Source organism: Streptomyces sp. NPDC050508 (assembly GCF_040655155.1).
In the GTDB taxonomy this organism is placed as follows: domain Bacteria; phylum Actinomycetota; class Actinomycetes; order Streptomycetales; family Streptomycetaceae; genus Streptomyces.
The window spans coordinates 344168-459510 of the sequence record NZ_JBFAJJ010000006.1; the positions used below are offsets into that span (position 1 = coordinate 344168).

A 115343-nucleotide genomic window follows, 5' to 3' on the forward strand; every position below is an offset into this window, starting at 1 on the left:
CTACAACCTGCTGGCCGGGGTGGACACCGGGTGCGCCAACATCCCCGGCACGGTCAACGCCGACACTTGGCTCAGCATCGACGTACCGAAGATGGTCACGGACAACTTCCGCGCCCAGCCCGCGCCGAAGGGCTGGGGGGTCGCCGGTTACTCGGCCGGCGCGCACTGCGCGGTCAAGCTCGCCGTCGCCCACCCCGACCGCTACCAGGCCGCGGTGAGCATGTCCGGCTACAACGACCCGATCGGCGAGCGCAACTCGCTGGCCGCGCAGAACGTGGCCCTGCGCGAGGCGAACAACCCCTACCTGCTGCTCAAGAAGGCGGCGACGCCACCGCCGATCGCGATGTACCTCTCCGGCGAGTCCGGCGACGGCTACCAGGCGGGCGTGGCCCTCGAACAGATCGCGAAGGCACCGACGAGCGTGCACGTGGTGTTCCTGCCGCGCAGCGACGGCGGGCACACCATGGCCCTCTGGCGACCGCAGGTGAAGACGGTGTTCCGCTGGCTGACCCTGGAGCTGGGCCAGAACCACCCCAAAATCACGAAGTCGGGGTCTGATCCTCTCGGACATTCGACCGCCGGTTCCACGCGCGAGGCGCTCGCCAGTGGAACCTCATCGCGAGCAGGCGCAACACGAAAGCGGTGACGACCGCGAGCCCGCTGGTGAACGGGCCCACCAGGTCGTAGCGGATGCACAGGGCGATCATGGTGGCGCCGACGATCGCGGGGACCGCGTACAGGTCGCGGTCCCAGCGCAGCAGGGACGGGGTCTCGTTGGCCAGCACGTCCCGCAGCACACCGCCGCCGACGGCGGACCCGAGGCCGAGGGCCACCGAGGAGGTCAGGCCGAGCCCGTAGTCGTACGCCTTCACCGTGCCGGTGACGCAGAACAGGCCGAGGCCGGCCGCGTCGAAGACGTTGACCCCGAACTGGATCCGCTCCACCTGCGGGTGGAGGAAGAAGACGAGCAGGGCGGCGAGGAACGGAGTGAGGAAGTACCCCAGGTCCGTGAAGGCGGCCGGGGGCACCGCCCCGATGACGAGGTCCCGGAAGACCCCTCCGCCCAGCGCGGTGACCTCGGCGAGCACGGCGATGCCGAACACGTCGAAGTTCTTGCGGACGGCCAGCAGCGCGCCGGAGATGGCGAACACGAAGATGCCGACGAGGTCGAGCGTGTGCTGGACGGAGGGACTGAACAGTTGCTGAAGCACCCCACATTGTTACCCGTGGGTCGTTACAGGGTGGGCTTGCCCGTCGTGTACAGCCAGGTCTGGAACAGGTCGTCGAGCTGCTGGCCGCTGATCTTCTCGGCGAGCTTGATGAACTCGGCGGTGCTCGCGTTGCCGTAGCGGTGCAGCTTCGTCCAGGTCGGCAGCAGCTTGAAGAACGCGGTGTCGCCGATGCGTTCACGCAGCATCTGGAGGGTCATCGCGCCGCGCTGGTAGACGGCGGAGGAGAACATGGTGTCGCGCTGCGGGTCGGCAACCGTGATCTGCCAGAAGGCGGCGTCGGCCGGACGGGAGTTGTACCCGGCCAGGAACGAGTCGTGCGCCGAGCGGGTGCCCTGGTGCTCGGCCCACAGCCACTGCGCGTAGGTCGCGAAGCCCTCGTTGAGCCAGATGTCCTTCCAGTGCGCGACCGACACGGAGTCGCCGAACCACTGGTGGGACAGCTCGTGCACGATCGTCGACTCGCTGCGCACGGCCGAGTAGGCGGGCTTGCTCTGCACCTCCAGCGAGAACCCGGCCTCCGGCATGTCGTCGACGATCGCGCCGGTCTCCTCGAAGGGATACGGCCCGAAGACCTGCGACCAGTAGTCGGTGGCGGCGGCCGTCACGGCGTACACGTCGACGCTGTTGCTGTTGGCGAGGACGGGGTCGATGGCGACGTAGATCGGGGTTCCGCCGGGGGTCGTGCCCGTCTTGACGTCGAACTTCCCGATGGTGGCGGTCGCGAGGTAGGTCGCCATGGGCTTCGACTCGCGCCAGTGGGTGTACGTCGAGTCGCCCTTGTCGTACGTCGAGACGAGCCGGCCGTTGGAGACGCCGGTCAGGCCCTTGGGGGCCTTGATGCGGATGTCGTAGGTGGCCTTGTCGGAGGGGTGGTCGCTGGACGGGAACCAGGTGGAGGCGGCGTTGGGTTCGCAGGCGACGAAGACTCCGTCGGTGGTCTTCATCCAGCCGTAGTCGGAGCCGAACACGATGGGGCCGTTGAGGGGTTCGGGCACTCCGCCGTAGGTGACGGTGACCGTGAAGTCCTTGCCCTTGCGGAGGGAGTCCTTCGGGGTGATGCGCAGTTCGTCACCGGTGCGGGTGAACTGGGCCTGTCTTCCGTTCACTTGGACCTCGGTGACCTCCAGCTTCTGGAGGTCCAGGTCGAAGGAGGAGAGGTTCTGGGTGGCGCGGGCGGTGAGGGTCGTACGGCCGTCGAGGCGGTCGGTGTCGGGGTTGTAGGCGACGTCCAGGGTGTAGTGCCGGGCGTCGAAGCCGCCGTTGCCGAGCTGGGGGAAGTAGCTGTCGCCGATTCCGTCGGCGCCGGGGGTGGGGGCGGAGGAGGCGGCTATGACAAGAAAAGAGGCCGCCGCTGTCGCGAGGGCCCCTAAACGTGCCGAACGGGAGAGTGCCATGAGTCGTCCCTTCGGGGTGCGTTTCCGATCAGTCGGACACGCTCGACTCTGCACTCCCCCGTATCGACATGGACATGACTTTACCAACTTGTCATGCCCTACTGGTCGGTTGACTCCTGATCGCCCGGTTCCGCTTCCGGTTCCGCGGAGTCGTCCGCTGCCACGGAGCCGGTGGGCTCGCCGGCCTCGGCGGCCTCTTCGGAGAGCGTGGCCGCCACCGCCGCCGACGTCTCCGCCGACTCCAGCAGCGCCGTCTCGCCGAGCAGCTTCTCGGCTTCCTTCGCGACCGACAGCAGGACCGTGTCCTGCGGAGCCTGGTCCGCGAAGTTCTCCGGGTGGTGGCAGGCGACCTGCTGGCCGGGCTGCAGCTCCAGGAGCGGCGGCTCGGTCGTCGTGCAGATCTGCGTCGCCTTCCAGCACCGGGTGTGGAACCGGCAACCGGTCGGCGGCGAGATCGGCGAGGGCACATCCCCCTGGAGCAGGATGCGGTCGCTCTTCGCGTTCTTCCGCCGCGGGTCCGGGATCGGCACCGCCGACATCAGCGCCTTGGTGTACGGGTGCATCGGCGCCTTGTACAGGGCCTCGCGGTCGGCGAGTTCGACGATCTTGCCGAGGTACATCACCGCGATACGGTCCGAGACGTGCCGGACGACCGAGAGGTCGTGCGCGATGATCACGTACGTCAGGCCGAGTTCCTTCTGGAGGTCGTCCAGCAGGTTCACCACCTGCGCCTGGATCGACACGTCGAGCGCCGACACCGGCTCGTCCGCCACGACCAGCTTCGGGTTGAGCGCGAGCGCGCGGGCGATGCCGATGCGCTGACGCTGACCGCCGGAGAACTCGTGCGGATAGCGGTTGTAGTGCTCGGGGTTGAGCCCGACCACCTCCAGCAGCCGCTGCACTTCCTTCTTGACCCCGCCCTCGGGATCGACGCCCTGGAGCTTGAAGGGAGCGCCGACGATCGTGCCGATGGTGTGGCGCGGGTTCAGCGACGAGTACGGGTCCTGGAAGATCATCTGCATGTCGCGGCGCAGCGGACGCATGCCGCTCACCCCGAGGTGCGTGATGTCCTTGCCCTGGAACTCGACCTTTCCGCCGGTCGGCTCCAGGAGCCGGGTGATCAGCCGGCCCATCGTCGACTTGCCGCAGCCCGACTCGCCCACGACACCCAGCGTCTCGCCGGACCTGACCTCGAAGTCGAGGCCGTCGACCGCGTGCACGGCGCCGACCTGCCGTTGCAGCAGGCCCTTCTTGATCGGGAAGTGCTTCTGCAGTCCGGTGACCTTCAGCAGGACCTCGCCGGGGGCGGGGTCCTTGGTGAGGGTCGCGCCCTGCTTCTGGGGCTCGTCGGACTGCGCGGGAGTCGTCACCGCTTTCTCGTCGTCACTCACAGCTTCGGCGCAATCTCTTCGGTCCAGATACGCTCCCGCTGTTCCTTGCCCAGGTGGCAGGCGGCCCAGTGCCGGTTGCCGACCTCGGCCAGCTCGGGGCGGACGGTGCGGGTGACGTTGTCCTTCGGGAGGTCCGCGTACGGGCAGCGCGGGTTGAAGGCGCAGCCGGACGGGATGTTGATCAGCGAGGGCGGGGAGCCCTTGACCGGGATCAGCCGCTCCTGCTGCTCACGGTCGAGCCGCGGCATCGAGCCGAGCAGGCCCCAGGTGTAGGGGTGCCGGGGCTCGTAGAACACGTCCTCGGCCGGGCCGCGCTCCACACAACGGCCGCCGTACATCACCAGGATGTCGTCGGCCAGTTCGGCCACGACGCCCAGGTCGTGGGTGATGACGATGACCGCGGAGCCGAACTCCTTCTGCAGGTCTCGGATGAGGTCGAGGATCTGCGCCTGGACGGTCACGTCCAGGGCGGTCGTCGGCTCGTCCGCGATCAGCAGTTCGGGGTTGTTGACCAGCGACATCGCGATCATCGCGCGCTGACGCATACCGCCGGAGAACTCGTGCGGGTAGCTGTCCACACGCTTGTCCGGCTGCGGGATGCCCACCCGGTCGAGCATCTCGACCGCGCGACGCTTGGCGGTCTTCTTGTCGACGTCGTGGTGGATCCGGTACGCCTCCACGATCTGCGCGCCGATCGTGTAGTACGGGTGCAGCGCCGACAGCGGGTCCTGGAAGATCATCGACATCTGACGGCCGCGCAGCTTGCGCACGTGGTCCGGGTCGGCGGACAGCAGCTCGGTGCCGTCCAGCCAGATCTCGCCGGAGATCTGCGCCTTGCGCTTGCCGTACTGGCCGGCGGTGTGCAGGCCCATGATGCCGAGCGAGGTCACCGACTTGCCGGAGCCGGACTCGCCCACGATGCCGAGGGTCTTGCCCTTCTCCAGCGAGAAGCTGAGCCCGTCGACGGACTTGACCAGGCCGTCGTCGGTCGGGAAGTGCACCTTGAGGTCGCGGACTTCGAGGAAGGCCGTGGGCGCGGGAGAGGCGTCCGTGGGTTCGCCCACGGCGGCCCCGCTCTTGCTGAGTTCCGTCATGAGAGCCTCACTCGGGGGTCGATCACGGCGTACAGGATGTCCACCACGAGGTTGGCGAGAAGCACCGCGAGAGAAGTGATCAGGGTGACACCCAGGATGATGGGCAGGTCCTGGTTCTTGATGGCGGTGAGTACCGCCTGACCGAGGCCCGGCAGGCTGAACGTCGTCTCGGTCAGGATGGCGCCGCCGATGAGAGCACCGAGGTCCATGCCGAGCATGGTCAGGATCGGCGTCATCGTGGAGCGCATGGCGTGCTTGCCGATGACGACCTGTTCCTTGAGGCCCTTCGCGCGTGCCGTCCGGATGTAGTCCTCACCGAGGATCTCCAGCATGGTGGCGCGGGTGATGCGGGCGTACATAGCGGCGTAGAGGAAGGCGAGGGTGATCCAGGGCAGGATCATGCCGCCGAGCCAGCCGGAGAAGCTCTGGTCCAGGGGCACGTACTGGCCGTTGATCCATTTCAGCCCGTAACTGAAGACCGCCAGCGAGAGCAGGCCCGTGAAGTAGATGGGGAGGGACACACCACCGAGTGCGACCACCATGGCGGTCCGGTCCCAGATGGTGCCCCGCTTGAGCGCGGAGAGCACACCCGCCGCGACACCGAAGACCAGCCACAGCACGGCGGCACCGAGCGCGAGACCCAGGGTCACCGGGAAGCGGTCGGTCAGCACCGGCCATACGGACTGCTCGCTACGGAAGGAGTAGCCGAAGCACGGCGCGGCGCAGTGGGTGACGTCACCGCCGGCCGAGTAGGTGCGGCCGACGAAGATGCCCTTGAAGAAGTGCCAGACCTGCACGAAGATCGGGTCGCTCAGACCCAGCTTCTCCCGCACCGCCTCGACGGCATGAGGGTCGGCCTGCTTGCCCACGAAACTCGTGGCGATGTCCACGCCCGCCCACTTGGGGACGAGGAAGAAGATGCTGAAGACCACCAGGATGATGACGACCAGCATCACTACGGCGGCGAACAGCCGCCTGATGAGGTAAGCGAGCACAGCTAACGGCCCGCCGCGGGACCGTGGGCCTCCGGAGGTCTTCCGGTGGCCCACGGTCCCGCCGCGCCGGCCTTCACCTGCCTTTCGTGCCGTACGGCGGGTGTGCCGGGATTACTTCGTGGACTTCAGACCGATGTTGACGAAGTCGTAGTAGCCGCTGTACGCGTTCGTCGTGTAGACGTTGGCGATACGCGAGGAGCGCCAGTTCAGGAGTCGCTCGAAGGTGAAGGGCAGGTAGTACGCGCCCTCGCTGACCTTGTGGTTGATCTCCGTGGCGAGCTGCGTCTTCTTCGCCTCGTCCAGCGTGGTGTTGTACTGGTCGAACAGCCCGTCGATCGTCTTGTCCTTGATCAGAGCGAAGTTGTTGTTACCGCTCTGCAGGATGTAGTTGCTGCTCCACAGCGGGATGCCGTAACCCTGGACGGTCGGGAAGTCCGGACCCCAGCCCATGATGATGATGCCGAGCTTCTTCTTCGCGACGTTCGAGGGAGAGCCGATGATGCCCGAGCTCTGCGAACCGTCGTACTGGTAGATGTCGGCCTGGATTCCGACCTTCTTCAGCGCCTCCTGCAGCGACGTGGCCGTGGCCACCTCCTGCTGCTTGTTGTTGCGGACGGCGATGGTGGTCTTGAAGCCGTTCGGCTGACCGCAGGCCGTCAGCGCCTTCTTGGCCAGGTCGTCGTTGCCGTTCTTGTTGGCACCGGCGATCCCGTACGGGTCGTACTTCTGGCCCTCGCTACCGGCGATCGACGGCGGGAGCATGTTGGTACCGATGTCACCACCGGCGATCGGGCCACCGCGCGCGGTCTGCAGCGACACGTGGTCGGCCGCGTAGATGACGGCCTTGCGGCACTCGATGTTGTCGAACGGCTTGACGTTCTGCGGGAAGACCGCGTAACGGATGAAGCCGGAGACCGGGTTGTCCAGGTTGGCCTTGTGCTGCTTCAGGGCGATGGTGCGGCCCTGCGGACCCAGACCCGTCTGGCCGGCGTCGATGTCGTAGTCGCCGTTGATCAGGCGCTGGTCCATGTCGGACTGGTTCGAGGAGATCGTCAGCGAGATCGTGTCCGGGTACGCCTTGCGCACCGGGTCCGACGACGCCTTCCAGTTGGTGTTGCGGACCAGCACCAGCTTCTTGCCGGGGCTGTACGACTGGAACTTGTACGGACCGGAGGAGAAGGGGTGCAGCGTGTACTTCGCCTTGGTGTCCTTGTCCTGGCGGACCGGGGACGCCGTGACCATGGCGAGGACCTGCTTGAAGTCGGAGTTCGCCTTCGGCAGGTGGAAGACGATCGTCTTGGCGTCGGGCGTGGAGATCGCCTTCAGGCCGAGCTTGTCCTTCGAGGTGTCCTTGTACGGACCCTTGTAGGTGCCCTTGGGGTCGAGCATCTGCTGGAGGTAGATCGGACCGCCGGACAGCACGTCCTGCGCCCAGACGCGCTCGATGCCGTACTTGATGTCCTGGGAGGTGATGGCCTTGCCGTCCTCCCAGGTGCTCCCGTCCCGCAGGTGGAAGGTGTAGGTCTTGCCGTCGGCCGAGACCTGCCCCATGTCAGTGGAGAGGTCGGGCGTGAGCTCGGTGCCCGCGGCACCCGGCTCGGTCTTGTAGGTGAGCAGCTGACGGCTGTAGTACCGCGAGAAGTCCCACATGAAGCCGTAGTAACCGCGCGTGGTGTCCCAGAAGTCGGCGTCCTGGGCGGAGACGAACTTCAGCTCGCCGCCCTTCTTGACCAGCGAGGCCTGGGCGACCTTGTTGTTCGCCGCGTCGAAGCCTGCGGCGCCGGTCTTCGAACCGCCGTCGTCGCTGTTGCCGCCGCCGCACGCTGCCAAGGCCAGCATGCCGGCGACCGCGGCAGCAGCGGCAAACGCCTGCTTACGCCGCCCTGAGGTGCGTTGGGTAGTCACGATCTCGGATCCTCCGGATTTGATGAGAGACCCCGTGTAGATGGCACGGGAGGCTTGGGGTAAGGCGGTTCAGCGGGAACCCTTCGGGTCCAGCGCGTCCCGCACGCCGTCGCCGAGGAGGTTGAAGGCCAGAACGGTGATGAAGATCGCCACGCCGGGGACGACCATGTACATGGGGTCCGAGTCGTAGTAGTCGATCGCGGTGGAGAGCATCTGCCCCCAGGAGGACGTGGGCGGCTTGACGCCCACACCCAGGAAGCTGAGTGCCGCCTCGGTGAGGATGTTGGTGGGGATCATCATCGTCGTGTACACGATGATCGGCGCGACCAGGTTGGGCAGCAGTTCCTTGAACAGGATGTAGAAGCGCCCGGCGCCCAGCGAGCGAGCGGCCTCGACGTACTCGCGCTCACGCATCGAGAGGGTCTGTCCGCGCACCACGCGCCCGATGTACGGCCAGCCGAAGAAGCCGATGACCAGGATCATCACGAACACACGCACGTTGGACCCGCTCAGGCCCAGCATCTCGTTCGGCATCACCGAGACCAGCGCGATGATGAAGAGCAGCTGCGGGAAGGCCAGGAGGCCGTCCATGACACGGCTGATCGTCGAGTCGACCCAGCCGCCGAAGAAGCCGGCCAGGATGCCGAGAACCGTGCCGAGCACGACGGCGACGATCGCGGACAGGAAGCCGACGAGGAGCGAGATCCTGGAGCCGTAGAGGATCCGCGCGAAGATGTCGCGGCCGTTGACGGGCTCGACGCCCAGCAGGTGGTCGCCGCTGATGCCGCCCAGCGACCCCTTGGGGGTGCCGAACAGCGGGTCGATCAGGCTCTCGTGGAAGGTGTCCGGATCCTGCCCGATCAGGTTGGCGATCACCGGGGCGAGAACTGCGACCAGAATGAGGACGAGCACGACAATGCCGCCCGCGAGGGCGAGTCTGTCGCGCTTGAGGCGCTCCCAGGCGATCCGGCCCAGGGAACGTCCCTGCACGGCCTTGTCGCCAGCGGTCGCAGCCGCCGCTTCTTCGGCCGCGCTCGGGGCCGCTTCCGCGGTCGGCTCGTGCAATGGTGCCGTCATCTGGCAGGGACCCCTCTCAACCGGCGGTAGCCGGCCCACACTTGCCGCTGTGGCGGCATGATCAGTCCGTCGTACATCGGGGCGAACGGCCCCTGGTGCGGGAGTCTTCAACGCTTTGGTGATCTGCTGCCAGACTTGGCGGTGAATGGATGCGTAAACGTGATGCGGGCTGGAGGGTTCCGTTATACGGACAACGGGTAACGCCTCCCGGACGCCGGGCAGTTGGGACAGAACACCGGTTCGGCGCCAATTAGGGCACCTGACCGCGATCTACGCGCGAAGAAATGTGTCGTCGACGTAAAATCTGCGGAGAAGCAGGGAAGAGGACTCGCCAGGTCAGTATCCACCACGGACGGGTAGGTAGCCGTACCCACCCGCCTGTGGCGGGCGCCGCGTGGGCCTCACGGTCGTAGAACGGGCGGGCGTTCGCCCGCAGCCAGAGCGCGACCGGGTCGTACTCGTCGGGCATCGCCACGGTCGACACCGGCAGCCCGTCCGGGACCACGCCGATGGACTGCTGCATCATCGCGCGCACCGAGTCCACGGCGGGCGGACTGGTGTCGTAGACATCCAGACCGATCGCCAGATACGGCGCCCCGAGCGCGGGCCGCGCTTCAGGCCGGTGGCGAACCGGCGCAGGTCGAGCCAGGAGATGCCGACGCTGCCACCCGAGACGTGCGAGCCCGTCGGGCAGGACACCCCCATTGCCGTCTTCGTGGCCCCCAGCACCGATGGAACCACGAGATGATCGACACCAGGGACATCGACCTCCACCTCGGACCGGATGTCGGCAAGGGCGAACACCCCGGCAGGGAAGAAGACCTTCGACCGTAGACCGCCCAGCAGCGAACCAAAGCTCCGCGAAGTCTCGGCCGAGCTGCAAGCCAGGCACGGCACCCTCCTCGCCCCTGCCCTCGTCGACCAAGTGGCATCGATCGGGGCACTGTCGCCGGCAATCGCACGTGACCTGGGCTGCCATGTCGCCCACCTGCCCGGATCAACGATGCGGCGTAGCCTCTCCAACCGGCCGCGCGGCGCCTGTTCACACAGGTCCACCCGCACCTGGAACGAGTCATCGGTCCGCGCATGCAGCACCCGGCCGTCCTCAGAATGCTGGACCAGTTCGGCTCACCGGCACCGATCCGCAAGGCCGGACGCCGACCACCGGTCACTCTGATCCACCCGAAGGCACCCCGCCTGGCCGAGCGTCTGATCGACGACGTCTTCACCGCACTGGACGAGCAGACCGTCCCACCCGCAGCTCCGGGTCCTCGACCGCGGCGAACAACCCTCCAGACGGGGAAACAAACAGGTCAAGCGGGCCTTCTACCTCTCCGCGTTCGTCGCACTGTCCGACCTGGCCTCCCGCACCTACTACGCGGAAGATCGCCCAGGGCAAGCACCACGTCCACGCTCTCCTCCGCCTCACCCGACGCCGAGCCGACATGCTCTTCGCGATGCTCCGCGACGGCACCTCCTACCACCCACCCCAACCACCCCTTGACCAAAGTCATAGGGGCACCCCACCAAGGGCCGACCGCGCGACCGACCCGGCAGTGCACGCCCCAGCAGCACGCGAGGCCAGGCGGCGTGATGCACGTCACACCACGAACCGCGATGTCCAGTTCACGACAAGAAGCCGCCTTCCTCCCGACCCACAGGACGGACATCAGAGACATTCCCCGAGCCATGCCATATCGAGGGAAAGCGGAATTTGAGCGTCGCTTGAGGGTGGCCGCCGGGAAGAGTTCGAATCCGCTTGCCACCTTTTATTTTCGCCCGATAGCTTCTTCTCCATCGGCGGAGAGCAATCTGCTCGCCGCTCAGGAATTGCCGGGCGACAGACAACATGACACGCCGTCCGACAAGCCGAGAAACGGGGAAACACGAATGTCACTTCGCGTGAAGAGAACCACCCATTCGGCAATTGCTCTGGCTGCCATCATGATGGGCGCGGTCGCCATGGCCCCTGCCGCCAGCGCGGCGGCATCCGGCTCGAACAGTCCGATGTCCTGCCCGGGCGGAGAAATCACGTACACGGTCAAGAAGGCGGGCAAGCCGTACTACTCGGCGATCGGCGACCGCGTTGGCGCGTACAACAGCAGTTCGTCCAAGGCCACGCTGAACTACACCCTGGCCTTCAGCACAGTACGCCAGACCTCCCACACCTTCTCGGTAGGCGTGAGTCTTGACTGGGAGATCAAAAAGATCATGAAGATCAAGGTCGACGGCAGCTACGCGTACAACGTGACCAAGTCGACCAAGAAAGACAACAGCGTCTCCTTCGCCCTGCCGGTAGCCGGCCATTACTACGGATACGTCCAGCCGAAGGTCCAGTACACACCCTTCACCACCACCAAGTGGGTGGAGAAGGCGAACTGCAGCGTGGTGAAGGTGAAGTCGAACACCGTGCACGCCATCACCGCATACCCGATTTTCGCCTCGTGCCAGAGCAAGAACGAATCCTGCACTCCGACTCCGAAGTAAGAGACTCGTGATGGTCTAAGCGCGCGTCAGAAACACCGATTGGGCCCGCTCTGTTTCAAAGAGCGGGCCCAATCGTTTTCACGGTCGCGACAGACGCGTCCGCCGACGAATCAGTACCGCGGAGGCGGATAGCCATATCCACCCGGCGTCGACACCTGAGCGGGCGCCGCGTGGGCCTCACGGTCGTAGAACGGGCGGGCGTTCGCCCGCAGCCAGAGCGCGACCGGGTCGTACTCGTCGGACATCGCCACGGTCGACACCGGCAGCCCGTCCGGGACCACGCCGATGGACTGCTGCATCATCGCGCGCACCGAGTCCACGGCGGGCGGACTGGTGTCGTAGACATCCAGACCGATCGCCAGATACGGCGCTCCGAGCGCGGGCTGCACCCAGGCGCGGCGGAGGGTGCGGACCGCCGGGGTGCGGTGGGCGTTCTGCGTGAGCAGGGCGTAGAACTGCGAGACGTCGATCGCCGGCTCCGACAGCCTGAGCGGTCCCGCGGGCTGGCGCTCCAGGCCGGTGGCGATCCGGCGCAGGTCGAGCCAGGGGATGCCGAGGCCGCCGCCGGGGGCGTGCGGGTTGAGCCAGAGTCCGAAGTGGTCGGGGTAGAGGGTGCGGGCCACGTCCAGGCCGTCGACCACCTCGTACGAGCGGTTCCAGCCGCTGGCCGACAGCTCCTGGGCGGAGGTGACGCAGGGGGCGTAGCCGTACCTGTCGACCTGCATGTTTCCGTACTGGGCGTCCGGGGAGCCGGACTGGCCGTGCCACAGGAGCATCCAGATCTGACCGGAGTGGGGGGTCGCGAGCGCGCGCAGGAGCGCCTCGTAGGCGTCGTAGCGCCCGGGCGTCACCTGGCGCAGCATGTGCTCGACCTGGCCGGTCGCGGTGCGGCTGCCGCTGGCGCTCAACGTGTACCGCCCCCTTCTGGTTGGTTGCCCTGCGTTGGAGACCAGCTTAAGCGCCCAATGGGTGGGGGCCGGGTCTCCGTTGGCGAGTGCAGGACGCGTGTGGCTGGGTGCGCCCACGCGGCGGAGCCGCAAATCGACACAGCCCCGCGCCCCTGGGGGGTGGCCCCTAGGCCGACTTCCTAGTGACCCTGTGTATAGAAAGGACGTACCGTCTGCCTCATCCAGTCCGCTACCGGGTCTTGCGTTACGTCCAAGAGGACCAGGTTGACCTGCCATTGCACCGTCACCTGTCCCAGCGCTCGGGCCAGGGCGTCCATCGGGGCCGCTCTCAGGTCGCCGTCCCAGTTGGTCAGTTCGACGCCCACGAACATCACCGGGTCGGCCGTCTCGATCGCGGCCAGGCAGCGGCGGGCCGTGCCGACCACGCCGATGGCGGCGAACTCCGCGGAGGCCGCGGCGAGGAAGTCGACCGGGTCGTCCTGCCAGTCGGGCTCGAAGAGGCGGACGCGGCCACCGCTCGTGGGACCGTCGAGGGCGGTACGGCCGATGCGGCAGAGCTCGGCCACGGCAGGCGGCGGGAGGGGTACGCCGACCACGCCGTCCGGGTTCACCGCGATGCCCACCTGCGGGGGCAGCCCGCGGGCGAACTCGACCGCGGGCGCGATCGTGAACGACAGATGCGTGCCGACGACCTGGCGGAACTGCTCCTCGGAGCTGAAGACCGGGACGTACGCCTGCCCGTCGATCTCCAGCGTGGGCAGGTCCAGTGGGCCACTCATCGGGCCGCCGCCGCTGGGCAGCGGGATCCAGATGAAGCTGCGGCCGAGCACCTCGATGATCCGGCCGCCGGCCGAGGGCAGGCCCAGGGAGACCGAGAGCACCTCCTCCAGCTCGTTGCCGGGCCATCCGCCGTGCGGATGGGGGTGGGGGTACGCCTGTCCGGGGAAGTCCGCCGGGAAGTCCATCTACCTACCGCCTGCTGGTCAAACCGCCTGCTGTAACCCTGCTGTGGCTGAAAAGGCTAGCGGCTCAGTCCGCGAAGTCGATCCGGCGCAGCACGTCCGCCGCGTCCCGGTCCAACAGGACCGCCGAGCCGACGCCCCGCGGCAGGTCGCCGCGCTCCACGGCGCGCAGCAGCCGGGCGGCTGCCCGGCGGTGGCGCAGGAACGCGTACCGCGAGACTCCGCGTCCGCGCTCGCGCTGGCCGTCGAGCGCGGTGTCCGGGCTGACGTCGAGGAACACCAGGTGCAGGGTGCCGCCGCGACGGCGGGCCGCGCGGGCCAGCCAGCCGCGCACCCAGGACTGGGTGCCGCAGTCGTGCACGACGGCGCCGGACGCGGAGCGCAGGGTGCGGTGCAGTCCGGCGTAGTGCGCGAGCCGGACCAGGGGGCGGTAGATCGCGTACGGGAGAATGCCGGACATCCGGGCGTCCCAGTGGTCGCGGGTGTCCTGGCTGTCGACGCGGATGCCGTTGCCCGCCACCGCTCGGCGCATCAGCGTGGACTTGCCGCTGCCGGGCAGGCCGGTGACCACGACCAGGTCGCGGGGGCCGAAGCGCAGACCGTGCGGACTGTGCCCGGCGCGCTCGCGCAGGTCGCGGACGACCGGTGCCGGCCGGACCGGACACGCCTCCCGGGCCGGGGCCGCGGGCTGCCTGGGCAGCGCGACGGCCGAGGTCGTGGCGTACACCGTGGTCCTTGTCACCGTGATCGTCCTCCCTGCGGGGTCAGGAAAGGTTCTCCCCACTGAACGTAAAGAGAAGGTAATGCACGGTGTCTCGCAGTTCAGTTCGGTTCCGGCCACAGGCCTGTTACAAAGGCTGTGCGATGATGTGCCCGCCAACTGCATACCGGCCGCTTGAATCCGCGCGGGAGAGTCCCCAGTCGTACGTCTTCTGGGGCGCCGAAGGAGCAAGTCCCTCCCTTGAATCTCTCAGGCCCAGTTACCGCGCGGGCGAGGCACATCTGAAAAGCGGACCGCCCGCCCGGCGGTCCCACCCAAGGTGCAACCCGTGACCCGTGCGGTCATGGCGAACCTCTCAGGTCCCGATGACAGATGGGGAGGAACGACCTCGCCGTCATGCCTTGGGAGACCGACCGATGAGCAGTAACGCCCCCCGTCGTACCGCGCTCGACGCGCTGCACCGCTCGCTCGGTGCGACGATGACCGACTTCGCCGGCTGGGACATGCCACTGCGCTACGGCTCCGAGCGCGACGAGCACCTCGCCGTCCGCACCAAGGCCGGCCTCTTCGACCTCTCCCACATGGGCGAGATCACGGTCACCGGGCCGCAGGCCGCCCAACTCCTCAACTACGCCCTCGTCGGCAATATCGCCTCCGTGGGCGTCGGCCGCGCCCGCTACACGATGATCTGCCGGGCCGACGGCGGCATCCTCGACGACCTGATCGTCTACCGGCTCGCGGAAACCGAGTACATGGTGGTGGCCAACGCGTCCAACGCCCAGGTTGTCCTGGACTCGTTGGTGGAGCGTGCCGCCGGCTTCGACGCCGTCGTCCGCGACGACCGTGACGCGTACGCCCTGCTCGCCGTCCAGGGTCCCGAGTCCCCCGGCATCCTCAAGTCGCTCTCCCCCAGAGTCTCGACTTCGCTCGATCCGGGAGGTGCCCCCATCGCCGACCTCGACGGCCTGAAGTACTACGCCGGTCTACCCGGCACAGTCGCGGGCGTCCCCGCGCTGATCGCCCGCACCGGCTACACCGGCGAGGACGGCTTCGAACTGTTCGTCTCCCCCGCCGACGCGGAGAAGCTGTGGCTGGCGCTGACCGAGGCCGGGGCGTCGGTCGGGCTGATCCCGTGCGGGCTGTCCTGCCGCGACACCCTGCGTCTGGAGGCGGGCATGCCGCTGTACGGCCACGAACTGTCGACCTCCCTCACCCCGTTCGACGCCGGGCTCGGCCGGGTCGTGAAGTTCGAGAAGGAGGGCGACTTCGTCGGGCGTACGGCCCTGGAGGCAGCCGCCGAGCGCGCCGCCTCGCAGCCGCCGCGCGTCCTCGTCGGGCTCGTCGCCGAGGGCCGCCGGGTCCCGCGCGCCGGGTACTCCGTGGTCGCCGACGGCAAGGTGATCGGCGAGGTCACCTCCGGCGCCCCCTCCCCCACGCTGGGCAAGCCGATCGCCATGGCCTACGTCGACGCCGCGCACTCGGCGCCGGGTACGGCCGGTGTCGGCGTGGACATCCGGGGCAGTCACGAGCCGTACGAGGTCGTGGCGCTGCCGTTCTACAAGCGCCAGAAGTGAAGGCGTCGTAGCGTCGTAGAGCCTCGTCGGTGACGTCGGGCGCATCGGCCCCGTTCGCCGACGCCTTCCGCAGTCCCCCTCTTTCACCCCATTCATCAGCACTCCCCCGCGTACAGGAGAATTCAGGCCATGAGCAACCCCCAGCAGCTGCGCTACAGCAAGGAGCACGAGTGGCTGTCGGTCGCCGAGGACGGCGTCTCGACGGTCGGCATCACCGAGTTCGCGGCCAACGCGCTCGGCGATGTCGTCTACGCCCAGCTCCCCGAGGTCGGCTCCACGGTGATCGCGGGCGAGTCCTGCGGTGAGCTGGAGTCGACGAAGTCGGTGTCCGACCTGTACTCGCCCGTCGGCGGCGAGGTCACCGAGATCAACGAGGACGTGGTGAACGACCCGTCGCTGGTGAACTCGGCCCCCTTCGAGGGGGGTTGGCTGTTCAAGGTGCGCGCCTCGGAGGAGCCGGGCGACCTGCTCTCCGCCGACGAGTACACCGCGTTTTCCGCCGGCTGAGGAGTCGTACACCTGATGTCTGTTCTGAACACGCCCCTGCACGAGCTCGACCCGGACATCGCCGCGGCCGTCGACGCCGAGCTGCGCCGGCAGCAGTCCACGCTGGAGATGATCGCCTCGGAGAACTTCGCTCCGGTCGCGGTCATGGAGGCGCAGGGCTCGGTCCTCACCAACAAGTACGCCGAGGGCTACCCGGGCCGTCGTTACTACGGCGGCTGCGAGCACGTCGACGTGGCCGAGCAGATCGCGATCGACCGGGTCAAGGAGCTGTTCGGCGCCGAGTACGCCAACGTGCAGCCGCACTCGGGCGCCTCCGCGAACCAGGCCGCCCTGTTCGCGCTGGCCCAGCCCGGCGACACCATCCTCGGCCTGGACCTGGCGCACGGCGGCCACCTGACCCACGGGATGCGGCTGAACTTCTCCGGCAAGCAGTTCGACGTGGTCGCCTACCACGTCGATCCGCAGACCGGCCTGGTCGACATGGCCGAGGTCGAGAAGCTGGCCAAGGAGCACCGCCCGAAGGTGATCATCGCGGGCTGGTCGGCGTACCCGCGCCAGCTGGACTTCGCGGAGTTCCGCCGGATCGCGGACGAGGTCGAGGCCTATCTGTGGGTCGACATGGCGCACTTCGCGGGCCTGGTGGCCGCGGGTCTGCACCCGAACCCGGTGCCGTACGCCGATGTCGTCACGTCCACCACCCACAAGACGCTGGGCGGCCCGCGCGGCGGGATCATCCTGGCGAAGCAGTCCTTCGCGAAGAAGCTCAACTCCTCCGTCTTCCCCGGCTTCCAGGGCGGTCCGCTGGAGCATGTGATCGCCGCGAAGGCGGTCTCCTTCAAGGTCGCGGCGAGCGAGGACTTCAAGGAGCGGCAGCGGCGTACCGTGGAGGGTGCGCGGCTGCTGGCCGAGCGCCTCGTCCAGGACGACGTGAAGGCCGTGGGCGTCGACGTCCTGTCGGGTGGTACGGACGTGCACCTGGTCCTGGTCGACCTGCGGAACTCCGAGTTGGACGGGCAGCAGGCCGAGGACCGGCTCCACGAGGTCGGCATCACGGTCAACCGGAACGCCGTCCCGAACGACCCGCGGCCCCCGATGGTGACGTCCGGCCTGCGCATCGGCACGCCGGCGCTGGCGACCCGCGGCTTCACGGCCGAGGACTTCGCCGAGGTCGCGGACGTCATCGCCGAGACGCTGAAGGCGCCCTCTCCCTTCGGGGAGGCCGACGTGGAGGGCCTGAAGGCCCGCGTGACCGCGCTGGCGGAGAAGTACCCGCTGTATCCCGGGCTGTAGCAGCCCACCGGGGGCGCCGCGCACACTGGAAGGTGTGCGCGGACCCCCACCCCTTGCATCACCTTGTTTGTCCTGCGCGTTCTGAGGAGTCACCGTGGCCATCTCGGTCTTCGACCTGTTCTCGATCGGCATCGGCCCGTCCAGCTCCCACACGGTCGGCCCGATGCGGGCGGCCCGCATGTTCGCGCGCCGGCTGCGCAACGAGGAGTTGCTGGACTCCGTCGCCTCGGTCCGCACCGAGCTGTACGGCTCGCTCGGCGCAACCGGCCACGGGCACGGCACCCCCAAGGCGGTGCTGCTCGGCCTGGAGGGCGAGTCGCCGCGCACGGTGGATGTGGAGGGGGCCGATGAACGGGTCGAGCGGATCAGGGAGTTGGGCCGCATCCGGCTGCTGGGGGAACACGAGATCCCGTTCTCCTTCGACAACGACCTGAAACTGCACCGCCGAAAAGCCCTCCCGTACCACGCGAACGGCATGACGCTGTGGGCGTTCGACGCGGCGGGCGAGGAGCTGCTGTCCAAGACGTACTACTCGGTGGGCGGCGGTTTCGTCGTCGACGAGGAGGCGGTGGGCGCCGACCGCATCAAGCTGGACGACACGGTCCTCAAGTACCCGTTCCGCACGGGCGACGAGCTGCTGCGCCTCACGCAGGAGACCGGTCTGTCGATCTCCGCGCTGATGCTGGAGAACGAGCGGGCCTGGCGTACGGAGGACGAGATCCGGGCCGGGCTGCTGGAGATCTGGCGCGTGATGCAGGCGTGCGTGTCGCGGGGCATGTCGAGGGAGGGCATCCTGCCCGGCGGCCTCCGGGTCCGTCGCAGGGCGGCCATGTCGGCACGCCAACTCCGGGCGGAGGGCGACCCGTTGGCGCACGCGATGGAGTGGATCACGCTCTACGCGATGGCGGTGAACGAGGAGAACGCGGCGGGCGGGCGCGTGGTCACCGCCCCCACGAACGGCGCCGCCGGCATCATCCCGGCCGTCCTGCACTACTACATCAACTTCGTGCCGGGCGCGGACGAGGAGGGCGTGGTCCGCTTCATGCTCTCGGCCGGCGCGATCGGCATGCTCTTCAAGGAGAACGCCTCCATCTCCGGCGCCGAGGTCGGCTGCCAGGGCGAGGTCGGGTCGGCGTGCTCGATGGCGGCGGGTGCCCTGGCCGAGGTCCTGGGCGGCAGCCCCGAACAGGTCGAGAACGCGGCCGAGATCGGCATGGAACACAACCTCGGCCTCACGTGTGACCCCGTCGGCGGCCTGGTCCAGATCCCCTGCATCGAACGCAACGGCATGGCGGCGGTGAAGGCGGTGACCGCGGCGCGGATGGCGATGCGGGGGGACGGGTCGCACAAGGTGTCCCTCGACAAGGTCATCAAGACGATGAAGGAGACGGGGGCGGACATGAGCGTGAAGTACAAGGAGACGGCCCGGGGTGGGCTTGCGGTGAACATCATCGAGTGCTGAGGAGTGGGGCCTGAGCAGCGCGTTCGTGTCTTTCAGCGCTGTCAGGGCCTTCTCTGCTTACGCGGCGGAAAGTCCCTGGGATGTCCTACGAGACCACGAGGATGTATCAAATCGATCCCCTAAGGCCATCACAGGGGTACCATTCGATACATGAGTGCTGCGGAGACCTCACGCCTGGAGCAACGACTGACCGGCCTCGCCCCCACGTTCACGACGGCACAGGCACGTCAGGTCCTGCTCTCCCCCCGTGATCTGGCGTCCTTGGTCGCAGCGGGAGAGATAGACGAACTCTCCCGGGGGGTCTATCGGCGGGCAGACGCACCGGAGACCGCGCACGCAGATCTGCTTGCTGTGTGCGCACGGGCTCCGCGTGCCGTCGTATGCGGTGAGTCCGCCCTGGCACTGCATGAACTCATCGACGACATCCCTACAGCGGTACACATCGCCGTGCCGCGCGGTACCCGCCGTCCCACGATTTCCTACCCGCCTACCGTAGTGGCGCAGTACGTCCCGACGACCTTCGCCCTCGGCGTCGAACGATTCGAAGCAGCCCCGGGAGAAACCGTCCCCGTGTACAACGCCGCCCGCAGCGTCGTCGACGCGATGCGCCACCGCAGCCGCATCGGCGAGACCCTCGCCCTGTCCGCGCTCGGCCGCTATCTGCGCCGGGGCGGACGCCGTAACGTCGGCGAACTCCAGGACATCGCACGCGAGTTGGGTGCTCTCTCCGTCATCCGCCCTGCCGTTGAGGCGGTGCTCGCCTGATGGCCAACCCTGCGCGTGACACCACCGCCGGCCGCGTCTACAACGACCTACGCAACCTGGCCCGACGCACCAGCCGGTCAACAGACGAGATCATGGTCGAGTACGTCCTCGAACGCTTCCTCTACCGCCTGGCTGCGTCACCCCTCGGCCGCGAACACTTCGTACTCAAGGGCGGCCTGCTCCTCGCCCAGTTCGGCGCCCGCCGGATGACCCGCGACATCGACATCCTCGGCCGCTCATTCCCGGGCACCGAAACCGAGATCGTCCACAGGATCGGGGCCATCGCCGCTACCGAGATCGACGACGGAGTCGTATTCGATCCCGCGACACTCAAGACCGTGCCCATCCGCGAGGAGGACGAGTACCACGGTCTGCGTCTGTCCATGGCCGCGTCCGTCGCCCGAGCCCGACTCAAGCTCCAACTGGATGCCAGCTTCGGCGACCCCCGTCACCCCTGGATCTCAGACCATCAACTACCCGCAGCAAGTCAGCACGGAAAGCTTCCAGCTCTTCGGCTACCCGCTCGCTACCGTCATCGCAGAGAAGCTCTCCACCGCCGTCTCACTCGGCGATCTCAACAACCGCGACCTCAGCGAACGTCGCCAGACCTCGTACATCGCCTGGCGCCGTCGGCAGGGTCCTGCGGCAACTGACTTCCCCGAACGCTTCGTTGACGTCGTCCGGCAGGTCACCGCCTTCGCCGACGTCCTCCTCAACGACGACACCGCGAACCGCACACGGAGTGCGGCAACCCTCACATGGCCGTGAAACAGGCCTGGCCGACCGGCCAAGCCTTCGAATTCGACCCCGATGCGGACGGATTACCAGGCCACGAGTGATCCTGTTACGTGATGGCCGCCTACACTCCGGGATGTTTTGCTCGATCAGGCCACATGGACCGTGCTCAACAAGCACAGCGAATCAGTCTCTGCTGACACCGTCTGCTCGTTTAGCGGCGAGCCCGCCTGATGAGGGACTCTCCCTCATCAGCGCGATTCGCCCAGGCCGCGGCTTCCCTGATTTCCCCGTCGGTCATCCGGTCCGCCAACTGGTGCGCCTCGTGCATACCGTCTCCATCCCCGATGGTCAGCATTTTCAGGTAGCAGCCGAGGGCAAGAACCAGGTCGACTTCACCGCCGACACCATCGCGGCACATAGGGGCAAGCTCCTTGATGGCGACGTAAGAGCCCTGCTCAACCGACAGTTCCAGGTAGCGCCGCGCCGCGACGTAATCCCTCTCAGCCAGTTTGAGTTCTCCGAGCTGGTTGGAGGCAGAATCCACACCGGCCGCGGACGCCTCTTCGAGAAGTGGGATCGCCTTTTCCATTGATTTCGGCAGCACATACCCCCTGAGATACATTCCGGCCAGGTTGTATTTCGCCACCGGATCACCGCCCGCAGCCGCCGCCCGGAAAAGCTCAAGGCCCTTCTGCTCATCCTTGACGACTCCCACGCCATTGAAGAAGAGGAACCCGAGACCACGCTTCGCGGCGGGATTCCCGGCCTTCGCGGCCTGCCCGAAATACCAGTGCGCGGCCTCATGGTTCTTCATGTACTCAAGCGCGATACCACCCACCAACTCCTGGAATTCCGCATCGCCCGAGTCTGCGACCTCCTGCGCGGCGGGGAAGAGGTCGCGCATACGCAGAGCCGCTTCCTTATTCCCCGTCCGCATTCCCTGGACCGCTTCGCGGGCCTGCTCCAAGAGCTTATTCCTGTCAGCGCGAGCCACTACTGCTCCAAGACAAAATAATGAAGGGTGTGTCCGCGCATCATAGCACGGGCACACCCTTCATTTAGCCCTTACTCAGTTCGGTTTCAGTATATATAGACCGCTGGGATCGACGATGTACTGCGTTTGCCCTGTACTGCGAGCAACGTCCGTCATCCCTTGGAAGCAGAAATCACACATCGGTTTCGTTACCACAATGGGACTTCCCGGGCTCAGCGCCGCCGCCTGCTTCTCTGCGTGCATGAGATAGTAGGCGCCGTCACCACCTGCATTATCCATGAAGAACGGATGACGCATCTGCACGTCGAAGATGCTGGCAACTTCCCCGATATCTGGGCGGGCGAATCCCTCGGGAACTGAAGCGCCGTAACCGCTGAGTGTGAACTTGCCGTCTGCGTAGGCTGCGGTCTTCCCCTCAGGAAAATCGGGAAAGTCCAGTTCTCCGGGCAGCTTCTTGGGGAGATTGTCCAGTCCGTCGAGGCCCTCCAGCAGAATCTTGCCGCCCTTGAACCCCTTGCCGAAGATCGGCACGGCACCGGCCAGCGCGAACCCGCAGCCGAGTTTGGTCGGGTTCTGGATGCAGGTGGCCCCACCGATCAACCCTGTCGGGTCCATCAGCGAGATGACGGCACCGGCTCGGATCTGTCCGGGGGTCAGGAAACCCGGGCAGGCCGTGCCGCCGATCGTAGATCCACACTGACCGGTGTTGACGGTCGGAGTGAAAAGCGCCGCCTGGAGTTTCATCTCACAATAGGCGTCGCAGTAGATCGCGTTGGGGTCGTAGTAGTCGTAGTGCGAGGTTTCCCAGGGGTATTTCTCTTCCCACGTCTCCCCTGAGAGGAAGTCGGGAGCTGCATGGGAATCCTTGAACCGCATCTCCCCGTCGCACGAGTCTCCTTCGCAGGAGATCTGGCTCGCCAGACCGGATGGGTCCGAGGTGGTCACCGGGTTGTTTTCCGAATAGCTGTAGCCGTTGAGTGACTGGTGCTGTTCGAGGGCGAGGAGAGGGTCGACGCTGATGAACTGGCCTGTGGACGGATCGTATTCGCGTGCCCCGACATGCGTGAGGCCGGTTCCGTTGTCCGTCGACATGCCGAGGAACGTCTTGTCGTCCGGCCAGACGCCGGTCGTCGCTCCCCTGCCGGTGCCGAAGGGGGTGCTGTAGCGCTTGGTCAGCGCCTGGGCCGAGTCGGCGGTCACGGCGATCGAGCTGGTGCCGTGCTGGTCGGCAGCGAGGAAGCTGAGTTTCTCCGTGCCGCCCTGGTTGGTACGCAGGGCAACAGTGCAGCCGCCCGCGGTGTAATACCGGTTGGCCCACTTCTGGCCCGACTTGAGATGGACCTCGGTGGCTCCGAGGTAGAGAACCGTCTCGCCGGCGCTCGCGGTGTCACGCCGTATCAGGAGTGAACCGTCGGCGTCGTAGAGGTAGTTGGTGGCCGTCGTGCCCTCGGTGAGCTTGGCGAGCTTGCCCTCACCGTTCCAGTCCAGGCTCTGGTTGGTGCTGGACCCTGCCTTCTCGACCCGCTTCTCAGTGTTGCCTGTGTCGTCGTAGGTGTACTGCGCGGCCACGCCCGTGCACGTACTGCCAGTCGTTGTGGCGGTCAGCTCGTGCTGCCGGGTCGCGTCGTAGCAGTAGGTGGTGGTGACGGGAGAGGTGGTGTTCTGCTTCTCGGTCTTGCGCTGGCCGGCCGCGGTGTACGAGTACGACGTCCAGTAAGGGGCCGGTCCGGCGAGGTTGGCCGTGGTACGGCCGGAGGTCGCGCAGTCGGCGGACTTCGGCGTCCACGCCTCCGTCAGACGCCGCTGGGCATCGTAGGCGAAGCACTGGTTGTCCGTGCCGGTGCCGATGTCGGCGCCGTCGGTTATGGACGTAACGTTGCCGACCTGGTCATAGCCGTAGGTGAGGTTCTGGACGGGCCCGCGGGTCTGGTCGTCCACCGCGGCGTTGAGCAGTCGGCCGGTGCCTTTCTCGAATGTGTTGGTGACGAAGACCCGCTTGGTACCGGTCGCCGTGCCGAGCTGGAGCTGGCCGACCTGACTCAGCGCGGTGTAGTCGGTCGCGAGCAGGTAACCGGTCTTGCCCGACAGTTCGTTGTTCAGGCCGGTGCTGTTGTAGCGGTATTCCAGGGTCTCAGCGGCGAGGCCACCGGCGGCGGGCTGCTTGCTGGTGCCGACCGTGCCGTCGAGGCGGTACGTCGTCTCGGTGGTGCTGGTCGCCGCAACGGCTCCGGAGCTCACCAGTGGGTCGTCCGACGGCAGGGTGACACTTGTGGCGGTGGGCCGGTACAGGTTGTCGTAAGTGGTGGTCTGCCGGGTGTAGGCCTTGCCGCTCACACCGCCCTCGTAGCGAATGGAAGCGGTTGCCTGCCCCTTGGCCACGCTGTCGAACGTCCAGGCTGCGAGCTTGTTGGCATCAGTACGACTGGTCTGCCACAGGCCCGTCTTGCGGCCGAGTTCGTCGTATCCGAACAGCAGGGCCCGGTCCTCGTCATCGGTCGTGGTGTCGACCTGGTCGAGCTCGGTGTAGGTGCTGACCGTGGTGCCCTTGTCGGGGTCGACTGCCTTCACCTGACGGCCGAACAGGTCGTATGCGTACGACCACTTGGTGTCGTCCGGTCCGGTGATCGTCTCCTGCTTGCCGTCGGGCGTGTAGGTGTAGTGAACCCTTGTGTAGGACGTGCCGGTGGTGGCGCCGTAGGCCGTGTCATTGGGCGCTGTACCCGCATATGTGCGGGTCTCGGCGGTTCGCCCCTGCACATCCGTGATGGTGCGGGTGGCGTTGCCCCCCTGGACGGCCGTGGTCGCCGTCGAATCACCTGTGTAGGTCGTGGTCGTCGACCACTTCTTCGCACCGTCCACCAACAGAGTGGAGGTGGTGGCACGCTCGGCGCCGTCGAACTCCGTCTCGGTCTGGCTCCCGCCTCCGTACGGAGTCTGCGTGTACGTGCTGTTGGGGGCAGTGGTGTTGTCGTAGACGTCGGCGTAGGTCTCGTAGACCAGGCCACGGCTGTCGTAGCGGGTGTCGGTCAGGATCCTGCCGCCCTGGGGCGACGGGCTCTGCGTCTGGAGGGATCTCAGCTGTGAGTCGAACAGGGAGTAGGTCGTGCTGTAGCTGGTCCCGTCGGCCTTGAGTGTGGCCACCGAGGACCAGGGAGCCTTGTTGCGTTCCAGTCCATAGGCGTACTTGACGTTCGGGGTGTCGTTGGCCGACTTGGACCGATTGGGCAGCCAGGTCGCCGTGATCCGGCCGAGCGCGTCGTACGTGTTCTCGGTGCGCTTGACATTCACGTCGAGGACGTAGCTCTCCGTGCCGCGCGCCGGGTCGTAGACCGTCGTCGTCTGGTGCGCCTGGCCATTGGAGGTCAGCTTCGGCTTGGTGATGACCTTCGTGGTCATCGGACCCGCGGCCGCAGGGAAGTAGGCGGTCGTTGTGACCCGGCCCTTGGCGTCGGTGACCGTCAGCGGCCGGCCGAGCTTCGCCGCCGCAGTGTCGAAGGTGGTCGTGGTCATGGTCTGCCAGCCGGTGGCCGGCAGGGGATGACGCTCGGCCGTGCCGGCGACGGCCGGGTAGGCCTTGGCGCGGCCCGTCCAGGTCGCCAGCCCCATGGTCGGAACCTGGTCCGGAGCCCAGCCGGTGGCCGATGGGTTGTCGAACACCGTCGCCGTGTCGGAGAGGACATCGCCGCGGGCGGCGGAATTGACCGGAAGAGAGAGCGAAGCGTCAGTGGTGGCGCAGGACTTGGCGACCGTACGGGTGCGTGAGACCAAAGCGGTCAGACCCTTGGCGTCGTTGCGCGCGTACCAGGTTCGCGTGCAGCTCTCGTCGCCCGTCGCCGACCAGTCACCATGGTTCTCGACCGAGGTGACCATGCCGTATGTCGAGTCGTACGTGCTCGATGTCGCGGCAACACGCCATTTCTGAGTGGCCGCCAGGTACGTGTAGCTGTACGTACGGGCCGTCCTGACGAAGTGCGCCTTGATGTTCGCGTACGACTTCTGCTGGCTGGCTGTCTGCCCGGACCACAGGTTGTTCACCGTGGCCGAGATCGCGGTCGCACCGTTGTAGGTGATCTCCTGACGCAACTGGCCCGTGTAGTAGTCGTGGTCGTTGGCGTCGGCGACGTCGAGGTTGTCGGTCGTGACCCCGGCGACATTGTCCAGGTCGATGCCTTTGACTACCGCTGTACGAGTGGTGCCGTCCTTGCGCTTGTCACCGTCCATGCCCTGCATGAACAGCTTCACGGTCTTGGAACGGGTCGAGCCCACATCGCCCTTGTAGGCGGTGACCTTCTGGTATCCGCGCCAGATCGACCAGGTGCGCTCCTTCTCCTTGGTGAAGGGATCGTCGTTGTAGTGCCAGCCAGGGGCTGAGTATTCGTACGACGTCTGCGTACCCGGGTTCCCGGCTCCGGGATCGTTGGTCGTGATCGCGGTGACGCGATACTTGTGGAACCAGTCCAGCTGCGGGTCACCACCGTTGATGTTCCAGTAGACCGGGTAGCAGGACAGGCCGTTGTCGTCCTCGGCCACGGGCATCCTGCTGGCGCGCACGCACTCCGGGTCGGAGAGCGTGACCGAAGTGATGGCACCGGTCTCGGACACGATCGAAGCGATGCGCGGACGGGTCAGGGCCAGGATGTCGTCGCTCGTGGAGTCGACCCGGTTCGGCCGCTGCTGGTAGGTGAACTCCACCGGCGGGAGGGCTATGTCCGTGCCGTTCTTCCCGGTCCGTGTCAGCGACTTGAGGACCAGCACCTGGTCGGAACTGTTGCCGATGTCCTGACCGTCGAAGAATTCCTGGTCCAGTGTGTAGGAGTCGACGGGAAGGAAGCCGTCCGGCTCCGCGGCCCGTGACCAGAAGTACGTGTTGATCGACGCCAATCGCTTGCGCGTGAAGAAGGACGGCCCGGTGGACAGACAGTCGTCCTCGTCCGCCGAGCAGATCGAGTCGAAGGGGACGTCCGGCCAATTGTCGGACGTGTCGTCCGTCAACGAAGAGCAGTCGGAGGCGGTGCAGCGTTCCTTGTACGTCAACGTCACCTTGTCGGACACGGGAGCCGTGAACAAGGTGTCGCTGCGCTGCCCGTAGCGGATCTCCTCCAGATAACCGCCCCGGGTGTAGGAAGCCAGGGCGGTCTTGTCGCCGTTCTTCGCGTAGTGATTGGTATCCGCCGCGTACCAGTACGTGGACGCGTTGCCGTGCAGGTCCTCGACCAGATCGAGATTCCACCGCCAGGCCTGCGTCTCCGAGCGGCTCTTGAACTCGCTGCCCTTGTCGTAACCGGGCTCACCGCTGTCGTCGCCGAAGACAGGAACGGTCCAGGTCGAGTTGGTGCGCTCGCTGCCCGCACCGGGGAGCTTGTTCAAGCCGAAGGTGTAGGTGGCGCCGTCGCTGGTGACGATCTTCCAGTACTCGCCGTCGGCGTCGTCGTTGTCCGCGTCCGTCAGGCGGGTGACCTTGGAGGCGTCATCGTCCTTGAGATGCCAGACATCTGTGGTGTCGTCCTTGACCAGCTCGGTCGCCTTGCCGTTGAACACCAAGGAGGCGTTGTCGTACTTCCAGCACAGGTCGTTCTTGTCGTCCTGGCCGTCGTCGTCGCAGACACCGTATTTGCGCTCGATGTACGACGAGGTCAGGTCGAAGCCCTCGCCGACCGTGGAGCCCTGGTTGTTGGTGTTGGCGGTCCGCCCGTCGATGCTGCCGGAGTCGTAGGACAGGGACAGGGACGGCGCAGGGCCCGCCGCAGCCGGCGGTGTGCTGATCGGGTACGACCAGGAGAACGATCCGGAGGAGGCACCGGCCTGCCAGCTCGACGAGGCCGACAGTGGAGTGGCCTTGAAATCTCCTCCGCCGGCTGTGGACGCAGCCGTAGAACTCGCAGTCAGGGCCATGACAGTCGGGGTGGCCGTGGAAGCGACCGAAGTGCGAGAGGTGACCGTCTCTCCGGTGACGTCGTTGTCCGAAGCCACGGGCGTAGCAGTGCGACAAGCCGCCTTCGTGGGGGTGGTCAGCGCACACGCCGGGAGCCGGACCAGACCCAGACGAGAGGACCAGTTGCCACCTACCGCCGAAGCGAACGAGCTGTAGTCGACGGTGACTTGAGCCGCGCCCGGCTTGTCTGCGGCAACCGTGAAGACGACACCTGTCAGGCCCACCCGACGAACGGCCGTCTGGTCCAGAATCGCGACCTTCGCCTTGCCCGCGGCCGACGCGGCACCGGCCTTCGTCGGCTCCACCACGACCAGGGATTTCGTCTTCTTCGTCTTCGGCACACCGGTCAGGTCGATGCTCGACGCAGACGCCTTCGGCCACTCGGCCTTGCGCTCCGCCCGAGCCGACTCCACCAGTTTCTGGTTGGCCTTCTTCTGCTGGGCCACCTTTGCCCGGGCCGCCTTGGCCTGAGGGGTGGTGACCTGCCGGACCTTGGTGGACTTGACCTCGGGGACGTGGGGACGTCCGGGCAGCTCGGCCGCCGATGCCAGTGGTGTCAGCGAGGCCGGCACGGACAACACCGCCGCGAGAAGAACGGTCAGCGCACTCCGCCGGCCCCTCCGGCCGGGTGGATACAGGCGAGGAAACACAGAGAGTTCTCCAAGAAGGTGAAAATGGCTGCGGTGCCCGCCCCGCCCATATAAGAGGTGGTGCGGGCACCGCAGGTGGGATTCAGTAGCCGATCAGGGTCTCGACCTGAGTCGCGTCGGTCACCGCACCCGCCCACAGACGGATGTCGGTGATCTGGCCGGGCAGGTAGTTGCCCCATGCGCCGTCGAGGTTGGCCTTGCCCGCCGCGAACTCACCGCTCCCGACCGTCGCGGTGTAGGCAAGCGGATCGCCTTGCCTCGCGCTGCCTACGAACAAAGTGATCTCACGGGTGTGAGCGTCGTAAGCACCGACCAGGCCGACTTCGCTGTCCAGAACCGCCGCCTCTTCGCTGACGACGGAGGTGCCGGTGCCGTCGGCGGTGAGCTTGCCGAAGTGCCAGCGGGCGGTCACGACCGTGCGGGTCTGCGGGACGCCGTTGTCGTCCAGGACCGGATTGCCGTCGTCGTCCAGAACCGGCTCGGTGTCCGTTCCGGTCTTCTCCACCCACAGACTCCAGGAGGAGCCGGTCGCAGTGCGCTGGCCCAGGATCTGCGCGCGGTAGCCATCCGGCTTACCTGTCAGTGCCTGGGTGTTGATACTGGCGGTGGCGGCAGCGGTGAAGGAGCCGTCGTCGGACACCAGCGGCCGCGCCGCCGTCGCAGCACCGATCGTGCCGTCGAGGACGAGAGCCTCACCGTCCAGGGACGCACCCGAGGACGACAGAGTGAGGTTGTTGCCGTATCCGGAGATGTCGCTCAACGTGGTGCCGGTAGCGCCCTCCGGCGTGTACTGGGCCACGAGCTCGGCGTACGCCTTGCCGTCCGCGTCGACCGGGTTGGCCTCACGGGCGATCACCTCGGCCGGCTTGACGTCCTGCCACACGGCGACCTCGTCGACCTCACCAGGGAAGTAGTCGGTGTAGGAACCCTTGTACTTCACGCGACCGATCTGCAGTGCGCCGGCCGCCGACCAAGCGCCGGTGGTGAGCTTCCCGGTGCCCTGCGGCACGCCGTTGACGTAAAGGGTGAGCGTTTTTTCGCTGGTGTCGACCACCGCGGCCAGGTGTGTCCACACCTTCAACTGCGGTGGGTTCAGCGAATTGACGCGCTGGTTGTCCAGTGAGGTCGTTGCCGCGTCGGCATCGGCCAGGCGCAGGCACCACCGATTCACGTTGGAGCAGTAGCCGAGGAAGAACGGGCTGTTATAGGTGCCGTCCTGCCCCAGTACTGTCGCCGTCGTACTAGTGGCGTCCAGCCGGACCCACGCTGACACGGTGTAGGACGCCTGCGTCTCCAGAACCTTGCCGGAGGTCGCCGCATACGAAGTGCCACCGACCTTCAGCGCCTTGTCCTCGCCGGTGACGCCGTTGTCGGTCACCACTCCCCGGCGACCGGTGTTCACCCGGGTGGCTCCGCTGATGGCCGCGTCGTCGCGCTGCGCGGACGCAGCTGCTGAGACGTCGACAGCGGCTCCGGAGGTCTCATTGAAGTTCCACTTGCCGACGGGGCCGTCTCCCTCGTCGACGAGGAACCGGACCTTGTTCTCTCCTGTTCTCCCCACCGAGTCCTTGGCCATGACCTGGAGGGTGATCGTGCCCGAGTCGACCGGAGTGATGGTCTCGGTCACCGTCGCCCCTGTCTTCCACGGCCGCCAGGCGCTGTCCGTGGACAGCTTGTAGGCGTAGGCAACGTTCGCATCCCCGCCGGCCGGGCCGAACTTCACCGTCCCCGGCTTGCCCGGAGCACCCTTTGGCGTGCAGTCACCACCCGTCACGCACTCGGAATACGTCGTGGTGAAGGTGACGGACGGAGGCTTCGGTGCGGTGCTGTCGACCGTGAAGTAGCAGAACGGTGTCGCAGATCCGCCGAGAATGCTGGCCCCACTGTTGTAGTAGGAACGGGTCCAGGCTCGATAGCGGTACCGCTTGCCGTCCGCAAGCGTGGCGTCCCATGTCTTGTTCAGATCATGACCATCACCCACGTACCCGCTGGTCGGGCTTTCCGAGCCGGTCGAGGGCTCCTTCGCATCCGACCAGGTGCCGTCGCTGTTCTTGACGTCCAGGTCGAAGTACACCCGCAGGGAGGCGGACGCCTCACCGCCGGCGGCTGTCTGCGGTGTGGCTGCGAGATTTGGGGTGGGATCCGACCATGTCGTCGGCGCGCCCTCGCTCTTGGAGCAGATCTGGTTGGTGCCGGTCTCCAAGCCGTATTCGGTCGGCACGGCAGGCTTACCGACATAGGTCACGTCGATGACGGCGTCGTCGTCGAAGCGCTTCCACGAGATCGCGTCCGACTCGTCCTTCGCCATCAGCATCAGCGTCAACGTCTTGAACTTGCCGTCGGCGAAGGCTTTCACCGTCGAGGTCAAGTTCTCGTCGGACTCGGCTGGGTTGTCGTTGAACTCGATCTGCGCGCGCGGCTGGGAGGGACTGCAGGCGCTGCCCCTGCCCGCCGAGACATTGCGGTCGACCATCTGGTCCCACGAGTTGTCCGACTTCGGCCCACCCGGACCAGGCCAGTGGGTCGACGAGGAGATTCCGTCCGTGCGCTCCAGATCCACCCACCGCGCGTCACACGAGAACGACCACGTCTCCGTCACCGCGAACGTCGCGTCCAACACCTGCTTGCCCTTGAGCTTGCCGGGCGTGAACTCGAAATACATCCGGTTGGTGTAGGCACTGCCGGCGGTGCAGTAGTAGCGCACCCCGCCGATCACCGCCGAGCTGCACCGGCCAACGCTCATGCCGTTGTCGCCACCGGAGAAGTTGTAGAAGACATCCCCGTCCGAGGACAACACTGTGCGCTCGGACTCGTTCATCTCCACCGACGGGTCGATGTAGAGCGGGAGTTCGGCGTTCGTGGTGTCCGCGATCAAACCGGTGTCGGGTGTGACGGTGACCTGGGTCTGCGTCACATCCACATCCATGACAGCGGCTTCGTCCCCGGCACCGGGACCGGCGAGGGGATCGCCTTCCTCCGTCGGACCGGCAGGGCGCTCGTCCTCCGAGGTCGCCGGCGTGGCCGCCCCCTGAGCCTCCTCCGGCTCTGGCGAGGTCTCGGCCAGTGGCCGTGCCGCGAGGCCCTGCACGCTCAGGCCCTCACTGCTTCCGGCCTGCCCGGCAGAGTTCCACATCCGGGCCGACGGCGACCGGAAGACGACCTGCCCGTTGCCGTCCATGGCTTCCATGGTCCCGGCCGCGCCTTCACGTATCCGCACGCCCTCGGCGTCCATCGAGTACTTGAGCGATGCCAGTGCTGGGTCTTTCGCCGCCTCCAGTGTTTTGACCTCCAGCACCTGCCGGAAGCCCTCCACCGTCGCCGTCAGGATCAGGTTGATGTCCGGCCGCACATCCTCGTAGACGGCGCGTGTGCCCTCCAGCCGCGGCACCGGAAGTACTCCCGGCCAGCCCAACGTGACCGACTGCCCGTCCTCGGCAATCGTCACCAGATCTGCGCCGTCCCCACCGCCGGAGAACGACAGATCCACTGAGGCCGCCTTCGGCCCGACGGACCCGTCCGCCCGTTTGACCAGCGTCGCGTCCGGAGCGGTCCAGCCACCTGCGGGCGTTTCCACCCGCACTGGAGCAATCGACTTCCGAAGCGTGAACGTCCTGCCGTCCGGATTGGCGAATACCGTCTCTCGTTCGGTGCGCTCGCCCACTACCTCGACCTGCTCACCCGACTCGGCCGCCTGCTCCTGCGCGCGCTCCGACTCCGTCCGGTCGCCGCTGTCCGTAACAACCGCTGCCTGTGCCGCCGCTGCTGGCGCCACCGCCGGAACCGTCGCCATCACGGCAAGCGCTGTCAACCACGCCAGGCCGCCCCGGCGCCTGCCAGTGCCTCTTCGGGCACGCTGCCGCCCGTCCCCCACTACCTCACCCCTTGCTCACACATGATCGACACAGGTGATGCACATGACACATGTGAAGGTCATAAAATGTCAAGGAAACAGCAAAGGCGACTTTGCCAAGCGCGGAACCAACCGCCAGGCCTCTACACCCAGGCGTTGCCGCGCCTCGGCCATGCCATCCGCCGGCTCGACGTGCACCGCCACCCCATCCGCACTACCCCCTCCCCCCGGAGATCGCGGCTGGGGACCGATACGTGGCACCAGAGACGCATAAGTGATGCAGGCGGCGGAACGACGAGGCAACAAAATATCCGCACAAACTCCAAGAATTTGTCTTCCTCCGGAATTTCACGCTCCGTCAGCTATCTTGCAGGTAATCCTCGACACGAAATCCCCGAAAAGTCCCTGGCGTGACACAGGCCGAGTCAGACCATGCCAAATCTGCAGGTCAAAGCCATGATCAAAAGTGGCGGACATGAGCGTGAAGTACAAGGAGACGGCCCGCGTCGGGCTTGCCCTGAACATCATCGAGTGCTGAGGGCCGCCCGTGCCGACGTCATAACCTGGAGCGCATGTCAGCGATCCGTCTCCTCGTGCTGGGCGCGGTGCGCCGGCACGGGCGGGCCCATGGCTACCAGGTGCGCAACGACCTGGAGTACTGGGGCGCCCACGAGTGGTCCAACGCCAAACCGGGCTCGATCTACCACGCCCTGAAGCAGATGGGGAAACAGCGGCTGCTGCACGCGCACGAGATCGCCCCGTCCACGGCCGGTGGCCCGCCGCGTACCGAGTACGAGGTGACGGAGAAGGGGACGGAGGAGTACTTCCGGCTGCTGCGCGAGTCGTTGACCGCGTACGACCAGAAGCCGGACGTACTCGCCGCGGCGCTCGGTTTCGTCGTCGACCTGGAGCGTGCGGAGGCGCTGCGGCTGCTGCGTGAGCGGGTGCGGGCCATCCAGGAGTGGCACACGGCGGTCACCGAGTACTACACGCCCCAGGACGGCCCGGGTCGGCTCGGGCACATCGGCGAGATCATGAACCTGTGGGTCCACTCCGCCGGCGCCGGCGCCACGTGGACCCGCGACCTCATCCGGCGCATCGAGGGCGGGGCCTACACCTTCGCCGACGAGGGCGAGCCGTTCATGAGGGTGCACGCGGTGCTCGCGGACGGGGAGCGGAACCCGTACGCGACGAGGGGGCGGCATCCGGGAGATGAGCAGTGACCCCTCTTGGCGAACCTCGGCGCCGTAGCGCATCCTAATCAAGTTTGACTAATCCGCCGGAGAGGCGTTTACTGTGCCGAGCGAGAAGTAGTCAAGTTTGACTATGTGATCCGGAGGAGACGCATGGCCGACGGGATCGTCGTCGAGGGCGTACGCAAGCGATACGGCGAGAAGGCCGCCCTGGACGGGCTGGACCTGCGGGTGGGACGCGGCACCGTGCACGGGCTGCTCGGTCCGAACGGCGCGGGCAAGACCACCGCGGTACGGGTGCTGACCACCCTGCTGCGGCCGGACTCGGGCAGCGTGGAGGTGGCCGGGTACGACGTCCTGAAGCAGGCCGACCGGGTGCGCGCCCGCATCGGCCTGCTCGGCCAGCACGCCGCGCTCGACGAGGAACTCGGCGGCCGGCAGAACCTGGAGATGTTCGGGCGGCTCTACCACCTCGGCGCCCGGCGGGCCCGCGCCCGCGCCGACGAACTGCTGGAGCGCTTCGGCCTCACGGACACCGGCAGCAAGCAGGTCAAGCGGTACAGCGGGGGCATGCGGCGGCGGCTCGACCTGGCCGCCTCGCTGATCACCGAGCCGGAGGTGCTGTTCCTGGACGAGCCGACGACCGGACTCGACCCACGCAGCCGGGCCGAGGTGTGGGCCTCGGTGCGCTCCCTGGTCGGTGGCGGCACCACCGTGCTGCTCACCACCCAGTACCTGGAGGAGGCCGACCAACTGGCCGACCGTATCTCGGTGGTGGACCGGGGGCGGGTCATCGCCGACGGCACCGCCGACGAGCTGAAGGCCCGCACCGGCGGTGACCGTATCGACGTGGTCCTGCGCGACGCGGGGCAGTTGGGCGCCGCGGTGGCCCTGCTGCCGTTCGCCGCCGAGGACGTCTCGGTGGACGTCGACCGCCGGCAGTTCAGCGCTCCGGTCGCCGACCGGATGAGCGCGCTCACCCAGGTCGTACGGGCCCTGGAGGCGGCGGACATCGAGGCGGAGGACATCGCGCTGCGCAGGCCCACCCTGGACGAGGTGTTCCTGCGGCTGACGGGGCGCTCCGAGGAAACGGCGGAGGCCGACGTGGCGCACGCCAAGGAGGCGGTATGAGCACGCTGACCGGCACGAACGCGGTGCGTGAGGGGGGCGGGTTCGCCCTCGCCCTGAGCGACTCCTGGACCATGACCCGGCGGGAACTCTCCCACTGGGGGCGGCAGCCGGTGCAGGTCGCCGTCGGGGTGATCTTCCCCGTGATGATCCTGCTGATGTTCGGCTATCTGATCGGCGGCGGCCGGGAGGTCGGCGGCGACTACATCGACTACCTGGTGCCCGGGACACTCGCGCTGACCATGGCCTTCGGCCTGGAGAGCACGGTGATCGCGGTCACCCAGGACCTCAACAAGGGCGTGATCGACCGCTTCCGGTCCATGCCGATGGCCAACGGCGCGGTCCTGGTGGGCCGTTCGGCGGCGGACATGCTCCAGTCGGCGCTGAGCCTCGCCGTGATGATCGGTGTCGGGTACGCGATCGGCTGGCGGCCCCACACGACGGCGGGCGAGTTCCTGGGCGCCGTAGGGCTGCTGTTGCTGTTCCGGTTCGCGATGCTGTGGATCGGCATCCATCTGGCGCTGGTGGCCGGGAAGCCCGAACTCGTGCAGGCCGTGCAGATCCTGGTCTGGCCGGTGGGCTTCCTGTCCAACGCCATCGCGACCCCCGAGTCCATGCCGGACTGGCTGGGCACGGTGGTCCAGTGGAACCCCATGTCCCAGACCGCGACGGCGGTACGGGACCTGACCGGCAGCGTCGGCGGCGAGTCCGGCCACGTCTTGGCCTCCGTGCTCTGGCCCCTGGCCCTGCTGGCGGTGTTCTTCCCGCTGGCCCTGCGCCGGTTCGCGAAGCTCAGCCACTGAGCGCTCCGCGGGATGTGCGGTTACGTGCCGTCGATCGTCTGCGGCGTCATCGTGGCTGGTCGCGCAGTTCCCCGCGCCCCTTCAGGGCGCGGCCGAGCCGCATCGGACTTCAACCGACCCGCTTAGGCCGTGTCCGCGACATCCCGCCTGCCCCGCGCTCGCGTCGCAACCCGCGTCAACCCATGATCCCCGCCGGGGACCGGCCCGTCGCCGGACCCCGGTGGCGGCAGCCGGTGGCCGTGTCCCTGCCCCCCGTCAGGGATGCGGCCACCCGCATGCCCGCGGCGGTGTTCCCGGGCGCTCCTGCCATCGGCGGACGGGATTCGAGTGATCCTCCAGCCCCGTGGGTGAGGCTCGATGCCCGAGTACGCAACCGAGACTCAGAACTGTGAGGAATCCGATGAAACGGGTCGTGATTACCGGTATGGGGGTGGTGGCCCCGGGCGGGGTGGGCGCCAAGGCGTTCTGGGAGCTGCTCACCGCGGGCCGGACGGCCACCCGCGGCATCACCCTGTTCGACGCGGCCCCGTTCCGCTCACGTATCGCCGCCGAGACCGACTTCGACCCGGCCGAGCACGGACTGGGCCCCGAGGAGGCCGAACGGCTCGACCGGGCCGCGCAGTTCGCCGTCGTCAGCACCCGCGAGGCGATGGCCGACAGCGGCGTCGAGGAGGCGCTCGACCCGCTGCGCACCGGGGTGAGCCTCGGCAGCGCGGTCGGCTGCACCACCGGTCTGGACACCGAGTACGCGGTCGTGAGCGACCACGGGCGGGACTGGGCCGTAGACCACACCCGGGCCGTGGCTCATCTCTTCGACTACTTCGTGCCCAGCTCGCTGGCGGCCGAGGTGGCCAGGGCCGCCGACGCACAGGGACCGGTCTCGCTGGTCTCCAACGGCTGCACCTCCGGTCTGGACGCCATCGGGTACGCCGCGGAGCTGATCCGCGAGGGCAGCGCCGACGTCATGTTCGCCGGCGCCACCGACGCGCCGATCTCCCCCATCACGGTCGCCTGCTTCGACGCCATCAAGGCGACCAGCCCGCGCAACGACGATCCGGCGACCGCTTCCCGCCCCTTCGACAGGACCCGCAACGGCTTCGTCCTCGGCGAGGGTTCGGCCGTGCTGGTGCTGGAGGAGTTCGAGCGGGCGCGCCGCCGGGGTGCGCGGATGTACGCCGAGATCTCCGGCTTCGCCAGCCGCAGCAACGCGTACCACATGACCGGACTGCGCCCCGACGGCCGTGAGATGGCCGAGGCGATCCGGGTCGCGCTCGACGAGGCGCGGCTCGACCGCACCGCCGTCGACTACATCAACGCGCACGGCTCCGGCACCCGGCAGAACGACCGGCACGAGACGGCGGCCTTCAAACGCAGCCTCGGCAGCCACGCCCACGACGTCCCGGTCAGCTCCATCAAGTCGATGATCGGCCACTCGCTGGGCGCGATCGGCTCGCTGGAGGTGGCCGCCAGCGCGCTGGCCATCACCCACAACACCGTGCCGCCGACGGCCAATCTGCACGATCCCGATCCGGAGTGCGACCTGGACTACACCCCGCACACCGCCCGCGAACAGCGCACCGACACCGTGCTCAGCGTCGGCAGCGGCTTCGGCGGCTTCCAGAGCGCCATCGTCCTCACCCGCCCGCGGCCGGCGGAGGCCGCATGACCGCCGCGGCCATCGCGTCGCCGCGGCCGGCCGGTGCCCGTACCGCCACCGCGGTGGTGACCGGGATCGGCGTCGCCGCGCCCAACGGCCTCGGCACGGCGGCCTGGTGGGCGGCCGTGCTGCGCGGAGAGAGCGGCATCGGTCCCGTCACCCGGTTCGACGCCTCCGGCTATCCGGTCCGACTCGCCGGCGAGGTACCGGGCTTCGTCGCCGAGGACCATGTGCCCAGCCGGCTGCTGCCGCAGACCGACCGGGTGACCCGGCTGTCGCTGGCCGCGGCCAAGGAGGCCCTCGACGACGCCGGACTGGACCCGGCGGAACTGCCCGACTACAGCGCGGGGGTGGTGACCGCCAGTTCGGCGGGCGGGTTCGAGTTCGGGCAGCGCGAGTTGCAGGCGCTGTGGAGCAGAGGCGGCCGACATGTCAGCGCGTACCAGTCGTTCGCCTGGTTCTACGCCGTCAACACCGGTCAGATCTCCATCCGGCACGGCCTGCGGGGCGCCGGCGGTGCCATCGTCTCCGAGCAGGCGGGCGGTCTCGACGCGCTGGGGCAGGCGCGGCGGCACATCCGCAGGGGCACCCGGCTCGTGGTCACCGGGGGCGTCGACTCGGCGTTGTGTCCCTGGGGCTGGGCGGCCCATCTCGCGGGCGGCGGGCTGAGCACGGCGGACGACCCGGCGCGCGCCTACCTGCCGTTCGATCCCGGGGCGCGCGGCCATGTGGTGGGAGAGGGCGGTGCGCTGTTCGTCCTGGAGGACCGGGCGGCGGCCCGGGAGCGCGGTGCCACGGTCTACGGCTCGGTCGCCGGGTACGCGGCCACGTTCGACGGCGTCGGCTCCCCGCGCCTGGCCGACGCGGCCCGGCTCGCGCTGGCCGATGCCGGGGTGCCGGCCGGTGACGTGGACGTCGTCTTCGCGGACGCCGCGGGCGAGCGCGCCGCCGACCGGGCCGAGGCCGAGGCGATCGCCGGACTGTTCGGCGCCTTCGGGGTGCCGGTCACCGCACCCAAGTCCATGACCGGCCGACTGCTGGCGGGCGGTGCCTCGCTGGACCTGGCGGCGGCACTGTGCGCACTGCGCGACCAGGTGATCCCGCCGACCACGGGGACGCTCCGCCCGGCCCACGACTGCCCCGTGGACCTGGTGACCGGCACCCCGCGCCACGCTGTCCGGCTGCGCACCGCCCTGGTCCTGGCGCGCGGCCGGGGCGGCTTCAACGCCGCCGCCGTGATCCGTGGCACGGACTGACCGAACCTCCCGACAAGCGTGCCCGGCACGCGGAGAGACAGTGTGATGAAGCAGCTGGAACTGAGGGAACTGACCGCCCTGTTGCGCGAGTGCGCGGGAGAGGAGGACGGCGTGGACCTGGAGGGCGACGTCCTCGACATCCCCTTCACCGATCTCGGCTACGACTCGCTGGCGATGCTCCAGACCACCGGCCGCATAGAGCGCGACTACGAGATCGCACTCGACGAGGCCATCGACAGCGCCGGCACTCCGCGCGCGTACCTGGACGTGGTCAACCAGGCCCTGTCGGCCCGGGAGGCGGCGTGACGAGCCGTCGGCGCTTCGTCGCCGGTTCACTCACGATCGGCGTCGGCGGGCTCGTCGGCGCGGGGGCGATCCCCGCGGCGGCAGACCCGGGGCCGGGGTCGGGCGGCCCGGCCGGACCCGTCGACATCACGCCGGGCGATCCCCGCTACGAGGCACTGGCCACCCGCGGCCACAACAAACGCTTCACCGCGCGCCCCGCGGCCTTCCGGATGGCCACGACCACCGAGCACGTCGTCCGGGCCGTCGGCGAGGCCGCCCGGTCCGGCCGCCGCGTCGCGGTGCGCAGCGGCGGACACTGCTACGAGAACTTCGTGGGCGACCCTGCCGTCCGGCTGGTGATCGACCTCGGGGAGATGAACGCCGTCTCCTACGACCCCCGGATGCGCGCCTTCATGGTCGAGGCCGGCGCACGGCTGATGGACGTGTACCGGACGCTGCACGGCTCCTGGGGCGTCACCCTGCCCGGCGGTGCCAGCGCGACCGTCGGCCTCGGCGGGCACATCGCGGGTGGTGGGTACGGGGCGCTCTCCCGCAGGTTCGGTGTCGCCGCCGACCACCTCCACGCCGTCGAGGTCGTCGTCGCCGACGCCTCGGGCCGGGCCCGTGCCGTGGTCGCCACCCGCGAGCCCGCCGACCCGCACCGCGAACTGTGGTGGGCCCACACGGGCGGTGGCGGCGGCAACTTCGGCGTGGTGACCCGCTACTGGTTCCGCTCCCCCGGTGCCACCGGCGACGACCCCGCCCGGCTGCTCCCGCGCCCGCCCGCCGAGATCCTCTCGAACGCGGTGATCTACCCGCGCGAGGGCATGGACCGGGCGGCCCTGCGCCGGCTGGTGCGGAACTTCGGCCGATGGCACGAGCGCCACAGCGACGCCGGCTCACCGTATGCCGGGCTGTACGGCGGTCTCGTGCTGCTGAGCCGGCTCAGGGAGAACGACCCCGGCCAGAGCGCCATCAGCTTCACCCACCTCGACGGCACCCGGCCCGACGCCGGACGGCTGCTGGAGCAGTATGTGTCCGCCGTGACGGAGGGCGTCGGCGTCACCCCCCACATCACCGAGACCGTCCGGGACCCCTGGCTGACCGCGACGACCACGCTCGCCGAGTCCCAGGACGTCGACAAGGGCCGCCAGAAGATCAAGTCGGCCTATCTCCGCCGGTCCTTGACGGACCGTCAGATAGACGCCCTGCACGCGCACCTCGACAGCGCCGACCACAGCAGCGAGGCGGCACACGTGTCGCTGCAGTCCTACGGCGGCCGGATCAACTCCGTGCGGCCGTCGGCCACCGCCACCGCGCACCGGGACGCGATCATCAACGTCATCTTCACCAACACCTGGCAGGATCCCGCGGCCGACGCCGAGAACATCGGCTGGCTGCGCCGCGTCTACCGCGACGTGTTCGCGGAGACGGGCGGCGTCCCGGTGCCGGGCCGGGGCGGCGGCGACGGCTGCTACATCAACTACCCGGACCTCGACATGGCGGATCCCGAGTGGAACACCTCGGGGGTGCCCTGGCACCGCCTGTACTACAAGGACAACTATCCGCGGCTCCAGCGGGCCAAGGCCGCCTGGGACCCGCGGAACATGTTCGGGCACGCGCTGGGCGTACGGCCCGTTTGACCGGGGCGGCGCAACGGCGAGGAGGGGCGGCGCAGCGTGCGCCGCCCCTCCTCGGCGCGCCCGGCTCAGGACGGAACCCGCTCCGGGAACGGGGTGTAGAGGTGCGGTTCGCTGCTGCTCAGCGCGCGCAACGCGGTGCGGTGGGCGAGAAATTCCGGTTGCCGGAGCGCCCGGCGGAAGGACGGCTCGTCCTCCCAGTCGGCCACGTTCACATAGCGGCCGGGCTCGTCCACCTGGCGCAGCAGGCGATGGCGGACGAAGCCCGGCTGGGCGGCGAAGAACTCCGAGGTGCTGTCGAAGACGCGCTCGAACTCGTCGACGGAGCCGGTGACTTCGAACCGGTTGATTAGTGTGATCACGGAGAGTTCCTTCGGGGAGACACCGGGATTTCCGGTCACCGTCGCAGACAGCGCTTGAGCGCCCGTGGAACGCGGGTGGGCCGCGACGGGGCATCGGGGAAAGCGGGATCGGAGAAGCAGGATCCGAGACGCGGGATCAGAAAAACGGGATCGGGAAATGGGAAAGCGGGACCAATTGATGTGGATTGCGCGTGAGCACGCCGGACGGCTGGCGCGATGTGCGGTCGTCTTCGAGCCGGGTGACCCGGCCCGTACGGGACACATGGCCTTCTGGGACCCGGAGGGCGTGGGCCCGCCCGACGTGCCCCGCGGTGTCGCGGGAGAGGCCGAGATCGCCACCGCCGAGGGGCTGCGCAAGGTCCCCGTCCTGCGCCTGTCCGTGAGCGACGCCCTGCCGGTGCTGGCCCTGGCCCGCCGCGAGTACGGCGGCGACTCCGTCCACCCGGCGGCGGCCTTCTGGGGTGCCGCCACCGCGCTCGCGCTCCATCTCGCCGCCCGCGAACGGCTGTTGCCGGGTGTCTCCGCCGACGGCTACGACGCCTGGCGGGCCGGCCCCCTCGATTCCGAGGACGTGCTGCGGCTGCGCGCACTGGCCGCCGCCGCGCCGCCGGAGGCACTCGCCGTGCCCGTCGCGGGCAGCACGCTGCTGCCGCGGCCGGACGGGATCCTGCGCGCCTTCCTCGACGCCGTCGCCGACACCCTGCCGCGCACGGCCGCCGCCGAGGCCGCCGTCGGCCGTGCCGCGTTTGCCGCCGCCGAGCCCCAGCACGTACCTCAACTGCGGGCCTGGGCCGAGGAGATCGCGGTCGGCGTCGACTCGGGCGTACGGGTCTCGCTGACCGTGCGGCTGGCCGACGGCGCCGACGGCGCGCCCTTCGGACAGGTCGTGCCCCTGGTGTCCGACCTCGCCGACCCGACGGTGCAGCTGACCGCCTCGGACCTCTTCGACGGCGCCCCGCACGCCCTGGGACCGCTCGCCCAGACCGAGACCGTCCGGGCCGTGCGCCGCGCCGCCTCCGTGTGGGAGCCGCTCGCGCGGCTGCTGCCCGTGCCGCGTGAACTCGACCTGGACGACGAGGAGTTCGGCCAGCTGCTGAACGGCGCGGCGGCGCGGCTGCGGGCGCACGGCGTCGACGTACGGCTGCCCGACGAGACGAAACACCGGATGACCGCGCGGGCCACGGTCGGCGCGGATCGCGTCCCGCCCTCCGACCTGCGTTCCTTCTTCGGCGGCGACGGCACCGTCGCCCTGCGCTGGCAGCTCTGCCTGGACGGCGATCCGCTCACCGAGGAGGAGACCGCGGCCGTCGCCGGGGCGGGGCGTCCGGTGGTTCGGGTACGCGGCCACTGGACGTTCGTCGGCCCCGACCTCACCCGCAAGGCCCGGGAGCGCGAGCTGCGCCCCCTCACCGCCGTCGAGACGATCGCCGTCGCCCTCACCGGGTACGCGGAGATCGGCGGCGAGCAGGTGCCGGTGGCCGACGGCCCCTGGCTGCTCGCCCTGCGTGCCCTGCTCCGCGACCCCGACGGTGAAGCCTCCGTCGGACCGCCGGCCGCGCTCGCCGCGACCCTGCGCGACTACCAGCTGCGCGGCCTGGACTGGCTGGCCCGGATGACCTCGCTCGGTCTCGGCGGCTGCCTCGCCGACGACATGGGCCTGGGCAAGACGATCCAGCTCATCGCGCTCCACCTGTTCCGCCAGGAGCACGAGGACAGTCGCGCCCCGACCCTCGTGGTGTGCCCGGCGTCGCTGCTCGGCAACTGGGAGCGGGAGGTCCACCGGTTCGCCCCCGGCACGGCCGTACGCCGCTTCCACGGCGCCGGCCGCAGCCTCGACGGAGCGGACAGCGGCTTCGTCCTCACCACCTACGGCACGATGCGCCTGGACACCGAGCGGCTCGGCGGGCACCGCTGGGGCATGGTCGTCGCGGACGAGGCCCAGCACGTCAAGAACGCCTCCTCCGCCACGGCCAGGGCGCTGCGGCTGATCCCGGCGGACGCCCGGATCGCGCTCACCGGCACCCCCGTGGAGAACAGCCTCTCCGAGCTGTGGGCGATCCTCGACTGGACCACCCCCGGCCTGCTCGGCACCCATGGCCACTTCCGCCGCCGGTGGATCGCCCCGGTCGAGGCCGAGCGGTCCACCGCCGGCCCCGCGGATCCCGGCACCGGCAGCACCGCCGGGCGCCTCGCCGCTCTCGTCCGGCCGTTCCTGCTGCGCCGCCGCAAGTCCGACCCGGGGGTGGCGCCCGAACTGCCGCCCAAGACCGAGACGGACCGTCCGGTGGCGCTCACCGCGGAACAGACCGCCCTCTACGAGCAGCAGGTGCACGCCGTCATGGACGAGATCAGGTCGACCAAGGGGATCGCCCGCAGCGGTCTGGTCCTCAAGCTGCTCACCGGCCTGAAGCAGATCTGCAACCACCCCGCCCAGTTCCTCAAGGAGGACCAGCCGAAGCTGGCCGGCCGCTCCGGAAAGCTGGCCCTGCTGGACGAGTTGCTGGACACGATCCTGGCGGAGGACGGCGCGGCGCTGGTCTTCACCCAGTACGTCGCGATGGCCCGGCTGCTGGAGCGGCATCTGCGGGACCGGGGCATTCCCACCCAGCTGCTGCACGGCGGGACGCCCGTGGCCAAGCGGGAGGAGATGGTCCGCCGCTTCCAGGACGGCGAGGTCCCCGTCTTCCTGCTGTCGTTGAAGGCGGCGGGGACGGGCCTCAACCTGACCCGGGCCGACCATGTCGTGCACTACGACCGCTGGTGGAACCCGGCCGTCGAGGCGCAGGCCACCGACCGGGCGTACCGCATCGGCCAGACCCGGCCGGTGCAGGTGCACAGGATGATCGCGGAGGGCACGGTCGAGGATCGTATCGCGACGCTGATGGAGGCCAAGCGGGAGCTGGCCGACGCGGTCGTCGGCAGTGGCGAGCAGGCGCTGAGCCGGCTCGGGAACGACGAGTTGGCGAACCTGGTCGAGCTGAGGAGCGCGGGATGAGCGACGCATACGACGACCGGGCCCGGGGCTTCACCGCCTTCCCGCCCCGCAAGGGCGGCCGGACGCGCGGCCAGTCCTGGTGGGGCGGGGCGTGGGCGGAGTCGATGGAGGACGGCTGGCCCGAGGAGGCCGTACTGAAGAAGGGACGGTCCCTGGCCCGCTCCGGCCGCCTCGGCCCCCTCTCGGTCGCCCCGGGGCGGATCGCCACGCAGGTGTACGGCGGTGCGGACGAGCTGTACTCCGTGCGTCTCGAACTCCCCGAACTGGACGACGACCAGTGGGACGCGCTCTGGGAGCGGACCGTGGACCGGCCGGCGGAGACGGAGGCGCTGCTCGCCGGTGAGCTGCCGCCCGATCTGCTGGAGGCGGCCGAGGACGCCCGGCTGGGCCTGCTGCCCGGCTACGGGGAGCTCGCACCGGACTGCGACTGCGACGAGCCGGACCATCCGTGCGCGCACGCGGTCGCGCTCGGCTACCAGTTCTCCTGGCTGCTCGACGAGGAGCCGCAGCTCCTGCTGCTGGTGCGCGGCCGGGAGTGGCCGCAGGCCCTGGAGGAACTGAAGTCCGCGCTTCTCGTACGGGCCATGACCGAGGACGATGACTCCGATGACGACGCGGTCGAGACGGTCGAGGTGGTCGAGAGGCACCCGGGCGCGCGGGCCACCGGGACGGTCGACGGGACCCCGTTCGCCGAGGCATACGCCCGCCCCGTCGTTCCCCTCCCCGCGCTCCCGCCGCTGCCCGAAGCGCCGGAGGTGAGCAGCGAGCCGGTCACCGGCATCGAGGCGGATCCGCTGGAGCGGCTCGTCGCCGACGCGGCCGTACGCGCGCGTGAACTCCTGTCGTACACCCTGGGGTTGGCCGGTGAGCCGCCCCGGCCGCTCGACGTGTGGCAGGACACCGTACGGATCGCCGCCACCCACCCCGACCCCCAGGTGCCGCGGCGGCTGCGGGAGTCCTGCGGCAAGCCGGACGAGCTGGACCGGGCGGCCGAGGCCTGGCGGTTCGGCGGCGGTGCCGGGCTGGAGGTGCTGGAAGAGGCGTGGGAGCCCCCGCGGTCCGAAGTCGCCCGGGCCCGGACGGCGCTGTCGACGGGCTGGGAGGACGACGAGTCGCCCGACCTCGTCGTCCGTGACAATCGCTGGACGCTGTCCGGCCGCGGACTGCAGCTGCGCTACGGCCGCGACGGCCGCTGGTACCCGTACCGGGAACGGTCCGGCACCTGGTGGCCCGCCGGTCCCCCGACCCACGACCCGGACCTCGCCCTGGCCACACTCCTCGACGACTGAGAAAGCCCCGCCCCACCGACGGCGGCCGGCCCGCCCCACCTTCGAGTGGGGCGGGCCGGCCGCCGTTTCCGCACGTCCGGCATCGGGCGCCCACCGAGCCAGGCTCCAACGATCCTCCAGGTGTCGAAACCACCATGAGGATCACCGAGTTCGTCGGACACGCGCCGAACGGGGACCGGAGGGAGACAGTGTGGACGGCACCACCATCGCCGCGGGGCCGCGTTCGTTCGTCGACGGCATCGTGGACCAGGCCCGGCGGAACCCGGAGGCGACCGCCCTGGTCTGGCGGGGGCACACGGTCGGTTACGGGGCGCTGGTCGGGCGGGCGCAGCGGGAGCGGGAGCGGCTCGCCCGGATCCCGGCGGGCGGGCCGGTGGCTCTCCCCGCGGTCAAGTCGCCCCGGACTCTCGCCCTGATCCTGGCCTGTCTGCTGGCACGGCGCCCGCTGCTGCTGCCCTCGCCGACCCTGGGCGAGGACGTCCTGGACCGGCTGTACAAGGAGGCCGGGGTGCGTCACGTGCTCAGTCCGGGAGGACCCGCAAGGGCTCTGCAGGAGCGGCGCCGCGACCGGCCCGGCCTCGACGGAACCGCCCTGTTGCTCACCACCTCCGGATCCACCGGCCTGCCCAAGACCGTGCCGCTGGGCTTCCCCGCGCTGGACCGTTTCACGGCCTGGGCCGGCGAGACCTTCGGCATCGGCCCCGGCACGACCGTCCTCAACTACGCGCCGCTGAACTTCGACGTGTGCCTGCTGGACGTATGGACGACGCTCGCCCGCGGCGGCCGGGTCGTCCTGGTCGACGCGGACCGGGTCACCGACGGCGGGCGTCTCCTCGACCTGGTCGAACGGGAGCGGCCCGAGGTGGTCCAGTCGGTGCCGGTGTTCTACCGGCTGCTGGCCGACGCCGCCCGCGACAGGGGCCGTACGCTCCCGTCCGTCCGGCATGCGATCTTCACCGGGGACACCCTGCCCGCCCCCGTCCTGGCCGCGCTCCCGGGGCTGCTGCCGGACGCCCGGCTGTACAACGTCTACGGGTGCACCGAGACCAACGACAGCTTCCTGCACGAACTGCGCGGCGCCCCGGACCCCGGCCGTCCGTTGCCGCTGGGGCAGCCGCTGCCCGGTGTCGGGGCCCTGCTCGTCAGTGGTGACGGTCAGGTGCTGGACGGGCCGGGGACCGGTGAGCTGTACGTCTCCACCCCCTTCCAGAGCGAGGGCTATCTCGGTGCGGCGGCCGACTCCGGCGCGTTCGTCCCGCATCCGGAAGGGGCCGACACCCGGCGCTGGTTCCGCAGCGGCGACCTGGTGCGCCGCTCGGCCGACGGGGTCCTCACCCTCGTCGGACGCACCGACTTCCAGGTCAAGGTCCGTGGGGTGCGGGTCAACCTCCAGGAGGTCGAGCACCTGCTCCTGGCACACCCGGGCATCGCCGAGGCGGCCGTACTGGCGCTGCCCGACCCGGTGTCCGGGCGGACGGTGCACGCCGTGGCCCGCCGCAACCCGGGATCCGGGCTCGACAGCCTGGCCCTGCGCGGGCATCTGGCGCGCGGACTGTCCAGAGCCGCGATCCCCTCGACCCTGCTGATCACCGACGAGCCGCTGCCCCGGACCGCCACCGGAAAGGTCGACCGGGAACGCGCCGTACGGGTCCACTTCACCAAGGAGAGCTGACATGCCATACGCCCAGGCCATCAAGGAGTTCGTGGTCGAGGAGTTCCTGCCGGACGTGTCCGCGGGGGAACTGGACGCCGACTACGACCTGCTGGCGAACGGGGTGATCGACAGCCTGGGGCTGCTCAAGGTGATCGCCTGGATCGAGGACCGGTACGGCGTCGACACCGACGAGGTCGAGCTGCGGCCGGAGTCGTTCCACTCGGTGGCGGCCATCAGCGCGTTCATCGACCGGGCGGCGTCGCGACGGACGAGGAACGCGTAGCCGTGCACGACGCTGTCAGCGCGCTGCTCCGGCAGGACCGGCCCGTGGAGCTGCCGGTCTGGCGGTCCTTCTGGGACCGGCTCCACGACGGCGGGCTGCGCCGTGGCGAGTCGGTGGCTCTGCTCGCCTCCCTGTCCACGCGGATGCCGGACCGCGTCACCCTGACCGCCCTGCTGGACTCGCTGGCCGAGCGGCGTCCGGCCACCGGGTACGGCGAGGTCGGTGCCGCGGTCAACATCGTGGGGACCGGCGGGGGCCCGAGCACCTTCAACGTCTCCACGGCCGCCGCGTTCGTCGCCGCCGCGATGGGGGTGCGGGTGGTGAAGACCGGCTCGCGCGCCTACACCGGCAGCCTCGGCTCCGTAGACCTGTTGGAGCGGCTCGGGGTGCCCCTGACCTCGTCGTACGAGGAAACCCACGCGTCCCTGGAGCGGCATGGCATCGCCTTCGCCGGGGCCTTCGTCTACCCGCCCGAACTCGGCCTGCTCGCCCGCAGTGTGCTGCCCCTGGACAGCAGGAAGCTCGGCGGTTTCGTCAACGCGCTCGGCCCGTTCCTCGCCCGGCTGCCGGTCCGGGCCCAGTTGACCGGTGTCGCGGATCCGCGGCTGGTGACCGGGCTGCGGCACGCCGCCGCGCACGTGTCCCGGGGCGGCGACCGCTCGGTGTGGCTGTGCGTCAACGGGGCGGGCGCGGACGAACTCCTGAGCTTCCGCCCGAACCGGGTCCACACCTACGAGGGCGCGGGCGAGGACGAGTTCGTCCTCGAACCGGCACGGCTGGGCCTGTCCCCCGGCTCCCTGGACGGACTGCGGCCCGCGGACGGCGATCCCGTGGCGTACTTCCACGAGGTGCTGTCCGGCCGGTGCTCCCCGGCGGCCGAGGAGACGGTCTGTCTGAACGCCGCCGCGCTCGCCGTGGTCGGCCGTCACACCGGCGACTGGCGCACCGCGCTGGACGCCGCCCACGAGGTGATCCGCGGCGGCCGGGCCCTCGCCCTGCTCACCCTGTTGCGCTCGGAGACGGCCGCCCATGCCTGAGTTCTTCGCCCGCCGCCGGCCCGGCCGGCCCGGACTCGCGGTGTTCCTGAACGCCGGCGATCCGCCGCTGGCCGAGCTGCCCCGGCTCACCGCCATGCTCGACGAGAGCGAGGTCGACTGTCTCGAACTGGCCGTGCCGTTCCCCGGCTCGGCCACCGACGGGCCCGTCGTGCGGGCATCCGCCGACCGGGCGCTGGCCGGCGGAGTGACCCTCCGGGCGGTCCTGGACGCGGTGGCGTCCCTACGGCCCGGGCTGCGCCGGCTGCGGATCGCGCTGCTCGCCGACTGGAGCCACACCGTCCGGGGCACCGCGCCCGGCGACTTCGCCACGGCCGTCGAGGCCGCGGGCTGTGACGGACTGCTGCTGCACGGGGTGCCGCCCCGGGTGCGCGCGGCCCACTACGAGGCCGTGCACCGGGCGGGACTGCCGCTCGTCACGACCTGCTACGCCGTCTCCGGCCCCGACGCCGTGGCCGAAGCGGCGGACCACGCCTCCGCCTATCTGTACCTGGTCGCCCACTACGGCCGCAGCGGCACCACCGCGGCCCTGGACCGGGACCGGCTCGGGGCGGTCATCACCACCCTGCGTTCCACCGCGTCCGCCCCCGTGGCCGTCGGCTTCGGGGTCAGGACGGGCGGCGACCTCGCGCTGCTCGACGCGCTCGGCGCCGATGCCGCCGTGGTCGGCAGCGCCGGGGTGGCCCGTATCGCACAGGCCCGTGCGGCCGGGCGGGACCCCGTCGAGGAACTCCGCTCCTTCGTACGGGAGTTGCGCTCCCCCGGCCCGCACGCACACCGGCCGACGGCCACGAGAGAGGAATGACGTCCATGATCGTCCGTAAGCTCGAAGAGGTCGCCTGCGTCGACTGGGGGAACGGTCTCAGCCGCCGGTTCCTCACCCAGCACGACGGCGTCGGCTACACCGTCACCGACACGATCGTCCGCGCGGGCACCAAGTCCCGTCTGGAGTACCGCAACCACCTGGAGAGCTGCTACTGCATCTCGGGCAGCGGCGAGGTGATCGACACCGACGGCACCGTCCACCCGATCACCCCCGGCACGCTCTACGCGCTCGACCGGCACGACGCGCACTGGCTCGTCGCGCACCCGGAGGCGGATCTGCGCCTGGTGTGCGTGTTCTCGCCCGCGTTGCGCGGCGACGAACGGCACGACCTCGACTCGTCCGGCTACTCCCACTACTGATGGCCGACTGGACCGCGGAACAGCGGGCGCTGCGCGAGGGCCTGACGCCCTGGCTGGAGAAACTCGACGCCGGTCACGTCGAGCGGGACGCGGCCGCCGCGTTCTCGCACGACGGCTGGCGGATCCTGGCCCGGGCCGGAGTGCTCGGGCTGCCGTTCGAGGAGAAGTGGGGCGGCCTCGGCCAGTCGCTGCTGACCACCATGTACGTCCTGGAGGGGCTCGGCGAGGGCTGCCGGGACGCCGGGCTGAACTTCTCGGTCTGCACCCATCTGGTCAGCACCGGGGTGCCGTTGCAGCACTTCGGTTCACCGGCCCTCAAGGAGCGTTATCTGCCCCGGCTCTGCTCGGGCGAGCTGATCGGCGCCCATGCCGTCAGCGAGCCCGACAGCGGTTCGGACGCGCTCGCGATGCGGACCAGGGCGGTGCGGGACGGCGACGACTACGTGCTGAACGGCAGCAAGGCCTTCGTCAGCAACGGTCCGGTCGCCGGCCTGTTCACCGTCTACGCCCGCACCAGCGACCGCCCCGGTCCGCTCAGCGTGACCGCGTTCCTGGTGGAGCGGGACACGCCGGGGCTGCGGGTCGGCGGGCCCGTCGCGAAACTGGGGCTGCGCACCTCCCCGTTGGGCGAGCTGTCCTTCGAGGACTGCCGGGTGCCCGCGTCCCGGGTCCTGGGGCGGCCAGGCGGCGGCTTCCTGGTGCTCGACCATGTGATGCGCCGGGAGATCCTCTGCTCGTTCGTCGTCAACGCGGGCGAGATGCGCCACCGGGTCGCCCGCTGCGTCGAGTACGCGCGCACCCGGACCCAGTTCGGCCGGCCCATCGGCTCGTACCAGGCCGTCGCCCACAGGATCGTGGACATGGAGATCGGGGTGGAGACCGCCCGGCACTGGCTGTACGGCACCGCCCGGCGGATGGCGGCCGGCGAGAACGTCACCCGGGACATCGCCATGGCCAAGCTCGTCACCAGCGAGGCGAACGTCGCCTCCGCGCTCGCCGCCGTGCAGGTCTTCGGCGGCAACGGCTACATGGCCGAGTTCGGCATCGAGGCGGAGCTGCGCAACTCGGTCGGTTCGACCATCTACTCGGGCACCTCCGAGATCCAGCGCAACCGCCTCGCGTCCCTGCTCGGCCTGTGACCGGCCACCACGGCCCGCACCTTCGACACCCGGGCCTTCGACACCTGGACCTTCGACCCACGACCGGAGAGACCCCCACCGTGACGACCCACCACCGCGAGGATCCCGGCACGCTGCGCGCCACCGCCTTCCTCGACCACGCCTCGCCCGAGGTCCGCGGCTTCGTCGCCGACGCGCTGCCGGCCTCGGCCACCACCCCCACCGCCCGCGCGGTCGCGCTCTACTACGCGGTGCGCGACCGTGTCCGCTACGAGGTGTACGGGGCGGACCTGTCCCGCGCCGGGCTGCGGGCGAGCGCGGTGGCGCGGACCGGCTCCGGCATGTGTCTGCACAAGTCGGTGCTGTACGCGGCCGGTCTGCGCTCGCTCGGCATCCCGGCCCGGCTCGTCCTGGCCGACGTACGCAACCATCTGGCCTCCGAGCGGCTCACGCGGCTGCTCGGCGGCGATGTCTTCCACATGCACTGCCTCACCGCGGTGCGCCTCGACGGCCGCTGGGTCAGGGCGACGCCGGTGTTCAACAAGGCGCTGTGCCGGCTGTACGGCCTGGCGCCGCTGGACTTCGACGGCACCGCCGACAGCCTGCACCACCCCTTCGACCTGCGGGGCCGCCGGTACATGGAGTTCCTGCGCCACCACGGGGAGTTCGACGACCTGCCGTACGAGCGGGTCGTCGCCGAGCTGAGGAGGGCCCACCCGGGGCTGCTGAGCGCGGACGGCGGCGGATTCGCCGAGGGCTCGCTGGTTCGGGAGGCCGAGCCCCGGGCGGCCGGGTAGTGCTCGTCAAGTTCTGCGGCGCGACGACCGCGGCCGAGGTGAGCGACCTGGCGGCGGCCGGGGCCGATCTCGTCGGCCTGTGGCACGGCGTGCCGGGCGGGCGGTCCGAGCTGACCGCCGCCCGGCTCGCCGACCTGGCCGCGGTCGCCCTGGACACCGGCCGGCTGCGGCCGGTGCTGGTCACGTTCTCGTCCGACACCCGGGCGCTGCCGGCGGTGCTGGCCGCGGCCCGGGTGCGGTGCGTGCAGCTGCACGGCTTCCAGCCGCCGGGCACGGTGCGCGCGCTGCGCCGGGACGGGCCGCCGGGCCTGGAGATCGTCAAGGTGCTCCATCTGCGGGACGGGGCATGCCTGGAGGAACGGCTGACCGGGGCGTACGAGCGGGCCGGCGCCGACTGCTTCCTGCTGGACGCGGTGAGCGCCGAGGGCCGGATCGGCAGTACCGCACAGCCCCTGGACGACACGGCCGTGACCGCGCTGGCCGACCGGACGGGGCTGCCCTTCCTGCTGGCGGGCGGGCTGCACGCCGGCAACGCGCACGATTTCGCGGGCGCCCGTGCGCACCCGCGCTTCCTCGGTATCGATGTCGACTCGTCGGCGCGCGCGGACGACGGGCTGCTGCGAGCCGCCCCCGCGCGTGCCGTCGCCCACGCCTGGAGGACCGCGTGAACGCCCCCTTCACCGACGCGCTGGCCGCGTCCGCGAGGCCACTGATCATGGAGGTCAAACTGCGGGACGCGGCCGGCCGGGAACTGCTGGGCGCCCGGGGGGTCGCCGAGACGGTGGAACGGTTCGAGGCCGCGGGGGCGCCCTGTCTCTCGGTGGTCACGGGGCGCTGGTTCGGCGGCACCGAGGGGCTGTTGGCGGAGGTTGCCGCCCGCACCTCACTGCCGCTGCTGCGCAAGGACTTCGTGACGAACCGGCGCCAGCTGGAGCGGACCCGCGAACTGGGCGCCTCGGCCGTCCTGCTGACCGCGAAGCTGCTGCCGGGCGGGGTACTGGCCCGACTGACGGACCACGCCCTGGAGCTGGGCCTGACCCCGTTCGTAGAGGTCGCCGACGAGGCGGACGCAGCACTGGTGACCCGCGGCCCGGAGTGCGTGGTCGCGATCAACAACAAGGACATCACCACCCGCGAACGCCTCCCACCCAACCCGACCCGCAGCCGAGCCCTGCTCCCCGCCGTACGCTCCACAGGCACCCACTACCCGGTCAGCGCCAGCGGCATCGACACCCCGTCAACAGCAGCCCACCTCCTGAACGAGGGCTTCACCGGCCTACTCATCGGCACGGAACTGCTGCGCACCCCCGACCTGACGACCTGGTGCACCGAACTCGACACCGCACGGAGAGCTCCGGCCGACGGCAGGTCGACGGGCTGATCTGCACCTCGGCAGGCCGCCGGGACGCCTCAACGACACCGGCGCCCCGGCGACGGCGACCCGCCGCCTGAACGCGAGCCACACCGAGCTGCTCATCGGCACGGGAGTGCTGCGAGCCTCCGGCCTGACGACCTGGTGCACCCAACTCGACACCGCACGGAGAGCCCCCGCCGAGGCCCGGTCCGCGCACTGAACCCCACCTCGACAGGCCGCCGAGACCCCTCAACGGCACCGGCGCCCCGGCGACGGCGACCCGCCTCCCGGACGCAGGCTTCACCGCCCCGCCCTACTCATCGACACCGGGGCACTACACGCCGGCGGGCCCCGGCGAGCGCCTCAGCGGCGTCGGCCGGCGGCCTGGGTGCGGAGGCCCCGGGCGGTGCGGCCCCAGGGCTTGTAGACCGAGACCACTGCGGCGGCGGTGAGTAGGGCGAACAGCAGGGGGACGCTCCACAGCAGGAAGTCGCCGGCCGCGCCGGGGTCCGGCGGGCCGTCTCCCACGTCGGCCGTGCGTTCGCTCGCGGTCGTGACGATCGGGTGGATCACGAACCACGCGAAGATCGTCATGAACAGGGTGATGACCCATTTGACGACGATCCACCAGTGCAGCAGCAGGCCCCACTTGGTGCCGCAGGAGAGCAGGATGCCGGTGATCGCGGCGGTGACGCTGAAGACCGTCACGCTGGTGTCGTCGAACACGTACATCGCGTAGAAGACGCCTTTGGCGACGGCGGGGTCGTCGGTGGTGTACCCCATGATCGCCAGGACCACCATGGAGAGCGAGAGGCCCACCCAGCCGACCGAGGTCACCACGTGGACGGCCAGGGTCAGCTTCCGCGTTCTGCGGCCGAGTTCGAACTTCTTCTTCGTGGGATGCTGCCGGGGCGTGCCGGGCTTGGCGGTCGTAGTGGGGACGGAAGCAGACAAACCCAACTCCTCACCTTCTGCTGGCTCGGGGTGCGTGTCCTGAGCGGACGCCAAACTCTTTACGGTGTACGGAAAACTCCTTACAGCGTACAGGACTACGACTCCGATGTGAGGTCTGGAACCGGAATGGCGAAAGGAAACGGCCGGATGGACCCGGCGCGTGCCCTGGCTCTGCTGTGGCGCAGGGAGCGGGAGCCCGCCCTGCCTGCCCGCGGCCCCCGCCAGGGACTGACGGTCGACCGCATCGTGCGGACCGCGATCGGCATCGCCGACGCCGAGGGACTGGCGGCCCTGTCCATGCGCAAGGTCGCCGAGCCGCTCGGCGTCTCCGCCATGTCGCTCTACACATACGTGCCGGGCCGCGCCGAGCTGGTGAACTGCATGCTCGACGAGGTCCTCGCCGAAGCGCCCTCACTGGACGGCGCCGACGGCTGGCGGCAGGCCCTGGAGCGCTACGCCCGGGGCAGCATGGACATCGCCCGCCGCCACCCCTGGGCACCCCCGCTGGTCTCCTCCCGGATGCTGATGGGACCCCACGAGACCGCCCTGTGGGACGACGTGCTCGGCGCCCTGTCGGGGGTGGGCCTGGACGAACGGGAGATGCTCGCCGTGGTCCAGCTGCTCAACGGCTATGTGCGCGGCGCGGCCCAGCAGTCCACCGACGCCGAGCACGACGCCCGGCGTTCCGGTCTGAGCTACGAGGAGTGGTACGAGCAGACCGGGCCGCTGCTCGAAGGGATGATCACCGCTGCCCGCTACCCGGCCCTCACCAGGGTCTGGCGCTCGGGCATCTTCGAGGAACCGGGCGAGGGTCTCGGCCCCGACGGCGGCTTCGAGTTCGGGCTCCAGCGGGTCCTCGACGGCATCGAGCAACGCATCGACGAGCGCGCCACCCGCTGACGAAGTCCCAGACAGCCCGTACGTCCCAGCCAGCCCCTGCTCCAGCGAACCTCAGCGCACCCTCCAGTCCGGTTTCCGACCCTTGTTGCGCAACGGACGAAGGAGCCTCACAGCGCTGAGGCCGACAGGGCGGAGCAGGCGTGACAGTTCTGGTGACAGGAGCGACAGGATCCGTGGGCCGCCTGGTGGCAGCCCACCTGGTCGCCGCGGGCGTACGGGTACGGGCGCTGACCCGCGACCCGGCCGGCGCCGCGCTGCCGGACGGGGTCGAGGTCCGGGAGGGCGACCTGCGGCAGCCGGACACCCTGCGTGCCGCTCTGCACGGCGTGGAGCGCCTCTACCTCTTCCCGGTTCCGGAGACCGCCCGCGAGGTGGTCGCCGCCGCCAGGGAGGCCGGCGTGCGCCGGATCGTCGTCCTCTCCTCGTCCTCCGTGCTGGACACCTCGGGCGACAACCACAGCGGGGAACACCACCGTGCCGTGGAGCGCGCCGTCGAGGAGTCGGGCGTCGAGTGGACCTTCGTACGCCCCGACGAGTTCGCGTCCAACGTCCTGTGGAAGTGGGCCGACTCCATCCGTACCGAAGGCGTGGTCCGCGCCCCGTACGGCGACGCCGCGCGGGTGCCGGTCCACGAGGCCGACATCGCCGCCGTGGCCGCGACCGCGCTGCTGGAGGACGGGCACGCGGGGCAGGCGTACGTCCTGACCGGGCCCGAGGCGATCACGCAGGCCGATCAGGTGCGGGCGCTGTCCGAGGCCATCGGCCGGCCGATCGCCTTCGAGGAGATCACTCCCGACGAGGCCAGGAAGGCCATGGGGACGGTCATGCCCGCCCCGGTCGTCGAGATGGTGCTGCGCTATCTGGCCGACGCCGTCACCGCCCCGCCCGTCCCGGTGGACACCGTCGAGCGGATCACCGGCCGCCCGGCCAGGACGTTCGCCCGGTGGGCAGCCGACCACGCCGCCGAGTTCACCCCCCGGCACACCCCACGACCCAAGGAGCCGGCGGCATGACGACCGAAACACCCGAACCCGCACGGCCGACCGCGACGGCGGACGGCGCCAACGCCTTCGTCCGGATGACCGGCAGCGGAGACCCCGAGGACCACCTCGCCCCCGGCCAGGACGTTCGCCCGTGGGCAGCCGACCACGCCGCCGAGTTCACCCCCCGGCACACCCCACGACCCGAGGAGCCGGCGGCATGACAACCGAGACACCCGAACCCGCACGGCCGACCGCGACGGCGGACGGCGCCAACGCCTTCGTCCGGATGACCGGCAGCGGAGACCCCGAGGATCGCCTCGTCCCCGGTGAGGGCGAGCGCCCGGTCGCCGGGCGCGGGGATGTCGTCGTCCGGGTCGAGGCCGCGGGGGTGTCGTACGCCGAGGTGCAGATGCTCCAGCACCTGCATCCCTTCCCGCCCGCCTTCCCGTTCGTCCCCGGCTACGACCTGGTCGGGCGCGTCACCGAGGTGGGTCCGGGGGTCAGCGGCCGGCTGGTCGGCGACCGCGTCGCCGCCATGCCCCGGCACGGTGCCTGGCAACGGTACGTGCGGACGTCCGCCAAGACGCTCGCCACGGTGCCGGAGGACCTGGACGCGGCCGTCGCCGTGGCTCTGGTCACCAACGGGGTGACCGCCTGGCAGATGCTGCACCGGACCGCCGACGTACGACCGGGCGACACCGTCCTGGTGCACGGCGCCAGCGGTGGCGTCGGCACCCTGCTCACCCAACTCGCCGTCCACCACGGGCTGCGCGTCCTCGGCACCGCCTCGCCGGCCAAGCACGACGCGGTCCGCGCACTGGGCGCACACCCCCTCGACTACCGCGCGCCCGACATCCTCGCCACCGTCGGAAAGCTGGCCCCCGGCGGCGTACGGGCCGTCTTCGACCACGTCGGCGGTCGCGGCCTCGACGACAGCTGGGCGCTGCTCGCCCCGGGGGGCACCCTGGTCTCCTACGACTCCTCCGTCGCCGGTCATGAACCGGGCCAGTGGTTCCGCCCGCACGTCCCGGCGCTGCGGCGCACCGTGCGGCGCTGGGCGGCCCGGCACCTGGGGCTCACCCGCGGCCGGCGCATGTCCATGTACTACGTCAAGCCCGGCAAGGACTTCGACACCGACCTCGCCGCCCTCTACCGGCTGGCCGCCGAGGGCGTCCTGCGGCCCGAGATCGCCGACCGCCACCCCCTGGACAAGGCCACCGTCGCCGTACGCGCCCTGCTCGACGGCAGCACCGTCGGCAAGCACGTACTGCTGCCCTGACTCCGCTACCGACCCGACAACTCCCCTGCTCCGAAAGGAACTTCGGCATGTCCACCACGCTGACCGAGAAGTCCGCCCAGCAGCGCAACAAGGAACTCGCCCTCTCCATGGTCGCGAGCTGGAACCGCTGGGAGCTCCAGGGCATCACCAAGCACTGGGCCCCGGACATCCAGCACTTCTCCGAGGACCGCCCGGTCTCCTCGAAGGCCATGGTCAGGGCGATGGAGGGCGGCCTCGCCGCCTTCCCCGACCTGCACCTGGACGTCAAGAGCATCATCGCCGAGGGGGATCGCGTCTGCCTGCGGATCACCGTGACGGCCAGCCAGCAGGGCGAGTTCCTCGGCAAGGCCGCGACCGGCACCGAGGTGACCTGGTACATGCTGGAGGAGCTCCGCTTCGACGACGCGGGCCGGGTCATCGAGCACTACGACGTCTTCAACTACCTGCCGATGCTGAAGAAGTTGGGTCTCGCCCCGGCAGACGTGCTGTGACCTCCGCGGTCGGGACCGTCCCGCACCTGGTCGAGGTCGCCGACGGGGTCCACGCCTACGTACAGCCCGACGGCGGCTGGTGCCTGAACAACGCGGGGCTCGTCGTGGGCGACGGCGGCGAGAGCCTGCTGGTGGACACGGCGGCCACCGAACTGCGGGCCCGGCTGCTGCGCACCGAGGTGCTGCGCCGGTCCGGCGCCCCGCCGCGCACCCTGGTGAACACCCACTTCCACGGCGACCACACCTTCGGCAACTCGCACTTCCCCGAGGCGCTGATCGTCGCCCACGAGCGCACCCGGACCGAGATGGCCGCAGCGGGGCTGCACCTCACCGGCCTCTGGCCCGACGTGCGCTGGGGCGACCTCGAACTGGCCCTGCCCCAGCTCACGTACCGGGACTCGCTGACCCTGCACATCGGCGGGGTGCGCGCCGACCTGGTCCATCTCGGGCCGGCGCACACCACCAACGACACGGTCGTCTGGCTGCCCGAGCGGCGGGTGCTGTTCACCGGCGACCTGGTGATGTCCGGCGTCACACCGTTCTGCCTGATGGGGTCGGTCTCCGGTTCGCTGCGGGCCATGCGGCGGCTGCGCGCCTTCGGCGCCGAGACCGTCGTACCCGGTCATGGCCCGGTCGGCGGCCCCGAGTTGATCGACCACGACGAGGCGTACTTCCGCTGGCTCGACGAGCGGGCCCGCCACGGTGTCGCCGCCGGCCTGACTCCGCTGCAACTCGCCCGCGAGGGCGGACCGGGGCCGTTCGGCGAACTGCTCGACTCCGAACGGCTGGTGCCGAACCTGCATCGCGCCTACGCCGAGGTGCGCGGCGCGGCGCCCGGCAGTCCGCTGGATGTCGGCGCCCTCTTCAAGGAGATGTCCACCTTCCACGGCGGCCTCCCCGCCTGCCACGCCTGACCACCTGCGACGACTGTGCCCCGGACCGGTTTCCAGCCGGTCCGGGGCACAGTCGTCGTTCCCGGCTACGCGATCTCGACGCCCTCCAGATATGTGGCGAAGTCCTTCAGCCCCGGGTGCTCGGCACGCAGCGCGGGGATGTCCGCGCGATAGCCGTGCTCCTGGAACCACTCGAACATCAGCGAGATCTCGGGCGCGTGGGGGATGTACGGGTTGGCCGCGACGGCGTCCGGCACGAGCTCCTCGAAGCGCGCGGGCAGCCCCGTGCGCTTCGCGAACGCCTCGGCCACCTCGGTCGCCGTCAGCTCGTCCCCGGCGATCTCCACCGCCCGCCCCAGATACTCCCGCGGACGCTCGAATGCCTCCGCGGCGAAGAACCCGATGTCCTCGACGGCGATGAACTGCACCCGGGTGTCCGGCTTCAGGGCGAGCCGCACCACCAGCGTGCCGTCCTCCGAAGGCACGCCCTGGGCCGCGAAGTTGTCCATGAAGAAGGTCGGGCGCAGCACGGTGGTCGGCACCCCGAGTGCGGCGAGGTACCGCTCGATGCCCCGCTTGGAGTCGAAGTGCGGTACGCCGCTGTGCCGTTCCGCGCCGCCGACCGAGCTGTAGACCACGTGGGCCACCCCGGTGGCCAGCGCCGCACGCGCCACCGCGCGCCCCTGACGGACCTCACCGCCGAGCCCGCCCGGCGCCATGAAGGTCTGCGCCGAGAAGACACCACTCATCCCGTCCATCGCGGCCCGCAACGACGCCTCGTCGTCCAGGTCGCCGCGGACCAGGGTCACTCCCAGCTCCGCCAGCTTCCCGGCTGTGGCGGAGTCCGGGTCCCGTACCAGGGCCGCGGTGGCGCGTCCCCGGCGGACGAGTTCACGCGCCACGGCCCCGCCCTGCAAGCCGGTCGCCCCCGTCACGAGAACCGGCCCGGCCGTCCCGTCACCGCCGTTCATACGACACTCCCCTCCGACTGCTGCGACTGCTGCGACTGCTCCGACTGCTCCGGCGCGAACAGCGCCTCGTTCTCCACGGCCCACCGCCGGTACGGGCGCGGCTCGCGTCCCGTGAGGTCACGCACCGCGGTCGTCGGTTCGGCCCAGGGCACCCGGGGGCTGTGCAGTGCCGCGACGTTGGTCACGGCGGTGGCGCGGTCGCCGGTGATCCCGGCGAAGACCTCCACCACCTCCTCCGCGGGCGCCACCGAGAACGCCAACTCCCGTCCCAGGACGTCCCCGAGGATCCGGGCCTGCTCCCGTGAGGTGAGCGTCTGCGGACCGGTGAGCAGGTACGACCGGCCCTCGTGACCGTCCTGGGTGAGCGCCGAGACGGCCGACGAGGCGATGTCGTACTCGTCGACGGGCGCCCCGGGGTTGTTCCCGATCCAGCAGCGCACCGAGCCGTTCTCCCGGATCGTCCTGATCCACCAGGAGGTGTTGGCGTGGAAGGGGCCGGGGCGCAGGAACGTCCAGGCCGCGCCGGATGCGCGCACCGCCTCCTCGGCGGCCCGGTGCTCGTCCGCGATGCCGTGCGGCACCGGATGCAGGACGCCCGCCGACGACAGCAGCACGATCCGGCCGAGGCCCGCCCTGCGCGCGGCTGCCGCGACGTTCGCGGCCTCGTCCGCGACCTCGCCGGAGAGCACGATCAGCGCCGCCGAGACGCCCGCGAACGCCTCGTCCAGCGAGGTGGGGTCGGCGGGACTGCCCGCGACGACCTCGACGCCCCCGGGCAGTCCGGCCTGCTCGGGTGTGCGGCTCAACGCGCGGACGTCCAGGCCCAGTTCGAGAAGTTGCCGGGTGGCCTCGCGGCCGACCTTGCCGGTGGCTCCGGTGACCAGGATCATCGGTCAGTCCCTCCAGCCCTGCGGCTCCGGCCACGGCGAACCGAGCTGGCGGTAGGTGCCCTGGTAGTCGGGCCAGTCGCGGTGGTCGCGGATCTTCCCGTCGACGAACCGGAACAGGTGGATCTGCTCACCGGAGAAGACCCGCCCGGTCGGGGCCATGCCGACGAGATCGCCGACGTGCCGGCCGTAGAGCACGAGGTGGGCCCGGACCCAGTCGCCGCGCTCCTCGATCAGCACCTCCTCCAGGCGGGCCTCCTCGGAGAACGTCATCCGCAGCCATTTGACGGCCATCGCGAAGGACTCGGGTCCCCGCAGATCCATGTGCTCCAGCGCCGCGGGGTTCAGGTATTCCGGGTGAACGTATTCCGCGACATCCTCGGTTTCCCCTGTGTTGTACGCCCTTATCATTCGACGTACGACGTCCGTCCGATCGCTCATCGGATTCCTTCCGGCCGGCATGGGTTATGGCATGAGGTTTCCGCACAATCCTCGGGCACCGCATTTCGGCAAGCAAGTGCCGAATTCCCGCAGAATCTGTTTATCAAAAGGAATTCGAGCGACCCTCCACCGCTATTCGAAGCGTTTTCCGGCGGAGCCCGTGTCGCGGCCCGGACGATGAGACTCATGCCTTATTCGCCGTACCGGACGGGAGTGGACGAATGACCATGGACAGCGCCGCTTACAAGACGAAAGTCACCGATGCCTTCAACCGTGCCGCGGCCACCTACGACCGGATGGGCGTGGAATTCTTCACGCCGATGGGCCGCCGGCTGGTCGAGCGGGCCGCGCCCCGGCCCGGGGAGCGGGTGCTCGACATCGGCTGCGGGCTCGGCGCGACCCTGCTGCCCGCGGCCGGGCTGGTCGGTCCGGCGGGCCACGCCCTGGGTATCGACATCGCTCCCGCGATGGTCGAGGAGGCCCGGCGCGAGGCCGCCCGGCAGGGCGTCGGAAACGTGGAGCTGCGGGTGATGGACGGTGAGCACCCCGACCTGCCGGCCCGCTCCTTCGACCTGGTGCTCGGCAGCTACAGCGTGATCTTCCTGCCCGACGCGCGTGCCGCGCTCGCCCGCTACGCCGGTCTGCTGGCCGAGGGCGGCCGGATCGGCTTCACCAGTCCGGTCTTCACCCGGGACACCTTCCCGTTCCTGCCGCCGATGTTCACCGAGCTGATCCCTCTGGACCTGCTCCGGCTGCTGCCCGAGTCCTGGCACCCGGAGCAGTTGCACCGCCAGCTGCACTCCTGGCTGGAGCACCCGGCCGACCTGACGGCCGCGCTGGAGCGGGCCGGGTTCAGGGACGTGGAGATCGCCGACGAACCGGTGCCGATGACCGCGGTCTCCGGTACGGCATGGGTCGACTGGTCGCACACCCAGGGCATGCGCCTGCTGTGGCAACACCTGCCCGAGGCCGAGGCAGCGGCCCTCCGCACCCGCCTGGTCACGGCCCTCGACGCGCTGCGCGACGGCGACGGCCCGGTGCGGATCGAGGTACCGGTCCGGTACGTCACCGCCACGGTCGCCCGCTGACCTCGGGCACGAGAAACACGCGGAACACGCGGAACACGCGGAACACGAGAAAGGGGTGGAGGGCCGGGATCACCCCCGGCCCTCCACCCCTTTCCACGCATCGGCGCCGGGCCGCCTCAGGTCACCGAGAGGGCGCCGTCCACCGCCAACACCGTGCCGTTGGCGTATCCGGCGGCCGGCCGGGTCAGCTGCACGATCCACCAGGCGATGTCTTCCGGGCGGCCGACCCGGCCCGACGGAATCCGCTCGGCCATCTGCGTCAGGAAGGCTTCGTACGCCTCGGGAGGCATGCCCGCCCGTACCCCGACGCCGGTGTCGACCACCCCGGGGGCGATGCCCACGCAGCGGATGCCACGCGGGGCCAGCTCCACGGCCCAGGTGCGGGTGAGGAAGTCGAGGGCGGCCTTGGCCATGCCGTACACGGAGTTCTCCGGCCAGGCCCGCAGGCCGAGCGCGCCCGCCGAGCCGACGTTCACCACCGTGCCCCGGGTGGCCTCCAGCGCGTCGAGCGCGCGCTGGGTCAGGAACAGCGGGCCGATCAGGTTCGTGCCCAACTGGGCCTCTACGGCGGCCCGTTCGAGTCCGTCCAGCGACGCGAAGCCGGTGACCGCCGCGTTGTTGACGAGTACGTCGATCCGGCCGAACTCCCGCAGCGCCGCCGAGACGATCTCCTCGGGCGCCCGAGGTGTGCCGACGTCGGCGGTGAGGCAGCGCATCCTGTCGTACCCGTGAGCGGTGGCCTTGAGGGTCTCCTCCGAGCGGCCCACGATCAGCACATGCGCCCCGTCGTCATGGAACGCGCGTGCCGTGGCACGGCCGATTCCGGTGCCGCCGCCGGTGACGACGACCGTCCTGTCCGCGGAAGCGGAAGGGGACATGACGCGGCCTCAGAAGCAGACGGCGGTGTTGACGCCCCGGATGACCGCCTGCTCGGCCTCCTTGGTGAAGTCCTCGTCCAGCGTGATCGACAGCTGGACCCGGATCCCCAGGTCGGGCGTGGTCGCCGCGAACGTGGCGTACCCGGGGATGCCCGCCCCGTGCCCCCACAGGTCCAGGTCCTTGTCGTTCTGGAGCTTCATCAGTCCCAGGCCGTAGCCGATGCCCATGGGAAGGTCCCTGATCATCTCGCCGGGCAGCGGGGTGGTCATCTCCTTGAACTCCGGCTCGGCGAGCAGCTTCCCGCCGAACAGCCCGGTCAGGAACCGGTCCAGGTCCGCCGTGGTCGAGATGATCTCGCCCGCGCAGCCGGCCTCGGAGGGGTTCATCAGCGTGACGTCCTCCGTACGGCCGCCGATCCGCATGTAGCCGTGCGCGTGCGGTTCGGGAATCTCCGGGGCGTCGCCCGGCAGTGTGGTCTCCTTCAGCCCGAGCGGCTCCAGGACGCGTTCGCGGATCTCGTCGCGGTACGAGCGGCCGGTCACCTTCCCGATGAGCAGGCCGATGATGAAGTAGTTGGTGTTGCAGTAGGCGAACTCCTTCCCCGGCTCGAACTCCAGCGGCTTGCCGGCCGCGATGGCGATCAGGGTCTCGGGCTCGTAGTGGTTGTAGCGGTCGCGCAGGAAGCGGTCGCCGGGCTTCTGGAAGGAGTCGGCGTAGTTGTAGAGGCCGCTGGTGTGCTGCAGCAGGTTGCGGACGGTGATCCGCTCTCCGTACGGCAGCAGACCCGGGAGGTAGCTCTCCACGGTGCGGTCCAGCTCGATCCGGCCCTCGGCGACCAGTTGCAGCACCACCACGGAGACGAACGGCTTGGTGATGCAGGAGATCCGGAACCGGCCGTCCTCGGGAACCGGCCGGTCCGTGCCCAGTTCGGCGACGCCGGAGGTCACGACGAACGCGTGCTCCCCCCGGGTGACCCTGAACTGCACGCCGGCGGCGCCCAGTTCGACGAGACGGTCGGCCGCGCGCTGGACCGCCTCCCGGTGGGCCGAGACCTCCGGAGCGTTGATTGTCGTCTGCTGCATGTCGGCACACCCCAATGTCGTACGGCTGTTGGTTGACGGTGAGCCTGACGGCCCGCGATGGAGCAGCGCACGCGAGCCGCTTGAGCCCGGCTCAGGCGAGGTCGTCACGGGTGACCCTGCGGGTGGCGACCTGGAGTTCGCCGTCCACGCGCACCAGCACGTCGTCGCAGACGCACACGCGGTGCACCTGCGACGCACCGCCGATCTGTGAGGCGTAGACGATGGCGTACGAGCGCACGCCCACCGTGCCGTCCGGCTGCTCCACGACGTCGAACATGCCCACGAGGTGCCGGTGCCGGGTGCCGCTCGCGGCCAGCTGGGCCGCCGTGCGGCCGGTGGCCGTGGCGAGGGCCGCGCGCCCGGTCACCGGTTCGGGCAGTGTCGGTACGTCGAAGGTGGCGTCCTGGGTGAAGGTCGCCGCCCACCGCTCGCACTCGCCGAGGTCGAGCAGCTGCATCTGGTGGGCGTAGAACTGCTGGACCTGCGCGTACAGCACGGCGAACGCCCCGGCGGACTGCGGCCGGACAGTGGCGTGGATGGTCATGGACATCTCCGTTCCGTCGTTTCCGCCACGGTCCGGCACCCGGGTCGAGCGGGCTTCGAGGCCTCGTCGAGCCCGTCCCCTCAAGCGGTCTTCGTCCGGCTTTCGAGCGGTCCGGGACACGGTCGGACCCACCAACGCCGCTTGGAAGGTGGACCGATGACGACAGTGACGAACCCGGTAACCCTGGTCACCGGGGGCACGAGTGGCATCGGCCTCGCCGTGGCCCGGGAACTCGGCCGCCGCGGACACCGGGTGTTCCTCTGCGCCCGTAGCGAGGACAAGGTCGAGCAGACCGTCAAGGAGCTGCGCGGGGAGGGCCTGGAGGTGGCGGGCGTGGCGGCCGACGTGCGCTCCACCGACTCCGTGGCGGCCCTGGTCCGTACCGTGGTGGCGACCTTCGGACCGGTGAACGTCCTGGTCAACAACGCGGGACGCAGCGGAGGCGGTCCGACGGCCGGCATCACGGACGAGCTCTGGTACGACGTCATCGACACGAACCTCAACAGCGTCTTCCGGGTGACCCGCGAGGTCCTCACCCACGGGGGTCTGGCCGCTGCCGGCTACGGCAGGGTCATCAACGTCGCCTCGACCGCGGGCAAGCAGGGCGTTCTGCTGGGCGCCCCCTACTCCGCGTCCAAGCACGGTGTCGTCGGCTTCACCAAGGCCCTGGGCAAGGAGCTGGCCCCGGCCGGCATCACCGTGAACGCCGTCTGCCCCGGCTATGTCGAGACGCCGATGGCCGAGCGGGTCCGCCAGGGCTACGCCGCCGCCTGGGGCACCACGCAGGACGACGTACGGGAGCAGTTCGAGGCGAAGATCCCGCTCGGGCGCTACTCCACCCCCGAGGAGGTGGCCGGCCTCGTCTGCTATCTGACCACCGAGCAGGCCGCCTCCATCACCGCGCAGGCGCTCAACGTCTGCGGCGGCCTGGGCAACTTCTGATCCGGAAAGAGGCTGTTGAGATGTCTGTCGAGCGAGTGCACCGTACGACGCACGAGATCGCCGTGGCCGCGCCCGCGAGCGTGGTCTACGGGATCGTCTCCGACGCGGTCAGATGGCCGCTCCACTTCCCGCCGAACATCCATGTGGAGCAGCTGGAGTCCGACGGCCGGCAGGAGCGGCTGCGCATGTGGGCCACGGCCAACGGCCGGACGAAGTCCTGGACCTCGCGCCGGGTGCTGGACGGGGAACGGCGGCGGGTGGAGTTCCGCCAGGAGCAGTCGGCGGCTCCGGTGAAGACCATGGGCGGCACCTGGATCGTCGAGCCGCTGGGCGCGACGGAGTCGAGGCTGGTCCTGCTGCACGACTTCACGGTCGAGGGCGACTCGGCCGCCGACGTGGCGTGGGTCGAGCAGGCGACCGACACCAACAGCCGTACGGAGCTGGCGAGTCTGAAGAACCTGGCCGAGCGCTGGGCACGCCTGGACGACCTGGTGCTGTCCTTCGAGGACTCCGTCCGGGTCGACGGGCCCGCCGAGCGGGTCTACGAGTTCCTCTACCGGGTGCGTGACTGGCCCGAGCTCGTCCCGCACGTCACCCGGCTGGACGTGGTCGAGGACGAGCCCGGCGTCCAGGTGATGTCCATGGACACCCGCACCGCGGACGGCTCCACCCACACCACCGAATCGGTCCGCGTCTGCTTCCCGCACGCCGGCCGCATCGTCTACAAGCAGACCGTGACGCCCGCGCTGATGTCGGCCCATGTCGGCGAGTGGCAGGTCGTCCCCGACGTGTCGGGCGTGACGGTCACCTCGCACCACGGCGTCATTCTGCGCGAGGAGAACATCCGGCAGGTGCTCGGCGAGAACGCCGACGTGGCCACGGCCCGCGCATACGTGCGCGGGGCACTCGGCCGGAACAGCACCGCGACACTCGACCTCGCAAAGAAATACGCAGAGGGGGGCACATGTGAATAGATATCCGAAATGCGGCTTACCCGCCGACTCCCGATAGGTGCCACGACACAAAAACGGAGACGCAGTCGAGCGCTAGTGGATAAGCGAGCAGCGGGAGCACGGATCAGGTCACCGTGCCCTTGACGTCGACTCTTGACTCATCGTTGACTCGGCGTAGCGCGACGAGAAACGGGGAGAGATCGTGCAGATTCAGCTTCTTGGCCCCCTCGGGGCGACCATCCGAGGACAGTCCATCGTGCCGACTGCGGGGAAGCCGCGCCAGATCCTGGCCCTCCTGGCACTCCATCCCGGAAAGGTATTACCTGTTTCCACACTGATGGACGAGATCTGGGGTACAGAACCACCCGCGAGCGCGCTGACCACGCTGCAGACGTACATACTCCAACTCCGTCGACGTCTGGGAACGGCGATGGGCCCGGACGCCCTGGGAACGGCGAAGGACGTGCTGGCCACCCGGCACGGCGGTTATGTGCTCCAGGTCGAACCGACCTGTTCCGACGTGCGTGAGTACGAGCAGTTGGTGGCCGGCGCGCAGTGCGCCTTCGAGCAGAACCGGGACGACCAGGCGTCAGGGACCTTCTCCAAGGCGCTGTCCCTGTGGCAGGGTCCGGCCCTCGTCGACGTACGCGTCGGGCCGATCCTGGAGATCGAGGTCCTGCGCCTGGAGGAGTCCCGGCTGATCACCACGGAGCGCCGCATCGATGCCGATCTCCGCCTGGGCAAGCACTCCCGGCTCATCGCCGAACTCTTCGAGTTGATCTCACGTCACCCGCAGCACGAGGGGCTGCATTCCCAGGCGATGGTCGCCCTCTACCGCTCCGGCCGCCAGGCAGCCGCCCTGGACGTCTACCGCAAACTACGCATCCGCCTGATAGAGGAGCTGGGCGTGGAACCGTCACCCCAGTTGCAACGGCTGCACCAGGCCATCCTGACCGTCGACCCCCACCTCGAAGTACTGACCAGCGAACGCCACGGCTCCACGTTCGATCTCTACGCGGCCTGAGCAAGCGAGCAGGGCCCGCCGTCACCTGCGACGGCGGGCCCACCCTCGGCTCCCTCGTCCGTACGAACGCCAGGTGCTCGGCGGCACTGACCGGCCGGGTCACCAGCTGATGCGGGCCGCCACCGGCAGGTGGTCGCTGCCGGTGTCCGGCAGTACCCACGCGCTCCTCGGCGCCACGCCCCGGACCAGGATCTGGTCGATCCGCGCGATCGGGAACGCCGCCGGCCAGCTGAAGCCGAAGCCGTCCCCCGCCTCGTCCTGGGCCGAGTGCAGTCGCGAGGTGAGGTCGGCGAACGCGCGGTCGTCCGTGGTGCCGTTGAGGTCGCCGAGCAGCACCACCCGCTTGTTCCGTTCGGCGGCGACGGCCTCGTCGAGCGCCCGCACACCCCTGTCCCGCGACTCCGTCCAGAAGCCCGTCCGGGGATTCACGCGTACGGAACCCAGGTGGGCCACATAGACCGCGAGCGGCCCGTGGTCCGTGGCCACGGTGGTGCGCAGTGCCCGGGCGTCGGCCATCCAGCTGTCGACCGGCTTGGTGGCCGCCAGCGGCCCGTAGTCCGCCTTGAGGTCGACGGGCCGGGTGTCCGACAGCGGCAGCCTGCTCCACAGCCCGACCGTGCCCCGCACCGTGTGGTACCGGTACGCCTTCGCCAACTCCTTCTCGTACGTGCCCCTGGCCTGCGGGGTGATCTCCTCCAGTGCCAGCACGTCCGCGCCGGAGGCGGCCAGGTCGCGGGCGGTGCCGGCCGGGTCGGGGTTGTCCGCGCTGACGTTGTGGCTGACCACGGTGAGGTCGCCGCCCGGCCGGGACCTGTCGCCGAGCAGCCCGCCGAAGAGGTTCAGCCACACGATCACCGGCACCAGCAGCGCGGCCGTCGCGGAGGCGGAGCGGCGCCAGAGCGCTCCGGCCAGCAGCACCGGGACGAACACGCCGAACCATGGCAGGAGGTTCTCCACCAGGCTGCCGACGCCCCCGACGTCCGGGATCCGGGCGTGCAGCAGCATGAGCAGGCCGAGCAGCAGCGCCAGTGCCACGAGCACCGGGCCGCGCTTCCAGGGCCCGGGCCGGGAGACGCTACGGATCGCCCGGCGGATACGCGCGCGCCGGGTCCCGGTGTCCACGTCCAGGTCCTGCGCCATCGTCAGCCCTCGCTCATCGCTGAACGCCGGCCGCTGTTGAGATGGAAGTTGCCATGGAAATGGAAGGGGAAGGGGAAGGGCACGGCACCAACTGCCTTGTGGCCGAGGGCCGCGGTGGTTCGAGTCATTCCGCCAGTCAAGGCCGCGCGGTGTTGCCTGCGCGTATGCGGTTCTCGATACGCCGACGATAGGTACCGGCTCGTAGCATCGGCAGCATGCGTGTGCTGATCGTGGAGGACGAACCGTATATGGCAGAGGCCGTCCGCGACGGACTGCGCCTGGAAGCCATCGCGGCCGACATCGCGGGCGACGGCGACACCGCTCTGGAACTGCTGGGCATCAACACCTACGACGTCGCCGTCCTCGACCGCGACATCCCCGGCCCCTCCGGCGACGAGGTCGCCACCCGCATCGTCGCCTCCGGCAGCGGCATGCCGATCCTCATGCTCACCGCTGCGGACCGGCTCGACGACAAGGCCTCCGGGTTCGGGCTCGGCGCCGACGACTACCTCACCAAACCGTTCGAGCTCCGGGAGCTCGTCATGCGGCTGAGGGCGCTCGACCGCAGACGCGCGCACGCCCGGCCCCCGGTCAGCGAGATCGCGGGTCTCCGGCTGGATCCGTTCCGCCGCGAGGTCCACCGCGACGGCCGCTATGTCGCGCTCACCCGGAAGCAGTTCGCCGTACTCGAAGTCCTCATCGCCGCCGAGGGCGGTGTCATCAGCGCCGAAGAGCTGCTGGAACGCGCGTGGGACGAGAACGCGGACCCGTTCACCAACGCCGTACGCATCACCGTCTCGGCACTGCGCAAGCGGCTCGGCGAACCCTGGGTCATCGCCACGGTGCCCGGCGCCGGGTACCGCATCGACACGCGACCGGAGGCCGGGCACGAGGGAGGGGACCGTGGATAGGACGCCCGGGTTGAGCGTTCGCCTCAAACTCACCCTCAGCTACGCCGGGTTCCTGATGATCGCCGGGGTGCTGCTGCTCGCAGCGGTGTGGGTGTTCCTCCTGCGGTACGTCCCCGATCGCGCGATGCTCATCGACCCCGAGGACAGGCCGAACGGTGTCTTCCCCATCCGGTCCGCCCTCCTGGAGGTCTTCGCTCCGAGGGCAGCCGGCGTACTGGCGTTCCTGCTGGTGTTCGGTCTCCTCGGTGGGTGGATCCTCGCCGGCCGCATGCTCGCCCCGCTGACCCGCATCACGGACGCCACCCGCACGGCCACGCAGGGATCCCTCTCCCACCGGATCCAACTGCCGGGCCGCAGGGACGAGTTCCGTGAACTCGCCGACGACTTCGACGCGATGCTCGCCCGGCTCGAAGCGCACGTCGCCGAACAGCAGCGCTTCGCGGCCAACGCCTCGCACGAGTTGCGCACCCCGCTGGCGATCTCGCGGACACTGCTCGACGTGGCCCGCAGCGATCCGGCACAGGACCTCGGCGAGATCGTCGACCGCCTGCACGCCGTCAACACCCGGGCGATCGACCTCACCGAAGCACTGCTCCTGCTCAGCCGCGCCAACCAGCGGTCCTTCACCCGGGAACACGTCGACCTGTCCCTCGTGGCGGAAGAAGCCACCGAAACACTCCTCCCGCTCGCGGAGAAGCACGGCGTCACCATCGAGACCAGCGGCGACATCACCCCCACGACGGGATCACAGGCGCTCCTGCTCCAGCTGACCACGAACCTCGTGCAGAACGCGATCGTCCACAACCTGCCCGAGCGGGGCACCGTGTGGGTGAGCACCGGCGTCCGCCCCAAGACGGTGGCACTCACGGTCGAGAACACCGGCGACCCACTCACCCCTCAGCTGGTCTCGACCCTCACCGAGCCGTTCCAGCGCGGCACCGAGCGGATCCGCACCGACCACGCGGGCGTCGGCCTCGGCCTGGCGATCGTCAAGACCATCACGCTCGCCCACGACGGAACGCTCACCCTCACCCCGCGCCCCGCCGGCGGCCTCCGCATCACGGTGGAACTGCCCGCACCCCGGTAGACCGACGGCCGGGACTTCCCGCCGTCGGGTGCAAGGACGACGTCGCCCACGGCTACGAGCTGCCCCAGTGGCTCCACATCACCAAGGAGCACCTGAAGATCGGCGACACCATGAGCCAGTTCGGCCGGCACAAGGCATGGAAGACCGAACCGGCCAAGGCCAAGTCGCCCGAGGAGCGCGTGGCCCTGTACCGGGACCTGACCGGCAGGAGGCGGTAACCCGCTTCACCCCTACGGTGGAATCCGGCCCTTTCCGGACTGGAGTACCGTGGCCGTACCGAGCGCACTTCGCACGCCGTCAGCCGTTTCGGCGTCGCCCTCGGGGAACGGCAACGCCGGAGCGCTTCGTGTCCGGCCGGAAAAGAGCCGCCCCACATGAGTCTGATGAGTCTCGGAGTACTCTCCTCCTCCCGCAAGGAGAACGAGTTCCGTCTGCCCCTGCACCCCCGCCATCTCGGCCGGATCGCCCCGGACATAAGGGAGCGAATCTTCCTCGAACAGGGCTACGGCGAACGGTTCGGCGTCGGTGACGACGCGCTGCGCCCCCTCGTCGCCGGTCTGCGTTCCCGTGAGCAGCTGGTCGCCGAGTGCGACATCATGCTGCTGCCCAAGCCCATGCACGACGACCTCGCCGAGCTGCGCGAGGGCCAGGTGCTGTGGGGCTGGCCGCACTGTGTGCAGGACGAGAAGACGACGCAGATCGGCATCGACCGACGGCTGACCCTGATCGCCTGGGAGGCCATGAACCACTGGACGTCCACGGGTGCCTTCAGCGTCCACGTCTTCCACAAGAACAACGAGCTCGCCGGCTACTGCTCGGTGCTGCACGCCCTCCAGCTCGGCGGGCTGACCGGCAGCTACGGGCGGCGGCTGCGCGCGGTGGTCATAAGCTTCGGCGCCACGGCGCGCGGCGCGGTCACGGGACTGGGCGCGATGGGTGTCTCCGACGTCACGGTGCTCACCCAGCGGGCCGCCGCGGCGGTGGCCTCACCGATGCCGTCGGTCGTGATGGGCCACTTCGAGGAGCAGGAGGGCGACCCGTCGCGCCTGCAGGCGGTCACCGGGCTCGGGCCCGTGCCGCTCGCGCAGTACCTGGCCGGGTTCGACATCGTCGTCAACTGCGTCCTGCAGGACACCGACGCGCCGCTGATGTTCGTCAACGACGAGGAACTTGCCCTGTTCCAGCCGGGGACCTTCTTCATCGACGTCGCCTGCGACGAGGGCATGGGCTTCGCGTGGGCCCGCCCGAGCGGCTTCGGCGACCCGATGTCCACGGTCGGGCCGGGCTGCCACTACTACGCGGTGGACCACAGCCCGTCCCACCTGTGGAACTCGGCCACCTGGGAGATCAGCGAGGCGCTGCTGCCCTATCTGCGCAAGGTCATGAGCGGCCCCGCGGCGTGGGACAGCGACGTCACGGTACGGAAGGCCATCGAGATCCGGGACGGAGTCGTCCAGAACCCGAAGATCCTCTCCTTCCAGCACCGGTCGGCCACCTATCCCCACGGCCCCGAGATCTAGCCGTCCAGAGGTCCGGGGGTCTGGCGGGGGCTAACTCCGGCTGACCCCACTGGCCACGGCGTGACCGATGAACAGGTAGACGAGCGCGGGCAGGCCGTAGTTGACCACGGTGCGCCAGTCGGCCGAGTGGATGGTGAACAGGTTGTGCGACCAGCCCGAGAGCCAGTTGGCCGCGTCGTGGACCCAGGAGACCGTGCTGTTCGCGGTGTTGGCGTCGAACAGGTAGAGGCCGACCCACAGGATCAGGATCAGTGCCGCGATATCCGCGATGACGGAGATGACCGTCCCCGCGGGGCTTCCGCCGTAGCGTGTGGACATGCTCAACGGGTGGCCCGGAAACCCGAGTTGAAACCTCACGGTGCCCGGCGCCGACGGCGCCGGCCAATGGCACCTACCGCCCTTCCGGGAAGTGCCGCTCGATCACCTGCGCCACCCCGTCCTGGTCGTTGGACAGGGTGACGTGGGTGACCGCGTCCAGAACACTCGGGTGGGCGTTGGCGACGGCGTAGGACGTGCCCGCCCAGGCGGGCATCGGCAGGTCGTTGGGCATGTCGCCGAAGGCCATCGTCTCTACGGCCGTGATGCCGCGGTCGGCCGCGAAGTGCCGTAGTGCGTGGGCCTTGCTCACGCCCGCGGCGATGGCCTCGACCAGCCGCTCGCCGTTGGAGTGGTAGACGGTGACCAAGTCAGCCAGTTCGAGCGCGGCGAGGGCGAGCAACTCGTCGGCGGACAAGTGCGGTTGGCGGCCCACGAGTTGGGGGCCGGGCGGTTCCACAGACCGGTCTCGCCGGGGCGCCGGACGGTGATGTCGGCGTGCTCGACCGCGAGGCCCATCCCCGGGATCGCGGCTCGGAGTCGGCGGACAGTCTCGGCGAGCGTGCGGGGGTCGATGGCGTGCTCCGTCACGACACTTCGGGTGCCCATGCCGTAGACCAGCGACCCGTTGGAGCAAATGGCCGTTCCGAACGGACCGAACGCGTCGGCGATCGGGTCCATCAGGCGGGGCGGGCGACCGGTGGCGAACCCGAACTCGGCGCCGGCGCCCCGGAGTCGGGCCATCGCAACGAGCCCGCACAGCGCGGCCGCCGCTCCTTCGAAGGCTTGCGTGCCGGGGTGACGGGTGCAGGTCACAGGGGCGGGGCGGCCCGCAGCGGGCCCGGGTTCCCCGGAAGTTCCCAGATGTGCCGCGCGGCTAGCCGAACGCGGGCAGCACCTCCCGCTCGAACAGCCGCAGGCTGGACCACGCCAGGTCCATCGGCATACCCCCGCACAGCGGATGGAACTGGGTGAACGGCCTTGGCGCGGCCTTCAGTTCGGTCACGAAACGTTCGGGCGTCAGGACCCGGTACTGGTCACCGCGCCGCAGTTCCGCCAGGCCGTCGGCCGTACGGAAGGGCGCGGCCACGTCGTCCTGGGCCTGCCACTCGCCGTAGGCGTTCGTCTCGTGCAGGAAGAACGGCGCCATCCGCTCCCAGCCCTCCTCGGGATCCTCGGCGAGGGCCACCACCTGGTTCGGCCCGATCGGGCTGGGGCCGGGGTCGGGGCGGCCCAGCTTGCCGACCTCGTCGCGGTAGTACTCCCACACCTCGGGCACCGAGGGGACGAACCCGTCGGCGATCCGGGCTGCCCGGCGCGCCGCCGGTTCGCTGCTGCCGCCGAGCAGGACGGTGGGGCCGCCCGGCCGGTGCGGCGCGGGCGTGACGCGCACCGTGCGGCCCCGGTAGCCGAACGGCTCCCCCGTGAACGCCGACTTGAGGGTGGTCACCGCCTCGGTGACCCGCCGAGCCCGCTCGTTCATCGGCACGCCGAACATGGCGAACTCCTCGTGCACATAGCCGCCCGCGACGATCAGGTCGACGCGCCCCCGGCTGATGTTGTCGAGGACCGTCAACTCCTCCGCCAGGCGCAGCGGATCGTGGAAGGGCGCGATCAACGCGGCGACCAGGAAGCGGACTTGCTTCGTGCGGGCCGCCATCGCCGCGAGCATCTGGACGGGGCTGGGCAGATAGCCGTCCGGCGAACCGTGGTGCTCGGAGACGGTGATCCGCGTACAGCCGAGCCCGTCGGCCCACTCGGCCATGTCGAGGGCGGCCGCGTAACGGTCCGCCATGGATGTACCGGCCGACTCCGGGTTGCGGAAGTCGAAACGAAGAGCGAACCCCATGCCAGGACGATTCATCATCCGAGAATATGGTTCTCCTGAAACAGAACGCAATGTTCGTGAAACGAAAATAATACTCTCCACCCGGGGCAGACGGAAGCCGATGTTCCTCCAGGGGCTACCGGGCAGTAACCCCTTCGCCCTACGCTGCTGCCGCCAACAAGGCGCCAACTAGGCCACGGCGAAGGGGACTTGAGACTCATGAAGGCGATAAGACGGCTGGCGGCGCTGCTCGGCGCCACGGCTCTGCTGTTGACGGGGGCCGCGGGCAACGCCCACGCGGCAGCGCCGAAGTTCTCCGAGACGACGACGATCGGGACGCACAACGCGTACGAGAAGGACAAGTACACGTACTGGGCGCAGGCGTTGGACTCCGGGGCCTCGCTGCTCGAACTCGACGTCTACGTCGACAGCTTGAGCAAGCGGTGGCGGGTCAGCCACAGCGACCTGTTCTCCAACGACAACAACTGCGAGTACGCGAGCACCCCCGCCGACCTGTACAGCAAGGACCGTAACCAGGATCTCGGCAGCTGCCTGGACAACATGGCCGCCTGGAACACCCTGCACCCGGACCACGCGCCGATCATCATCAAGGTGGAGATGAAGGTCGGCTTCAACCAGACCATCGGTCTCGGCCCGACCGCGTTCGACACCCTGGTCTCGCAGAAGCTCGGCAGCAGCGTCTACAAGCCCTCCGACCTGCTCGGCTCCTCCTACTCCACGCTCGACGCGGCGGCCCAGGCGAACGCGTGGCCGTCACGCGACGCCCTCAAGGGCAAGTTCATCTTCGAGCTGATCCCGGGCACGGTCGAGCAGGCCAACCCGTTCGACCACTACTGGACGGACCAGGAGTACGGCGACCACCTGCGCGACCTGTACGCGGCCGGCACCATCTCCCAGGCGCAGGCCTTCCCGGCGGTGCTGGGCGCAGCGAACGGCGATCCACGGGCGAGCCGTTGGACCTCCGACACGTCGATCCGCCCCTGGTTCGTGTTCTTCGACGGTGACGCGGCGACGTACGTCAACAACAGCTACGACACGTCGTTCTACTCCACGAACCACTACATCCTGATCATGACGGACGCGTACGCGGTGGCCCCGGCGATCTCCTCAACCGCCCCCACGGACGCGGAAGTCGCCGCCAAACTGGCACTACTGGCCGCCGACCACGCAAGCGTGATCACTTCTGACTGGTCGTCGAAGTCGGCGTCGGTCCTCAGCTCGGCGGCAACCAGAAGCTGAGGTTCCGGATAGCGGGGGCGGGGCAGAAGACCCCCATGTTGCATGGCATCGACGTAAGCGCGTACCAGTCCACCGCGTACGACACGGACGGCTCCTCCTTCGTCTTCATCAAGGCGACGGAGGGCCGCTCGTACGTCAACCCGAGACTCACCGCCCAGACGAAAACGGGTCGTGACGCAGGACTGGTCGTCGGCTTCTACCACTTCCTCTGGCCCGGCGACATCACGGCCCAGGCGGAGTACTTCGTCGGCAAGTCCCCCGAAAAGGCAGGCGACTTGCTGGCGGTCGACTGGGAGACGACGGGCGACGGCACCCACGCCACGAACGCGGAGAAGGACAGCTTCATCCGGAAGGTGAAGGCACTGCGGCCCAACAACCGGGTGATCCTCTACACGAACCGCAACTTCTGGCTGAACATCGACACGACGTCCTACGCGGGCGACGGCCTGTGGATCGCCGACTACACGACGGCCGGCAAACCCCGCATCCAGGCGGACTGGAAGTTCCACCAGTACACGTCCGACCCCCATGACAAGGACGTGGCGGACTTCGCGAGCAAGGCGGCCCTGAAGACGTGGGCCGCGAGCGCCTGAGTCACGGGCGGTCGCGGCCACCGGGAGCGCGAGGCGGTCTGGGGCACCGGCCGGGCGGGGGCGGTCCTGGTCGCCCGCCGGACATGGCGGAAGGGGCGCCCGTCCACCGAAGGACGGGCGCCCCTTCCGTTCGGGTCACTTGCTCAGGTGGGCCCAGAACTCGTCGAACGACAGGACCTTGTCCCCGTTGAGGTCCCGGCTCTTGATGATGGCCTCGGCGACCGTCTCGGTCACGTTCCAGTCGCCTCCCTGGGCCAGGGCGGCCTTGAACTCGGCCGCGGTGATGGATCCGTCACCGTCCGTGTCGATCCGCTCGAACTGCTTACGTGCTTCCTCGATGTCCGCCACCGGATCCGCCCCTTCGTAACGCTTTACCGCCTGTTGACGGAGGCCAGGTTAACCGGCCACGCGAGCCCGCAGCGCGGCGACCACCCACGCGAACTCCTCCCGGTGCGCCGCGGCGGGCCCGCCGCCCTTCGCCGTGGCCAGCAACTCCCGGTACCGGGCGAGCCGTTCGTTGGACGCCGACAGCATCCGTTCGAGTACGACGGCCGGGTCGCCGCCGTCGCCGAGCACCTCCCGCAGGATCGCCTCCGCCTCCGGGGACTCGGGGGCGATTCCCTGTTCCCTGGCCTCCCCGCCCAGCTGCACCAGCCGCATGGGGAGCCAGGTGGACCGCCCGCGGACGGCCATGCGGTCCTGGTCCGACGCGTTGAACTCCATGGCCCGGCGCATCTGCGCCCGGAACTCCGGGTCCTGCACCATCTCCGCCAACTCCACCCAGGCGTCGACCTGTTCGGGGGTCGGGTCGTCCGGGAGGTCCGAGGCGATGGAGCGCATCCGGTCCTCGATGTCCGGATCGACGGTGTCGAGCCCGTGGAACAGCTCGTCCACGAACTCCTCCATGATCCGCTTCCGTTCAGCTGCCGAAAGTCGCGCAAGCTTGTTCATGAGCGTCATCTCCTCCGCGGTCGAACCGCGTCGCGCCACGGTCGACAGCACCGCACGGGTCACCCTCAGCGACTTGATCTGCGCGTCCAGCGCCACCACATGCGCGGCGGCCACCGCCGCGACCGTCGTCTCACCGGCCAGCACCTTGCGTACGTCGTCAAGGCCGAGGCCCAACTCGCGCAGGGTACGGATCAGTTCGAGACGGGCGGCGCACTCGGCGTCGTAGAGCCGATAGCCGCCCGCGGAGCGGGTCACCGGGGTGAGCACGCCCTCGTCGGACCAGTAGCGGATGGTGCGCACGGTCAGTCCGGTGGCTCTGGCCAGCTCCCCGATGGTGAGGAGTCCGGTGCCGTCGTCGATCATGTCTGTGAGTGTGGGCCTTCCAGTGGGTGGAGACTCAAGCAGCACAAGGAGCTTGGTGATGGAGACTCTGCGGGACATTCTCGACGCGGTGGCCCAGGGTGTCCTCCCCCCGCCGGACGGTCGTACGACCGTCGTGCCGCAGATGTCCGAGCGGGACGCGGGGGTGCTCGCCTTCACCGCGCACGCGGTCGTCTTCACGGACGAGGATCCGCAGTGGGTCCACGACACCCTGGCCGCCGTGCCGTGCGACGCGCTCGCGGCGCCGATGAACCCGCGGTTCCTGGTGGCCCTGCTGGAGCGGACGGGCCGTAGGGCGGAGACCATCGACGCGATGCTCGTGGGTTCCCCGCTGCCGGGCGAACCCCCGCTCCCCCTGCGGGAGATCACGGACGGCGACCATCCGCGGATCGTGTACGCCCGCGGCCGGCGCGACGACGTGCGCGCGTGGACGACGGAGGGTGGAGTGATCGTGCTGGGGCTCGGGGTCGGCGGCCGGCTGGAGGTCTCCGTCGAGATCGACGAGGGCGTACGACACCGGGGGCTGGGGCGGGCCCTGGTGGCCGCCGCCCGCCACCTCACCGCCGAGCCGCTGTGGGCGCAGGTCGCGCCGGGGAACGCCCGCAGCATGCGGGCGTTCCTGGCGGCGGGCTACCGTCCGGTGGGTTCGGAAGCGGTGCTGCTCAGCGCGCGCTAGGCGTCAGTGCCACGGCTGGTAGTACGGGTTGCTCTCGCAGTCGCTCATGATCTCGACCTTGGTCTTCTTGTCGACCGGGCAGACGCCGATGATGTACTGCCGCGCGATGCCACCGGGGAAGGCGACCTCGACCTGGTCGGCCCACTTGTGGGTGTCACCGATGGTCTTGTTGACGTCCACGCCGCCGGGGGCGTCGATGTAGTAGTTGTAGCCCGACTTGTACCAGGTCTTGTACAGGTCGTGGTCGTACGTCGTCGAGACGTACGGGGAGGGCTGGTTGACCAGGACGTACTTCTCGATGTCGTACTGGCCGTTGATGACGTCCTTGGGCGCGAAGCCCTGGTCGAAGACGACGGCCGGGCCGCGGCTGTCGCTGCGGTAGAGCGTGCCGCAGGTGGTGCGCCAGACCGGGTCGGGGGTGATGCGGCTGATGTCCACGCGCTGGTCGACGGCGGCCATCGCGGGGTCGGCGACCTCGGGGCAGGCCGGGGCGGCGGCGACGCGGGCCGGGGTGTGGGCGGGGACGGTGGCGGCCGTGGTGGCGAAGACGGCCGCGAGGGACAGGACGGCGGCAGCGGTCCGCCGCCGCAGGTGAAGGGTGATCATGCAGGGCACGATCCCGGATCCGCGGCGGCGGGTTGTGGATCATCACTCGTACGGGGGCGTGTCCAACTGACCGGATTTCAGCCGTAATTCGGTCGGCTTCAGCGGAAGATGCCCGTGTGGCCGAGCGAGTAGCGGCCCGGCTGCGGATACACGGCGAGGCCGTGCGGGCCGCCGCCGACCTTGATGCGGGCGAGCTGGGCGCCGGTGCGGGTGTCGATGGCGTACACCTCGGAGTTGTAGCGCCCGGACAGCCACAGGACCTTGCCGTCGGCCGAGACGCCGCCCATGTCGGGGCTGCCGCCGCCCGGGAGGTGCCACTTCTTGGTGAGCTTGTTCTTGGTGAAGTCGAAGATGGAGATGCTGCCCTCGCCGCGGTTGGAGATGTACATCTCGCGCGAGTCCCGGCTGATGTACAGACCGTGGCAGCCCTTGCCGGTGGGCAGGAAGTCCGGCTTGGCGAAGGTGTCGCCGTTCAGCACCCACACGCCGTTGGCCATCATGTCGGCGATGTAGAACTTCTTGCCGTCCGGCGAGATCTTGACGTCCTGCGGCATCGAGCCGTGGAACGGCAGCTTCTGCTGTCCGATCACCTTCATCTTCTCGGTGTCGACCTTGAGCAGTTCGCCGCTGAACTCGCAGGAGACGATGAAGTACCGGCCGTCCGGGGAGAAGTCGGCGTGGTTGACGCCGTAGCAGCCGACGTGGACCGCCTTCACCGTCTTCATGGTGTGCGCGTCCCGGAACACCAACTGCCGGTCCAGCGAGGCCATGACGATCGCGTACTTCCCGTTGGGCGTGAAGTACAGGTTGTACGGGTCGTGCACGTCAACGGGCTTGCCGGCCCTGCCCGTTCGCGGGTCGATCGGGGTGAGGGTGTTGCCCCGGTCGTTGTTGACCCACAGCGTCTTCAAGTCCCAGGAGGGGACGACGTGTTGGGGCTGGACGCCGACCGGGATGGTCTCGACGACCTTGTACGTCTTCGGGTCGATCACCGAGACCGTGTTGGAGCCGGTGTTGGGGACGTAGACCCGCGACGGGAAGTCCCTGACCACCGGGGAGAGCCGGTTGGGGCGGTCCGCGGCGTACACGTCGGCCGGGTCGAGCACCGGCGGCATACCCGGCAGCCCCTGTGCGACCTGTGCCTTCTTCTGCTGCTGCGGCTGGAGCGCGGCCTTGGTGCCGAGGGCTTCGTCGGCGTGGTCCTGCGAGCCGCAGCCGGCGAGGGCGGCCAGCACGGTGAGGGCGGCGCCGGTGACCAGGACGCGGGCGGCGCGGGCGAGGGGGGTGGGTGGCATCAGCTCAGCAGCTCCGTGGTCGTCACCGCGCGCAGTCCGCGGCGGTCGAGTTCTTGCAGTACGGCGGGGAGCGCGGCGACCGTGTCGGCGTACCCGAAGTGCATGCTCACGACGGAGCCGTTGCGGACCTCGGCGAGCACCTTGCGGGTGACGGCGGGGGCGCCGGGCTGGGTGAAGTCGAGGGAGTCGACGTCGTACGACAGCACATGCGGGTAGCCCACGCGGTGGGCCAGGCGCTGGACGAGCGGGGACGCGGTCGGGGCGCGCGAGGGCCTGAACCAGGTGCCGATCGAGCCGGTGAGCCGCTTGAGGCGGTCGGCGCAGCCGGTGATCTCGGCCAGGGCCTCGGCCTCGGACAGGGTGTTGACGGCGATGTGCCGCTGGGTGTGGTTGCCGAGGTCGTGGCCGCCGTCGAGGATGCGGCGGGCCATCCCGGGGTGGGTGTCGAGCCAGGTCCCGACGGCGAGGACGGTGACATGGGCGCCGTGTCTCTCGGCCTCGGTGAGGAGGGCGGTGGCGATCTTGGGATCGCCCTGGCCGTGGAAGGTGAGTGCGATCCGCGGGTGGTCGCGGGGTCCGTGGGTGATCTGCGCGGGCTGGTGGGGGAAGGCGCGGGGGGCGGGTGCGGTGAGCGGCGTCGCCTTGGCGGCGAAGGTCGGTCCGCTGGCGGGGGCGGCGGCGGGGGGTGCGGCGGAGCCGGTCGTGGCACATCCGGCGGCGAGCGCGCCCCCGGCGACGAGCCCGGCACCCGCACGCAACGCCGTACGGCGGTCGGTCGTGGTCACCCGAACCATTTAAGGGGCGTTGGGTAAGAAAAGTGGCCATTAACCCGATTGGGCGACCCTTCCGGGTCGCGCCCGCCTTTCAGTGGCGGTCGACATGAACAGCCCGTCCGGCGCTTGAGGACGAGGCCGTTCAGGCCGAAGCGGGGTCTGGGGGCGCAGCCCCCAGGGCGGTCACCTCGGGCGCCCCGCACGAACTCGGCCCGGCCTAGCGGTCAGCGACCCGCATCTCGAACCAGGTGGTCTTGCCGCGCGGCAGCAGATCGACGCCCCACCGATCGGAGAGTTTGTCGACGAGGAACAGACCACGCCCACTCAGGTCCATCTCCTGAACCGGCATCAGACAGGGCAGCCCACGCGAGGGATCACGGACCTCGATGCGGATCCAGCCGCGCCGGCGCCGCATCCGCAGTCCGAACACCCGGGCGCCCGTGTGCCGTACGGCGTTTCCGACGAGTTCCGAGACGAGTAGGACGGCGTCCTCGGTCATCTTCGGGGAGAGTCCCCAGTGGCGCAGGACGACGATCTGCGTGAGCCGGCGGGCCGTGGCGGCGGACTCGGGGCGGGACGGGAGCGGAACTTCCGCCTCCGTCGGATTGCCGAACAACTCGATCGCCTTGAGTGCCCGCTCGTCCTCGACCGCAGGCGACCAGCGCGCCGCGGTCGCACGGCCTTGTCCCCGCGGCTGTCCGATACCTTCCAGCCCCGCCATGCGTCCATCATGGCCGCCCCGAACGGCCTCCGGGGCGGTTCCGGCGGAATACGCCCCCCGGAAGCCTCCGTTCCGCGACATCCGTTCGACATATGCCAGAGGCATTTCAGGGTCGGCTACGACCCCTCTGACCTGCGGTGAAGGCTCTGTTGGAGGCAATCGACAGGCTCCCTCGACAAGGCAGACTTAAGGTCACGTTAAGGTTCCCATAATCCGCCCCGTCGAGGGACCCGGATGAGACATCGCGTCAATTGCAAGTGGTTCAGCGGGATTTCGGGGACCGATTCAGAGGAACTTGGCCTTGCCGGGGCCCTCTTCGACGAAGCTCCGCATGCCACGCTCCCGGTCCTCGGTCGCGAACAGCCCGGCGAACCACGTGCGTTCGACGGCAAGACCCGTCTCGATGTCCGTCTCCAGACCCGTGTCGATCGCTTCCTTCGCGGCGCGGAGTGCGATCGCCGGACCCTGCGCCAGCTTCGCCGCCCACGCATGCGCCTCCGTGTACACCTCGGCAGCGGGGACGAGCCGGTCCACGAGCCCCAACACCAACGCCTCGTCCGCCTTCACCATCCGACCCGTGAAGATCAGGTCCTTCGCCTTCGACGGACCGATCAGACGCGCCAGCCGCTGCGTACCACCCGCACCCGGAATCAACCCCAGCAGAATCTCCGGCTGCCCGAGCTTCGCGTTGTCCGCCGCGATCCGGAAGTCCGCGCACAACGCCAACTCGCAACCCCCGCCCAGCGCATAGCCGGTGATCGCCGCAACGACCGGCTTCGGGATACGGGCCACCGCCGTGAACGACTCCTGCAACGCCCGCGACCGTACGACCATCGCCGCGTGGTCCATGCGCTGCATCTCCTTGATGTCCGCCCCCGCCGCGAACACCTTCTCCCCGCCGTAGACCACCACCGCCCGCACGTCGTCGCGACGCGTCGCCTCCTCGGCGAGTTCCTTGAGGCGGTCCTGGGTGGCGACGTCCAGGGCGTTCATCGGCGGGCGGTCGAGGCGGATCGTGCCGACGCCCTCGGCGACTTCGAGATTCACGGTCATGCCCGAAGGTTAACGCGCGCTAACGACAACGGGCCCGGTGCTGTGTGTCACAGCACCGGGCCCGCGGATCAACCAGCCATCAACTGGCTTCTTACGCCTTCCACTTGTCCCACGACATGTTCCAGCCGTTGAGCCCGTTGTCCGGCGCCACGGTCTCGTCGTCGGAGTGCTTGACGACGACCACGTCGCCGATCATCGAGTGGTTGTAGAACCAGGCGGCCGGAACGCTGCTGCTGTAGCCGCCCTTGACGTCCCGCAGGCCGACGCAGCCGTGGCTGGCGTTGTAGTTGCCGAAGGCGCCGCCGCCCCAGTAGTTGCCGTGGATGAAGGTGCCGGAGGTGGTGAGGCGGATGGCGTGCGGGACGTCCTTGATGTCGTACTCGCCGCCGTAGCCGACCGTTTCGCCGTTCATCCGGGTCACTTGGAGCTTCTCGCTCATGACCATCTGGCCGTTCCAGGTGTCGTAGCCGGGCTTGCCGGTGGTGACCGGGATGGTCTTGATGGTCCTGCCGTCCTGGGTGACCTTCATGGTGTGCTTCTTGGCGTCGACCACGGAGACCTGGTTGCGGCCGATGGTGAAGGAGACCGTCTTGGTCTGCTTGCCGTAGACGCCCGGACGGCCCTCGACGCCGTCGAGGTTGAGCTTGACGGTGACCTTGGTGCCGGACTTCCAGTAGTTCTCGGGGCGGAAGTCGAGGCGGTCGTTGCCGAACCAGTGGCCCTCGACGTCGACGGCCGGCACGGTCGTGATGGTGAAGGCCTTCTTCACGTCGTCGGGGTGCGTGATGCCCCGGGTGAAGTTGACCGAGAAGGGCATCCCGACGCCGACCGTGGAGCCGTCCTCGGGGGTGAAGTCGCCGATGAAGGTGTTCTTCGGGGTCAGCGTGGTGAAGCTGGAGTCCTCGGCGGCGACCCGGCCGTCGGAGTCCTTGGCGACCGCGTGCACGGTGTACTTGGTGGCGGCGGCCAGGTGCGTCGCGGGCGTCCAGCTCGCGCCGCCGCCGGTGATCGCGCCGGAGACCTTGGTGCCGGCGGTGTCCTTGACGGTGACCTCGGTCAACTTGCCCTTCGCGGCGCTGATCTTGAGAGCGCCACTGGTGTCGACGGACTTCGAGCCGTTCTTGGGCGCGATGGTGACGACCGCCTGCGACTGCTTGGTCTCGGCCGTGTCCGAGCCCTTGGCCTTGCTGTCGCCCGAGCCGGACCCGGAGTTCGAACCGCCGCCGCCCCCGCACGCGGTCACGGCGAGCAGCAGCACGCCCAGGATCAGCGCCAGCAGCCCCTTGTTTCTCCGGCCGCGCGCGTCCCCCGACGCGCCCGATATCGGTCGCACGTTCAAGACTTTCTCCCCTCGCCGGGCCCGGTCCGGCCCGCACACCCCAGCGCATCTGACGTGCGCATCCGCGCATATTAACCGCCAGGTTTTGAGCTTCATGTCAGGCGAATGTCACCGTTCGGTCGCAACTTCAACTGCCGCCTGACACAGGCTCCCCGCCGCTTCTCCGGTCACTTGAGCGCACTGCCCGCCATCCACTCCTTCCAACCCATGTTCCACCCGCCGAGGCCGTTGTCCGGAGCGACCTGTTTGTCGTTGCTGTGCACGACCTCGACGACGTCCCCGACGATGCTGCGGTCGAAGAACCAGCCGGCCGGGGTGTCCGAGCTCCCGCCCTTCACATCGCGCAGTCCCACGCACCCGTGGCTGACGTTGACGCGTCCGGGGGCGGTCGGCGCCCAGTAGTTGCCGTGCAGAAAGGTGCCGGAGTCGGTGAGCTTCATGGCGTGCGGGACGTCGGGGATGTCGTACTCGCCGCCGAAGCCGACCGTGCGGCTGTTCATACGGGTGACCTCCAGCATCTCCATGACCACCATTTTCCCGTTGTACGTGGTCTTCCCAGGGGCGCCTGCCGTGATGGGCACGGTGGCCAGCAGGTCGCCGTCGCGCCGCACCTCCATGGTGTGCTTGGCGGCGTCGACGAGGGAGACCTGGCTGCGGCCGACGGTGAAGGAGAACGTCTTGTACTGGAGGCCGTAGACGCCGGGGGCGCCTTCCACGTCGCGCAGGCGGAGGGCGACGGTGACCTGGGTGCCGGGTTTCCAGTAGGCCTCGGGGCGGAAGTCGAGGCGGTCCTTGCCGAACCAGTGCGGGCGGACCTCGACGGCGGGTTTCGCGGTGACGTGGATGGCGCGCTCGACGGCGGCCCGGTTCTCGATCTCCCGGTTGAAGCCGAGGGAGACGATCATCCCGGTGCCGACCGTGGCGCGGTTCTCCGGAGTGACGTACGAGATGAACCGTTCGTCGGGGACGTAGGTCGTGAACGTGGTGTGCCGGGCGGAGCGGCGCCCGTGGCCGTCGAGGGCGACCGCGTCGACGGTGTACGCGGCGGCCAGCGCGAGCCGTCCGTCCTCGGGTTCCCAGCGCAGTCCGTCGTCGGAGATGCGGCCGGGGACGGGGGTGTCCTGGGCGTCCTGTTCCTTCACCACCTGCACGGACTCCAGGCGCCCGCTGGGCACCCGGACCACGAGTCGCTGGTCGGGTTTGACGCCCTTGCTGGCGTCGTCGGGCGAGATCCGGATCACATCCTCGGGTGCCGGTGCCTTGCCGAAGATCTCGTCGATGCCGCCCCCGCCCGAGCCGTCCGAAGTACAGCCGGTGGCTCCGGCCAGCAGTCCTGCCCAGGTCAGTACGGCGGCCAGTGCGAACCCTGCGCGTCGCGCGCGCCCTTGTGCATGCCTCACGGGGTGCCCAACGAGCGGGCCCGCCTCAGGGAAACGTGAGTGCGACGCAAGCTCTGGGCAGAACAGTGGGGAGGACGACATGACAGGCACACGCGGCCGGGACGCCGTGCGCCCTTCACCTCGTCGTTCCATGAGCCGCGGGAGGCCGGACGGTGTCGAGCGCAGCCGAGCAGGAGGCCGTGCAGGAGGGGCGCGTCGACGACGGCGTGCCGGTGGAGCGATCCGTCGTCGACGCGGCCGTGCCGTCGCCGCGCGCCGCCCCCGTGCTGAACGGCGCCCCGCACACGGGGCCGCCCGTGCCCGTGTGGCCGGGGGCGTCGATGCCGTTGGGGGCCCGGTTCCGGGTCGGCCCGGACGGGGTGGCGGGCACCAACTTCGCGCTGTGGGCGGGGGGTGCGGAGGCGGTCGAGCTGTGCCTCTTCGACGAGGACGGCCTGGAGACCCGCGCCCCGCTGACCGAGCTGACGCACGAGATCTGGCACGGCTTCCTGCCCGGTGTACTGCCCGGGCAGCGCTACGGCTTCCGGGTGCACGGCCGCTGGGACCCGTGGACCGGCGCCCGCTGGAACCCGGCGAAGCTGCTCCTCGACCCGTACGCGCGGGCGGTGGACGGCGAGTTCGGGCTGCCGCCCGAGGTGTACGCGCACGTCCGGGACTGGCCGCAGCAGCAGGTCTCGGACACCGTGCGCGACGACCGCGACTCCGCGCCCCACGTCCCGAAGGGCGTCGTCGTCCACGACGACACCACCGACGACGAGTGGATGGACGACCGCCGCCCCAAAACCCCGTGGGCGGACTCAGTGATCTACGAACTGCACGTCGGCGGCTTCACCAAGCTGCACCCCGGCATACCCGAGGAACTCCGGGGCACCTACGCCGGGTTGGCGCACCCGGCGGCCATCGAGCACCTGGTGAAACTGGGCGTGACGGCCGTGGAGCTGCTCCCTGTCCACCAGTTCGCGCACGAGGACCATCTACTCCGCAAGGGCCTGAAGAACTACTGGGGTTACAACTCCATCGGCTACTTCGCCCCGCACGCGGCCTACGCGGCGACCGGCACGGCGGGTCAACAGGTCGGCGAGTTCAAGCGGATGGTGCGGGCGCTGCACGAGGCCGGGATCGAGGTCATCCTCGACGTGGTCTACAACCACACGGCCGAAGCAGGCGAGTTGGGCCCGATGCTGTCGTTGAAGGGCATCGACAACCGCGGCTACTACCGCCTCCAGAGCGACGCCCGCCGCTACACGGACTACACCGGCTGCGGCAACACCCTGCACGTGGTGCAGCCGCACGTGCTCCGGCTCATCACCGACTCCCTGCGCTACTGGGTCACCGAGATGGGCGTCGACGGCTTCCGCTTCGACCTCGCGGCGGCGCTGGCCCGCTCGATGCACGACGTCGACATGCTGTCCCCGTTCCTCGCGGTGATCGCCCAGGACCCGGTGCTACGGCGGGTGAAGCTGATCGCCGAGCCGTGGGACGTCGGCTCGGGCGGCTACCAGGTCGGCGCCTTCCCACCCCTGTGGACGGAGTGGAACGACCGTTACCGCAACGCCGTCCGGGACTTCTGGCGCGGTGCGCTGCCGGACGTACGGGACCTCGGGTACCGCCTGTCGGGTTCGAGCGACCTGTACGCGTGGGGCGGCCGGCGCCCTTACGCATCGGTCAACTTCGTTACGGCGCACGACGGTTACACGCTGCGGGACCTGGTGTCGTACGAGCGCAAGCACAACGAGGCCAACGGCGAGGGCAACCGGGACGGCACGGACGACAACCGCTCCTGGAACTGCGGGGTCGAGGGCGACACGGACGACGAGCGCGTAAAAGCGCTACGGCGACGGCAGTTGAGGAACCTCCTCACCACGCTGCTGATGTCCACAGGCGTGCCGATGCTGGTCGCGGGCGACGAGCTGGGGCGGACGCAGCGGGGCAACAACAACGCCTACTGCCAGGACAACGAGATCAGTTGGGTGGACTGGGGTCTGCTGGACGACCCGGGCTGGCGGGCGCTGACCGACCTCACCGCCCGGCTGATCGACCTGCGGCACCGCCATCCGGTGCTGCGCCGCCGGGCGTTCTTCTCCGGGCGGGCCCATTCGGCGGACGGTATAAGGGACTTGGCCTGGTTCACCGCGCACGGCACGGAGATGACGGAACGGGACTGGTACGCGCCCGCCGCCACCCTCGGCATGTACCTCTCCGGGCGGGACATCCCCGGCCGCGACGAACGCGGCGCCCCGATCCTCGACGACAGCTTCCTCGCCGTCCTGCACGCCGGCGACCGGCCGGTGAGCTTCGTGCTGCCGGGGCCGCCGTGGGCGGAGCGGTACGAGGTGGTCGTCGACACGTCACGGGAGGAGCAGGGGGAGGCGCCCGGGGTGGTGCACCGGGCGGGGGCGGCGATCACGGTGCCGGCGCGGGCTGTGCTGTTGCTGAAGGTCGGCTGAGGGGCGGCTGAGGTTCCGGCCGGGCGACGTTTCAGGTCCGTGAACTCCGGGGCGGATGGCTGGGCATGCGGCCGAACGGCTGATCGCATGGACAGCACGCCACCCCCTGCTTCCGTCGCCTCTCCCCAAGGATCTCGCATGCCTGAGATGTCCCGCCGCGCCTTCGGCGGCCTCGTCGGTGGCGGTGCCGTCACCGCCGTCGCCGGTACGGCCGCCACCGCCGAGGCCGCCGAACCGGCCCTCGCCGAGCGCCCGTTCAAGGCTCGCCCCGCCGCCTCCGGCAAGCGCCCCAACCTCCTCGTCATCCTCGGCGACGACCTCGGCTGGGCCGACCTGTCCTCCTACGGCGCCCCGCACATCAAGACGCCGAACCTGGACCGGCTGGCCCGGCAGGGGTGCGGTTCACGGACGCCTACTCCGGCTCCGCGACCTGCTCGCCGACCCGGTTCAGCCTGTACACCGGGCGCTGCGGCGCGGTGATTGGAAGTACTACCAGGACGAGGACGGCGACGACCACCTCTTCGACCTCGGCGCCGATCTGCGCGAGCAGGCCGATCTGGCCCCCGACAAGCCGGAGTTGCTCGCCGAGCTGAAGGCGGCCTGGGAGAAGACCGCGAGCGGTCTGCTGCCGTACCCGGCCGCCTAGCCGGCCAGGACCCGCCTCGGTCAGCCGAGAATCCCCCGCTCGTACGCCACCGCCACGGCCGCCGCGCGGTCCTTGACGCCCAACTTGCCGTACAGGTGGGTGAGATGGGTCTTGACGGTCGCCTCGCTGATGAAGAGTTCGCGGGCGATCTCGCGGTTGGACGTGCCCTTGGCGACGAGGACCAGCACTTCGCGTTCGCGGGCGGAGAGCGGCTCGTTGCCGGGGGCCTGGGGGCTGCGGACCGCGGAGACCAGGCGGGAGGCGACGGCGGGAGAGAGGACCGTACGGCCTTCCGCCGCCGCGCGGACGGCGGTGAACAACTCGTCGCGCGGGGCGTCCTTCAGGAGGTAGCCCGTCGCGCCCGCCTCGATCGCGGGCAGGGTGTCGGAGTCGGTGTCGTACGTCGTCAGGACGAGCACCTTCGCGCGGGCCGTGCGGCGGGTCAGCTCGCGGATGGCGTCGGCTCCCCCGCCGCCCGGCATCCGCAGGTCCATCAGGATGACGTCCGGGTCGAGGGCGGCGGCCCGCTCCACGGCCTCGACGCCGTTGGACGCCTCGCCGAGGACGCGGAATCCGGGCGCGGACTCGAACATGCCGCGCAGACCGTCCCGTACGACGGGATGGTCGTCGACGATCAGCAGGGAGATCAGCAACTCGTCACTCATGGCGGACCAACGGTACGCGAGCCGACAGGGCCGTGCCGTGCCCCGGCTCGGTCTCGATCGTGAGGGAGCCCGCGATGCGTTCGGCGCGGGCGCGCATGCCGTCGAGGCCGAAGCCGCCGGTGCGGGTGCGGTCGGGGAGGGCGAGCGGGTCGAAGCCCCGGCCGTCGTCGCGGATGTCGAGGATGACCTCGTCGCCGAGGAAGCTGAGGGTCACGCCGACTCGGGTGGCGCGGGCGTGCCGGGCCGCGTTCGACAACGCCTCCTGGGCGATGCGCAGCAGGGTCGCCGAGACCTCGTCGTGTAGCTGCTCGGTGGTGCCGGTGACGGTGAACTCGGCGCGGACGGCGGCGCGTTCGCCCCATTCGGCGACCGTGTTCTTCAGTGCCTCGGGCAGTCCGTCGTTCTCCAGGGCAATGGGCGCGAGGTTCTGCACGGAACGGCGGGCCTCGCCGAGGCTGTGCCGGGCGAGGTCGGAGGCACGGTCGAGATGGGTGCGTGCGGTCGCCAAGTCGGGTGCGTTCGCTACGACTTGGAGCTGGGCGATGATGCCGGTCAGGCCCTGGGCGATGGTGTCGTGGATCTCGGCGGCAAGCCTGCGGCGTTCGTCGGCGACCCCGGCCTCCCTTGCCTGGACGAGGAGTTGGGCGTGCAGGGCGGCGTTCTCGTCGAGGGCCTGTTGCAGGGCGGTGTTGGTGCGTTCGAGTTCGGTGATGGTCTCTCCGCGCTCGCGGGAGCGTAGTGACTCCTGCTCGGTGAGATGCGCGATCGCTATCTGCAGGCCGGAGTTGGCGGCCACGAGCGCCGCGAAGAGGACCCATTGGAGTCCGCTCCCGAACGGCAGCCCACCGGCCTGCGCTCCGGCCACGGTGACCGCGCTCGCGAACAGCCCGACCCGCTGCGCCACCGTGCCCGGGATCAGTTCGTCGGCGTCCATGAAGCCGGAGGCGGCGTAGAACGCGAAGAAGGGGTCGATCCAGGTGAGGACGAAGGCGATGGCCCAGCGGACGACGTAGTACAGCGTCCCCGCCCGCGACGGAATCCGGCCGCGGCCGGGGCGGCGGGAGCGGGTGCCGTGCCACCACAGCTGGAGGACGAGCGCGGCGCCGACCAGGGCCCAGGCGACGTACCACTCGGTGGTGTAGTCGAACATACCGGCGGAGGCGAGCGCGAGGACGACACTGATCCCGAGCAGCCCGTACGGCCCCCACGTGTGCAGCTGCTCCCAGCGGCGATCGATCTGCCGGTCCCTGGTGGTCATCTCCCCAGTCTGCACGGCCGCTCCCCCTACTCCCAGCGGAACCAGCGCGAGGCGCCGGCGGTCAGCAGCACGGTCCACGCCACCAGCACGCCGAGGTGGGCCCAACCCGGCCAGTTCCCCGCCGCCGCCCGGTTCAGGGCCTCGGCGGCGGCGCCGAACGGGGTGTAGCCGACGATCCGGGCCATGACGTCCGGCATGGAGTTCACCGGGATCCAGACGCCCGCGCAGAACATCATCGGGAAGAACACAGCCGACCCGATGGCGCCGGCGATCTTCGTGGTCCGGGACAGCGCGGAGACCACCGCGCCCAGCGCGAGCGCGGCCAGGATCGCCAGGAGCAGGGCGAGGAGATAGCCGCCGGGCTGCTTCGGCAGACGTACGTCGAAGGCCAGCCGTCCGACGATCAGGGCGCACAGGGCGGAGGCCAGGGCGGCCGTGCCGTAGACGACCATCTGGGCCGCGAGCAGGACGTTCGGGCGGACCGGGGTGGCGGACATGCGGCGCAGGATGCCGCGTTCGCGGTAGCCGGTGAGGTTCTGCGGCATCGACTGGAGCGCGCCGACGATCATGCCGAGGAGAACGGCGACCGGGACGTACACGTCGATCGTGCGCAGGCCGCCGAGGTCGGCCTGGTGGTGGCGGAAGCCGGGGATGGAGCCCAGGATCACCAGCAGCAGGGTGGGGAAGAGCAGAATCCAGAAGAGGGCGCCCGGTTCGCGGCGGAAGAGGCGCAACTCGGTGCGCAGGACTGCGGTGTTCATCGGGCGACCTCCGTCAGGTCCAGGAACGCGTCGTCCAACGTGGCGTCGGACACGCGGAGTTGGTGGGCGGTGATGTGGTTGCGGGCGAGCAGCGTGATGACGGCGTTGACGGTCTCGTCGGAGCCGGAGAGCGTGATCCGCCCGTCCTTGCGGGCCACGGACGTGAGCGCGGGGAGCGCGTTCAGGTCACCGTCGTCCAGCGACGCGGAGGGCGTGAAACTGATGACGGTGGAGCCCGCCGAACGCCGGATCAGACCGTCCGGGGTGTCCAGGGCGGCCACCCGCCCCTTGTCGATCACGGCGATCCGGTCGCACAGCCGCTGCGCCTCCTCCATGAAGTGCGTGACCAGCAGGACGGTGACCCCGCTCGCCCGGACGTCCTCGATGAGCTGCCAGGTGTCGCGGCGGGCGCGCGGGTCGAGCCCGGTGGTGAGTTCGTCGAGGACGACGACCTTGGGGTTGCCGATCAGCGCGAGCGCGATGAACAGGCGCTGCTTCTGGCCGCCGGACAGCTTCGCGAACCGGGTGGTCAACTTGTCGGTCAGGCCGAGGCGTTCGGCCAGCGGCTGCCAGTCGGCGGGGTGCGGATAGAGGGCCGCGTACAGCTCCAGGGCCTCGCGGACGGTGAGCTTGGCCTGGAGTTCGCTCTCCTGGAGCTGGGCGCCGAGGACGCGGGCGACCTGCTCGTGGTCGGCGACGGGGTCGAGGCCGGTGACACGGACGCGGCCCGCGTCGGGGACGCGCAGCCCCTCGACGCACTCCACGGTGGTGGTCTTGCCGGCGCCGTTCGGGCCGAGGATCCCGAAGATCTCGCCCTCCTCGACGGCGAAGGAGACTCCGTCGACGACGGCCCGGCCGCCGTAGGACTTCCGTAGTGCGGTGACTTCGATGACAGGGGTGGCTGACATGCTTCGAGCGTCCCGTCGGGGCCGGGTCCGGCACATCGGCCATCGCGCTCGAAGGGACATCAACCGATCGGTTGATGTCCCGCTACGACTCCCCACCCGACCCCTGGTCGGCCAAAACTCGGTGGGCACTGTCAGTGGTGGTCCGTAGGCTCGCCCGTGATGTCGACGACACATGCAACCACCAAGGACCGCACCGACCGTTCCGACCGATCCGCGGTCCGTACGCTCGCGCGGCTGTGGCCGTACGTCCGGCCCGTGCGGGTACGGCTGTTCGCCGCGGCCGGGGTCGCCGTCGTCGCGTCCTGTACGGGGCTGGTGTTCCCGCTCGTCCTGAAGTGGATGGTGGACGGGCCGGTAGCCGACCGGGACACGGCGGGCGTGTGGCTCGGGGCGCTGTATCTGCTGCTGCTCGGGATCGCGGAGGCGGGGCTGTTCGGGCTGCGGCGGTGGCTGGTCGCGCGGCCGTTGTCGCATGTCGAGGCGGAGATGCGGGCGGATCTGTACCGGCATCTGCAACGCCTGCCGGTGTCCTTCCACGACAGGTGGCCGTCGGGCCAGCTCCTCTCCCGGGGCACGACCGACCTGATGCTGCTCCGCATGTTCCTCGCCTTCCCCCTCACATTCCTGCTGGTCAACGGCGTGACGATCCTGGTGGGCGTGATCATCATGCTGCTCCAGGACTGGACGCTGGGGCTGGTGATCCTCGGCCCCGCCCTACCGGTGATCGTCACGTGCGTGGTCTTCGAGCGGCGGTACGCACACGTGGCGCGGCTCGCGCAGGACCAGGTCGGCGACCTCACGACGGTCGTCGAGGAGAGCGTCCTCGGCATCCGGATCATCAAGGGCTTCGGCCGGCACCGCAGCCAGGCACGGGCCTTCCGCGACCTGTCCCGCACCCTGCGCGGCACGGAGCTGCGCAAGGCCCGACTCCTCGCCACGATCTGGGGCGTCATCGTCACCCTGCCGGAGCTGGCGCTCGGGGCGGCGTTGGTGGTGGGGACGGTGCAGGTCGCGGACGGAAACCTGTCGGCGGGCACGCTGGTGGCATTCCTGTCCACAGCACTCGCGCTGCGCTGGCCGGTGGAGTCGATCGGCTTCCTCCTGGCAATGAGCCAGGAGGCGGCGACGGCGACGGAGCGCTATTTCGAGGTGATGGATGAATCACCGGAGGAACAAGCGCCCCGTAGGGGCGCGGGGAACTGCGCGCCCAGCCCCCACGGCGGTGCACCCGACAACGATGGCATCCGTTTCTCCACAGTCTCCTTCCGCTACCCCGACGCCCCCGCCGACTCCCCTCCCACCCTCGAAAACATCGACCTGCACATCAGACCCGGCGAGTCCATGGCCCTGGTCGGAGCGACCGGCACCGGCAAAACCACACTCACCGCACTCGTCCCCCGCCTCCACGAGGTGACATCGGGCCGCATCACACTGGACGGCGAGGACATCACCGCCATGCCCCGCCAAACACTGCGCGCCATGGTCGCCGTCGCCTTCGAGGAACCGACGTTGTTCTCGGCCAGCGTCGGGGAGAACGTACTCATGGGAGCCGAAGGGAACGCGGGACAACCGGAGTTGGAGCGCGCACTGGCCGTCGCACAGGCCGACTTCGCGCACGCGTTGCCGCAGGGCACGGACACCCAGGTGGGCGAACAGGGCCTGAGCCTCTCCGGCGGCCAGCGCCAACGCCTCGCGCTGGCAAGGGCGGTGGTGGGCAAACCCCGCTTCCTCGTCCTGGACGACCCGCTCTCCGCACTGGACGTCCACACCGAGGCCGCCGTGGAAGCCGCGCTGCGCCACGTCCTCGCCGACACCACGGCGTTGATCGTGGCTCACCGCCCGTCCACGGTGTTGCTGGCCGACCGTGTGGCCCTGCTGTCCGACGGCCGCATCACGGCGGTGGGCACGCATCAGGAACTCCTGCGGACGAACGCGGAGTACGCGCACCTCATGTCGGGGGCCGAGCACCAGGGGGACGAACGATGACCGCGGCCACCACCTCCGCCCCCACCACCGGCGACGACGACGACCACGAACCCCCGCGCCCGCCCGCCGCGGGCGACCCCTTCGACCGGGACGTCCTGCCCACTCCCCCGGGCGCGACGCGGGCCCTGCTCGGTTCGCTGCTCGCGCCGATGAAGGCGCGGGTCGCCGTCACGACCCTTCTCCTGCTGCTCCAGCAGGCGGCCGTGCAGGTGGGCCCGCTGCTGGTGGCGTACGCCATCGACCGCGCAGTACCGGCGTTCCGGGACGACAACCACGGCCCGCTGATCGCCGTAGGGGCGGGCTACCTGCTCTGCGCGCTGATCTCCGGCGGACTCCAGTACGCGTTCATCGGCGCCTCCGCCCGCGTCAACCAGGACGTGCTGCTCGACCTGCGCGGCCGTATCTTCCGGCACGCGCAGGCGCTCAGCATCGACTTCCACGAGCGGTACACGTCCGGCCGGCTCATCTCCCGTTCCACCACGGACATCGAGGCCCTGCGCGAACTGCTCAGCGAGGGGCTCCAGGAGCTGATCACGGTCATCCTGTCGTTCGTGTACATCTCGGCGATGCTGCTCTGGCTGGACCTGGGTCTCGGCGCGGTCGCGATGGCGTCCTTCGTGCCGTTGTACCTGCTGGTGCGGGTCTACCAGCGGCGCGCGGTACGGGTGTACGCGATCCGGTCCACGGCGATCGCGCGCGTGATCGTGAAGTTCGTCGAGACGATGAACGGCATCCGCCCGGTCCGCGCGTTCCGCCGCGAGGCGGTGAACGACGCCGACTTCCAGGTCCTCAACCAACAGCACGAACGCTCCAACGGCGACGCCCTGTTGGAGATGGCCCGCTATGTCACCGGCTCCCGCCTGGTCGCCAACACGGCTGTCGCGGTGATCGTGCTCTGGGGCGCGACCCGGGTCGCGGACGGTTCACTGGAGTTGGGCGTGCTGGCCGCCGCGGTGCTGTACCTACGGCGGCTCTACGACCCGATCGACCGGCTCGGCATGTTCCTCAACTCGTACCAGTCGGCCGCCGCCTCCCTGGAGAAGATCGCGGGCCTGCTGGCCCAGACCCCGTCAGTCCCCGAACCATCAACCCCCATCCAGCTCCCGGCACTTGAGTCGGAACAGCCCGGCCGCGAAGTCGTCTTCGACGGGGTCAGCTTCACCTACCGCACCGGCGGCGAGGTCCTCCCCCGCTTCGACCTCACCCTGCCCGCCGGCCGGACGGTCGCCGTCGTCGGCTCCACCGGCGCCGGCAAGTCCACCCTGGCCAAGCTCCTTGCCCGCTTCTACGACCCCTCGGACGGGCGGGTCCTGCTGGACGGCGTCGACCTGCGCGAGCTGTCCGCGCCCGAACTGCGGCGCGGGGTGGTGATGGTGACGCAGGAGGCGTTCCTGTTCTCCGGCACGGTCGCCGAGAACATCTCGATCGGCCGCCCGGACGCCACCCGTGAGGAGATCGAGGGCGCGGCGAAGGCGATCGGCGCGCACGACTTCATCAGCGCGCTGCCCGACGGCTACGACACGGACGTACGCAAGCGGGGTGGCCGTATCTCGGCGGGCCAGCGCCAACTCGTCGCGTTCGCACGGGCGTTGCTCGCCGACCCGGCGGTCCTCATCCTCGACGAGGCGACCAGTTCCCTCGACATCCCGGGCGAACAGGCCGTGCAGCGCGCCATGTCGACGGTCCTGCGCGGCCGTACGGCGGTCGTGATCGCGCACCGCTTGTCCACGGTCGAGATCGCGGACCGGGTGCTGGTCATGGAACACGGCCGGGTCATCGAGGACGGCGCACCGGGCGAACTCGTCGCGGGCACAGGGCGGTTCGCGGATCTGCACCGGGCGTGGCGGGACAGTCTGGCGTGAGGTTCCGTCGAGGCCTCAGGGAAACCAGACCTCGAAGATGCTGTCCTCGCCGTCCTCTCTGCGGTCGACGACGAACGTCGACTCCAGGCATTCCTCGTTCCGGTAGACGGACAGGGCGCCGCCGGTGAGCATGTGGAGGAGGCCGTCGTAGTCGAAGAACCCCTCGCCGTGGCCGGCGGAGCGCTCGTGTGGTGGATACGCCGCCGTAGGACCGCGCAGGGGTAACTCCCGGCGGAGGCACACCTGTTGGGGCCGGTACGCACACTCCGCGTACCGGCCCCTCGGCGTGCGGCGCGCGATATTCGATGGGCAACCGCGCTCACGCTCGGTAATCTTCGTTGCCTCCAACCACCCCCGGATCGCTCACGGCTGCGCGCGCCCGGCAGCCTGAGCAAGGAGGCACATGATCGACCCGTACGAGGATCCCGGGACACCCGACTGTCGGGGCGGCTGGCGGTTCCTGTGGTGGCTGGTGCTGCGGCAGCCGGGGCGGGCGGTGTCCGGGGCGCTGCTGTCGAGCGTGTGGATGGTGCTGATGGCGGCGGCGCCGTATCTGATGTCCCGGGCGATCGACGACGGGCTGGTGCCCGGGCACCTGGGCACGCTGGCCTGGTGGACCGCGGCGCTGTTCGTGGTCGGCGCGGTCAACTCGTGGCTGAGCATCATGCGGCACCGCACGATGACCCGGGTGCGGATCGACGCCAACTTCCGCACGGTCAAGCTGATCGTCGGGCAGACGGTCCGGCTGGGTGCCGTGCTGTCGCGCCGGGCACAGGCCGGTGAGGTGATCACCACCGGCGTCGGTGACGTGTGGACGATCGCCCAGTCCCTGACGGTGGTCGGGCCCGGCTTCGGCGCCCTCGTCGTCTACGGCGTGGTCGCGGGCGTGCTGCTGTCGATCTCGGCGCCGCTGGCCGTCGTCGTCCTGCTGGGCGTGCCGGTGATCGCGCTGCTCGCGGGGCCGTTGACACTGCGGCTGCAGAGCGTGGAGACGGAGTACCGGGAGCGGCAGAGCGTGCTGACCGCGCGCATCGGTGACCTAGCGGGCGGCCTACGTGTCCTCAACGGCCTTGGTGGCAAAGGGCTGTTCGCGGACGCGTTCCGGCGTGACTCGCAGCGGCTGCGGGTGCAGGGCTACCGGGTGGGTGCGGTGGCCAGCTGGGTGCAGGCGATCGGGGTCGGGCTGCCGACCCTCTTCCTCGCCGTGGTGACCTGGCTCGCGGCCCGGCTGGCGGCCCAAGGGCAACTCACCATCGGCGAGTTGGTCGCCGTGTACGGCTATGTCGCGGTCCTGATCGGCCCGGTGGCCTTCTTCGTCCAGATGGTCTACGAGCTGAGCCGGGGCGTGGTGGCCGCGCGGCGGGTCGTAGGGCTGCTGCGGCTCGAACCCGAGCCGGACACCGGGGAGTTGGACGCTCCCGCCGAACCGGCTGCCCTGCACGATCCCGACTCCGGGGTGCGGGTGCTGCCGGGGCGGCTGACCGCGCTGGTCGGGGCGCGGCCCGGCGATGCGCTGGCCGTGGTGGACCGGCTCGGGCGGTACGCGCCGTCCGGGGTGACCTGGGGCGGGGTGCGGCTCGACGGGATTCCGCTGGAGCAGGTGCGGGCCCGGATCCTGGTCGCCGACAACGAGGCCGACCTGTTCGCGGGACCGCTGACGGAGGTGGTGTCGGGGCGTCGGGAGCGGTCGGCGGAGGCGGTGGTGAAGGCCGTGCACGCGTCCGCCGCCGACGACATCGTGCAGGGGCTGGCGGAGGGACTGGACTCGGCGGTGGCCGCGCAGGGACGCAGCCTCTCCGGGGGACAGCGTCAACGGGTGCGGCTGGTAAGGGCGTTGCTCGCCGAGCCCGAGGTGCTGCTCGCGGTGGAGCCGACCTCGGCGCTCGACGCGCACACAGAGGCGGCGGTCGCGCGGCGGCTGCACGCGGAGCGCGCGGGCCGTACGACGGTGGTGACCACGACGTCCCCGCTGGTCCTCGACCACGCGGACACCGTGCACTACCTGGTCGACGGCAAGGTCGCGGCCAGCGGCGGCCACCGCCGGCTGCTGGCGGAGGAACCCGGCTACCGCGCGCTGGTGGCCCGGGACGCGGACGCGGAGGAGGTCGTACGGTGACGCAGTCCTCACTGGCCAAGGGTCAACTGCCCGTCGCGGAACGGGCCGACGTACGGCGGGCCGCATTGCGGCTGGTACGGGCCGACCGGCGGGCGTTCGCCGTCGTCCTCGTGGTGAACTCGCTGGCCGCCGCGGCCGGGCTCGCCGGGCCGTGGCTGCTCGGGCGGATCGTGGACGAGGTGCGGGCCGGGGCCGGGGTGGGAGCCGTGGACCGGCTGGCCCTTGTCATCGTGGCGTGCTCGCTGGCCCAGTTGGTGCTGGCGCGCTGGGCGCGGTACGTGGGGCACCGGTTCGGTGAGCGCACGCTGGCGCGGGTCCGGGAGGACTTCGTGGACCGGGCGCTGGCGCTGCCCGCGTCGGTGGTGGAGCGGGCCGGGACGGGTGACCTGACCGCGCGCGGCACGGCGGACGTGGCGATCGTGGGCACGACCCTGCGGGACGTCGGACCCGAACTGCTGGTCTGCTCGGTGCAGGCGCTGTTCGTGATGGGCGCGGTGTTCGTCCTCGACCCGCTGCTCGGGCTGTTCGGGGTGCTGGGGCTCACGCCGGTCTGGTTCGCGCTGCGCTGGTATCTGCGCCGGGCCCGGGACGGCTATCTCGCGGAGGGCGCGGCCAATTCGGAGGTCGCCGAGATCCTCACGGCGACCGTGGCCGGGGCCCGCACGGTGGAGGCGTTCCGGCTCCAGGAGCGGCGGGTCACCGCGAGCCGGGACACGCTGCGGACGGCGCTGCGGAGCCGGCTGTACACGCTGTTCCTGCGGACGGTGTTCTTCCCGGCGGTCGAGATGTCGTACACCATCCCGGTGGCGGGTGTGCTGCTCGTCGGCGGGTGGCTGCACGGGCGCGGGGCGGTGGGCCTGGGTGCGGTGGTGGCGGCGGCACTGTATCTGCGGCAGTTCGCCGATCCGCTGGACCAGATCCTGATGCGGGTCGAGCAACTCCAGAGCAGCGGCGCCTCGTTCGCCCGCGTGGAGGGGCTGGCCCGGGCGCCCCGGGCGGAGGGCGACGGCGACGCCCCGGTTCCGGCGGACGACCGGATCGACGTGACCGGGGTGCGGTACGCCTACGAGCGCGGCGGCGAGGTGCTGCACGGCGTCGACCTGACCGTACGGCCGGGTGAACGGCTCGCGGTGGTCGGCCCGTCCGGCGCCGGGAAGACCACGCTGAGCCGGCTGCTGGCGGGCGTCGACGCGCCGACCGGGGGCACGGTGACCGTGGGCGGGGTGCCGGTCTCCGGTCTGGAACCGGAGACGCTGCGCCGTCAGGTGGTGCTGGTCACCCAGGAGCACCACGTGTTCCTGGGCTCGGTCCGGGACAACCTCCTGATCGCCGAACCGGCCGCCACGGACGAGGAGTTGTGGGCGGCCCTTTCGGCGGTCGGTGCCGAGGAGTGGGTGCGGGAGCTGCCGGACGGGCTCAACACCGCGCTGGGTGCGGACGGTTCGGCCACGGACGGGTCGCAGGCCCAGCAACTCGCGCTGGCCCGGGTGGTGCTGGCCGATCCGCACACTCTGATCCTGGACGAGGCGACTGCTCTGCTGGATCCGGCGACCGCGCGGCACACCGAGCGTGCGCTGGCCGCCGTGCTGGAGGGCCGGACCGTCATCGCCATCGCTCACCGGCTGCACACCGCGCACGACGCGGACCGGGTCGCGGTGATGGAGAACGGGCTGCTGACCGAACTCGGGCCGCACGAGGAGTTGGTGGCGGCGGGGGGAGCGTACGCGGCGCTGTGGCATTCGTGGCATGGGGACGGGCGGGCGGTGGGTGGCTGACGCCGGGCGGTTTTCGCCCCCTCCGCCCCTTCCCGTCCCGTCCCTGGGGGCTCTGCCCCCAGACCCCCTGTCGGCCTGAACGGCCTCGTCCTCAAACGCCGGACCGGCTGAAAGACCAGGCCTCACAGCGCGTCCGGGCCCCGCTCCCGCGTCCTGATCCGCACCACCTCCTCCACCGGTGTCACCCATACCGTGCCGCCGCCCGTGCCGCGGGCGCCCGCTGCGCGGATCACGCGGACCAGGTCGGCGGCGTCGAAGTCGAGGGTGAGGATGTCGAGCCGGAGCTGCTGGGAGAGGTTCACCCGGTATTCGCTGCCCCGGTAGACCTCCACCCGGACCTGCCGGGGCTCGTAGGCCCGCACCTCTGTCACGGTCACTCCCCGCACCCCGAACGACTGGAGAGCCTTCATGACGTCCGGGACACGGTGAGGAGGGAGGACCGCGGTAACCAGTTTCACCCGTCCTCAACTCCCGGCATTTCAGCTGGAGTCCGGTTCCTTGGCCTTCTCCGCGACCGGTGCCGCCACCGCCGCCACCGAAGCCGACGCCGACGCGACCGCCGACTCCGCCGGGTACGCCTCCTCGTCGTGGACCGCGATGTCGCCGGCCTCCAACACCTCGTCCGGTGCTCGCAGTTTCACGAACAGGCCGATGGCCTTGAGGATGAGGAACGTCATCACGGCGTCGTAGAGGATGACCGTCCCGGCCGAGCCCGCCTGCTTCCACAGCTGGTCGACGTTGCCGTAGAGCCAGCCGCTGGTGGACCAGGCGGTGGAGCCGTCCTTGTTGAGGTACACGGCGACCGCCGGGTCGGCGAAGATGCCGACGAGCATGCCGCCGGCGAGGCCCGCGATGCCGTGGGTGTAGACGACGCCGAGCGCGTCGTCGACCTTGTTGAACGGCGGGACCTTGGACAGGTAGTTCCAGGCCAGCCAGACGATCGACGACGCGATGATGCCGATGTAGATCGCGCCGATCCCGGTGACGAAACCGGCCGCCGGGGTGATCGCGACCAGGCCGACGATCATGCCGTTGATGCCGCCGAGGAAGGTCGGCTTGCGCTGCGGTCCGACGAACATGTCCCAGAACACCCAGACGAGCAGGGCAACTGCCGTACAGAGATTGGTGTTGAGGACCGCGAGGGCCGCGTTGTGGCCGCCGAAGTACATGTCGCCGCCGTTGAAGCCGTTCCAGCCGAGCCAGAGGATGCCCGCGCCGACGGCGACCATGGGGAGGTTGTTGGGCACGCCGTGCGCGCGGTCCCGGGCGAGGCGTGGTCCGATCACCGCCGCCGCGACGAAGCCGGACGTGCCCGCGGCCAGGTGGATGACGTAGCCGCCGGAGTAGTCGAGCGCGCCCTGGGCCGCCCACCAGCCGCCGCCCCACAGCATGAAGGCGTTGACCGTGTAGACGAGCGTCGACCACAGAGGGACGAAGAGCAGCCATGCGCGGATGTTCATGCGGCCGACCACGCTGCCCATGAAGAGGAGCGGGGTGATCGCCGCGAACGCGAAGTGGAAGTAGGCGAGCGTGGACTGTGAGAAGCGGAAGCTCGGCATCAGGCCGTTGCCGTTGACGAGCGGTATCCACGCCTGTTGTTGTTCGCTCGCCGAACCGACGATGGTGCCGGGCCGGCCGACGAACGCGCCGAGGATGCCGGGCCAGTGGGAGTTCAGGGGTTCGCCGAACCCCATCTTGAACTCCCAGAGGACCCAGCCCACCAGTACCAGCGAGAATCCGGTGAAGGCCATGAACATGGTGTTCACGACCCACTTGCGTTGGACCAGGCCGCCGTAGAGGATCGCGATGCCGGGGATGCTCATCAGTCCGACGAGTGTCGCCGCGACGAGCTGCCAGGCGTTGTCGCCCGAGTCCAGCCAGCTGGGATAAGGAATCACTGCAACCGTCAACTCCCCTCGTGGGAGCGGCGGTCCGGCAGGACCGCCGGTTTGCATGGCAGGATCCCGCCGGATCTTTTACGGGTTGGTTCCGGGGGCATGTCCGCCGAGAAAATTTCTGTTCACGGTCAAAGAATCGTCAAGTCCTGGTCCGTATAGCGGACATGAACATCCGGACAACGAACGATTTCCGGCCAACCTACTGACGCGGCCCTGACAGAAAGCGGCAACTGCTGCCACTCTTCCCCCTGGCGCTTCACAGCAACCCCACAGCTTCACCCCTGTGATCTCCCCATGGCCGCGCGATCCGCGGCCGTCCTGAAGGAGTCAGTGTTGAGAAGCAATTCCTCTCGCAGACGCACCTCCCACATAGTCGCCGTAGCCGGCGTCACCGCTCTGCTCGCCGCGGCCGTCCAGGTCGGCGCGACCTCCTCCGCCGCACCGGCCAAACCCCTTGCCAGCAAGGGGAACCCGGCGCACATGGCCCTCTCGCTCTCCCCCTCGCAGCGCGCCGAGCTGCTCCGCGACGCCCAGTCGGCGCGGACCACGACGGCCAAGGACATCGGCCTCGGCACCAAGGAGGCGCTCGTCGTCCGTGACGTCATCAAGGACGCCGACGGCACGGTCCACACCCGCTACGAGCGCACCTACGGCGGACTCCCGGTCCTCGGCGGCGACCTGGTCGTCGACACCGCCAAGTCCGGCGCCACCGAGCGCGTCGTCAAGGCGACGAACGCCACCATCAAGGTCGCCGACCTCACCCCGAGCGTCACGACCGGCGCCGCCGAGAAGCAGGCGGTCTCCCGCGCCAAGGCCCTCGGCTCCACCAAGTCGGCCGCCGACTCGGCCCGCAAGGTGATCTGGGCGGCGAGCGGCAAGCCCGTCCTCGCCTACGAGACGGTCGTGGGCGGCCTCCAGGACGACGGCACCCCGAACGAACTCCACGTCATCACCGACGCGGCCACCGGCAAGAAGCTCTACGAGTACCAGGGCATCGAGACCGGCGTCGGCAACACCCAGTACAGCGGCCAGGTGGCGCTGACGACGACCCAGTCGGGCTCCAACTACACGCTGACCGACGGCGCGCGCGGCGGCCACAAGACGTACAACCTGAACCACGGGACGTCCGGCACCGGCACGCTGTTCTCGCAGACGAACGACACCTGGGGCAACAGCACCACGTCGAACGCGGCGACCGCGGGCGCCGACGCGCACTACGGCGCGGCCGAGACCTGGGACTTCTACAAGAACACCTTCGGCCGCAGCGGCATCAAGAACAACGGCGTCGGCGCCTACTCCCGTGTCCACTACGGGAATTCGTACGTCAACGCGTTCTGGGACGACAGCTGCTTCTGCATGACGTACGGCGACGGCTCCGGCAACGCGGACCCGCTGACGGCCCTCGACGTGGCGGGCCACGAGATGAGCCACGGCGTCACCTCCAACACCGCCGGGCTCAACTACTCCGGTGAATCGGGCGGGTTGAACGAGGCGACCTCCGACATCTTCGGCACGGGTGTCGAGTTCTACGCCAACAACTCGACCGACGTGGGCGACTACCTCATCGGCGAGAAGATCAACATCAACGGCGACGGCACGCCGCTGCGTTACATGGACAAGCCGAGCAAGGACGGCGGCTCGGCCGACAGTTGGTACTCGGGTGTCGGCAACCTCGACGTGCACTACTCGTCGGGCGTCGCCAACCACTTCTTCTACCTGCTGAGCGAGGGCAGCGGCGCCAAGGTCATCAACGGCGTCAGCTACAACTCGCCCACCTCGGACGGACTTCCGGTCACCGGCATCGGCCGGGACAAGGCGCTGCAGATCTGGTACCGCGCGCTCACCACGAAGTTCACGTCCACCACCAACTACGCGGCGGCCCGCACCGGGACGCTCGCGGCGGCCGGTGAGCTGTACGGCACGACGGGCGCCGAGTACAAGGCGGTGCAGGACGCGTGGGCGGCCGTGGCGGTCGGTGCGCGCTCCGGCGGTGGCGGCGGCACCGGTACGTCGTTCGAGAACACGGCCGACGTATCGATTCCGGACAACGGGGCGGCCGTCACGTCCTCGGTCACCGTGTCCGGGCGGACGGGCAACGCCCCGTCGAACCTGGCGGTCACGGTCGACATCGTGCACACCTGGCGCGGCGACCTGGTGATCGACCTGGTGGCTCCGGACGGGTCGACGTACCGCCTGAAGAACTCCAGCTCGTCCGACTCGGCGGACAACGTGCAGGCCACCTACACGGTCGACGCGTCCTCCGAAGTCGCCAACGGCGTCTGGAAGTTGAAGGTCCAGGACGTGGCGGCACAGGACACCGGCTACATCAACAGCTGGAAGCTTACGTTCCCGTAAAAACCAGCTGTCCACTTCAGGCCGCACAAACAAGACGCCGCCCCGGGGTTTCAACTCCGGGGCGGCGCTCTGTTGTGGACGTTTACATTGCGGAAACGTTCACCGGACAGTCGATTTTCAGCCAACATCACTTCGGGGTCCTGACATGTACGCGCCCCTGATGCCACTCTTCCCTCACGCCGCTTCAGCACAGCCAATTCACAATCGCTCCGGTCGGTAACCCCACGCCGTCCGGACTCCCCCACCGAGGAGCTTGCGTGACCCCCCTCTACGCGCGTCACAAGCGCACCACCCTGGCCATCGCCACCGCGGTAGCCGCAGGCGCACTGCTCGCCACCGGTGTCTCCACCGGCGCTTCCGCCCAGCCCGCCGCGGGCGCTAAGGCGCCTCTCGCCGCGGCCCCGATGGCCCTCTCCGCGTCCGCGCACATCGCGCTGATCAAGGAGAAGCAGGCCGACGTCGCCGCGACGGCCCAGCAGATAGGCCTCGGCACCAAGGAGAAGCTGGTCGTCAAGGACGTCGTCAAGGACGTCGACGGCACGCTCCACACCCGCTACGAGCGCACCTACGCGGGCCTCCCGGTCCTCGGTGGCGACCTGGTCGTCCACACCGCGCCGTCGGGCAAGACCGAGGGTGTCACCAAGGCACTGAAGGCGACCCTCAAGGTGGCCTCCCTGACGCCGAAGATCTCCACGGCGAAGGCCGAGAAGCAGGCGGTCACCGCCGCCAAGGCCGCCGGCTCCGCCAAGACCGCCGCCGATGGTGCCCGCAAGGTCATCTGGGCCGCCGACGGCACCCCCGTCCTGGCCTACGAGACGATCGTCGGCGGCCTCCAGGACGACGGCACCCCGAACCAGCTGCACGTCATCACCGACGCGGCCACCGGCAAGAAGCTCTTCGAGTACCAGGGCATCGAGAACGCCACCGGCACCGGCAAGACCCTCTACTCGGGCACGGTCAGCCTCACCACCTCGCTGTCGGGCACGACGTACTCGCTGACCGACGCCTCGCGCGGCAGCCACAAGACGTACAACCTGAAGCACACCACCAGCTCCGGCACCGGCACCCTGTTCACCAACACCACCAACTCGTGGGGCACCGGCGCCGCTTCGAGCTCCACCACCGACGTGACCGCCGCCGCGGACGCCGCCTACGGCGCCCAGGAGACGTGGGACTTCTACAAGGCCACGTTCGGCCGCAGCGGCATCAAGAACGACGGTGTCGGCGCCTACTCCCGCGTGCACTACGGCAGTTCGTACGTGAACGCGTTCTGGGACGACAGCTGCTTCTGCATGACCTACGGCGACGGGTCGAGCAACACCCACCCGCTGACCTCGCTGGACGTGGCGGGCCACGAGATGAGCCACGGCGTCACCGCCAACACCGCGGGCCTGGACTACAGCGGTGAGTCCGGCGGCCTGAACGAGGCGACCTCGGACATCATGGGCACCGGCGTCGAGTTCTACGCCAACAACTCGTCCGACGTCGGCGACTACCTCATCGGCGAGAAGATCAACATCAACGGCGACGGCACCCCGCTGCGCTACATGGACCAGCCCAGCAAGGACGGCGGCTCCGCCAACTACTGGTCCTCCTCGGTCGGCAACCTCGACGTGCACTACTCGTCGGGTGTCGCCAACCACTTCTTCTACCTCCTGTCCGAGGGCAGCGGCGCGAAGACGATCAACGGCGTGAGCTACAACTCGCCGACGTCCAACGGCGCCACGCTCGCCGGCATCGGCCGGGACAAGGCGCTGCAGATCTGGTACAAGGCGCTGACGACGTACTTCACGTCGACGACCAACTACAAGTCGGCCCGCACCGGCACGCTCAGCGCGGCGGCGGCTCTGTACGGCTCCAGCTCCGCCGAGTACGCCGCGGTGGCGGCGACCTGGACGGCCGTCAACGTCACCTGACACCAGGCGAGTTGACAGCTAAGCGGTAAGGGCGGTACCCGGAGCGAAGGCATCTCCGGGTACCGCCCTACTCTTGGGTTCCATGTCCTTCACGTACGACGACGTCGGCGCGACCCGCGAACGCGGCTTCTGCCCCCCGGGCTTCCACCCCCTGTATGTGCGCACGCGGATCGGCGAGGGCGAGAAGGTCTTCCGCCGGGCGTCCGAAGCGGTCCTGACCTGGGAACTGCACCGCGAGATGGGCGTAGGCATCGAGGCGAGCGCCGAAAAAGCGGCCCCCGGCGTAGACGTGACGGTCACCCTCGCCGGCCTCATCAAGGCCCCCTGCCGCGTCGTCTGGACGGTAGAGGAACACCGCAGGTCCGGCTGGGCCTACGGCACCCTCCCCGGCCACCCCGAATGCGGCGAGGAATCCTTCGTGGTCGACCGCACGGGCGACGGCACGGTCTGGCTGACGGTGTCGGCCTTCAGCCGCGGCGCCAAGTGGTACGCCCGGTTGGGCGGCCCGGCGACACGGGGGTTGCAGCACGCGTACGCGCGGCGGATCGGCAGCACGCTGCGGCAGATGTGCGCGCCGTATTCGGAGGTATGAGCGGGCCCACCCGCGCCCCTTTAGGGGCGCGGGGAACTGCGCGACCAGCCACAACGGACCCGCAGCCGAAGAACTACCGCATCAACACCCCGGCCCCTTCAACCCCGTCCTCCAAAGGCACCGCCACCAACCCCAACTCCGCACTGGACGCCAGCAGTCGGTGCGCAGGCAGAATGCGGACCGTATAGCCGTAGGGCCCGGTGCGATCAAGGGCAAGCGGCCCCTCGTACAACCAGTGCCCCTCCGAATCCGGCCCCCCCGCCGGCTTCAGGGGCACCGTCGCCGCATCCCCGATCCGATCCTCCGGGTCCACCCGCCCGGACACCGCCTGCACTTCGACGTCATCCGGAGCAAGCCCGGCCAGCCCCACCCGCACCCGCAGGTTCAGCGTCGTACCGAGTTCCGCAGTGGCCGTAGCCGCAGACGTCTCCACGTGGTCGACGGTCACCCCGTGCCAGGCAGCCCGCACCCGCCCCTTCCACGCGGCCAGTTCACGCGCCGCGTCCGGGGTCATCGCGCGATGGGCGTGCGCGGCGGGGGCGTACAGCCGCTCCACGTACTCCCGGACCATGCGCCCCGCCAGCACCTTCGGGCCCAGCAACGTCAGTGTCTGGCGGACCATCTCGATCCAACGGTCCGGCAGACCGTCCTGACCGCGTTCGTAGAAGCGCGGGGTGACACGCTGCTCCAGGAGGTCATAGAGCGCGGCGGCCTCCACGTCGTCCCGGTGGTCGGGGTCCGTGCCGGTGCCGTCCGCCGTGGGGATGGCCCAGCCGAAGTCGGGCTGGAACCACTCGTCCCACCAGCCGTCCAGGACCGAGAGGTTGAGGCAGCCGTTCAGGGCCGCCTTCATGCCGCTCGTGCCGCAGGCCTCCAGCGGGCGGAGCGGGTTGTTGAGCCAGATGTCGCAGCCGGGGTACAGCTTCTGCGCCATCGCCATGCCGTAGTCGGGCAGGAAGACGATGCGGTGCCGGACGCGCGGGTCGTCCGCGAACTTCACCAACTCCTGGACCAGGCGCTTGCCGCCGTCGTCCGCCGGGTGCGCCTTGCCCGCCACCACGATCTGGATCGGATGGTCGGGGTGCAGGAGCAGATCCATCAGCCGGTCGCGGTCGCGCAGCATCAACGTCAGGCGCTTGTACGACGGGACCCGGCGCGCGAATCCGATCGTGAGGACGTCGGGGTCGAGGACGCCGTCGATCCAGCCCAACTCGGCTGATCCGGCGCCGCGTTGACGCCAGGAGGCACGCAGCCGCTCCCGTACCTCCACGACCAGCTGCTCACGCAGGTCGCGGCGCAGCTCCCAGATGTCCTGGTCCGGGATCTCCGCGACCGCGTCCCAGCGGTCCGAACCGCCCACCGTCAGCGCGTCCTCGGTGCGCTGGGCGCCGATCTGCCGCGCCCCGAGCCGGAACACCTCGGGGGCGACCCACGTCGGCGCGTGCACCCCGTTGGTCACGGAGGTGATCGGCACCTCCTCGGCGTCGAATCCCGGCCAGAGACCGGAGAACATCTCGCGGCTCACCTGGCCGTGCAACAGCGAGACGCCGTTGGCCCGTTGGCCCAGCCGCAGGCCCATCACGGCCATGTTGAAGAGGTTCGGCTCGCCGCCCGGGTAGGTCTCCATGCCGAGGCTCAGGATGTGCTGGACGTCCATGCGCGGGAGTTCGGCCTCGGGACCGAAGTGGGTGGCCACCAACTCCCGGTCGAAGCGGTCGATTCCGGCCGGGACGGGCGTGTGCGTGGTGAATACCGTGCCGGCCCGCACCGCCTCCAGGCCCGCGTCGAAGTCCAGCCCCGCGTCGCAGAGTTCGGCGATCCGTTCCAGGCCGAGGAAGCCGGCGTGCCCCTCGTTCGTGTGGAACACCTCGGGCTCGGGGTGACCGGTGAGGCGACAGTACGTCCGTACCGCCCGTACACCCCCTATGCCGAGCAACATCTCCTGCAGCAGCCGGTGTTCGCTGCCGCCGCCGTAGAGGACGTCGGTCACGCTGCGTTCGCCGAGGTCGTTCTCCTCGACGTCGGAGTCGAGCATCAACAGCGGTACCCGGCCGACCTGTGCCAGCCAGACGCGGGCGCGCAGCGAACGGCCACCCGGCAGGGCCAGGGAGACCTGGGCCGGGGAGCCGTCGTCCTCCCTCAGCAACGCCACGGGGAGTTCGTTGGGGTCGAGGACCGGATAATGCTCCTGCTGCCAGCCGTCCCGGGACAACGACTGCCGGAAGTAGCCATGCCGGTAGAGGAGGCCGACGCCGATCAGTGGTACGCCGAGGTCACTGGCCGATTTGAGATGGTCGCCGGCGAGGATGCCGAGGCCGCCGGAGTACTGCGGCAGGGCGGCCGTCACGCCGAACTCGGGTGAGAAGTAGGCGACGGCGGCGGGCAGTTCACCGGACTGGGTCTGGTACCAGCGGTCGCCGCCCACATAGTCGGCGAGATCACCGGCGACCTCGGTGAGCCGGCGCAGGAAGCGGTGGTCTTCGGCCAGCTCGGCGAGCCGCTCGCCCGACACGCTGCCGAGGAGTCGTACGGGATCGTGTTCCGAGGCGGCCCAGTGCTCGGGATCGACGGACTGGAAGAGATCACGGGTGTCGGCGTGCCAGGACCAGCGCAGGTTTCGCGCCAGATCGCTGAGAGGCCGGAGGGGTTCGGGGAGGACGGGACGGACGGTGAATCGACGGATCGCCTTCACAGCTCCACCTCGGCGCGTTCGCTGGATGACACACGGCTATGTGCGTCGTCGTCTCTGATGAAGGTACCGGTGATGGTGTGGGCGTTGCTGGGGGCTTCGCCCCCAGACCCCCCCATCGGCCTGAACGGCCTCGTCCTCAAACGCCGGACGGGCTGGATTTTGCCGACCTGGGCTGGAGGGGAACCGACCTGCACTGAAGAAGTTGAACCGTCCTGTACTGAAAAGGCGCCCTCATGCGCCCTTGTGGTGCTTCGCACCTCACGAGAGGCTGCCCAGTGGAGAGTTGAAGGAGGGGAACTCGACCATGGCACGGACGCGCACGCGGCGTCTGCGCCGGGCGGGGGGTCTGACCGCGGTCACCACTGTCGTGGTGTTTTCGGCCATCACCCTGCCCGCGCACGCCGCATCGGAGGGGACCATACTCGGCGCCGGTGAACCCGGCTCCGTCAGCGGTAGCTACCTGGTGACACTCAAGGGGGGAACAAAGGCTCCGTCGGCCGCCGGAAAGGGCCTGGCCGAGAAATACGGGGCGAAAATAAGCCACACCTACGGCACGGCTCTCAACGGCTACGCCATAGAGGCGAACGAGAGACAGGCGAGACTCCTCGCGGCGGACTCCCAGGTCGCCTCGGTCGCCCAGGACACCCGGATCACCCTGGACCGGGTCCAGCTCAACCCGCCGTCCTGGGGCCTGGACCGTCTCGACCAGGCGAGTCTGCCGCTGAGCAAGAGCTACACCTCGCCGGCGTCCGGGGGCAGCGGGGTGACGGTGTACGTGATCGACACCGGCATCCGCATCACCCACAAGGACTTCGGCGGCCGGGCGAGCTACGGCTGGGACTTCGTCGACAACGACGCCACCGCCCAGGACGGCAACGGCCACGGCACCCACGTCGCCGGCACGATCGCGGGCACCACGTACGGCGTCGCCAAGAAGGCCGAGGTGGTCGCCGTACGGGTCCTGGACGACGCCGGAGCCGGTACGACCTCGCAGGTCATCGCCGGTATCGACTGGGTCACCCGGCACGCGCACAAACCGGCGGTCGCCAACCTCAGCCTGGGCGGCTACCACAACGCCCAGCTGGACGCGGCCGTACGCAACTCGATCGCCTCCGGTGTCACGTACACGGTCGCGGCGGGCAACGACGGGCTGTCGGCAGGCCTGTACTCCCCCGCGGACGTCAAGGAGGCCATCACGGTCGGCGCCACCGACAAGAACGACGCCCGGGCGGCCTTCTCGAACTTCGGCCCGGCCGTCGACCTGTTCGCCCCGGGCGTCTCGATCACCTCCGCGTCGAACGTGAGCGACACGGGGAAGGCGACCTTCTCCGGTACGTCGATGGCGTCCCCGCACGCGGCCGGCGCGGCGGCGGTCTATCTTTCCGGCCACCCGCGTGCCACACCGGCACAGGTGTCCAAGGCGCTCGTCGCGGGGGCGGTTTCCGGCAAGGTGTCCGGCGAGGGGCTCGGTTCGCCGGACAAAATCCTGCAGGTACCGCGGTCGTAGTGCGAGAGTGTCGGGACCGGCCCCGTTCGACCAGGACGGGGCCGGATCTTTTGTGGAGACCTACGTGTAAGTAGTTGGCAACCTGCCGGATTGCTCACCCGAATAGGGTGGGAAGGCTCCACCGGTACACCCCCAGACGCACCCCGGGATCTCCTTCGCAGGACCCACCTCCCCACATCCATCCGCCCACACCCACGTTGACGCGGACAGGAGCGGTCATGCCCGCCACGCACCACTCGTCAGCACCCCCGACACCCGGCACGGACACGCCCCCCGTGCGCCCTGCCGGCACAGCACCACCCGCCCCGGAGCCACCCTCCGCGGACGGCACGTCCCCCGGCATCGGACGCATCCCCGTCCTCGATGTCCGGCCGGTCGTCCAGCACGGCCACCGGTCCGCCAAGGCGGTCACCGGTGAGGCGTTCGAGGTCTCGGCCATCGTCTTCCGCGAGGGCCACGACGCGGTCGCCGCCAACGCCGTCCTCTACGACCCGGACGGCCGCCCCGGCCCGTGGACCCCGATGCGGGAGCTCGCCCCCGGCAGCGACCGCTGGGGCGCCACCGTCACGCCCGGCGCACCCGGCCGGTGGACCTACACCGTGGAGGCATGGAGCGACCCGGTCGCCACCTGGCGCCACCACGCCCGGATCAAGATCCCGGCCGGCATGGACACGGACCTGGTCCTGGAGGAGGGCGCGCGGCTCCACGAACGCGCCATCACCGGGGTACCGAAGGGCAAGGGCCTCCGGCCCGTCCTCCGCACCGCCGTCACCGCCCTCCGCGACGAGACCCGCCCGGCCGCGTCCCGCCTCGCCGCCGCGCTGACGCCGGAGGTGGACGGGGTGCTGGCCAAGTACCCGTTGCGGGAACTGGTCACGGCCTCCGAGCCCCGGCCGCTTCTCGTCGAGCGGGAACGGGCCCTCTACGGCGCCTGGTACGAGTTCTTCCCGCGCTCCGAGGGCACTCCGGCCCAGCCCCACGGCACGTTCCGTACGGCCGCGAAACGCCTGGACGGCATCGCCGCGATGGGCTTCGACGTCGTCTACCTGCCGCCGATCCATCCGATCGGGAGCACCTTCCGCAAGGGGCCGAACAACACCCTGTCAGCAGGGCGTGAGGACGTCGGCGTGCCGTGGGCGATCGGTTCGCCGGAGGGCGGCCACGACGCGATCCACCCCCAGCTGGGCACCCTGGAGGACTTCGACGCGTTCGTCGCCCGGGCCGCCGAACTGAGCATGGAGATCGCGCTCGACTTCGCGCTCCAGTGCTCCCCCGACCACCCCTGGGTGGACAAGCACCCGGAGTGGTTCCACCACCGCCCCGACGGGACGATCGCGTACGCGGAGAACCCGCCGAAGAAGTACCAGGACATCTACCCGATCGCCTTCGACCGGGACCTCGACGGCCTGATCACCGAGACCGTCCGCGTGCTGCGGCACTGGATGGACCACGGGGTGCGGATCTTCCGCGTCGACAACCCGCACACCAAGCCGGTCGTGTTCTGGGAGCGGGTGATCGCGGACATCAACGGCACCGACCCGGACATCATCTTCCTGGCCGAGGCCTTCACCCGCCCCGCGATGATGCACACCCTCGCGCAGATCGGGTTCCAGCAGTCGTACACCTACTTCACCTGGCGCAACACGAAGGACGAACTCACCGAGTACCTCACCGAGTTGTCGGGCGAGGCGGCCGCCTACATGCGGCCGAACCTCTTCGTGAACACCCCCGACATCCTGCACGAGTTCCTCCAGGACGGCGGCCGACCCGCCTTCGAACTGCGAGCGGTACTAGCCGCGACGCTCTCCCCGACGTGGGGGGTGTACAGCGGGTATGAGTTGTGCGAGAACACCCCGTTGCGGCCGGGGAGCGAGGAGTATCTCGACTCGGAGAAGTACCAACTCCGTCCCCGCGACTGGGTGTCGGCCGAGCGAGAAGGACGTAGCATCGCGCCATTGCTGGGCAAGCTCAACGACATCCGGCGCCGCAGCCCGGCGTTGCGGCAGTTGCGCGACCTCCACTTCCACGATGTGGATCAGGAGGCGGTGATCGCGTACTCGAAGCGGAGCGGTTCGAACACGGTTCTGGTGGTCGCGAACCTCGACCCTCACCACACCCAGGAGGCCACGGTCTCGTTGGACATGCCGCAACTCGGCCTGGAATGGCACGAGTCGGTGCCGGTGCGCGACGAGCTCACCGGCGAGACCTATCACTGGGGCAGGGCCAACTATGTGCGCCTGGAGCCGGGTAACCGGCCCGCACACATCCTCACCGTCCTGCGACCGTCCCCGCAGATCGGAGGGTCACCCACAATATGATCGTCAACGAGCCCGTCCCGGACACCTTCGAGGACACTCCCGCCAAGGACCGGGACCCCGAGTGGTTCAAACGCGCCGTCTTCTACGAGGTCCTGGTCCGCTCCTTCCAGGACAGCAACGGCGACGGCGTCGGTGACCTCAAGGGCATCACCGCCAAACTCGACTACCTCCAGTGGCTCGGCGTCGACTGCCTCTGGCTACCGCCGTTCTTCAAATCACCGCTGCGCGACGGCGGTTACGACGTCTCCGACTACACCGCCGTCCTCCCCGAGTTCGGCGACCTGGCGGACTTCGTGGAGTTCGTCGACTCCGCCCACCAGCGGGGCATGCGGGTCATCATCGACTTCGTCATGAACCACACCAGCGACCAGCACCCGTGGTTCCAGGAGTCCAGGAAAGACCCCGACGGCCCCTACGGCGACTACTACATGTGGGCCGACGACGACAAGCAGTACCCCGACGCCCGCATCATCTTCGTCGACACCGAAGCCTCCAACTGGACCTTCGACCCGGTCCGCAAGCAGTACTTCTGGCACCGCTTCTTCTCCCACCAACCGGACCTCAACTACGAGAACCCGGCCGTGCAGGAAGAGATCATCTCGGCGCTGAAGTTCTGGCTGGACCTGGGCATCGACGGCTTCCGCCTGGACGCGGTGCCGTACCTGTTCGCGGCCGAGGGCACCAACTGCGAAAACCTTCCGGCAACCCACGAGTTCCTCCGCCGGGTGCGCAAGGAGATCGACGCGCAGTACCCCGACACGGTGGTGCTGGCGGAGGCGAACCAGTGGCCCGAGGACGTCGTCGACTACTTCGGCGACTACCAGAGCGGCGGGGACGAATGCCACATGGCGTTCCACTTCCCGGTGATGCCGCGGATCTTCATGGCCGTACGCCGGGAGTCCCGCTACCCCGTCTCGGAGATCCTCGCCAAGACCCCGGCGATCCCGTCCGGTTGCCAGTGGGGAATTTTCCTCCGCAACCACGACGAGTTGACCTTGGAAATGGTCACCGACGAGGAACGCGACTACATGTGGGCCGAGTACGCGAAGGACCCGCGTATGCGCGCCAACATCGGAATCCGGCGGCGCCTGGCCCCCCTGCTCGACAACGACCGCAACCAGATCGAGCTGTTCACAGCCCTGCTGCTCTCCCTCCCCGGCTCGCCGATCCTCTACTACGGCGACGAGATCGGCATGGGCGACAACATCTGGCTCGGCGACCGCGACGCCGTCCGCACGCCGATGCAGTGGACACCGGATCGCAACGCAGGTTTTTCGTCCTGTGACCCCGGCCGGCTGTCGCTGCCGACCATCATGGACCCCGTCTACGGCTACCAGGTCACCAACGTCGAGGCGTCGATGTCGTCGCCCTCGTCGCTGCTGCACTGGACGCGCCGCATGATCGAGATCCGTAAGCAGAACCTGGCGTTCGGCCTCGGCTCGTACCGGGAACTGCCCTCGTCGAATCCGGCGGTGATCGCGTTCCTGCGCGAGTACGAGGACGACCTCGTCCTGTGCGTGAACAACTTCTCCCGGTTCGCGCAGCCGACGGAACTGGACCTGCGGGCGTTCAATGGGAGGCATCCGGTCGAACTGTTCGGCGGGGTGCGCTTTCCGGCCGTAGGAGAGCTGCCGTACTTGCTGACGCTGGCGGGCCACGGCTTCTACTGGTTCCGGCTCCGCAAGGAAGCCGCCTAGAACGGACCCTTCGGGGCGGGGCGGTTTCGGTTTCCCCCGCCCCGCCCGGGGCACGCAACAGTGACACCCCGACCCACCCCCGGGGAAAGGAATGTGACACCTATGGCGGAGACTGTCACAATTTCCGGCCGGACCAGTCCCGGCCCCGGCCTCCTCGCGTCCCTCGACCCCCTCCTGCGGGAGTGGCTGCCGAGGCAACGGTGGTTCGCGGGCAAAGGCCGTCCCGTCACGGGTTTCTCGCTGGTGGCGGCGACGGAGCTGCTTCCGGTGGACGGCCCGCTGGGCCTCTTCCACCTCCTGGTCCGCGCTCACCAGTCCCCCGCCCCGGGCGACTGCTACCAACTCCTCATAGGCGTGCGCGAGGCGCTGCCACCCAGGCTCGCGCCCGCGCTGATCGGACATGTGGAGGAGGGCCCGCTCGCCGGACACACGGTGTACGAGGCCCTGTACGACCCCCGGCCCGCCGAGGTGCTCCTGGAGGCGCTGCGCACCCAGGCCCGCATCAGCGGGCTGCGCTTCGAACGGGCCCCGGACGCCCCGGACATCGGCTCCGGCCTGACCCCGCGCCTGATGACCGCCGAGCAGTCCAACTCGTCGGTCGTCTACGGCGATACGTTCATCCTGAAGCTGCTGCGCAGGATCGTGCCCGGCACCAACCCCGACCTGGAACTCCCGCTGGCCCTGGCGCTGGAGGGCTGCCCCCGGGTACCCGCGCCGACGGCGTGGCTACGGGCGGAGTTCGCCGACGAGCCGTACGTCCTGGGAGTCCTCCAACCCTTCGTGCAGGGCGCGGCCGACGGCTGGGAACTGGCGCTGCGGGAGCTGGCCAAGGGTGAGGACTTCGCGGCGGAGGCGCGGGCGCTGGGCAGGGCCACGGCGGAGGTGCACGTGGCGTTGGCGCGAGCGCTGCCGACGACGACGTTGGGCCGCGTCCAACTGGAACTGCTGGTGAGCGGCATGACCGAGCGTCTCGATGCGGCGGCGCAGGCGGTGCCCGCGCTGCGGCCGTACGCGCCCGGTCTGCACTCGGCGTTCTCGGCACTGGCCGACCTGGCCGCCGAGGGCCACACATGGACGGCCCAGCGCATCCACGGCGACCTGCACCTCGGCCAGTGCCTGCACTCGCCGTCCGGGGAATGGTCCCTGATCGACTTCGAGGGCGAACCGTCCAGGCCCCTGGCGGAACGCCGTATGCCGCAGCCTCCGGTGCGGGACATCGCGGGGATGCTCCGTTCCTTCGACTACGCGGCCCACTCGACGACCCCGCCGGCACCGGGCTGGGCGGGGACGTGCCGGGCGGCGTACTGCTCGGGCTACGCGGAAGTGACCGGCGTGGACCCCCGCACCGACCCCGTCCTCCTCCGCGCGTACGAGACGGACAAGGCGATCTACGAAGTCCTCTACGAGGCCCGCCACCGCCCCGACTGGCTCCCGGTCCCCCTGTCCGCGGTACGCCGCCTCGCCAACCCCACCACCTGACCCACCCGACCTCACCTCACCTCACCTCGCCCAGGAGGCCCTACCCGTGACCCCGCGTCCCCCGTCCAACGGCCCGGATCCGAAGCCGAAGAAGAAGGCCACCGATGCTGCGAAGAAGGCTGCGGGTGAGAAGGCGACGGTCAAGGGGGCTGCGGCTGAGGGGGCGGCCGTGAAGAAGGCGGCGAAGAAGAAGACGGGCGGGACGAAAAAGGCCGGCACGAAGAAGGCGGCGGCGAAGAACGCCGTGGCGAAGACTGGTTCGGCGGACGAGACCTCGGCGACAAGAGCTGCGACGGAGAAGGCCATGACGAAGACGGGCGCCG

At 69.7% G+C, this 115343-nt stretch carries 97 protein-coding genes, 5 pseudogenes and 1 riboswitch (2 of these 103 running past the window's edge); of the genes and pseudogenes, 58 read left to right on the top strand and 44 right to left on the bottom strand.

Features of this window, described 5'->3' with window-relative positions:
* Positions 1-646: the 3' portion of an alpha/beta hydrolase-fold protein gene (locus AB0I69_RS19830; RefSeq protein ID WP_363096925.1), read on the top strand. 593 nt of this gene lie to the left of the window's left edge; 646 of the gene's 1239 nt are visible here — the last part of the coding sequence; the start codon falls outside the window, past its left edge; it ends in the stop codon at positions 644-646.
* Here AB0I69_RS19830 and AB0I69_RS19835 read toward each other — a convergent pair.
* The 8 genes and pseudogenes from AB0I69_RS19835 to AB0I69_RS19870 all read right to left on the bottom strand — a co-directional run.
* On the bottom strand, positions 540-1211 hold the full coding sequence (locus AB0I69_RS19835; protein WP_363096926.1) for a trimeric intracellular cation channel family protein: 672 nt from the start codon (positions 1209-1211) through the stop codon (positions 540-542). The two genes, AB0I69_RS19830 and AB0I69_RS19835, sit on opposite strands and share 107 nt — an antisense overlap.
* A 23-nt stretch (positions 1212-1234) precedes the next feature.
* The gene (locus AB0I69_RS19840) at positions 1235-2626 is read right to left on the bottom strand and encodes a M1 family metallopeptidase (RefSeq protein WP_363096927.1); all 1392 of its coding nucleotides are present in this window, start codon (positions 2624-2626) and stop codon (positions 1235-1237) included.
* Positions 2627-2724: 98 nt separating this feature from the next.
* Positions 2725-4017 (bottom strand): dipeptide ABC transporter ATP-binding protein, encoded by a 1293-nt coding sequence (locus AB0I69_RS19845; protein ID WP_363096928.1) that lies wholly within the window; start codon positions 4015-4017, stop codon positions 2725-2727.
* On the bottom strand, positions 4014-5111 hold the full coding sequence (locus AB0I69_RS19850; protein ID WP_363096929.1) for an ABC transporter ATP-binding protein: 1098 nt from the start codon (positions 5109-5111) through the stop codon (positions 4014-4016). Before AB0I69_RS19850 ends, AB0I69_RS19845 begins: the two co-directional genes overlap by 4 nt.
* Positions 5108-6106 (bottom strand): ABC transporter permease, encoded by a 999-nt coding sequence (locus AB0I69_RS19855; RefSeq protein WP_363096930.1) that lies wholly within the window; start codon positions 6104-6106, stop codon positions 5108-5110. The genes AB0I69_RS19850 and AB0I69_RS19855 overlap by 4 nt, the downstream gene beginning before the upstream one ends.
* Positions 6107-6217: 111 nt before the next feature.
* Positions 6218-8011 (bottom strand): ABC transporter substrate-binding protein, encoded by a 1794-nt coding sequence (locus AB0I69_RS19860; RefSeq protein WP_363096931.1) that lies wholly within the window; start codon positions 8009-8011, stop codon positions 6218-6220.
* A 69-nt stretch (positions 8012-8080) separates the two neighbouring features.
* Positions 8081-9088 (bottom strand): ABC transporter permease, encoded by a 1008-nt coding sequence (locus AB0I69_RS19865; protein WP_363096932.1) that lies wholly within the window; start codon positions 9086-9088, stop codon positions 8081-8083.
* A 336-nt stretch (positions 9089-9424) separates the two neighbouring features.
* Positions 9425-9757, bottom strand: a pseudogene (locus AB0I69_RS19870) (enhanced serine sensitivity protein SseB C-terminal domain-containing protein); the annotation flags it as partial.
* Positions 9758-9832: 75 nt separating this feature from the next.
* Between AB0I69_RS19870 and AB0I69_RS19875 the strand changes: the two are divergent.
* Positions 9833-10575, top strand: a pseudogene (locus AB0I69_RS19875) (hypothetical protein); the annotation flags it as partial.
* A gap of 244 nt (positions 10576-10819) precedes the next feature.
* A complete protein-coding gene (locus AB0I69_RS19880; RefSeq protein WP_363096933.1) occupies positions 10820-11575 on the top strand; it encodes a hypothetical protein in 756 nt (251 codons plus the stop codon).
* 110 nt (positions 11576-11685) lie between these two features.
* On the opposite strand, the gene AB0I69_RS19885 is transcribed toward AB0I69_RS19880, so the two are convergent.
* The 3 genes from AB0I69_RS19885 to AB0I69_RS19895 all read right to left on the bottom strand — a co-directional run bounded on the left by AB0I69_RS19885 (position 11686) and on the right by AB0I69_RS19895 (position 14193).
* On the bottom strand, positions 11686-12483 hold the full coding sequence (locus AB0I69_RS19885) for an enhanced serine sensitivity protein SseB C-terminal domain-containing protein (RefSeq protein ID WP_363096934.1): 798 nt from the start codon (positions 12481-12483) through the stop codon (positions 11686-11688).
* Positions 12484-12662: 179 nt separating this feature from the next.
* On the bottom strand, positions 12663-13448 hold the full coding sequence (locus tag AB0I69_RS19890; protein ID WP_363096935.1) for an enhanced serine sensitivity protein SseB: 786 nt from the start codon (positions 13446-13448) through the stop codon (positions 12663-12665).
* Positions 13449-13512: 64 nt separating this feature from the next.
* On the bottom strand, positions 13513-14193 hold the full coding sequence (locus AB0I69_RS19895) for an AAA family ATPase (RefSeq protein ID WP_363097121.1): 681 nt from the start codon (positions 14191-14193) through the stop codon (positions 13513-13515).
* Positions 14194-14341: 148 nt separating this feature from the next.
* Positions 14342-14441: riboswitch (glycine riboswitch) on the top strand.
* A gap of 141 nt (positions 14442-14582) precedes the next feature.
* On the opposite strand from AB0I69_RS19895, the gene gcvT reads away from it, so the two are divergent.
* The 7 genes and pseudogenes from gcvT to AB0I69_RS19930 all read left to right on the top strand — a co-directional run bounded on the left by gcvT (position 14583) and on the right by AB0I69_RS19930 (position 20532).
* Entirely contained in the window at positions 14583-15740 is a 1158-nt protein-coding gene (gcvT, locus tag AB0I69_RS19900) for a glycine cleavage system aminomethyltransferase GcvT (RefSeq protein WP_363096936.1), read from the top strand.
* A gap of 129 nt (positions 15741-15869) precedes the next feature.
* Positions 15870-16247, top strand: coding sequence for a glycine cleavage system protein GcvH (gene gcvH / locus AB0I69_RS19905; protein WP_363096937.1), 378 nt, complete (start codon positions 15870-15872; stop codon positions 16245-16247).
* A 15-nt stretch (positions 16248-16262) separates the two neighbouring features.
* Positions 16263-17537, top strand: coding sequence for a serine hydroxymethyltransferase (gene glyA, locus AB0I69_RS19910; RefSeq protein WP_363096938.1), 1275 nt, complete (start codon positions 16263-16265; stop codon positions 17535-17537).
* Positions 17538-17631: 94 nt separating this feature from the next.
* Positions 17632-18999, top strand: a complete 1368-nt coding sequence (locus AB0I69_RS19915) for an L-serine ammonia-lyase (RefSeq protein ID WP_363096939.1) — start codon at positions 17632-17634, stop codon at positions 18997-18999.
* Between the two features lie 150 nt (positions 19000-19149).
* Positions 19150-19764, top strand: a complete 615-nt coding sequence (locus tag AB0I69_RS19920; RefSeq protein WP_363096940.1) for a type IV toxin-antitoxin system AbiEi family antitoxin domain-containing protein — start codon at positions 19150-19152, stop codon at positions 19762-19764.
* Between the two features lie 92 nt (positions 19765-19856).
* Positions 19857-20183 (top strand): annotated as a pseudogene (locus AB0I69_RS19925) (nucleotidyl transferase AbiEii/AbiGii toxin family protein); the annotation flags it as partial.
* Positions 20184-20190: 7 nt separating this feature from the next.
* Positions 20191-20532: a hypothetical protein gene (locus AB0I69_RS19930; RefSeq protein WP_363097134.1), complete on the top strand. Its 342-nt coding sequence runs from the start codon at positions 20191-20193 to the stop codon at positions 20530-20532.
* A gap of 181 nt (positions 20533-20713) precedes the next feature.
* On the opposite strand, the gene AB0I69_RS19935 is transcribed toward AB0I69_RS19930, so the two are convergent.
* From AB0I69_RS19935 to AB0I69_RS19945, 3 genes are all read right to left on the bottom strand, one after another.
* The gene (locus tag AB0I69_RS19935) at positions 20714-21406 is read right to left on the bottom strand and encodes a tetratricopeptide repeat protein (protein ID WP_363096941.1); all 693 of its coding nucleotides are present in this window, start codon (positions 21404-21406) and stop codon (positions 20714-20716) included.
* Positions 21407-21571: 165 nt separating this feature from the next.
* Positions 21572-28000, bottom strand: a complete 6429-nt coding sequence (locus tag AB0I69_RS19940; RefSeq protein ID WP_363096942.1) for an RHS repeat-associated core domain-containing protein — start codon at positions 27998-28000, stop codon at positions 21572-21574.
* A gap of 160 nt (positions 28001-28160) precedes the next feature.
* Entirely contained in the window at positions 28161-31850 is a 3690-nt protein-coding gene (locus AB0I69_RS19945; RefSeq protein WP_363096943.1) for a LamG domain-containing protein, read from the bottom strand.
* Between the two features lie 650 nt (positions 31851-32500).
* Here AB0I69_RS19945 and AB0I69_RS19950 point away from each other — a divergent pair.
* The 7 genes from AB0I69_RS19950 to AB0I69_RS19980 all read left to right on the top strand — a co-directional run bounded on the left by AB0I69_RS19950 (position 32501) and on the right by AB0I69_RS19980 (position 39893).
* Positions 32501-33151, top strand: coding sequence for a PadR family transcriptional regulator (locus AB0I69_RS19950; RefSeq protein WP_363096944.1), 651 nt, complete (start codon positions 32501-32503; stop codon positions 33149-33151).
* Between the two features lie 123 nt (positions 33152-33274).
* Positions 33275-34252 carry an ATP-binding cassette domain-containing protein gene (locus tag AB0I69_RS19955; RefSeq protein WP_363096945.1) on the top strand — a complete coding sequence of 326 codons (978 nt, stop codon included), beginning with the start codon at positions 33275-33277 and terminating at the stop codon, positions 34250-34252.
* A complete protein-coding gene (locus AB0I69_RS19960) occupies positions 34249-35052 on the top strand; it encodes an ABC transporter permease (protein ID WP_363096946.1) in 804 nt (267 codons plus the stop codon). The genes AB0I69_RS19955 and AB0I69_RS19960 overlap by 4 nt, the downstream gene beginning before the upstream one ends.
* A gap of 400 nt (positions 35053-35452) precedes the next feature.
* Positions 35453-36718: a beta-ketoacyl-[acyl-carrier-protein] synthase family protein gene (locus AB0I69_RS19965; protein WP_363096947.1), complete on the top strand. Its 1266-nt coding sequence runs from the start codon at positions 35453-35455 to the stop codon at positions 36716-36718.
* On the top strand, positions 36715-37965 hold the full coding sequence (locus tag AB0I69_RS19970; RefSeq protein WP_363096948.1) for a ketosynthase chain-length factor: 1251 nt from the start codon (positions 36715-36717) through the stop codon (positions 37963-37965). Before AB0I69_RS19965 ends, AB0I69_RS19970 begins: the two co-directional genes overlap by 4 nt.
* Positions 37966-38010: 45 nt before the next feature.
* On the top strand, positions 38011-38271 hold the full coding sequence (locus tag AB0I69_RS19975) for an acyl carrier protein (protein WP_363096949.1): 261 nt from the start codon (positions 38011-38013) through the stop codon (positions 38269-38271).
* Entirely contained in the window at positions 38268-39893 is a 1626-nt protein-coding gene (locus tag AB0I69_RS19980) for an FAD-binding protein (protein ID WP_363096950.1), read from the top strand. Before AB0I69_RS19975 ends, AB0I69_RS19980 begins: the two co-directional genes overlap by 4 nt.
* A gap of 65 nt (positions 39894-39958) precedes the next feature.
* Here the strand turns inward: AB0I69_RS19980 and AB0I69_RS19985 are convergent, their stop codons facing one another.
* On the bottom strand, positions 39959-40252 hold the full coding sequence (locus AB0I69_RS19985) for an antibiotic biosynthesis monooxygenase family protein (protein WP_363096951.1): 294 nt from the start codon (positions 40250-40252) through the stop codon (positions 39959-39961).
* 178 nt (positions 40253-40430) lie between these two features.
* On the opposite strand from AB0I69_RS19985, the gene AB0I69_RS19990 reads away from it, so the two are divergent.
* The 11 genes from AB0I69_RS19990 (at position 40431) to AB0I69_RS20040 (ending at position 52009) form a co-directional block, all read left to right on the top strand.
* Positions 40431-43247, top strand: coding sequence for a DEAD/DEAH box helicase (locus AB0I69_RS19990; protein WP_363096952.1), 2817 nt, complete (start codon positions 40431-40433; stop codon positions 43245-43247).
* Entirely contained in the window at positions 43244-44536 is a 1293-nt protein-coding gene (locus AB0I69_RS19995) for a hypothetical protein (RefSeq protein ID WP_363096953.1), read from the top strand. Before AB0I69_RS19990 ends, AB0I69_RS19995 begins: the two co-directional genes overlap by 4 nt.
* A 190-nt stretch (positions 44537-44726) precedes the next feature.
* Positions 44727-46208 carry an AMP-binding protein gene (locus AB0I69_RS20000; protein ID WP_363096954.1) on the top strand — a complete coding sequence of 494 codons (1482 nt, stop codon included), beginning with the start codon at positions 44727-44729 and terminating at the stop codon, positions 46206-46208.
* A gap of 1 nt (position 46209) precedes the next feature.
* The gene (locus AB0I69_RS20005) at positions 46210-46473 is read left to right on the top strand and encodes an acyl carrier protein (RefSeq protein ID WP_363096955.1); all 264 of its coding nucleotides are present in this window, start codon (positions 46210-46212) and stop codon (positions 46471-46473) included.
* Positions 46474-46475: 2 nt separating this feature from the next.
* The gene (locus tag AB0I69_RS20010; protein WP_363096956.1) at positions 46476-47510 is read left to right on the top strand and encodes a hypothetical protein; all 1035 of its coding nucleotides are present in this window, start codon (positions 46476-46478) and stop codon (positions 47508-47510) included.
* Positions 47503-48333: a tryptophan synthase subunit alpha gene (gene trpA / locus AB0I69_RS20015; protein ID WP_363096957.1), complete on the top strand. Its 831-nt coding sequence runs from the start codon at positions 47503-47505 to the stop codon at positions 48331-48333. The genes AB0I69_RS20010 and trpA overlap by 8 nt, the downstream gene beginning before the upstream one ends.
* Before the next feature lie 5 nt (positions 48334-48338).
* Positions 48339-48713, top strand: coding sequence for an ectoine synthase (locus tag AB0I69_RS20020; protein ID WP_363096958.1), 375 nt, complete (start codon positions 48339-48341; stop codon positions 48711-48713).
* Positions 48713-49852, top strand: coding sequence for an acyl-CoA dehydrogenase family protein (locus AB0I69_RS20025; RefSeq protein WP_363096959.1), 1140 nt, complete (start codon positions 48713-48715; stop codon positions 49850-49852). Before AB0I69_RS20020 ends, AB0I69_RS20025 begins: the two co-directional genes overlap by 1 nt.
* Positions 49853-49932: 80 nt before the next feature.
* Complete coding sequence (locus tag AB0I69_RS20030; protein ID WP_363096960.1) at positions 49933-50628, top strand: transglutaminase-like domain-containing protein; 696 nt, start codon at positions 49933-49935, stop codon at positions 50626-50628.
* Complete coding sequence (locus tag AB0I69_RS20035) at positions 50628-51296, top strand: N-(5'-phosphoribosyl)anthranilate isomerase (RefSeq protein WP_363096961.1); 669 nt, start codon at positions 50628-50630, stop codon at positions 51294-51296. Before AB0I69_RS20030 ends, AB0I69_RS20035 begins: the two co-directional genes overlap by 1 nt.
* On the top strand, positions 51293-52009 hold the full coding sequence (locus AB0I69_RS20040) for an indole-3-glycerol-phosphate synthase (RefSeq protein ID WP_363096962.1): 717 nt from the start codon (positions 51293-51295) through the stop codon (positions 52007-52009). Before AB0I69_RS20035 ends, AB0I69_RS20040 begins: the two co-directional genes overlap by 4 nt.
* A 336-nt stretch (positions 52010-52345) precedes the next feature.
* On the opposite strand, the gene AB0I69_RS20045 is transcribed toward AB0I69_RS20040, so the two are convergent.
* On the bottom strand, positions 52346-52936 hold the full coding sequence (locus tag AB0I69_RS20045) for a DUF2269 domain-containing protein (RefSeq protein ID WP_363096963.1): 591 nt from the start codon (positions 52934-52936) through the stop codon (positions 52346-52348).
* Positions 52937-53083: 147 nt separating this feature from the next.
* Here AB0I69_RS20045 and AB0I69_RS20050 point away from each other — a divergent pair, with 147 nt between their 5' ends.
* The 6 genes from AB0I69_RS20050 to AB0I69_RS20075 all read left to right on the top strand — a co-directional run bounded on the left by AB0I69_RS20050 (position 53084) and on the right by AB0I69_RS20075 (position 57503).
* Positions 53084-53836, top strand: a complete 753-nt coding sequence (locus AB0I69_RS20050; protein ID WP_363096964.1) for a TetR/AcrR family transcriptional regulator C-terminal domain-containing protein — start codon at positions 53084-53086, stop codon at positions 53834-53836.
* 140 nt (positions 53837-53976) lie between these two features.
* Positions 53977-54849, top strand: a complete 873-nt coding sequence (locus AB0I69_RS20055; protein WP_363096965.1) for an NAD(P)H-binding protein — start codon at positions 53977-53979, stop codon at positions 54847-54849.
* Positions 54846-55040: a hypothetical protein gene (locus AB0I69_RS20060; RefSeq protein WP_363096966.1), complete on the top strand. Its 195-nt coding sequence runs from the start codon at positions 54846-54848 to the stop codon at positions 55038-55040. Before AB0I69_RS20055 ends, AB0I69_RS20060 begins: the two co-directional genes overlap by 4 nt.
* Complete coding sequence (locus tag AB0I69_RS20065; protein WP_363096967.1) at positions 55037-56098, top strand: zinc-binding dehydrogenase; 1062 nt, start codon at positions 55037-55039, stop codon at positions 56096-56098. The genes AB0I69_RS20060 and AB0I69_RS20065 overlap by 4 nt, the downstream gene beginning before the upstream one ends.
* A gap of 47 nt (positions 56099-56145) precedes the next feature.
* A complete protein-coding gene (locus AB0I69_RS20070; protein ID WP_363096968.1) occupies positions 56146-56589 on the top strand; it encodes an ester cyclase in 444 nt (147 codons plus the stop codon).
* Positions 56586-57503 (top strand): MBL fold metallo-hydrolase, encoded by a 918-nt coding sequence (locus tag AB0I69_RS20075; protein WP_363096969.1) that lies wholly within the window; start codon positions 56586-56588, stop codon positions 57501-57503. The genes AB0I69_RS20070 and AB0I69_RS20075 overlap by 4 nt, the downstream gene beginning before the upstream one ends.
* Positions 57504-57568: 65 nt before the next feature.
* Here the strand turns inward: AB0I69_RS20075 and AB0I69_RS20080 are convergent, their stop codons facing one another.
* The 3 genes from AB0I69_RS20080 to AB0I69_RS20090 are packed head-to-tail and all read right to left on the bottom strand — an operon-like array spanning position 57569 to position 59781.
* On the bottom strand, positions 57569-58453 hold the full coding sequence (locus AB0I69_RS20080) for an NmrA/HSCARG family protein (RefSeq protein WP_363096970.1): 885 nt from the start codon (positions 58451-58453) through the stop codon (positions 57569-57571).
* On the bottom strand, positions 58450-59343 hold the full coding sequence (locus AB0I69_RS20085; protein ID WP_363096971.1) for an NAD(P)H-binding protein: 894 nt from the start codon (positions 59341-59343) through the stop codon (positions 58450-58452). Before AB0I69_RS20085 ends, AB0I69_RS20080 begins: the two co-directional genes overlap by 4 nt.
* Before the next feature lie 3 nt (positions 59344-59346).
* Positions 59347-59781, bottom strand: coding sequence for an ester cyclase (locus AB0I69_RS20090; RefSeq protein ID WP_363096972.1), 435 nt, complete (start codon positions 59779-59781; stop codon positions 59347-59349).
* 227 nt (positions 59782-60008) lie between these two features.
* Here AB0I69_RS20090 and AB0I69_RS20095 point away from each other — a divergent pair, with 227 nt between their 5' ends.
* A complete protein-coding gene (locus AB0I69_RS20095) occupies positions 60009-60869 on the top strand; it encodes a methyltransferase domain-containing protein (RefSeq protein WP_363097122.1) in 861 nt (286 codons plus the stop codon).
* 116 nt (positions 60870-60985) lie between these two features.
* Here AB0I69_RS20095 and AB0I69_RS20100 read toward each other — a convergent pair whose 3' ends face one another.
* The 3 genes from AB0I69_RS20100 to AB0I69_RS20110 form a co-directional block, all read right to left on the bottom strand.
* Entirely contained in the window at positions 60986-61747 is a 762-nt protein-coding gene (locus AB0I69_RS20100; RefSeq protein WP_363096973.1) for an SDR family oxidoreductase, read from the bottom strand.
* A gap of 9 nt (positions 61748-61756) precedes the next feature.
* The gene (locus AB0I69_RS20105; protein WP_363096974.1) at positions 61757-62830 is read right to left on the bottom strand and encodes a serine hydrolase domain-containing protein; all 1074 of its coding nucleotides are present in this window, start codon (positions 62828-62830) and stop codon (positions 61757-61759) included.
* A gap of 91 nt (positions 62831-62921) precedes the next feature.
* Positions 62922-63374: a nuclear transport factor 2 family protein gene (locus tag AB0I69_RS20110; protein ID WP_363096975.1), complete on the bottom strand. Its 453-nt coding sequence runs from the start codon at positions 63372-63374 to the stop codon at positions 62922-62924.
* A 156-nt stretch (positions 63375-63530) separates the two neighbouring features.
* Here AB0I69_RS20110 and fabG point away from each other — a divergent pair, with 156 nt between their 5' ends.
* The 3 genes from fabG (at position 63531) to AB0I69_RS20125 (ending at position 66293) form a co-directional block, all read left to right on the top strand.
* Positions 63531-64316: a 3-oxoacyl-ACP reductase FabG gene (gene fabG / locus AB0I69_RS20115; protein ID WP_363096976.1), complete on the top strand. Its 786-nt coding sequence runs from the start codon at positions 63531-63533 to the stop codon at positions 64314-64316.
* Between the two features lie 20 nt (positions 64317-64336).
* The gene (locus tag AB0I69_RS20120) at positions 64337-65290 is read left to right on the top strand and encodes an aromatase/cyclase (protein WP_363096977.1); all 954 of its coding nucleotides are present in this window, start codon (positions 64337-64339) and stop codon (positions 65288-65290) included.
* 181 nt (positions 65291-65471) lie between these two features.
* Entirely contained in the window at positions 65472-66293 is an 822-nt protein-coding gene (locus AB0I69_RS20125) for an AfsR/SARP family transcriptional regulator (RefSeq protein ID WP_363096978.1), read from the top strand.
* A 99-nt stretch (positions 66294-66392) separates the two neighbouring features.
* On the opposite strand, the gene AB0I69_RS20130 is transcribed toward AB0I69_RS20125, so the two are convergent.
* Entirely contained in the window at positions 66393-67433 is a 1041-nt protein-coding gene (locus tag AB0I69_RS20130) for an endonuclease/exonuclease/phosphatase family protein (RefSeq protein ID WP_363096979.1), read from the bottom strand.
* 215 nt (positions 67434-67648) lie between these two features.
* Here AB0I69_RS20130 and AB0I69_RS20135 point away from each other — a divergent pair, with 215 nt between their 5' ends.
* From AB0I69_RS20135 to AB0I69_RS20145, 3 genes are all read left to right on the top strand, one after another.
* Entirely contained in the window at positions 67649-68344 is a 696-nt protein-coding gene (locus tag AB0I69_RS20135) for a response regulator transcription factor (protein ID WP_363096980.1), read from the top strand.
* 10 nt (positions 68345-68354) lie between these two features.
* Positions 68355-69431 carry a HAMP domain-containing sensor histidine kinase gene (locus AB0I69_RS20140; RefSeq protein WP_363097123.1) on the top strand — a complete coding sequence of 359 codons (1077 nt, stop codon included), beginning with the start codon at positions 68355-68357 and terminating at the stop codon, positions 69429-69431.
* 374 nt (positions 69432-69805) lie between these two features.
* Positions 69806-70951, top strand: coding sequence for a N(5)-(carboxyethyl)ornithine synthase (locus AB0I69_RS20145; RefSeq protein ID WP_363096981.1), 1146 nt, complete (start codon positions 69806-69808; stop codon positions 70949-70951).
* Positions 70952-70981: 30 nt separating this feature from the next.
* Here AB0I69_RS20145 and AB0I69_RS20150 read toward each other — a convergent pair whose 3' ends face one another.
* The 4 genes and pseudogenes from AB0I69_RS20150 to AB0I69_RS20165 all read right to left on the bottom strand — a co-directional run bounded on the left by AB0I69_RS20150 (position 70982) and on the right by AB0I69_RS20165 (position 73115).
* Positions 70982-71269, bottom strand: coding sequence for a hypothetical protein (locus AB0I69_RS20150; protein ID WP_363096982.1), 288 nt, complete (start codon positions 71267-71269; stop codon positions 70982-70984).
* Between the two features lie 73 nt (positions 71270-71342).
* A complete protein-coding gene (locus AB0I69_RS20155; protein WP_363096983.1) occupies positions 71343-71726 on the bottom strand; it encodes an HAD hydrolase family protein in 384 nt (127 codons plus the stop codon).
* 134 nt (positions 71727-71860) lie between these two features.
* Positions 71861-72010 (bottom strand): annotated as a pseudogene (locus tag AB0I69_RS20160) (HAD hydrolase family protein); the annotation flags it as partial.
* Between the two features lie 133 nt (positions 72011-72143).
* Complete coding sequence (locus tag AB0I69_RS20165) at positions 72144-73115, bottom strand: LLM class flavin-dependent oxidoreductase (protein ID WP_363096984.1); 972 nt, start codon at positions 73113-73115, stop codon at positions 72144-72146.
* A 198-nt stretch (positions 73116-73313) separates the two neighbouring features.
* Here AB0I69_RS20165 and AB0I69_RS20170 point away from each other — a divergent pair, with 198 nt between their 5' ends.
* Complete coding sequence (locus AB0I69_RS20170; RefSeq protein ID WP_363096985.1) at positions 73314-74354, top strand: phosphatidylinositol-specific phospholipase C domain-containing protein; 1041 nt, start codon at positions 73314-73316, stop codon at positions 74352-74354.
* Between the two features lie 35 nt (positions 74355-74389).
* Positions 74390-74947: a glycoside hydrolase family 25 protein gene (locus AB0I69_RS20175; RefSeq protein ID WP_363096986.1), complete on the top strand. Its 558-nt coding sequence runs from the start codon at positions 74390-74392 to the stop codon at positions 74945-74947.
* 135 nt (positions 74948-75082) lie between these two features.
* Here AB0I69_RS20175 and AB0I69_RS20180 read toward each other — a convergent pair whose 3' ends face one another.
* Both AB0I69_RS20180 and AB0I69_RS20185 read right to left on the bottom strand, forming a co-directional pair.
* A complete protein-coding gene (locus AB0I69_RS20180; RefSeq protein ID WP_363096987.1) occupies positions 75083-75295 on the bottom strand; it encodes an EF-hand domain-containing protein in 213 nt (70 codons plus the stop codon).
* A 48-nt stretch (positions 75296-75343) separates the two neighbouring features.
* Entirely contained in the window at positions 75344-76261 is a 918-nt protein-coding gene (locus AB0I69_RS20185) for a MerR family transcriptional regulator (protein ID WP_363096988.1), read from the bottom strand.
* 58 nt (positions 76262-76319) lie between these two features.
* Here AB0I69_RS20185 and AB0I69_RS20190 point away from each other — a divergent pair, with 58 nt between their 5' ends.
* Positions 76320-76955: a GNAT family N-acetyltransferase gene (locus AB0I69_RS20190; RefSeq protein WP_363096989.1), complete on the top strand. Its 636-nt coding sequence runs from the start codon at positions 76320-76322 to the stop codon at positions 76953-76955.
* Positions 76956-76958: 3 nt separating this feature from the next.
* On the opposite strand, the gene AB0I69_RS20195 is transcribed toward AB0I69_RS20190, so the two are convergent.
* The 7 genes from AB0I69_RS20195 to AB0I69_RS20225 all read right to left on the bottom strand — a co-directional run bounded on the left by AB0I69_RS20195 (position 76959) and on the right by AB0I69_RS20225 (position 84142).
* Positions 76959-77561 carry an ADP-ribosyltransferase gene (locus AB0I69_RS20195; protein WP_363096990.1) on the bottom strand — a complete coding sequence of 201 codons (603 nt, stop codon included), beginning with the start codon at positions 77559-77561 and terminating at the stop codon, positions 76959-76961.
* Positions 77562-77659: 98 nt separating this feature from the next.
* Positions 77660-78856, bottom strand: coding sequence for a hypothetical protein (locus AB0I69_RS20200; protein ID WP_363096991.1), 1197 nt, complete (start codon positions 78854-78856; stop codon positions 77660-77662).
* Positions 78856-79650 carry a polysaccharide deacetylase family protein gene (locus tag AB0I69_RS20205; RefSeq protein ID WP_363096992.1) on the bottom strand — a complete coding sequence of 265 codons (795 nt, stop codon included), beginning with the start codon at positions 79648-79650 and terminating at the stop codon, positions 78856-78858. Before AB0I69_RS20205 ends, AB0I69_RS20200 begins: the two co-directional genes overlap by 1 nt.
* A 196-nt stretch (positions 79651-79846) precedes the next feature.
* The gene (locus AB0I69_RS20210; RefSeq protein ID WP_363096993.1) at positions 79847-80350 is read right to left on the bottom strand and encodes an ATP-binding protein; all 504 of its coding nucleotides are present in this window, start codon (positions 80348-80350) and stop codon (positions 79847-79849) included.
* 285 nt (positions 80351-80635) lie between these two features.
* Positions 80636-81403 carry an enoyl-CoA hydratase-related protein gene (locus AB0I69_RS20215; protein WP_363096994.1) on the bottom strand — a complete coding sequence of 256 codons (768 nt, stop codon included), beginning with the start codon at positions 81401-81403 and terminating at the stop codon, positions 80636-80638.
* Between the two features lie 91 nt (positions 81404-81494).
* Positions 81495-82742: an Ig-like domain-containing protein gene (locus tag AB0I69_RS20220; RefSeq protein WP_363096995.1), complete on the bottom strand. Its 1248-nt coding sequence runs from the start codon at positions 82740-82742 to the stop codon at positions 81495-81497.
* A gap of 167 nt (positions 82743-82909) precedes the next feature.
* Positions 82910-84142 carry an Ig-like domain-containing protein gene (locus AB0I69_RS20225; protein WP_363096996.1) on the bottom strand — a complete coding sequence of 411 codons (1233 nt, stop codon included), beginning with the start codon at positions 84140-84142 and terminating at the stop codon, positions 82910-82912.
* 152 nt (positions 84143-84294) lie between these two features.
* Here AB0I69_RS20225 and glgX point away from each other — a divergent pair, with 152 nt between their 5' ends.
* Together glgX and AB0I69_RS20235 are read left to right on the top strand one after the other, a co-directional pair.
* On the top strand, positions 84295-86589 hold the full coding sequence (gene glgX / locus AB0I69_RS20230; RefSeq protein WP_363096997.1) for a glycogen debranching protein GlgX: 2295 nt from the start codon (positions 84295-84297) through the stop codon (positions 86587-86589).
* Positions 86590-86727: 138 nt separating this feature from the next.
* Positions 86728-87056 (top strand): annotated as a pseudogene (locus AB0I69_RS20235) (sulfatase-like hydrolase/transferase); the annotation flags it as partial.
* 199 nt (positions 87057-87255) lie between these two features.
* On the opposite strand, the gene AB0I69_RS20240 reads toward AB0I69_RS20235, so the two are convergent.
* From AB0I69_RS20240 to AB0I69_RS20255, 4 genes are read right to left on the bottom strand one after another with little or no spacing between them, the layout of a single operon-like run.
* Positions 87256-87900 carry a response regulator transcription factor gene (locus AB0I69_RS20240; RefSeq protein WP_363096998.1) on the bottom strand — a complete coding sequence of 215 codons (645 nt, stop codon included), beginning with the start codon at positions 87898-87900 and terminating at the stop codon, positions 87256-87258.
* Complete coding sequence (locus tag AB0I69_RS20245; RefSeq protein WP_363096999.1) at positions 87893-89158, bottom strand: sensor histidine kinase; 1266 nt, start codon at positions 89156-89158, stop codon at positions 87893-87895. The genes AB0I69_RS20240 and AB0I69_RS20245 overlap by 8 nt, the downstream gene beginning before the upstream one ends.
* 26 nt (positions 89159-89184) lie before the next feature.
* Positions 89185-89919 carry an ABC transporter permease gene (locus AB0I69_RS20250; RefSeq protein WP_363097000.1) on the bottom strand — a complete coding sequence of 245 codons (735 nt, stop codon included), beginning with the start codon at positions 89917-89919 and terminating at the stop codon, positions 89185-89187.
* Positions 89916-90827 (bottom strand): ABC transporter ATP-binding protein, encoded by a 912-nt coding sequence (locus tag AB0I69_RS20255; RefSeq protein WP_363097001.1) that lies wholly within the window; start codon positions 90825-90827, stop codon positions 89916-89918. Before AB0I69_RS20255 ends, AB0I69_RS20250 begins: the two co-directional genes overlap by 4 nt.
* Positions 90828-90986: 159 nt before the next feature.
* On the opposite strand from AB0I69_RS20255, the gene AB0I69_RS20260 reads away from it, so the two are divergent.
* Entirely contained in the window at positions 90987-92813 is a 1827-nt protein-coding gene (locus AB0I69_RS20260; RefSeq protein ID WP_363097002.1) for an ABC transporter ATP-binding protein, read from the top strand.
* On the top strand, positions 92810-94675 hold the full coding sequence (locus AB0I69_RS20265; protein ID WP_363097003.1) for an ABC transporter ATP-binding protein: 1866 nt from the start codon (positions 92810-92812) through the stop codon (positions 94673-94675). Before AB0I69_RS20260 ends, AB0I69_RS20265 begins: the two co-directional genes overlap by 4 nt.
* Before the next feature lie 15 nt (positions 94676-94690).
* Here the strand turns inward: AB0I69_RS20265 and AB0I69_RS20270 are convergent, their stop codons facing one another.
* A complete protein-coding gene (locus tag AB0I69_RS20270) occupies positions 94691-94918 on the bottom strand; it encodes a hypothetical protein (RefSeq protein WP_363097004.1) in 228 nt (75 codons plus the stop codon).
* A gap of 160 nt (positions 94919-95078) precedes the next feature.
* Between AB0I69_RS20270 and AB0I69_RS20275 the strand changes: the two genes are divergently transcribed.
* Together AB0I69_RS20275 and AB0I69_RS20280 are read left to right on the top strand one after the other, a co-directional pair.
* On the top strand, positions 95079-96791 hold the full coding sequence (locus tag AB0I69_RS20275) for an ABC transporter ATP-binding protein (protein WP_363097005.1): 1713 nt from the start codon (positions 95079-95081) through the stop codon (positions 96789-96791).
* Positions 96792-96802: 11 nt separating this feature from the next.
* Complete coding sequence (locus AB0I69_RS20280; RefSeq protein WP_363097124.1) at positions 96803-98566, top strand: ABC transporter ATP-binding protein; 1764 nt, start codon at positions 96803-96805, stop codon at positions 98564-98566.
* 122 nt (positions 98567-98688) lie between these two features.
* Here AB0I69_RS20280 and AB0I69_RS20285 read toward each other — a convergent pair whose 3' ends face one another.
* Complete coding sequence (locus tag AB0I69_RS20285) at positions 98689-99024, bottom strand: P-II family nitrogen regulator (RefSeq protein ID WP_363097006.1); 336 nt, start codon at positions 99022-99024, stop codon at positions 98689-98691.
* Between the two features lie 21 nt (positions 99025-99045).
* A complete protein-coding gene (locus tag AB0I69_RS20290; RefSeq protein WP_363097007.1) occupies positions 99046-100464 on the bottom strand; it encodes an ammonium transporter in 1419 nt (472 codons plus the stop codon).
* A gap of 333 nt (positions 100465-100797) precedes the next feature.
* Here AB0I69_RS20290 and AB0I69_RS20295 point away from each other — a divergent pair, with 333 nt between their 5' ends.
* The 3 genes from AB0I69_RS20295 (at position 100798) to AB0I69_RS20305 (ending at position 105327) form a co-directional block, all read left to right on the top strand.
* Positions 100798-102819, top strand: a complete 2022-nt coding sequence (locus AB0I69_RS20295; protein ID WP_363097008.1) for a M4 family metallopeptidase — start codon at positions 100798-100800, stop codon at positions 102817-102819.
* Between the two features lie 257 nt (positions 102820-103076).
* Positions 103077-104735, top strand: a complete 1659-nt coding sequence (locus tag AB0I69_RS20300; protein ID WP_363097009.1) for a M4 family metallopeptidase — start codon at positions 103077-103079, stop codon at positions 104733-104735.
* An 82-nt stretch (positions 104736-104817) separates the two neighbouring features.
* Positions 104818-105327, top strand: a complete 510-nt coding sequence (locus AB0I69_RS20305) for a DUF1990 domain-containing protein (RefSeq protein WP_363097010.1) — start codon at positions 104818-104820, stop codon at positions 105325-105327.
* Between the two features lie 73 nt (positions 105328-105400).
* Here the strand turns inward: AB0I69_RS20305 and AB0I69_RS20310 are convergent, their stop codons facing one another.
* Positions 105401-108019: a glycosyltransferase family 1 protein gene (locus tag AB0I69_RS20310; RefSeq protein WP_363097011.1), complete on the bottom strand. Its 2619-nt coding sequence runs from the start codon at positions 108017-108019 to the stop codon at positions 105401-105403.
* Between the two features lie 304 nt (positions 108020-108323).
* Here AB0I69_RS20310 and AB0I69_RS20315 point away from each other — a divergent pair, with 304 nt between their 5' ends.
* From AB0I69_RS20315 to glgB, 5 genes are all read left to right on the top strand, one after another.
* The gene (locus AB0I69_RS20315; RefSeq protein ID WP_363097012.1) at positions 108324-109526 is read left to right on the top strand and encodes a S8 family peptidase; all 1203 of its coding nucleotides are present in this window, start codon (positions 108324-108326) and stop codon (positions 109524-109526) included.
* A 218-nt stretch (positions 109527-109744) separates the two neighbouring features.
* On the top strand, positions 109745-111844 hold the full coding sequence (locus AB0I69_RS20320; RefSeq protein ID WP_363097013.1) for an alpha-1,4-glucan--maltose-1-phosphate maltosyltransferase: 2100 nt from the start codon (positions 109745-109747) through the stop codon (positions 111842-111844).
* Complete coding sequence (gene treS / locus AB0I69_RS20325; RefSeq protein WP_363097014.1) at positions 111841-113541, top strand: maltose alpha-D-glucosyltransferase; 1701 nt, start codon at positions 111841-111843, stop codon at positions 113539-113541. Before AB0I69_RS20320 ends, treS begins: the two co-directional genes overlap by 4 nt.
* A 102-nt stretch (positions 113542-113643) precedes the next feature.
* The gene (locus AB0I69_RS20330) at positions 113644-115020 is read left to right on the top strand and encodes a phosphotransferase (protein ID WP_363097015.1); all 1377 of its coding nucleotides are present in this window, start codon (positions 113644-113646) and stop codon (positions 115018-115020) included.
* Between the two features lie 46 nt (positions 115021-115066).
* Positions 115067-115343: the 5' portion of a 1,4-alpha-glucan branching enzyme gene (glgB, locus tag AB0I69_RS20335; RefSeq protein WP_363097016.1), read on the top strand. Its footprint extends 2798 nt past the window's final position; 277 of the gene's 3075 nt are visible here — the first part of the coding sequence; it begins with the start codon at positions 115067-115069; its stop codon lies off the right edge, out of view.

Coding starts and splice junctions, on each gene's coding strand:
- AB0I69_RS19840 (WP_363096927.1), bottom strand. CDS start 2,626: ATGGCACTCTCCCGTTCGGCACGTTTAGGGGCCCTCGCGACAGCGGCG.
- AB0I69_RS19850 (WP_363096929.1), bottom strand. CDS start 5,111: ATGACGGAACTCAGCAAGAGCGGGGCCGCCGTGGGCGAACCCACGGAC.
- AB0I69_RS19865 (WP_363096932.1), bottom strand. CDS start 9,088: ATGACGGCACCATTGCACGAGCCGACCGCGGAAGCGGCCCCGAGCGCG.
- AB0I69_RS19890 (WP_363096935.1), bottom strand. CDS start 13,448: ATGGACTTCCCGGCGGACTTCCCCGGACAGGCGTACCCCCACCCCCAT.
- gcvT (WP_363096936.1), top strand. CDS start 14,583: ATGAGCAGTAACGCCCCCCGTCGTACCGCGCTCGACGCGCTGCACCGC.
- gcvH (WP_363096937.1), top strand. CDS start 15,870: ATGAGCAACCCCCAGCAGCTGCGCTACAGCAAGGAGCACGAGTGGCTG.
- glyA (WP_363096938.1), top strand. CDS start 16,263: ATGTCTGTTCTGAACACGCCCCTGCACGAGCTCGACCCGGACATCGCC.
- AB0I69_RS19920 (WP_363096940.1), top strand. CDS start 19,150: ATGAGTGCTGCGGAGACCTCACGCCTGGAGCAACGACTGACCGGCCTC.
- AB0I69_RS19930 (WP_363097134.1), top strand. CDS start 20,191: ATGCCAGCTTCGGCGACCCCCGTCACCCCTGGATCTCAGACCATCAAC.
- AB0I69_RS19935 (WP_363096941.1), bottom strand. CDS start 21,406: ATGCGCGACCTCTTCCCCGCCGCGCAGGAGGTCGCAGACTCGGGCGAT.
- AB0I69_RS19950 (WP_363096944.1), top strand. CDS start 32,501: ATGTCAGCGATCCGTCTCCTCGTGCTGGGCGCGGTGCGCCGGCACGGG.
- AB0I69_RS19955 (WP_363096945.1), top strand. CDS start 33,275: ATGGCCGACGGGATCGTCGTCGAGGGCGTACGCAAGCGATACGGCGAG.
- AB0I69_RS19960 (WP_363096946.1), top strand. CDS start 34,249: ATGAGCACGCTGACCGGCACGAACGCGGTGCGTGAGGGGGGCGGGTTC.
- AB0I69_RS19965 (WP_363096947.1), top strand. CDS start 35,453: ATGAAACGGGTCGTGATTACCGGTATGGGGGTGGTGGCCCCGGGCGGG.
- AB0I69_RS19970 (WP_363096948.1), top strand. CDS start 36,715: ATGACCGCCGCGGCCATCGCGTCGCCGCGGCCGGCCGGTGCCCGTACC.
- AB0I69_RS19975 (WP_363096949.1), top strand. CDS start 38,011: ATGAAGCAGCTGGAACTGAGGGAACTGACCGCCCTGTTGCGCGAGTGC.
- AB0I69_RS19990 (WP_363096952.1), top strand. CDS start 40,431: ATGTGGATTGCGCGTGAGCACGCCGGACGGCTGGCGCGATGTGCGGTC.
- AB0I69_RS19995 (WP_363096953.1), top strand. CDS start 43,244: ATGAGCGACGCATACGACGACCGGGCCCGGGGCTTCACCGCCTTCCCG.
- AB0I69_RS20005 (WP_363096955.1), top strand. CDS start 46,210: ATGCCATACGCCCAGGCCATCAAGGAGTTCGTGGTCGAGGAGTTCCTG.
- trpA (WP_363096957.1), top strand. CDS start 47,503: ATGCCTGAGTTCTTCGCCCGCCGCCGGCCCGGCCGGCCCGGACTCGCG.
- AB0I69_RS20020 (WP_363096958.1), top strand. CDS start 48,339: ATGATCGTCCGTAAGCTCGAAGAGGTCGCCTGCGTCGACTGGGGGAAC.
- AB0I69_RS20025 (WP_363096959.1), top strand. CDS start 48,713: ATGGCCGACTGGACCGCGGAACAGCGGGCGCTGCGCGAGGGCCTGACG.
- AB0I69_RS20050 (WP_363096964.1), top strand. CDS start 53,084: ATGGACCCGGCGCGTGCCCTGGCTCTGCTGTGGCGCAGGGAGCGGGAG.
- AB0I69_RS20060 (WP_363096966.1), top strand. CDS start 54,846: ATGACGACCGAAACACCCGAACCCGCACGGCCGACCGCGACGGCGGAC.
- AB0I69_RS20065 (WP_363096967.1), top strand. CDS start 55,037: ATGACAACCGAGACACCCGAACCCGCACGGCCGACCGCGACGGCGGAC.
- AB0I69_RS20070 (WP_363096968.1), top strand. CDS start 56,146: ATGTCCACCACGCTGACCGAGAAGTCCGCCCAGCAGCGCAACAAGGAA.
- AB0I69_RS20080 (WP_363096970.1), bottom strand. CDS start 58,453: ATGAACGGCGGTGACGGGACGGCCGGGCCGGTTCTCGTGACGGGGGCG.
- AB0I69_RS20085 (WP_363096971.1), bottom strand. CDS start 59,343: ATGATCCTGGTCACCGGAGCCACCGGCAAGGTCGGCCGCGAGGCCACC.
- AB0I69_RS20090 (WP_363096972.1), bottom strand. CDS start 59,781: ATGAGCGATCGGACGGACGTCGTACGTCGAATGATAAGGGCGTACAAC.
- AB0I69_RS20095 (WP_363097122.1), top strand. CDS start 60,009: ATGGACAGCGCCGCTTACAAGACGAAAGTCACCGATGCCTTCAACCGT.
- AB0I69_RS20100 (WP_363096973.1), bottom strand. CDS start 61,747: ATGTCCCCTTCCGCTTCCGCGGACAGGACGGTCGTCGTCACCGGCGGC.
- AB0I69_RS20105 (WP_363096974.1), bottom strand. CDS start 62,830: ATGCAGCAGACGACAATCAACGCTCCGGAGGTCTCGGCCCACCGGGAG.
- AB0I69_RS20110 (WP_363096975.1), bottom strand. CDS start 63,374: ATGACCATCCACGCCACTGTCCGGCCGCAGTCCGCCGGGGCGTTCGCC.
- fabG (WP_363096976.1), top strand. CDS start 63,531: ATGACGACAGTGACGAACCCGGTAACCCTGGTCACCGGGGGCACGAGT.
- AB0I69_RS20120 (WP_363096977.1), top strand. CDS start 64,337: ATGTCTGTCGAGCGAGTGCACCGTACGACGCACGAGATCGCCGTGGCC.
- AB0I69_RS20130 (WP_363096979.1), bottom strand. CDS start 67,433: ATGGCGCAGGACCTGGACGTGGACACCGGGACCCGGCGCGCGCGTATC.
- AB0I69_RS20135 (WP_363096980.1), top strand. CDS start 67,649: ATGCGTGTGCTGATCGTGGAGGACGAACCGTATATGGCAGAGGCCGTC.
- AB0I69_RS20145 (WP_363096981.1), top strand. CDS start 69,806: ATGAGTCTGATGAGTCTCGGAGTACTCTCCTCCTCCCGCAAGGAGAAC.
- AB0I69_RS20150 (WP_363096982.1), bottom strand. CDS start 71,269: ATGTCCACACGCTACGGCGGAAGCCCCGCGGGGACGGTCATCTCCGTC.
- AB0I69_RS20165 (WP_363096984.1), bottom strand. CDS start 73,115: ATGGGGTTCGCTCTTCGTTTCGACTTCCGCAACCCGGAGTCGGCCGGT.
- AB0I69_RS20170 (WP_363096985.1), top strand. CDS start 73,314: ATGAAGGCGATAAGACGGCTGGCGGCGCTGCTCGGCGCCACGGCTCTG.
- AB0I69_RS20175 (WP_363096986.1), top strand. CDS start 74,390: ATGTTGCATGGCATCGACGTAAGCGCGTACCAGTCCACCGCGTACGAC.
- AB0I69_RS20185 (WP_363096988.1), bottom strand. CDS start 76,261: ATGATCGACGACGGCACCGGACTCCTCACCATCGGGGAGCTGGCCAGA.
- AB0I69_RS20190 (WP_363096989.1), top strand. CDS start 76,320: ATGGAGACTCTGCGGGACATTCTCGACGCGGTGGCCCAGGGTGTCCTC.
- AB0I69_RS20195 (WP_363096990.1), bottom strand. CDS start 77,561: ATGATCACCCTTCACCTGCGGCGGCGGACCGCTGCCGCCGTCCTGTCC.
- AB0I69_RS20200 (WP_363096991.1), bottom strand. CDS start 78,856: ATGCCACCCACCCCCCTCGCCCGCGCCGCCCGCGTCCTGGTCACCGGC.
- AB0I69_RS20205 (WP_363096992.1), bottom strand. CDS start 79,650: ATGGTTCGGGTGACCACGACCGACCGCCGTACGGCGTTGCGTGCGGGT.
- AB0I69_RS20210 (WP_363096993.1), bottom strand. CDS start 80,350: ATGGCGGGGCTGGAAGGTATCGGACAGCCGCGGGGACAAGGCCGTGCG.
- AB0I69_RS20215 (WP_363096994.1), bottom strand. CDS start 81,403: ATGACCGTGAATCTCGAAGTCGCCGAGGGCGTCGGCACGATCCGCCTC.
- AB0I69_RS20240 (WP_363096998.1), bottom strand. CDS start 87,900: ATGAGTGACGAGTTGCTGATCTCCCTGCTGATCGTCGACGACCATCCC.
- AB0I69_RS20245 (WP_363096999.1), bottom strand. CDS start 89,158: ATGACCACCAGGGACCGGCAGATCGATCGCCGCTGGGAGCAGCTGCAC.
- AB0I69_RS20250 (WP_363097000.1), bottom strand. CDS start 89,919: ATGAACACCGCAGTCCTGCGCACCGAGTTGCGCCTCTTCCGCCGCGAA.
- AB0I69_RS20255 (WP_363097001.1), bottom strand. CDS start 90,827: ATGTCAGCCACCCCTGTCATCGAAGTCACCGCACTACGGAAGTCCTAC.
- AB0I69_RS20260 (WP_363097002.1), top strand. CDS start 90,987: ATGTCGACGACACATGCAACCACCAAGGACCGCACCGACCGTTCCGAC.
- AB0I69_RS20265 (WP_363097003.1), top strand. CDS start 92,810: ATGACCGCGGCCACCACCTCCGCCCCCACCACCGGCGACGACGACGAC.
- AB0I69_RS20275 (WP_363097005.1), top strand. CDS start 95,079: ATGATCGACCCGTACGAGGATCCCGGGACACCCGACTGTCGGGGCGGC.
- AB0I69_RS20305 (WP_363097010.1), top strand. CDS start 104,818: ATGTCCTTCACGTACGACGACGTCGGCGCGACCCGCGAACGCGGCTTC.
- AB0I69_RS20315 (WP_363097012.1), top strand. CDS start 108,324: ATGGCACGGACGCGCACGCGGCGTCTGCGCCGGGCGGGGGGTCTGACC.
- AB0I69_RS20320 (WP_363097013.1), top strand. CDS start 109,745: ATGCCCGCCACGCACCACTCGTCAGCACCCCCGACACCCGGCACGGAC.
- treS (WP_363097014.1), top strand. CDS start 111,841: ATGATCGTCAACGAGCCCGTCCCGGACACCTTCGAGGACACTCCCGCC.
- AB0I69_RS20330 (WP_363097015.1), top strand. CDS start 113,644: ATGGCGGAGACTGTCACAATTTCCGGCCGGACCAGTCCCGGCCCCGGC.